At 70.1% G+C, this 112,277-nt stretch carries 113 protein-coding genes and 3 tRNA genes (2 of these 116 only partly in view); 56 read left to right on the forward strand and 60 right to left on the reverse strand.

The genetic code is table 11. From position 1 onward, the window contains the following. Positions 1–52: the 5' end (the start) of an ABC transporter ATP-binding protein gene (locus tag JSX79_RS00580; RefSeq protein WP_229084651.1), read on the reverse strand. It extends 1,136 nt beyond the left edge of the window; 52 of the gene's 1,188 nt are visible here — the first part of the coding sequence; the start codon lies at positions 50–52; its stop codon lies off the left edge, out of view. Positions 53–94: 42 nt separating this feature from the next. After that, the gene (locus JSX79_RS00585) at positions 95–1,537 is read right to left on the reverse strand and encodes an aminobutyraldehyde dehydrogenase (RefSeq protein ID WP_229084654.1); all 1,443 of its coding nucleotides are present in this window, start codon (positions 1,535–1,537) and stop codon (positions 95–97) included. A 113-nt stretch (positions 1,538–1,650) separates the two neighbouring features. Here JSX79_RS00585 and JSX79_RS00590 point away from each other — a divergent pair, with 113 nt between their 5' ends. The 4 genes from JSX79_RS00590 to JSX79_RS00605 are packed head-to-tail and all read left to right on the forward strand — an operon-like array spanning position 1,651 to position 6,267. Then, positions 1,651–2,133: an Lrp/AsnC family transcriptional regulator gene (locus JSX79_RS00590; RefSeq protein ID WP_070417426.1), complete on the forward strand. Its 483-nt coding sequence runs from the start codon at positions 1,651–1,653 to the stop codon at positions 2,131–2,133. After that, on the forward strand, positions 2,130–3,563 hold the full coding sequence (locus tag JSX79_RS00595; RefSeq protein WP_070417427.1) for an aspartate aminotransferase family protein: 1,434 nt from the start codon (positions 2,130–2,132) through the stop codon (positions 3,561–3,563). The genes JSX79_RS00590 and JSX79_RS00595 overlap by 4 nt, the downstream gene beginning before the upstream one ends. Positions 3,564–3,565: 2 nt before the next feature. Beyond that, entirely contained in the window at positions 3,566–4,930 is a 1,365-nt protein-coding gene (locus tag JSX79_RS00600; protein ID WP_229084655.1) for an FAD-binding oxidoreductase, read from the forward strand. Next, positions 4,930–6,267: an NAD(P)/FAD-dependent oxidoreductase gene (locus JSX79_RS00605; protein ID WP_229084657.1), complete on the forward strand. Its 1,338-nt coding sequence runs from the start codon at positions 4,930–4,932 to the stop codon at positions 6,265–6,267. Before JSX79_RS00600 ends, JSX79_RS00605 begins: the two co-directional genes overlap by 1 nt. Before the next feature lie 64 nt (positions 6,268–6,331). On the opposite strand, the gene JSX79_RS00610 is transcribed toward JSX79_RS00605, so the two are convergent. Further along, positions 6,332–6,778: a hypothetical protein gene (locus JSX79_RS00610; protein WP_229084660.1), complete on the reverse strand. Its 447-nt coding sequence runs from the start codon at positions 6,776–6,778 to the stop codon at positions 6,332–6,334. Between the two features lie 136 nt (positions 6,779–6,914). Between JSX79_RS00610 and JSX79_RS00615 the strand changes: the two genes are divergently transcribed. Together JSX79_RS00615 and JSX79_RS00620 are read left to right on the forward strand one after the other, a co-directional pair. Continuing rightward, a complete protein-coding gene (locus JSX79_RS00615; protein ID WP_229084662.1) occupies positions 6,915–7,997 on the forward strand; it encodes a VanZ family protein in 1,083 nt (360 codons plus the stop codon). A gap of 492 nt (positions 7,998–8,489) precedes the next feature. Further along, entirely contained in the window at positions 8,490–9,143 is a 654-nt protein-coding gene (locus JSX79_RS00620; RefSeq protein WP_070417431.1) for a DUF1345 domain-containing protein, read from the forward strand. Here JSX79_RS00620 and JSX79_RS00625 read toward each other — a convergent pair. Further along, positions 9,136–10,068: an SDR family oxidoreductase gene (locus JSX79_RS00625; protein WP_229084665.1), complete on the reverse strand. Its 933-nt coding sequence runs from the start codon at positions 10,066–10,068 to the stop codon at positions 9,136–9,138. The two genes, JSX79_RS00620 and JSX79_RS00625, sit on opposite strands and share 8 nt — an antisense overlap. 127 nt (positions 10,069–10,195) lie before the next feature. On the opposite strand from JSX79_RS00625, the gene JSX79_RS00630 reads away from it, so the two are divergent. Beyond that, entirely contained in the window at positions 10,196–11,038 is an 843-nt protein-coding gene (locus JSX79_RS00630; RefSeq protein WP_071302268.1) for a helix-turn-helix transcriptional regulator, read from the forward strand. Positions 11,039–11,050: 12 nt separating this feature from the next. Here the strand turns inward: JSX79_RS00630 and JSX79_RS00635 are convergent, their stop codons facing one another. Beyond that, positions 11,051–11,869, reverse strand: a complete 819-nt coding sequence (locus tag JSX79_RS00635; protein ID WP_229084672.1) for an SDR family oxidoreductase — start codon at positions 11,867–11,869, stop codon at positions 11,051–11,053. Positions 11,870–11,977: 108 nt separating this feature from the next. Next, complete coding sequence (locus JSX79_RS00640; protein ID WP_229084674.1) at positions 11,978–12,418, reverse strand: VOC family protein; 441 nt, start codon at positions 12,416–12,418, stop codon at positions 11,978–11,980. Between the two features lie 60 nt (positions 12,419–12,478). On the opposite strand from JSX79_RS00640, the gene JSX79_RS00645 reads away from it, so the two are divergent. Together JSX79_RS00645 and JSX79_RS00650 are read left to right on the forward strand one after the other, a co-directional pair. Beyond that, the gene (locus JSX79_RS00645) at positions 12,479–13,513 is read left to right on the forward strand and encodes a nitrilase-related carbon-nitrogen hydrolase (protein ID WP_229084677.1); all 1,035 of its coding nucleotides are present in this window, start codon (positions 12,479–12,481) and stop codon (positions 13,511–13,513) included. Beyond that, the gene (locus JSX79_RS00650) at positions 13,510–14,529 is read left to right on the forward strand and encodes an agmatine/peptidylarginine deiminase (protein ID WP_229084679.1); all 1,020 of its coding nucleotides are present in this window, start codon (positions 13,510–13,512) and stop codon (positions 14,527–14,529) included. Before JSX79_RS00645 ends, JSX79_RS00650 begins: the two co-directional genes overlap by 4 nt. Before the next feature lie 3 nt (positions 14,530–14,532). Here the strand turns inward: JSX79_RS00650 and JSX79_RS00655 are convergent, their stop codons facing one another. Continuing rightward, positions 14,533–15,657 carry an esterase family protein gene (locus JSX79_RS00655; RefSeq protein WP_229084681.1) on the reverse strand — a complete coding sequence of 375 codons (1,125 nt, stop codon included), beginning with the start codon at positions 15,655–15,657 and terminating at the stop codon, positions 14,533–14,535. Positions 15,658–15,960: 303 nt separating this feature from the next. Here JSX79_RS00655 and JSX79_RS00660 point away from each other — a divergent pair, with 303 nt between their 5' ends. Both JSX79_RS00660 and JSX79_RS00665 read left to right on the forward strand, forming a co-directional pair. After that, complete coding sequence (locus JSX79_RS00660; RefSeq protein WP_229084682.1) at positions 15,961–17,373, forward strand: APC family permease; 1,413 nt, start codon at positions 15,961–15,963, stop codon at positions 17,371–17,373. Positions 17,374–17,390: 17 nt separating this feature from the next. Continuing rightward, positions 17,391–18,776: an NAD-dependent succinate-semialdehyde dehydrogenase gene (locus tag JSX79_RS00665; RefSeq protein WP_229084684.1), complete on the forward strand. Its 1,386-nt coding sequence runs from the start codon at positions 17,391–17,393 to the stop codon at positions 18,774–18,776. 74 nt (positions 18,777–18,850) lie between these two features. Here the strand turns inward: JSX79_RS00665 and glgX are convergent, their stop codons facing one another. Next, on the reverse strand, positions 18,851–20,869 hold the full coding sequence (gene glgX / locus JSX79_RS00670; protein ID WP_229084686.1) for a glycogen debranching protein GlgX: 2,019 nt from the start codon (positions 20,867–20,869) through the stop codon (positions 18,851–18,853). Positions 20,870–21,003: 134 nt separating this feature from the next. On the opposite strand from glgX, the gene JSX79_RS00675 reads away from it, so the two are divergent. Then, positions 21,004–21,456 (forward strand): hypothetical protein, encoded by a 453-nt coding sequence (locus JSX79_RS00675; protein WP_229084688.1) that lies wholly within the window; start codon positions 21,004–21,006, stop codon positions 21,454–21,456. Between the two features lie 22 nt (positions 21,457–21,478). On the opposite strand, the gene JSX79_RS00680 is transcribed toward JSX79_RS00675, so the two are convergent. The 6 genes from JSX79_RS00680 to gabT form a co-directional block, all read right to left on the reverse strand. Continuing rightward, on the reverse strand, positions 21,479–21,631 hold the full coding sequence (locus tag JSX79_RS00680) for a hypothetical protein (protein WP_229084690.1): 153 nt from the start codon (positions 21,629–21,631) through the stop codon (positions 21,479–21,481). Positions 21,632–21,683: 52 nt separating this feature from the next. Then, positions 21,684–22,193 (reverse strand): GNAT family N-acetyltransferase, encoded by a 510-nt coding sequence (locus JSX79_RS00685; protein WP_229084692.1) that lies wholly within the window; start codon positions 22,191–22,193, stop codon positions 21,684–21,686. 8 nt (positions 22,194–22,201) lie between these two features. Continuing rightward, the gene (locus JSX79_RS00690) at positions 22,202–22,450 is read right to left on the reverse strand and encodes a hypothetical protein (protein WP_229084694.1); all 249 of its coding nucleotides are present in this window, start codon (positions 22,448–22,450) and stop codon (positions 22,202–22,204) included. A 101-nt stretch (positions 22,451–22,551) separates the two neighbouring features. Continuing rightward, a complete protein-coding gene (locus JSX79_RS00695) occupies positions 22,552–23,922 on the reverse strand; it encodes an NAD(P)/FAD-dependent oxidoreductase (protein ID WP_229084696.1) in 1,371 nt (456 codons plus the stop codon). Next, positions 23,919–25,460: an NAD-dependent succinate-semialdehyde dehydrogenase gene (locus JSX79_RS00700; protein WP_229084698.1), complete on the reverse strand. Its 1,542-nt coding sequence runs from the start codon at positions 25,458–25,460 to the stop codon at positions 23,919–23,921. Before JSX79_RS00700 ends, JSX79_RS00695 begins: the two co-directional genes overlap by 4 nt. After that, positions 25,457–26,821: a 4-aminobutyrate--2-oxoglutarate transaminase gene (gabT, locus tag JSX79_RS00705; protein WP_229084700.1), complete on the reverse strand. Its 1,365-nt coding sequence runs from the start codon at positions 26,819–26,821 to the stop codon at positions 25,457–25,459. The genes JSX79_RS00700 and gabT overlap by 4 nt, the downstream gene beginning before the upstream one ends. Before the next feature lie 92 nt (positions 26,822–26,913). Between gabT and JSX79_RS00710 the strand changes: the two genes are divergently transcribed. Continuing rightward, positions 26,914–28,446, forward strand: coding sequence for a PucR family transcriptional regulator (locus tag JSX79_RS00710; RefSeq protein ID WP_229084702.1), 1,533 nt, complete (start codon positions 26,914–26,916; stop codon positions 28,444–28,446). Between the two features lie 20 nt (positions 28,447–28,466). After that, the gene (locus JSX79_RS00715) at positions 28,467–29,108 is read left to right on the forward strand and encodes a TetR family transcriptional regulator (protein ID WP_229084704.1); all 642 of its coding nucleotides are present in this window, start codon (positions 28,467–28,469) and stop codon (positions 29,106–29,108) included. Here JSX79_RS00715 and JSX79_RS00720 read toward each other — a convergent pair. Continuing rightward, positions 29,074–29,742, reverse strand: a complete 669-nt coding sequence (locus JSX79_RS00720; protein ID WP_229084706.1) for an NUDIX domain-containing protein — start codon at positions 29,740–29,742, stop codon at positions 29,074–29,076. The two genes, JSX79_RS00715 and JSX79_RS00720, sit on opposite strands and share 35 nt — an antisense overlap. An 87-nt stretch (positions 29,743–29,829) precedes the next feature. Between JSX79_RS00720 and JSX79_RS00725 the strand changes: the two genes are divergently transcribed. Next, the gene (locus JSX79_RS00725; RefSeq protein WP_071302285.1) at positions 29,830–30,270 is read left to right on the forward strand and encodes a hypothetical protein; all 441 of its coding nucleotides are present in this window, start codon (positions 29,830–29,832) and stop codon (positions 30,268–30,270) included. A gap of 57 nt (positions 30,271–30,327) precedes the next feature. Here JSX79_RS00725 and JSX79_RS00730 read toward each other — a convergent pair. Next, positions 30,328–30,414 (reverse strand) — tRNA-Leu (locus JSX79_RS00730). A gap of 86 nt (positions 30,415–30,500) precedes the next feature. Here JSX79_RS00730 and JSX79_RS00735 point away from each other — a divergent pair. From JSX79_RS00735 to pknB, 7 genes are all read left to right on the forward strand, one after another. Next, positions 30,501–31,181, forward strand: a complete 681-nt coding sequence (locus JSX79_RS00735; protein ID WP_229084708.1) for a DUF3662 and FHA domain-containing protein — start codon at positions 30,501–30,503, stop codon at positions 31,179–31,181. After that, entirely contained in the window at positions 31,178–31,729 is a 552-nt protein-coding gene (locus JSX79_RS00740; RefSeq protein ID WP_070417452.1) for an FHA domain-containing protein, read from the forward strand. The genes JSX79_RS00735 and JSX79_RS00740 overlap by 4 nt, the downstream gene beginning before the upstream one ends. A gap of 6 nt (positions 31,730–31,735) precedes the next feature. Beyond that, positions 31,736–33,088 (forward strand): Stp1/IreP family PP2C-type Ser/Thr phosphatase, encoded by a 1,353-nt coding sequence (locus tag JSX79_RS00745; RefSeq protein ID WP_070417453.1) that lies wholly within the window; start codon positions 31,736–31,738, stop codon positions 33,086–33,088. Next, entirely contained in the window at positions 33,085–34,521 is a 1,437-nt protein-coding gene (locus tag JSX79_RS00750) for an FtsW/RodA/SpoVE family cell cycle protein (protein ID WP_229084711.1), read from the forward strand. The genes JSX79_RS00745 and JSX79_RS00750 overlap by 4 nt, the downstream gene beginning before the upstream one ends. Beyond that, positions 34,518–35,975 (forward strand): penicillin-binding protein 2, encoded by a 1,458-nt coding sequence (locus tag JSX79_RS00755; RefSeq protein WP_071294235.1) that lies wholly within the window; start codon positions 34,518–34,520, stop codon positions 35,973–35,975. The genes JSX79_RS00750 and JSX79_RS00755 overlap by 4 nt, the downstream gene beginning before the upstream one ends. Beyond that, positions 35,972–37,729 carry a protein kinase gene (locus JSX79_RS00760; protein ID WP_229084712.1) on the forward strand — a complete coding sequence of 586 codons (1,758 nt, stop codon included), beginning with the start codon at positions 35,972–35,974 and terminating at the stop codon, positions 37,727–37,729. Before JSX79_RS00755 ends, JSX79_RS00760 begins: the two co-directional genes overlap by 4 nt. A gap of 121 nt (positions 37,730–37,850) precedes the next feature. Then, positions 37,851–39,647, forward strand: a complete 1,797-nt coding sequence (pknB, locus tag JSX79_RS00765; RefSeq protein ID WP_308061312.1) for a Stk1 family PASTA domain-containing Ser/Thr kinase — start codon at positions 37,851–37,853, stop codon at positions 39,645–39,647. Positions 39,648–39,793: 146 nt separating this feature from the next. Here the strand turns inward: pknB and JSX79_RS00770 are convergent, their stop codons facing one another. After that, the gene (locus JSX79_RS00770) at positions 39,794–40,438 is read right to left on the reverse strand and encodes an aminodeoxychorismate/anthranilate synthase component II (protein ID WP_070417458.1); all 645 of its coding nucleotides are present in this window, start codon (positions 40,436–40,438) and stop codon (positions 39,794–39,796) included. 82 nt (positions 40,439–40,520) lie between these two features. On the opposite strand from JSX79_RS00770, the gene JSX79_RS00775 reads away from it, so the two are divergent. Beyond that, on the forward strand, positions 40,521–40,775 hold the full coding sequence (locus tag JSX79_RS00775; protein WP_070417459.1) for a cell division protein CrgA: 255 nt from the start codon (positions 40,521–40,523) through the stop codon (positions 40,773–40,775). Positions 40,776–41,115: 340 nt separating this feature from the next. Here JSX79_RS00775 and JSX79_RS00780 read toward each other — a convergent pair whose 3' ends face one another. Next, positions 41,116–41,970, reverse strand: coding sequence for a rhomboid family intramembrane serine protease (locus tag JSX79_RS00780; protein WP_071294232.1), 855 nt, complete (start codon positions 41,968–41,970; stop codon positions 41,116–41,118). A gap of 8 nt (positions 41,971–41,978) precedes the next feature. Beyond that, positions 41,979–42,518 (reverse strand): peptidylprolyl isomerase, encoded by a 540-nt coding sequence (locus JSX79_RS00785; RefSeq protein ID WP_070417461.1) that lies wholly within the window; start codon positions 42,516–42,518, stop codon positions 41,979–41,981. A 117-nt stretch (positions 42,519–42,635) separates the two neighbouring features. Here JSX79_RS00785 and JSX79_RS00790 point away from each other — a divergent pair, with 117 nt between their 5' ends. After that, a complete protein-coding gene (locus tag JSX79_RS00790; protein WP_083295136.1) occupies positions 42,636–43,208 on the forward strand; it encodes a hypothetical protein in 573 nt (190 codons plus the stop codon). A 535-nt stretch (positions 43,209–43,743) separates the two neighbouring features. On the opposite strand, the gene JSX79_RS00795 is transcribed toward JSX79_RS00790, so the two are convergent. The 10 genes from JSX79_RS00795 to dnaA all read right to left on the reverse strand — a co-directional run bounded on the left by JSX79_RS00795 (position 43,744) and on the right by dnaA (position 55,128). Beyond that, a tRNA-Ala gene (locus JSX79_RS00795) sits at positions 43,744–43,816 on the reverse strand. A gap of 32 nt (positions 43,817–43,848) precedes the next feature. Continuing rightward, a tRNA-Ile gene (locus tag JSX79_RS00800) sits at positions 43,849–43,925 on the reverse strand. 76 nt (positions 43,926–44,001) lie between these two features. Continuing rightward, positions 44,002–44,409 (reverse strand): DUF3566 domain-containing protein, encoded by a 408-nt coding sequence (locus JSX79_RS00805; protein ID WP_070417462.1) that lies wholly within the window; start codon positions 44,407–44,409, stop codon positions 44,002–44,004. Further along, entirely contained in the window at positions 44,402–47,050 is a 2,649-nt protein-coding gene (gene gyrA, locus JSX79_RS00810) for a DNA gyrase subunit A (protein ID WP_070417463.1), read from the reverse strand. Before gyrA ends, JSX79_RS00805 begins: the two co-directional genes overlap by 8 nt. A gap of 117 nt (positions 47,051–47,167) precedes the next feature. After that, positions 47,168–49,171, reverse strand: coding sequence for a DNA topoisomerase (ATP-hydrolyzing) subunit B (gene gyrB / locus JSX79_RS00815; protein WP_229084714.1), 2,004 nt, complete (start codon positions 49,169–49,171; stop codon positions 47,168–47,170). Positions 49,172–49,303: 132 nt separating this feature from the next. Next, entirely contained in the window at positions 49,304–49,804 is a 501-nt protein-coding gene (locus tag JSX79_RS00820; protein ID WP_070417465.1) for a DUF721 domain-containing protein, read from the reverse strand. Continuing rightward, the gene (recF, locus tag JSX79_RS00825) at positions 49,804–51,054 is read right to left on the reverse strand and encodes a DNA replication/repair protein RecF (RefSeq protein WP_229084719.1); all 1,251 of its coding nucleotides are present in this window, start codon (positions 51,052–51,054) and stop codon (positions 49,804–49,806) included. Before recF ends, JSX79_RS00820 begins: the two co-directional genes overlap by 1 nt. Positions 51,055–51,084: 30 nt before the next feature. After that, positions 51,085–51,972, reverse strand: coding sequence for a phosphogluconate dehydrogenase (NAD(+)-dependent, decarboxylating) (gnd, locus tag JSX79_RS00830; protein WP_092385584.1), 888 nt, complete (start codon positions 51,970–51,972; stop codon positions 51,085–51,087). A 70-nt stretch (positions 51,973–52,042) separates the two neighbouring features. Further along, a complete protein-coding gene (gene dnaN / locus JSX79_RS00835; RefSeq protein ID WP_070417468.1) occupies positions 52,043–53,188 on the reverse strand; it encodes a DNA polymerase III subunit beta in 1,146 nt (381 codons plus the stop codon). A 473-nt stretch (positions 53,189–53,661) separates the two neighbouring features. Further along, a complete protein-coding gene (gene dnaA, locus JSX79_RS00840; protein ID WP_374474643.1) occupies positions 53,662–55,128 on the reverse strand; it encodes a chromosomal replication initiator protein DnaA in 1,467 nt (488 codons plus the stop codon). A 504-nt stretch (positions 55,129–55,632) separates the two neighbouring features. Here dnaA and rpmH point away from each other — a divergent pair. The 8 genes from rpmH (at position 55,633) to JSX79_RS00880 (ending at position 60,644) form a co-directional block, all read left to right on the forward strand. Next, the gene (gene rpmH / locus JSX79_RS00845) at positions 55,633–55,770 is read left to right on the forward strand and encodes a 50S ribosomal protein L34 (protein WP_058724833.1); all 138 of its coding nucleotides are present in this window, start codon (positions 55,633–55,635) and stop codon (positions 55,768–55,770) included. Positions 55,771–55,809: 39 nt separating this feature from the next. Further along, complete coding sequence (gene rnpA / locus JSX79_RS00850) at positions 55,810–56,172, forward strand: ribonuclease P protein component (RefSeq protein ID WP_229084721.1); 363 nt, start codon at positions 55,810–55,812, stop codon at positions 56,170–56,172. Next, positions 56,169–56,549 (forward strand): membrane protein insertion efficiency factor YidD, encoded by a 381-nt coding sequence (yidD, locus tag JSX79_RS00855; RefSeq protein WP_071294227.1) that lies wholly within the window; start codon positions 56,169–56,171, stop codon positions 56,547–56,549. Before rnpA ends, yidD begins: the two co-directional genes overlap by 4 nt. 8 nt (positions 56,550–56,557) lie before the next feature. After that, entirely contained in the window at positions 56,558–57,532 is a 975-nt protein-coding gene (gene yidC / locus JSX79_RS00860) for a membrane protein insertase YidC (protein ID WP_070417471.1), read from the forward strand. Next, a complete protein-coding gene (locus tag JSX79_RS00865) occupies positions 57,533–58,048 on the forward strand; it encodes a R3H domain-containing nucleic acid-binding protein (RefSeq protein ID WP_175473651.1) in 516 nt (171 codons plus the stop codon). Further along, positions 58,045–58,689, forward strand: coding sequence for a 16S rRNA (guanine(527)-N(7))-methyltransferase RsmG (gene rsmG / locus JSX79_RS00870; RefSeq protein WP_092385580.1), 645 nt, complete (start codon positions 58,045–58,047; stop codon positions 58,687–58,689). The genes JSX79_RS00865 and rsmG overlap by 4 nt, the downstream gene beginning before the upstream one ends. A gap of 81 nt (positions 58,690–58,770) precedes the next feature. After that, positions 58,771–59,664 (forward strand): ParA family protein, encoded by an 894-nt coding sequence (locus tag JSX79_RS00875; protein WP_071294225.1) that lies wholly within the window; start codon positions 58,771–58,773, stop codon positions 59,662–59,664. Then, positions 59,664–60,644 carry a ParB/RepB/Spo0J family partition protein gene (locus JSX79_RS00880; RefSeq protein WP_092385578.1) on the forward strand — a complete coding sequence of 327 codons (981 nt, stop codon included), beginning with the start codon at positions 59,664–59,666 and terminating at the stop codon, positions 60,642–60,644. Before JSX79_RS00875 ends, JSX79_RS00880 begins: the two co-directional genes overlap by 1 nt. Before the next feature lie 891 nt (positions 60,645–61,535). Here the strand turns inward: JSX79_RS00880 and JSX79_RS00885 are convergent. The 6 genes from JSX79_RS00885 to JSX79_RS00910 form a co-directional block, all read right to left on the reverse strand. Then, complete coding sequence (locus JSX79_RS00885; RefSeq protein WP_308061313.1) at positions 61,536–62,171, reverse strand: ElyC/SanA/YdcF family protein; 636 nt, start codon at positions 62,169–62,171, stop codon at positions 61,536–61,538. Between the two features lie 10 nt (positions 62,172–62,181). Next, positions 62,182–63,144 (reverse strand): D-alanine--D-alanine ligase, encoded by a 963-nt coding sequence (locus JSX79_RS00890; RefSeq protein ID WP_092385576.1) that lies wholly within the window; start codon positions 63,142–63,144, stop codon positions 62,182–62,184. Positions 63,145–63,190: 46 nt separating this feature from the next. Further along, positions 63,191–64,495, reverse strand: coding sequence for a PLP-dependent aminotransferase family protein (locus JSX79_RS00895; protein ID WP_071294222.1), 1,305 nt, complete (start codon positions 64,493–64,495; stop codon positions 63,191–63,193). Between the two features lie 168 nt (positions 64,496–64,663). After that, complete coding sequence (trxA, locus tag JSX79_RS00900; RefSeq protein ID WP_017887828.1) at positions 64,664–64,990, reverse strand: thioredoxin; 327 nt, start codon at positions 64,988–64,990, stop codon at positions 64,664–64,666. A 63-nt stretch (positions 64,991–65,053) separates the two neighbouring features. Then, positions 65,054–66,052, reverse strand: coding sequence for a thioredoxin-disulfide reductase (gene trxB / locus JSX79_RS00905; RefSeq protein ID WP_070417477.1), 999 nt, complete (start codon positions 66,050–66,052; stop codon positions 65,054–65,056). A gap of 79 nt (positions 66,053–66,131) precedes the next feature. Then, positions 66,132–70,136, reverse strand: a complete 4,005-nt coding sequence (locus JSX79_RS00910) for a DUF6049 family protein (protein WP_229084723.1) — start codon at positions 70,134–70,136, stop codon at positions 66,132–66,134. Positions 70,137–70,260: 124 nt separating this feature from the next. Between JSX79_RS00910 and JSX79_RS00915 the strand changes: the two genes are divergently transcribed. From JSX79_RS00915 to JSX79_RS00950, 8 genes are all read left to right on the forward strand, one after another. Next, complete coding sequence (locus JSX79_RS00915; protein ID WP_229084726.1) at positions 70,261–71,697, forward strand: CCA tRNA nucleotidyltransferase; 1,437 nt, start codon at positions 70,261–70,263, stop codon at positions 71,695–71,697. Between the two features lie 159 nt (positions 71,698–71,856). Next, on the forward strand, positions 71,857–72,234 hold the full coding sequence (gene rpsF, locus JSX79_RS00920; protein WP_070417479.1) for a 30S ribosomal protein S6: 378 nt from the start codon (positions 71,857–71,859) through the stop codon (positions 72,232–72,234). 3 nt (positions 72,235–72,237) lie between these two features. Beyond that, complete coding sequence (locus JSX79_RS00925; protein WP_070417480.1) at positions 72,238–72,807, forward strand: single-stranded DNA-binding protein; 570 nt, start codon at positions 72,238–72,240, stop codon at positions 72,805–72,807. A gap of 47 nt (positions 72,808–72,854) precedes the next feature. Then, positions 72,855–73,112, forward strand: coding sequence for a 30S ribosomal protein S18 (gene rpsR / locus JSX79_RS00930; protein WP_017887834.1), 258 nt, complete (start codon positions 72,855–72,857; stop codon positions 73,110–73,112). Between the two features lie 14 nt (positions 73,113–73,126). Next, complete coding sequence (gene rplI, locus JSX79_RS00935) at positions 73,127–73,579, forward strand: 50S ribosomal protein L9 (protein WP_069712629.1); 453 nt, start codon at positions 73,127–73,129, stop codon at positions 73,577–73,579. A 558-nt stretch (positions 73,580–74,137) separates the two neighbouring features. After that, the gene (gene dnaB, locus JSX79_RS00940; protein WP_070417481.1) at positions 74,138–75,505 is read left to right on the forward strand and encodes a replicative DNA helicase; all 1,368 of its coding nucleotides are present in this window, start codon (positions 74,138–74,140) and stop codon (positions 75,503–75,505) included. A gap of 488 nt (positions 75,506–75,993) precedes the next feature. Further along, the gene (locus JSX79_RS00945) at positions 75,994–77,394 is read left to right on the forward strand and encodes a hypothetical protein (RefSeq protein ID WP_229084728.1); all 1,401 of its coding nucleotides are present in this window, start codon (positions 75,994–75,996) and stop codon (positions 77,392–77,394) included. Between the two features lie 802 nt (positions 77,395–78,196). Then, a complete protein-coding gene (locus tag JSX79_RS00950) occupies positions 78,197–78,502 on the forward strand; it encodes a hypothetical protein (RefSeq protein WP_229084730.1) in 306 nt (101 codons plus the stop codon). A gap of 194 nt (positions 78,503–78,696) precedes the next feature. Here the strand turns inward: JSX79_RS00950 and JSX79_RS00955 are convergent, their stop codons facing one another. The 4 genes from JSX79_RS00955 to JSX79_RS00970 all read right to left on the reverse strand — a co-directional run bounded on the left by JSX79_RS00955 (position 78,697) and on the right by JSX79_RS00970 (position 83,030). Further along, on the reverse strand, positions 78,697–79,176 hold the full coding sequence (locus tag JSX79_RS00955; protein ID WP_229084732.1) for a hypothetical protein: 480 nt from the start codon (positions 79,174–79,176) through the stop codon (positions 78,697–78,699). Next, complete coding sequence (locus JSX79_RS00960; RefSeq protein ID WP_229084740.1) at positions 79,173–79,526, reverse strand: hypothetical protein; 354 nt, start codon at positions 79,524–79,526, stop codon at positions 79,173–79,175. Before JSX79_RS00960 ends, JSX79_RS00955 begins: the two co-directional genes overlap by 4 nt. Next, positions 79,523–81,994, reverse strand: a complete 2,472-nt coding sequence (locus tag JSX79_RS00965) for a S8 family serine peptidase (RefSeq protein ID WP_229084742.1) — start codon at positions 81,992–81,994, stop codon at positions 79,523–79,525. The genes JSX79_RS00960 and JSX79_RS00965 overlap by 4 nt, the downstream gene beginning before the upstream one ends. A gap of 61 nt (positions 81,995–82,055) precedes the next feature. Continuing rightward, positions 82,056–83,030, reverse strand: coding sequence for an AAA family ATPase (locus JSX79_RS00970; protein WP_229084745.1), 975 nt, complete (start codon positions 83,028–83,030; stop codon positions 82,056–82,058). A gap of 70 nt (positions 83,031–83,100) precedes the next feature. On the opposite strand from JSX79_RS00970, the gene JSX79_RS18825 reads away from it, so the two are divergent. Next, a complete protein-coding gene (locus tag JSX79_RS18825) occupies positions 83,101–83,463 on the forward strand; it encodes a helix-turn-helix domain-containing protein (RefSeq protein WP_374474646.1) in 363 nt (120 codons plus the stop codon). Between the two features lie 616 nt (positions 83,464–84,079). Here JSX79_RS18825 and JSX79_RS00975 read toward each other — a convergent pair. From JSX79_RS00975 to JSX79_RS00995, 5 genes are all read right to left on the reverse strand, one after another. Further along, positions 84,080–84,274, reverse strand: coding sequence for a hypothetical protein (locus tag JSX79_RS00975; RefSeq protein ID WP_229084748.1), 195 nt, complete (start codon positions 84,272–84,274; stop codon positions 84,080–84,082). A 942-nt stretch (positions 84,275–85,216) separates the two neighbouring features. Further along, entirely contained in the window at positions 85,217–86,176 is a 960-nt protein-coding gene (locus JSX79_RS00980) for an NAD-dependent epimerase/dehydratase family protein (protein ID WP_229084750.1), read from the reverse strand. An 8-nt stretch (positions 86,177–86,184) separates the two neighbouring features. Next, positions 86,185–87,162: an alpha/beta hydrolase gene (locus tag JSX79_RS00985; protein WP_229084753.1), complete on the reverse strand. Its 978-nt coding sequence runs from the start codon at positions 87,160–87,162 to the stop codon at positions 86,185–86,187. A 133-nt stretch (positions 87,163–87,295) separates the two neighbouring features. Further along, positions 87,296–88,264 (reverse strand): hypothetical protein, encoded by a 969-nt coding sequence (locus tag JSX79_RS00990; RefSeq protein ID WP_229084755.1) that lies wholly within the window; start codon positions 88,262–88,264, stop codon positions 87,296–87,298. Continuing rightward, a complete protein-coding gene (locus JSX79_RS00995; protein ID WP_229084757.1) occupies positions 88,261–89,802 on the reverse strand; it encodes an MFS transporter in 1,542 nt (513 codons plus the stop codon). Before JSX79_RS00995 ends, JSX79_RS00990 begins: the two co-directional genes overlap by 4 nt. Positions 89,803–89,914: 112 nt before the next feature. Here JSX79_RS00995 and JSX79_RS01000 point away from each other — a divergent pair, with 112 nt between their 5' ends. Then, complete coding sequence (locus JSX79_RS01000) at positions 89,915–90,346, forward strand: VOC family protein (RefSeq protein ID WP_229084759.1); 432 nt, start codon at positions 89,915–89,917, stop codon at positions 90,344–90,346. 6 nt (positions 90,347–90,352) lie between these two features. On the opposite strand, the gene JSX79_RS01005 is transcribed toward JSX79_RS01000, so the two are convergent. Further along, positions 90,353–90,802, reverse strand: a complete 450-nt coding sequence (locus JSX79_RS01005; protein WP_070417516.1) for a MarR family winged helix-turn-helix transcriptional regulator — start codon at positions 90,800–90,802, stop codon at positions 90,353–90,355. A 60-nt stretch (positions 90,803–90,862) separates the two neighbouring features. Here JSX79_RS01005 and JSX79_RS01010 point away from each other — a divergent pair, with 60 nt between their 5' ends. Together JSX79_RS01010 and JSX79_RS01015 are read left to right on the forward strand one after the other, a co-directional pair. Then, on the forward strand, positions 90,863–91,231 hold the full coding sequence (locus tag JSX79_RS01010; RefSeq protein ID WP_070417517.1) for a VOC family protein: 369 nt from the start codon (positions 90,863–90,865) through the stop codon (positions 91,229–91,231). A gap of 40 nt (positions 91,232–91,271) precedes the next feature. Next, entirely contained in the window at positions 91,272–91,514 is a 243-nt protein-coding gene (locus JSX79_RS01015) for a hypothetical protein (RefSeq protein ID WP_229084761.1), read from the forward strand. A gap of 51 nt (positions 91,515–91,565) precedes the next feature. On the opposite strand, the gene JSX79_RS01020 is transcribed toward JSX79_RS01015, so the two are convergent. Continuing rightward, the gene (locus JSX79_RS01020) at positions 91,566–92,180 is read right to left on the reverse strand and encodes a copper resistance CopC family protein (protein WP_229084764.1); all 615 of its coding nucleotides are present in this window, start codon (positions 92,178–92,180) and stop codon (positions 91,566–91,568) included. A 67-nt stretch (positions 92,181–92,247) separates the two neighbouring features. Further along, a complete protein-coding gene (locus tag JSX79_RS18520) occupies positions 92,248–92,769 on the reverse strand; it encodes a MarR family winged helix-turn-helix transcriptional regulator (RefSeq protein ID WP_229084766.1) in 522 nt (173 codons plus the stop codon). A 60-nt stretch (positions 92,770–92,829) separates the two neighbouring features. Here JSX79_RS18520 and JSX79_RS01030 point away from each other — a divergent pair, with 60 nt between their 5' ends. The 3 genes from JSX79_RS01030 (at position 92,830) to JSX79_RS18525 (ending at position 95,617) form a co-directional block, all read left to right on the forward strand. Further along, complete coding sequence (locus JSX79_RS01030) at positions 92,830–94,047, forward strand: FAD-dependent monooxygenase (protein WP_229084769.1); 1,218 nt, start codon at positions 92,830–92,832, stop codon at positions 94,045–94,047. Between the two features lie 95 nt (positions 94,048–94,142). Continuing rightward, positions 94,143–94,673 (forward strand): AAA family ATPase, encoded by a 531-nt coding sequence (locus tag JSX79_RS01035; RefSeq protein ID WP_229084771.1) that lies wholly within the window; start codon positions 94,143–94,145, stop codon positions 94,671–94,673. Further along, a complete protein-coding gene (locus JSX79_RS18525) occupies positions 94,670–95,617 on the forward strand; it encodes a helix-turn-helix domain-containing protein (RefSeq protein ID WP_070417521.1) in 948 nt (315 codons plus the stop codon). Before JSX79_RS01035 ends, JSX79_RS18525 begins: the two co-directional genes overlap by 4 nt. Positions 95,618–95,670: 53 nt before the next feature. On the opposite strand, the gene JSX79_RS01045 is transcribed toward JSX79_RS18525, so the two are convergent. Continuing rightward, positions 95,671–96,057 carry a MerR family transcriptional regulator gene (locus tag JSX79_RS01045; RefSeq protein WP_070417522.1) on the reverse strand — a complete coding sequence of 129 codons (387 nt, stop codon included), beginning with the start codon at positions 96,055–96,057 and terminating at the stop codon, positions 95,671–95,673. 86 nt (positions 96,058–96,143) lie between these two features. Between JSX79_RS01045 and JSX79_RS01050 the strand changes: the two genes are divergently transcribed. The 3 genes from JSX79_RS01050 to JSX79_RS01060 all read left to right on the forward strand — a co-directional run bounded on the left by JSX79_RS01050 (position 96,144) and on the right by JSX79_RS01060 (position 98,137). Further along, positions 96,144–96,845 carry an SDR family oxidoreductase gene (locus JSX79_RS01050; RefSeq protein WP_070417523.1) on the forward strand — a complete coding sequence of 234 codons (702 nt, stop codon included), beginning with the start codon at positions 96,144–96,146 and terminating at the stop codon, positions 96,843–96,845. A gap of 201 nt (positions 96,846–97,046) precedes the next feature. Beyond that, positions 97,047–97,577, forward strand: a complete 531-nt coding sequence (locus tag JSX79_RS01055; RefSeq protein WP_229084772.1) for a hypothetical protein — start codon at positions 97,047–97,049, stop codon at positions 97,575–97,577. Further along, a complete protein-coding gene (locus tag JSX79_RS01060; RefSeq protein WP_229084773.1) occupies positions 97,574–98,137 on the forward strand; it encodes a DUF6611 family protein in 564 nt (187 codons plus the stop codon). Before JSX79_RS01055 ends, JSX79_RS01060 begins: the two co-directional genes overlap by 4 nt. On the opposite strand, the gene JSX79_RS01065 is transcribed toward JSX79_RS01060, so the two are convergent. The 7 genes from JSX79_RS01065 to JSX79_RS01095 all read right to left on the reverse strand — a co-directional run bounded on the left by JSX79_RS01065 (position 98,085) and on the right by JSX79_RS01095 (position 102,606). After that, positions 98,085–98,789 (reverse strand): alpha/beta hydrolase, encoded by a 705-nt coding sequence (locus JSX79_RS01065; RefSeq protein ID WP_229084775.1) that lies wholly within the window; start codon positions 98,787–98,789, stop codon positions 98,085–98,087. The genes JSX79_RS01060 and JSX79_RS01065 overlap by 53 nt on opposite strands. Next, positions 98,786–99,529, reverse strand: a complete 744-nt coding sequence (locus JSX79_RS01070) for an SDR family oxidoreductase (RefSeq protein ID WP_229084777.1) — start codon at positions 99,527–99,529, stop codon at positions 98,786–98,788. The genes JSX79_RS01065 and JSX79_RS01070 overlap by 4 nt, the downstream gene beginning before the upstream one ends. Before the next feature lie 45 nt (positions 99,530–99,574). Continuing rightward, positions 99,575–100,222 (reverse strand): SDR family oxidoreductase, encoded by a 648-nt coding sequence (locus tag JSX79_RS01075; RefSeq protein WP_070417526.1) that lies wholly within the window; start codon positions 100,220–100,222, stop codon positions 99,575–99,577. A gap of 113 nt (positions 100,223–100,335) precedes the next feature. Then, positions 100,336–101,097 (reverse strand): ABC transporter permease, encoded by a 762-nt coding sequence (locus tag JSX79_RS01080; RefSeq protein ID WP_229084780.1) that lies wholly within the window; start codon positions 101,095–101,097, stop codon positions 100,336–100,338. Next, positions 101,097–101,891: an ABC transporter ATP-binding protein gene (locus JSX79_RS01085; RefSeq protein ID WP_229084782.1), complete on the reverse strand. Its 795-nt coding sequence runs from the start codon at positions 101,889–101,891 to the stop codon at positions 101,097–101,099. Before JSX79_RS01085 ends, JSX79_RS01080 begins: the two co-directional genes overlap by 1 nt. Next, entirely contained in the window at positions 101,888–102,256 is a 369-nt protein-coding gene (locus JSX79_RS01090; protein WP_071294194.1) for a DUF1048 domain-containing protein, read from the reverse strand. The genes JSX79_RS01085 and JSX79_RS01090 overlap by 4 nt, the downstream gene beginning before the upstream one ends. 2 nt (positions 102,257–102,258) lie before the next feature. Next, positions 102,259–102,606, reverse strand: a complete 348-nt coding sequence (locus tag JSX79_RS01095; protein WP_229084784.1) for a PadR family transcriptional regulator — start codon at positions 102,604–102,606, stop codon at positions 102,259–102,261. A gap of 129 nt (positions 102,607–102,735) precedes the next feature. Here JSX79_RS01095 and JSX79_RS01100 point away from each other — a divergent pair, with 129 nt between their 5' ends. From JSX79_RS01100 to JSX79_RS01110, 3 genes are all read left to right on the forward strand, one after another. Next, complete coding sequence (locus tag JSX79_RS01100; protein ID WP_070417531.1) at positions 102,736–103,224, forward strand: DUF4126 family protein; 489 nt, start codon at positions 102,736–102,738, stop codon at positions 103,222–103,224. Positions 103,225–103,552: 328 nt separating this feature from the next. Further along, positions 103,553–104,362: an FAD-dependent monooxygenase gene (locus JSX79_RS01105; RefSeq protein WP_229084785.1), complete on the forward strand. Its 810-nt coding sequence runs from the start codon at positions 103,553–103,555 to the stop codon at positions 104,360–104,362. A 102-nt stretch (positions 104,363–104,464) separates the two neighbouring features. Further along, a complete protein-coding gene (locus JSX79_RS01110; protein WP_229084787.1) occupies positions 104,465–105,436 on the forward strand; it encodes an NAD(P)-dependent oxidoreductase in 972 nt (323 codons plus the stop codon). 2 nt (positions 105,437–105,438) lie between these two features. Here the strand turns inward: JSX79_RS01110 and JSX79_RS01115 are convergent, their stop codons facing one another. From JSX79_RS01115 to JSX79_RS01125, 3 genes are read right to left on the reverse strand one after another with little or no spacing between them, the layout of a single operon-like run. Further along, positions 105,439–106,629 (reverse strand): MFS transporter, encoded by a 1,191-nt coding sequence (locus JSX79_RS01115; protein WP_229084789.1) that lies wholly within the window; start codon positions 106,627–106,629, stop codon positions 105,439–105,441. Beyond that, positions 106,626–106,832, reverse strand: a complete 207-nt coding sequence (locus JSX79_RS01120; RefSeq protein ID WP_229084791.1) for a hypothetical protein — start codon at positions 106,830–106,832, stop codon at positions 106,626–106,628. Before JSX79_RS01120 ends, JSX79_RS01115 begins: the two co-directional genes overlap by 4 nt. After that, entirely contained in the window at positions 106,829–107,701 is an 873-nt protein-coding gene (locus JSX79_RS01125; RefSeq protein WP_070417536.1) for a helix-turn-helix domain-containing protein, read from the reverse strand. Before JSX79_RS01125 ends, JSX79_RS01120 begins: the two co-directional genes overlap by 4 nt. A gap of 87 nt (positions 107,702–107,788) precedes the next feature. Between JSX79_RS01125 and JSX79_RS01130 the strand changes: the two genes are divergently transcribed. Beyond that, positions 107,789–108,673 carry an aldo/keto reductase gene (locus tag JSX79_RS01130; RefSeq protein WP_229084793.1) on the forward strand — a complete coding sequence of 295 codons (885 nt, stop codon included), beginning with the start codon at positions 107,789–107,791 and terminating at the stop codon, positions 108,671–108,673. Between the two features lie 78 nt (positions 108,674–108,751). Here the strand turns inward: JSX79_RS01130 and JSX79_RS01135 are convergent, their stop codons facing one another. Together JSX79_RS01135 and JSX79_RS01140 are read right to left on the reverse strand one after the other, a co-directional pair. Further along, positions 108,752–109,630, reverse strand: a complete 879-nt coding sequence (locus JSX79_RS01135) for a helix-turn-helix transcriptional regulator (RefSeq protein ID WP_070417537.1) — start codon at positions 109,628–109,630, stop codon at positions 108,752–108,754. A 95-nt stretch (positions 109,631–109,725) separates the two neighbouring features. Next, positions 109,726–110,877: a sorbosone dehydrogenase family protein gene (locus tag JSX79_RS01140; RefSeq protein WP_229084795.1), complete on the reverse strand. Its 1,152-nt coding sequence runs from the start codon at positions 110,875–110,877 to the stop codon at positions 109,726–109,728. A gap of 130 nt (positions 110,878–111,007) precedes the next feature. Between JSX79_RS01140 and JSX79_RS01145 the strand changes: the two genes are divergently transcribed. Together JSX79_RS01145 and JSX79_RS01150 are read left to right on the forward strand one after the other, a co-directional pair. After that, positions 111,008–112,243, forward strand: coding sequence for a multidrug effflux MFS transporter (locus JSX79_RS01145; protein WP_229084796.1), 1,236 nt, complete (start codon positions 111,008–111,010; stop codon positions 112,241–112,243). Further along, positions 112,240–112,277 carry the start of an SDR family oxidoreductase gene (locus JSX79_RS01150; RefSeq protein ID WP_070417539.1) on the forward strand. The gene runs 628 nt beyond the window's last position, so the window shows 38 of its 666 coding nt (coding positions 1–38); it begins with the start codon at positions 112,240–112,242; its stop codon lies off the right edge, out of view. Before JSX79_RS01145 ends, JSX79_RS01150 begins: the two co-directional genes overlap by 4 nt.

Genomic DNA, 112,277 nt, shown 5'->3' on the forward strand with positions numbered 1-112,277 from the left:
GGTCGAGCCGGAGATCGGCTCCCGATTCGGCGAAGGTGCCGGTCATTGCCATGGTGCCTCCTGCTGCTCGTGCTGCTCGGGGTCGGGTTCGGGCTCAGCCGATGTAGGACATGACGTGCTTGATGCGGGTGTAGTCGTCGAACCCGTACTGGGACAGGTCCTTGCCGTAGCCGGAGTGCTTGAAGCCGCCGTGCGGCATCTCGGCGACGATCGGGATGTGGGTGTTGATCCACACGCACCCGAAGTCGAGGTCGCGGGCGAAGCGCATCGCCCGCGCGTGGTCCGTCGTCCACACCGAGCTCGCCAGGCCGTACTCGACGCCGTTCGCCCACGCGAGGGCCTGCTGCTCGGTCGAGAAGCGCTGGACGGTCTGCACCGGGCCGAAGATCTCCTGCTGCACGGCGCGGTCGTCCTGCCGGAGCCCGGAGACGATCGTCGCCTCGTGGTGGAAGCCGCGGTCGCCCAGGCGGTGGCCGCCGAGCTCGATGGACGCGTGGTCGGGGAGGGTGTCGATGAACGACCGGACCTGGGCGAGCTGAGCCGCGTTGTTCACCGGGCCGAAGTACGGGGTCGGTGCGTCCGGGCCGGTCTGCGCGTCGGTCCGCGCCGCCTCGGCGAGCGCCGCCACGAACTCGTCGTGGATGCCGTCCTGCACGAGCAGGCGGGTGGCGGCGGTGCAGTCCTGCCCGGCGTTGAAGAAGCCGGCGGCGACGATGCCGGCCACGGCAGCGGGGACGTCGGCGTCGTCGAACACGATCACCGGGGCCTTGCCGCCGAGTTCGAGGTGCGTGCGCTTGAGGTCACCGGCGGCGGCGCGGGCGACCTCGACGCCGGCGCGGACGGAGCCGGTGATCGACACGAGCTGCGGTGTGGGGTGGTCGATCATCGCGGCACCGGTCGTCCGGTCCCCCACGACGACGTTGAGCACGCCCGGCGGCAGGAACTCGGCGGCGACCTCGGCCAGCAGCAGGGTCGACAGCGGGGTGGTGTCGCTCGGCTTGAGCACGGTCGTGTTCCCCGCGGCGAGCGCCGGCGCGAACTTCCACACCGCCATGTTGAGCGGGTAGTTCCACGGGGTGACCTGGGCGACGACACCGATCGGCTCGCGTCGGACGAACGACGTGTGGTCGGTCATGTACTCGCCGGCGCTCCGCCCCTCGAGGTTCCGGGCGGCGCCGGCGAAGAAGCGGATCTGGTCGACGGAGAGCAGGATCTCGTCCTCGACGAGGGTGGCGCGGGGCTTCCCGGTGTCGAGCGACTCGAGGTCGGCGAACTCCTCCGCCCGCTGCTCCATCGCGTCGGCGATCCGGAAGAGCGCGAGCTGTCGTTCCGCCGGTGTGGTGCGGCCCCACGTCCCGAACGCGCTGCTCGCCGCACGGAAGGCCGCGTCGACGTCGGCGGCGCTGGACACCGGCGACGTGCCGTAGACGTGCTCGTCGGTCGGGTCGATCAGGTCGAAGGCCGCGTCGGCACGGACCTCGACGGACGCGCCCCCGATGAAGTTCCGGACCTCGCTCGTCTTCGTGGTCTCCCGCATGGCGGCGATACTGGCACGGAAAAAGCCGGTTCGGAAGACTTGTAACAACGGAAATCGTCGTGAAACACGGTGTTCACAACGGATTCCCTTGCTTTCTGGGCGATGGCGCTGCAATGCTGTCCGGCATGGCGGCAGCACCACGACGTCCGGGACCGATCGACGACACCTCGAAGCGGATCATCGAACAACTCCAGGCGGACGGGCGCCGTCCGTACGGCGAGATCGGCAAGGCGGTCGGTCTCAGCGAAGCGGCGGTCCGGCAGCGCGTCCAGAAGCTGACCGAGACCGGCGTCATGCAGATCGTCGCGGTGACGGACCCCCTGCAACTCGGGTTCCACCGCCAGGCGATGATCGGCATCCGGGTCAGCGGCGACACCCGAACCGTCGCCGACGAACTCGAACGGCTCCCGGCGGTCGACTACCTCGTCATGACCGCCGGGAGCTTCGACCTCATGGTCGAGGTCGTCTGCGAGGACGACGACGACCTGATCGAACTCCTGAACGGCACCATCCGGGCGATCCCGGGCGTGGCCGGCACCGAGACCTTCGTCTACCTGCAACTCCGCAAACAGCTCTACGACTGGGGAACGCGATGACCATCTCCGAACGACCCACCACCCGTCTCGGCTCGTACGACCCGTTCGCACCGGTGGACGACGCCGCGCTGCAGCAGAAGTCGCGCGACCACCTGTGGATGCACTTCGCCCGGCACGGTGCGAACCAGGCCGGTGCCGACGTGCCGATCATGGTGCGCGGCGAGGGGCACCACGTCTACGACAGCCACGGCAAGGAGTACATCGACGGGCTCTCCGGCCTGTTCGTCGTCGCCGCGGGCCACGGCCGGAAGCGCCTGGCCGAGATGGCCGCCAAGCAGGCCGAGACGCTGTCGTTCTTCCCGATCTGGTCGTACGCGCACCCCGCGGCGATCGAGCTCGCGGACCGGTTGGCCGACCACGCCCCCGGCGACCTCAACAAGGTGTTCTTCTCGACCGGCGGCGGCGAGGCCGTCGAGACCGCGTTCAAGCTCGCGAAGTACTACTGGAAGCTCCGCGGCAAGCCGATGAAGCACAAGGTGATCTCCCGCGCGGTCGCGTACCACGGCACCCCGCAGGGAGCGCTCGCGATCACGGGCATCCCGGCGATGAAGCAGATGTTCGAGCCACTCGCGCCGGGTGGCTTCCGCGTGCCGAACACCAACTACTACCGCGCCGCCGAGATGGGCTTCGCCGGCGAGAGCGAGGAGGAGTTCGGCTTCTGGGCGGCCGAGCGCATCCGCGAGATGATCGAGTTCGAGGGTCCGGACACCGTCGCCGCGGTCTTCCTCGAGCCGGTGCAGAACTCCGGCGGCTGCTTCACCCCGCCGCCCGGGTACTTCCAGCGGGTCCGCGAGATCTGCGACGAGTACGACGTGCTGCTGGTCTCCGACGAGGTGATCTGCGCGTTCGGCCGGATCGGCACGATGTTCGCGTGCGACACCTACGGCTTCGTGCCGGACATGATCACGTGCGCGAAGGCGATGACCTCGGGCTACTCCCCCATCGGCGCGACGATCATCAGCGACAAGCTCTTCGAGCCGTTCTCCACGGGCGACACGACCTTCTACCACGGCTACACGTTCGGCGGGCACCCGGTCTCCGCGGCCGTCGCGATGGAGAACCTCGACATCTTCGAGGAAGAGGGGCTCCTGCAGAACGTCCAGCAGAACGCCCCGCTCTTCAAGGCCGAGCTCGACACGCTGCGCGACCTGCCCATCGTCGGAGACGTCCGTGGCGACGGGTACTTCTACGGCATCGAGCTCGTGAAGGACAAGGCCACCAAGACGACCTTCGACGACGCCGAGTCGGAGCGCCTGCTCCGCGGGTTCCTCTCGAAGGCGCTGTTCGACGCCGGGCTGTACTGCCGTGCCGACGACCGCGGCGACCCCGTCGTGCAGCTCGCGCCGCCGCTCACCATCGGGCAGCCGGAGTTCCGCGAGATGACCTCGATCCTGCGGAGCGTCCTGTCCGAGGCCTGGACGAAGATCTGACCGTGACCGGCTACCGGGGCGTCTCGTTCTGGCTCGACGCGCTCGTCACGAGTGGCCGCGACGACCTGACGCCCCGCCCGCCGCTCGACGGCGACACCACCGCGGACGTCTGCATCGTCGGCGGTGGACTGACGGGTCTCTGGACCGCGTGGTACCTGCACCAGGCCGACCCGCGCCTCCAGGTCGTCGTCGTGGAACGCGAGATCGCGGGCTTCGGCGCGTCCGGACGCAACGGCGGCTGGTGCTCCGCACTGTTCCCGCGGTCCGCCGAGGCGATCGCCCGCGAGCACGGCCGCGACGCGGCCCTCGCCCTGCGTCGGGCGATGCGCGACACCGTCGACGAGGTCGGGCGCGCAGCGTCCGAGGCCGGAGTCGACTGCGACTACGTCAAGGGCGGCACCGTCCTCTACGCGCGCTCCGCCGTGCAGGAACGCGCGGCCCGCGACGAGGTCGCCGCCTCGGCCGCGTGGGGCGACGACATGACGTACCGCGACGCACGCCCCGGCGATGCCGCCGGATCGGCCGGTGTCGCGTGGACACCGGACTGCGCGCGGGTCCAGCCCGCAGCGCTGGTGCGCGGCCTGGCGGCGGCCCTGGAGGCGCGGGGCGTCCGGATCGCGGAGCACACCCCCGCCGTCTCGTGGGGTCCAGGGCACGTGGTCACGTCGCGCGGGACCGTCACGGCCGGTGCCGTGGTCATCGCGGTCGAGGGCTACGGCGCGCAGCTCGAGCAGACGAAGCGGCGCATCCTGCCGCTGTACTCGCTCATGATCGCGACCGCTCCCCTGCCGGCCGCGGTGTGGGACCGTGTCGGGCTCGAACACGGGCAGACGTTCTCCGACTACCGGCACCTGCTCGTGTACGGGCAGCGCACGGCGGACGACCGACTGGCGTTCGGCGGGCGCGGAGCCCGCTACCACTGGGGGTCCGCGATCACCCCCGGCTACGACCGGGTACCACGCGTGTTCGAGCACCTTCGGCGGTCCCTGGTCGAGCTGTTCCCCGCCGTCGCCGACGCACCGATCACGCACACGTGGGGCGGACCCCTCGGGGTGCCCCGTGACTGGTGCGCCTCGGTCACGTGGGACGGCCACGTCGGGACCGCCGGCGGCTACGTCGGCGACGGCCTGTCCACGACGAACCTCGCCGGACGGACGCTCGCCGACCTCGTGCGGGGTGTGTCCTCGCCGCTGACCGCGCTGCCGTGGGTGAACCACCGGTCGCCGGACTGGGAGCCGGAGCCGCTGCGGTTCCTCGGGGCGAACGCCGGGCTCGTGGCCACCGACCTGGCCGACCGCGAGGAAGCACTGACCGGGCGGCCGAGCCTCGCCGCCCGCCTGATGGCACCGCTGACCGGAGGACACTGATGGCTGCACGCGATGCCGACGTCGTCGTCGTGGGGGCCGGGGTCGCCGGGCTCGCCGCTGCTCGAGCGCTCGTGCAGGGCGGGCAGCGAGTCGTCGTGCTCGAAGCCCGCGACCGCATCGGAGGCCGCACCTGGACCGACGACGAGATCGGGGTGCCGGTCGACCTCGGAGCCTCGTGGATCCACGGCATCGAGGGCAACCCGCTCTGGTCCCTGGCGTCCGCGTTCGGGATCGAGACCGTCGAGTTCACCGTCGGCAGCTTCCAGTTCGACGGGCGGCCGATCGGCTGGCACGCCCCGTCCGGACGGCGGTTGACCGCGCCCGAGGCCGCGTCGTTCGTCGCGGACCTGCACACCGTCGACGCGGCCCTCGCCGCGGTGGTCGCCGACGCCCCGCCGCCGGCGACCTACGCGTCCGCCGTCGACACCGCGCTGCGGTCCCTGCAGTGGCAGGGCGACCGGGCCGCGCGGATCCGCGAGTACACGGCGCACCGCTCCGAGGACCTCTGCGGCGCCCCGGTCACCGTGCTCGACGCGCACGGGCTCGACGAGGAGCACGTCGCCGGCGACGAGGTGGTGTTCCCCGGCGGCTACGCCCAGTACGCGCACGCCCTGGCGGCCGGCCTCGACGTGCGGCTGTCCTCCGTCGTCGCCGCCGTGCGCTCGTCGTCCTCGGGCGTGGTCGTCGAGCTCGCCGACGGGACGACCGTGTCCGCTGCGGAGGTCGTCGTCACGGCACCCCTCGGGGTGCTGCAGGCCGGCGCGATCACGTTCGAGCCACCGCTCGAGCCCGCGGTGCTCGACGCGATGGGCCGACTCGGGATGGGCGTCTACGACAAGGTGTTCCTGCGGTTCCCGTCCCGGTTCTGGGGCGAGTCGTGGGTGGTCCGCCAGCAGGGGCCGGCCGGAGTCGACTGGCACTCCTGGTACGACATGTCCCGCGTGACCGGTGAACCGGTGCTCGCGGCGCTCGTGGGCGGTGCCGGCGCGCGGCGGATCGAGTCGCTGCCCGATGCCCTGGTCGTCGACGAGGCGGTCGAGGCGCTGCGCCGGATGTTCGGGCCCTCGGTCCCATCGGCGGACGGCGTTCGGATCACCCGGTGGGCGGCGGACCCGTTCGCGCGCGGGTCGTACTCGTACCTGCACGTGGGGGCGTCACCGGACGACCACGACCTGCTCGGCACCCCGTCGGGGCGGGTGCAGGTCGCCGGTGAGGCCACGTGGGGCGACGACCCCGCGACGGTGAACGGGGCGCTGCTCTCCGGGCTGCGGGCGGCGGGGCGGCTGCTCGGGCACGAGGTGTCGGCCGGGTCGTTGGCGGGGCCGCTGCCCGGCTGACGGACGGGGCCGGTGTCGGCCGGTTCCGGCCGACACCCGCCGGCCGGTCGGGCGTGACGCTCCGTCAGTCGAAGGCCGGGGTGTCCGCCGAGCACCGCACCGCGTCGCCCGGCTGCGCCGACGTCTCGCTCGCGATCTCGCGCTTCCCGTCGAGCAGGATCCGGCACGTCGCCGTGGCCCCGGCGCCCGGCGTCGCCCGCACCGACGCCCGCTGTTCGGCGAGGACGATCGCGTCGTGCTCCCAGCGCGACCCGTCGCCGTCCGAGGACCCGGTCTCCTGCGCGTCGAGCCGGTGCACCTCGGGTGTATCGCCCCGTCGCTCGGCACCCTCGACCCGCACGTCGGTGAGGGCGGCCCCGCTCGGCTGGTCGACGCGGACCTCGTAGGTCACGGACCAGGCATCGCCCGTCTGCTGCTGGACGAAGCTGCACCCGGTCGCGAGCACCGCGACGGAGCCGGCGACCACGGCGGCGGCGAGGAGACGGACGGTGGGTCGGTTGCGTTCGGACATGCCACCAGCCTGCGCAGCGAGCGCCCGCGGATCGTCCCCCGGGCGACGCGACCCCGTGCGACGACGGATCGATCCCGGGTCCTCCGAGCGGTTGACATCGGCTCCGTCCGCCCGCGCGGTCAGTACCGTCGACCGCATGGGAACCGTGCTGCCAGGCGTGATCGCGTTCGTCGTCGGGGTCGTCCTCGCCGTCGGGGCGCTCGTGCCGTGGACGGCGTGGGAGTACCGCCGTCACGGGCAGCTCGGCTTCCGACGCTCGCTCGTCGCGTTCGGCACGCTCGTCTACGCCCTCGCGCTCGTCACCTACACGCTGCTGCCGCTGCCCGACGACGTCGCGACGATGTGCCGGAACGCGGCCTCGCCGCAGCTGACGCCGTTCGCGTTCCTCGGGGACGTCGCGAAGGAGGGCGGGATCTCCGGACCCCGGTCCCTGCTGTCCAACCCGGCGTCGGCGCAGGTCCTGTTCAACGTGCTGCTCTTCGTGCCCCTCGGTGCACTCGCCCGGCACGCGGTCGCCCGGAGGCGCGTGTTCGCCGGCCTGCTCGTCGGGCTCGGCGCCGGGTTCGTGGTGTCCCTGCTCATCGAGACGACACAGCTCACCGGCGACTGGTTCCTCTACCCGTGCTCGTACCGCCTCTTCGACGTCGACGACCTGCTCGCGAACACGACCGGCGCCGTGGTCGGCACGCTCCTCGCCCCGCTCGTGGGGCTGCTCGCCGGGTCGGGGCGGACCACCGACGCGGACGCCCCGCGCCCGGTCACCGCGGCACGACGGTTCTCCGGCATGCTCGCGGACGTGCTGGCGATCTGGCTCCTGTCCGGCACGCTGAGCGTCGGGACCGCCCTGGTGTGGGCGATCGCCGGGCGGGACGACCAGGACCCGGTGCTCGGCACGCTCATCACCGCCGGTGCCCTGGTCGCCCCGTTCGCACAGCTCGTGGTCGTGCTCGCGACGGGCCGGACCCTCGGTGAGCACGTCGTCCGGCTCCGTCCGGCCCCGACACCGGGGACCGGGAGGCGCGTGGTGCGCTGGGCGCTCGGCTCCGGCGGGTGGGCGGCACTGCTCGCCCTGGACGTCCCGTTCTCCGCGTTCCTCGCGTTCGTGCTCGCGGTGACGTCGGTCATCGCGGTGTGGGCGACCCGCGGCCGGCGCGGGTTCGCGCTCGCGGTGATCCGAGCGGAGGTCGAGGACGACCGGGTGCCGGCGCGCGTCGGCTGAGCGGGTCCGACGGGTGCCCCGCGCCGGCAAGAGCGCGGGACACCCTGGGCTCAACCCTTGCGCCACACGTCGTGCAGGAACCGGGCCAGGGTCACGAGCAACGTCGCGATCCCCAACCACGGCACCTGACGGCGTCGACGCGGTTCGTCGTCGGAGGACATCCGAACCACCTTCCGTGTCAGCGCCGGCGGACACGAAGAGCAGGGGCCGAGGGACGTGCGACCCGACGGTGATCGGGCTACACTGGTTCCGAGTTCAAGCTCGGGACGCATCGTGTCCCTCGTTCTCCACTCGGAGAGCAAATCGAAGCCCATCGCTGTTTCCCCAGCGGTGGGCTTCATCTTTGCTCGGGCCACGCTCCGGCGGTGACGCGGCCCGCCACCAGCCTACTGATGTTCCATGTTCCGGTGAGAGCGACACGGGGGTCGTACTGACCGGACCCTCACGGGTCGCTCGGGCCCGGAACGGTGTTCGAGTGCCACACTCGGAGCCGTGACGACGACGCGGACCACACCCCGGCACGAGCACCGCGGGCCGGTCGCCGTCGCCGTGCTGGTGAACCTCGCGCTGAGCCTGTTCCTGCCCGACGAGGTCCTGTTCTTCCCGTCCTGGGTGGTCCCGCTCCTCGGGGTGCTGCTCCTCACCCCGCTCATCGTGTTCAACCCTCGGCGGCTGACCCGTGAGACCACCTGGTCGCGGTGGCTGTCCACGGGCCTCGCGGTCCTGCTGACCGTCGCGAACCAGCTGACCGTCGTCCGCACGATCGACGAGCTGCTGCACGGGCACCCCGACGGCGGCGCGGTGCTCCTGACCGCCCTGCAGGTCTGGGTGAGCAGCATCATCGCGTTCGGGCTCGTGTACTGGGAGCTCGACCGTGGCGGCCCCGTCGCCCGACGGCAGCCGGGGCTGTGGGTGACCGACCGCGCCGACTTCCAGTTCCCGCAGGAGACCGACCCGAAGACAGCGGCCTGGCGGCCGGTGTACCTCGACTACCTCTACGTCGCGCTGACGAACATGATGGCGTTCAGCCCGACGGACACGATGCCGATGACCATCCGGGCGAAGATGATCATGGCCTACCAGTCGATCGGCGGGTTCATCCTGCTGGCGCTCGTGATCTCGCGCGCGGTGAACATCATCAGCTGACCGAACTCCCGACGAGCGCCTCCGACACGTCCCAGAGCCGAGCGGCGTCCTCGTCACGGAGCAACGGCGCCCACGGCTTCCGACGGCCGGCCGGTCCGCCGAGCTGCCCGGGTCCGGTCGGACCGACGAAGCCTCCGTCGAGGTCCGCGTCGGTCGCCGCGAGCAGGGCCGGCTCCGCCGCCGAGGCCGGTGTCCCGACGAGGAGCCCGCGCGCCGACAGCCAGCGGATCAGCCGGACGGCCACGGTGTCGCCCGAGCGTCCGATCTCCGGGCGTGCGGCGAGCAGGCTCGTGGGCGCGATGCCTGGGTGGCTGACCGCACTCGTGATCCCCCACCCACCGGCCCGGCTCCTCCGACCGAGCTCGAGGGCGAAGAGCGCGCACGCGAGCTTCGACTGCCCGTACGCCCGCGCGACGTCGTAGTCCCGCTCGGACTGCAGGTCGTCCCACCGGATCGAGGCACGCTGCGCCGCCACGCTCGACTGCATCACGACCCGACCGTCGGCGGCACGGAGCAGGGGGAGCAGGGCGCCGACGAGTGCGACGTGCCCGAGGTGGTTCGTGCCGAACTGCAGCTCGAAGCCGTCCCGGGTCGTCTGCCGCTCCGGCGGGTTCATCACGCCGGCGTTCCCCACGAACACGTCGATCGGCGCGCCCTCGGACCGCATCCGCTCCCCGAGCGTCGACACGGACTCCAGCGAGGAAAGGTCCAGGTCCTCGAGCAGCACGGATGCATCCGGGTGCTGCGCGGTGATCCGGGCGACGGCCGCCGCACCCTTGTCGCGGTTGCGCACCGGCACGACCACCTCCGCCCCGGCGCCGGCGAAGCGCGCGGCGATCTCCAGTCCGATGCCGTCGCTCGCTCCGGTCACCAGGACCCGGCGCCCGCCGAGGTCCGGGAGGGTGAGTCGTTCGTTCCGTGCCATGGTCCGCCTCTTCCGTCGTGGTGAGCACCCGATCCGGCACCCGAGACGATCGTCGCCGCGTCGTGCACACGCAACCACGGCCTGACGATCCGTGGCTGCGGTCGACGCCCCGGGAGAGGATGGGCGCATGATCGACCGAGCGTCCCTCGCGGACTTCCTCCGCAGCCGTCGGACGGCCCTGCAGCCCGAGGACGTCGGCCTGCCCCGGGGCCAGCGCCGTCGCACGAGCGGGCTGCGGCGCGAGGAGGCGGCGCTGCTGAGCAACATGTCCGTCGACTACTACGCGCGGCTGGAACGAGAGCGCGGACCGCAGCCGTCCGACCAGATGCTCGCGTCGATCGCGCAGGGCCTGCGCCTCACGATCGCGGAGCGCGACCACCTCTTCCGACTCGCCGGACACGAGCCCCCGACCGCGGCGTCCGGCGGCGACCACGTCAGCCCCGGCATGATGCGCATCTTCGACCGGCTCGCCGACAGCCCGGCCGAGATCGTGACCGAGCTGGGCGAGACGCTGCAGCAGACGTCCCTCGCCGCCGAACTCACCGGTGACGCCAGCGGCCGACGGGGCGACGACCGGAGCATCGGGTACCGGTGGTTCGCTGACCCGGCGTCCCGGGACGTCCACCCGGTCGAGGACCACCCCTTCCTGTCCCGGATGTACGCCTCGGGTCTCCGCACCGTCATCGCTCGCCGCGGTCCCGACTCCCGGGCCGCACACCTGGCCGAACGGCTGCTCGCGACGAGCGAGGAGTTCCGCGAGGTCTGGGCGCGCCACGAGGTCGGCATCCGCCCGCGTGACGTGAAGACATACCGCCACCCCGAGGTCGGGCTGCTCACCCTGCAGTGCCAGGTGCTGCAGGACCCCGACAGCTCGCAGAACCTGCTCGTGTACACCGCCGAACCCGGCAGCGAGACCGCCGAGCGACTCCGGCTGCTCGCCGTGGTCGGCTCGGCGGTCGGTCGCGCCTGACCTCGGAGGTCGTCAGGCGCCGTGCGCCTCCTCGGCCACCGGCTGCCACTCGCGCCAGGTCGCCAACCGCGACTCGTAGTCACGCTCCGCGATGCCGAGCGGCGCCTTGCCGAAGAACACCCGCAGCGGCGGCTCGTCCGCGTCGACGACCTTCAGGATCGCCGACCGGGTCGCCTCCGGCTTGCCCGGGTCGGCGGCGGACGGGCGCTTGGACGCGGCCTCGCGCACGTCGGCGTAGGCGGCGATCTCCTCGCTGTGCTTCGAGGACGGACCGGACCAGTCCGTCGAGAACCCGCCGGGCTCGACGAGGGTGACGTGGATGCCGAAGCCCGCGACCTCCTGGGCCAGCGACTGCGAGATCCCCTCGAGCGCCCACTTCGACGCGTGGTACGCCCCGACCGTCGGGAACGCACTGATCCCGCCGATGCTCGACACCTGGATGATGTGCCCGGACCCCTGCTCGCGCATGATCGGCAGCGCCGCCTGGGTGACCCAGAGCGCACCGAACAGGTTCGTCTCGAGCTGCGCGCGCACCTCGTCCTCGGTGAGCTCCTCGACCATGCCGAAGTGGCCGTAGCCGGCGTTGTTGACGACGACGTCGAGGGAGCCGAAGTGCTCGGCGGCACGCTGGACCGCCGCGATGTCGGCTGCACGGTCGGTGACGTCGAGCTGCAGCGCGAGGAACGTGTCCGGGTACTGGTCGACGAGGTCGTGCACGTCGTCGGGGTTGCGGGCGGTCCCGGCGACGGAGTCCCCACGCTCGAGTGCCGCTTCCGTCCACTCGCGGCCGAAGCCCTTGGACGCGCCGGTGATGAACCAGGTCTTGCTCATGTGTCCTCCTGTTGTCTGACCGGATCAGCCAACGCCCGGGGCACGGGTGTCACCTCGACGCCCGGGGGACGCGCGCGCCGACCGGACAGCCCCTCGGGCGACACCGACTCACGCCCGGGGCGCCGCGAACTCCAGGTTGACGTCGTCCGGGTCCTGCACGGACAGGATCACGAGCCCGAACGGCGGCAGGTCGGTCACCTCGCCGTGCTCGATCCCCGCCGCGTCGAGCCGGCCCACCGCGGCGTGCAGCTCGTCGACCGATGCCACCCGGAACGACACGTGGTCGAGGCCGACCCGGTCGGCGTCGAACCGGTCCCCCGCCGGCGCGACCGGCCGCAGGCCCAGCGTCTGCCCGCCGAACGTGAAGGAGCACCCGCCGTAGGTCCGCCACGGGTCGTCGTGGATCGTCGGGTCGTCGATCTGGTCGCTGAAGTCACTCCCCGGTGGCATCCCGAACAACTGCTCGTAGAAGGCCTTGCTGCGTCGGATGTCGGTGACCGTCAACCGGACGTGCGAGAAGCCGAGCGGCGTGACGATGGGTTCACTCATGCGTCCACACAACACCTCGAGGGGGTTGCGCTCGTTGATCATGCGATCAACAATGGCGTCATGGACCTCATCACCGGCACACCGCAGCGGTCTCCCCTGCACGAGGACACCGGCCGACCCCGACGCCGGGTGCGCGTCGGCCTCGTGCAGTCCCGGTGGCTCGAGGATCCCGCGGCCCACCGTGCCCAGCTCGCGAACGGCATCGCGACGGCAGCGGCGAACGGCGCCACCGCGGTGTTCCTCCCCGAACTGACGCTCTCGCGCTACCCGGGCGACACCCCCGCGACCGGCGCACCGAAGGAGTCGGCCGAGTCGCTCGAGGACGGCCCGACGGTCGCGTTCGCTCGCGCCCAGGCGGCGGAGCACGGGGTGTTCGTGCACGCCTCGCTGTACGAGCGTCCGGCCGCCGACGACCGGCCCGAGGACCCGCGCGGCTACAACACGGCCGTCCTCGTCGCGCCGGACGGCACGCTGGTCGGTCGGACGCGCAAGACGCACATCCCGATCAGCGCCGGCTACTACGAGGACACCTACTTCCGCCCGGGCACCGACGCCGACGCCTTCCCGGTGTACGAGCCGGCCGGACTCGGCGCCCGTGTGGGCCTGCCGACCTGCTGGGACGAGTGGTTCCCCGAGGTCGCGCGGTCGTACGGTCTCGCCGGCAGCGAGGTCCTCGCGTACCCGACGGCGATCGGGTCCGAGCCGTCGTTCCCCGCGTTCGACACCGCCCCGATCTGGCGGCAGGTCATCGTGGCGAACGGCATCACCTCGGGGCAGTTCATGGTGGTCCCGAACCGCTGGGGCGACGAGGGCGACATCACCTTCTACGGCTCGTCGTTCATCTCCGACCCGTTCGGCCGCGTCCTCGTCGAGGCACCGCGGGACGCGAGTGTCGTGCTCGTCGCGGACCTCGACCTCGACGCCCGCACGGAGTGGCTCCGGCTCTTCCCCTTCTACGTCACGCGCCGTCCGGACCTGTACGGCACGCTCGTCGCCCCCGTCGACGAGGAACGCCACGCGTACGGCGCACGCGACGCGATCGACGCGGCCATCGCCGTGGCGGCGACCCCCACCGGACGCGAGGTGCGCGCATGACGTGGGCCATGCCTCCCGAGACCGCCCCGCAGGAACGCACCTGGATGGCGTTCCCGCGGCCCGGGCTCACGCTCGGCGACGACCCGGCGAGCGCCGAGGGGGCGCGTGCCGTCTGGGCGGCGACCGCGAACGCGATCAGCGAGTACCAGGCCGTCACCGTGGTCGTCGACCCGGTCGCGCGCGACGACGCCCGACGCCTCCTGTCCGGCGCCGTGGACGTGCTCGAGGCGCCCCTCGACGACTTCTGGATGCGCGACATCGGTCCGACGTTCGTGGTCGACGACGTGACCGGGGCCCGTGGCGCGGTGGACTGGGTCTTCAACGGCTGGGGCGCGAACCCGTGGTCGACGTGGACGCGCGACGCCGAGGTCGCCGCCACCGTCGCCGCGGCCGCGGGCGTGGAACGGATCCCGTCACTGCTCGTGAACGAGGGCGGGGCGATCCACGTCGACGGGACCGGACGCGTCCTCGTCACCGAGACGGTCCAGCTCGATCCCCGACGGAACCCCTACGCCGACCGCGCGCGGGTGGAGCAGGAGCTGGCGCGGACGATCGGCGCGACCGACGTGGTCTGGCTGCCCCGCGGCCTCACCCGCGACTACGACGGCTTCGGCACCCGGGGGCACGTCGACATGGTGGCGACCTTCGCCGGCGCCGCGATGGACACCGTCCTGCTGCACGCCCAGCCGGACCCCGGCCACCCGGACCACCTCGTGATGCCGATCGTCCGGCGGGCGATCGAGGACGCGACGGACGCCACCATCGTCGAGCTGCCCGCACCCACGACGCTCGCCGACGCCGACGGACCCGTCGACTGGAACTACGTGAACCACGTGGTGGTGAACGGCGCGGTGATCGCGTGCGGCTTCGGGGAGCCGACGGCGGACGAGCGGGCGCGGGGGATCCTCGCGGACGTGTACCCGGGGCGCGAGGTGCGGACGATCGACGCGCGCGAGGTGTTCGCGCGGGGCGGTGGGCTGCACTGCATCACGCAGCAGGAGCCCGCGGCGCAGTAGACGTCAGGCCGCCGGCGCCCCGAGCCCCACCCGCGGCTGCAACCAGTCGAGCCCCGCGGCGAGCGCCGCCCGCGCCGTCACCCAGCTGTGCCGCCCACCCGGCACCACCCACGTGGCGACGTGCATCCCCGCTGCCCGCGCCCGCTCGGCCATCACGGGCATCACCGGCCCGTAGGTGGTGTCGAGTGCCCCGGCCGCGAAGAACGCGTTCGAGCCCCGGAACGGCGCACCGGCACGCAGGAGTGCCACGGGCTGCGCAGCCGCCCACGCCGCCCGGTTCCCGGCGAAGCCCTCGTCGACGGTCTTCGTCTCGCTGCCGAGCGTGGGCCCGTCCTCGCCGGAGACGTCGATGAGGTTGCCGAACCGCGAGGGGTTCCCCGCCCCGAGCTGGATCGCGCACGTCCCGCCCTGCGAGAACCCGCCGATGGTCCACGCCGACGCCGCGTTCTGCACCCGCAGGTGGCTCGTCACCCACGCCGGGACGTCCTCGGTGAGGTAGGTCCGGCTGTTGCCGAGCGCCCCGTCGACGCACATCGGGTTCGCCGACCGCGGACCGAGCTGATCGGGGACGACGACGATCGGTGCGAGGCCACGGTCGACGGTCGCGAGCGCGTCCATCGTCTGCTCGATCGCCCCGCCGGTCTGCACGTCCTCGGGACCGGCTCCGCGGGACTGGCCGGACAGGAGCACGTCGACGGGCAGCGCCGGTGGGTCGGCGGTGAGCGCGGCCGGGGGCAGGTACAGCAGGGCCTGGCGTGCGACGAAGTGCGATCGCGTGCCCGGGATGGTCACCCGGAGCAGCCGCCCCTGCGTCGGCAGGTCGGCCGGTGCGGTCCACGTCCTCGCCAGGTCGACACTCGCCGGAGCGGGAGTGGACCCGGGTGCCTCGGCAGCGGGGATCCCGCCGGCCGCGGTCGCGATCGGGGCGTGCGCGGAGGGGGGTGCGCTCGGCACGGTCGTCGCGCGGGCCGTGGAGGCGCGGCTCGGCTCCGCGACGACGGCCCGCCCGGCAGCGGCGGAGCCCGTCCCACCCGCACCGGTCGCGTGGGCGATGCCCCACCCACCGGCCGCACCGAGCGCGAGGCCGACCACCAGCCCGGCGGCGATCAGCCCTCGTGTCCGTGTCATCGGTCGTCCTCGTCCGTCGACGTCCGGCCCGGTGCCGGTCGTGCCGAGCCGATCGTAGGGAGCCGTGCCGGGAGTGCGCCCGCGGTTCCGGCACCGTGGCTGAGCATCTTCCCGGCCGGTCCCAGGCTCCGGTCGGCAAGCGACACCGCGTACATCCCTGCCTCGCATCGTGTACTCCGTGGCGGGTCCGACGCTGCCCGCGGCGTCGGTATCGTCAGCGGATCGGTCCACCCGATCAGGTCCGCGCACCGCCGCCCGGACCCCGGCCCCCGCAGCTCCGGCTGCGAGCAGGAGGAACTCCCCATGGCGTCACCGACCATCGTCACCGCCCCGCCCGGCACCGCGCGTGGTGGGTCCCTGAAGCGGAGTCTCGGGCTGTGGGCGATCGTCGGACTCGGCCTCGGGTACATGACGCCGACCGTGGTGTTCGACACCTTCGGCATCGTCTCCGGAGAGACGAACGGCGCCGTGCCGAGTGCGTACCTCATCGCCCTCGTGATCATGCTCCTGACGGCGATCAGCTACGGGAAGATGGTCCGCGTCTACCCGGCGGCGGGTTCGGCCTACACCTACGTGCGGGAGTCGATCCACCCGAACGCCGGCTTCATGGTCGGCTGGGCGTCCCTGCTCGACTACCTGCTGCTGCCGATGGTGAACGCGCTCATCATCCGTCTGTACCTCGAGCAGGTCTTCCCGGCACTGCCCGCGTGGGTGACGGTGGTCGTCTACACGCTGTTCGTCACGACGGTGATCTGCCTGTCGATGCGCGGGACGTCGAACCTCAACATGGTCCTGCTCATCGGGGCGATCCTCGCGATGATCGCGTTCGTCGTCTTCGCCGTGATCGAGCTCGTCGAGGGTGCCGGTGCCGGCACGGTGGTCAGCGCCGAGCCCTTCGTGCACGACGGCGTGACGATGTCGGCGCTCCTCACCGGGGCGACCGTCGTGTGCTTCTCGTTCATCGGGTTCGACGCGGTGACGATGTACACGGAGGAGGCGAAGAGCATCCGCATCATGCCGAAGGCGATCCTGCTGACCGTCCTCATCGGCGGGCTCATCTTCCTCGTCTCGGCGTACTTCGCCCAGCTCCGCTTCCCGACCAACGCCCCGTTCGGCGAGTTCACCGACGACCCGCTGCCCCAGATCGGGCTGCTCGTCGGCGGCAGGGTGTTCCAGGCGATCCTCGTCGCCGCCGGGTTCGTCGCCGCGCTCGCCTCGGGCCTGGCCTCGCACGCCAGCGTCGCCCGCATGCTGCTCGTGATGGGCCGCAACAACGTCCTGCCGAAGAAGGTCTTCGGGTACGTGAGCCCGAGGACCCGCACACCCATCCCGAACGTCGTCATCGTCGGGGCGGTCACGCTCCTCGCGATGACGTTCTCGCTCGACACCATCTCGGCGTACATCAACTTCGGCGCCCTCATCGCGTTCACGTTCGTCAACCTGACGGTCATCGTGCACTTCGCCTGGCGCGAGGGTCGCCGGCACACCGCACGCGACCGGTTCGCCTTCATCGTCCTCCCCGGGGTCGCGATGCTGCTGACCGGTGTTCTCTGGTCTCAGCTGCACGCCGACGCCCTCATCGCCGGCGGCGTCTGGGCCGCGATCGGCTTCGTGTACCTGCTGGTGATCACGAAGGGGTTCCGGATCCAGCCGAAGGGTTTCGACGAGAACCAGCCCGTCACCGGCGTCAACAAGCAGCTGACCGACCAGGTCTGAACCACACAGGAGACACGATGAACGACACGGCCACCGTCTACGCGGTCACCGACCCGGCCACCGGCCAGACCCTCGCCACGTTCCCGACGATCACCGACGACGAGCTCCGCGCGGCGATCGACACCGCCGACCGCACGCACGCCCAGTGGTCGCGCACGAGCACCGTCGCCGACCGCGCCGCGCTCCTGCACCGCGTCGCCGAGCTGTACCGGGAGCGTCGGGACGACCTCGCCGCCACGATCGTCCGCGAGATGGCGAAGCCGATCGACCAGGCCGTGGGCGAGGTCGACTTCTGCGCCGACATCTACGACTACTACGCGGACCACGCCGAGGAGTTCCTCGCCGACCAGCCGATCACCCTGGCGGACGGCAGCGAAGGCAGCGCGTTCATCCGGAAGTCCTCGATCGGCGTCCTGCTCGGCATCATGCCGTGGAACTTCCCCGCGTACCAGATCGCCCGGTTCGCCGGTCCGAACCTCGTCATCGGCAACACCGTCCTGCTCAAGCACGCCCCGCAGTGCCCGGAGTCCGCACTCGCGATCGAGCGGGTCTTCCACGACGCGGGCTTCCCTGAGGGCGCCTACACGAACGTCTTCGCCACGAACGACCAGGCGGCCGACGTCATCGCCGACCCGCGCGTCCAGGGCGTCTCCCTCACCGGCTCCGCACGCGCCGGTGCCGCCGTCGCCGAGATCGCCGGCCGCAACCTCACGAAGGTCGTCCTCGAGCTCGGCGGCTCGGACCCGTTCATCCTGCTGTCGACCGACGACCTCGACGCCGTGGTCGAATCAGCCGTCGCCACCCGCCTCGAGGGCAACGGCCAGGTCTGCAACGCCGCGAAGCGCTTCCTCGTCGCCGACCACCTGTACGACGACTTCCTGGCGAAGTTCACCGACGCGATGGCCGCGGTCTCACCCACCGACCCGACCACGCCCGGTGCCGAACTCGGTCCGCTGTCCTCACCCGCCGCTGCCGACCGGCTGCAGGAGCAGCTCGCAGCGGCCACCGCCCAGGGCGCAACCGTCGTCACCGGCGGCCAGCGTCAGGGGAACGCCTTCACCCCGACGATCCTGACCGGCGTCACGCCCGACAACGACGCCTACCGCGAGGAGTTCTTCGGCCCCGTCGCCGCCGTCTACCGGGTCGAGGACGAGGACGCCGCGATCACGATCGCGAACGACACCCCGTACGGCCTCGGCTCGTACCTCTTCACGACCGACGCCGAGCAGGCGTTGCGCGTCGCCGACCGCATCGAGGCCGGGATGGTCTACGTGAACATCGTCGGCGCGGACAGTCCGGAGCTCCCCTTCGGCGGCGTCAAGGCGAGCGGCTTCGGCCGCGAGCTCGGCCCCCTCGGGGCCGACGAGTTCGTCAACAAGAAGCTGATCCGCATCGGCGGCTGACGCCCTGGACCCGGCCCACGGACGGACGGGAGGCGCGGTGCCGGCCGGCACCGCGCCTCCCGTCCGTCGATGGTCTAGACCAGCGCCGTGAACGACGCGTCGCGCACCAGCACGGTCGCCGCGTCGTCGCCGACGGCCTGGTCCGGGTCGCTCGACAGCCCGAGGGACCAGCGCCCGCCACCCGGCTTCTCCGGCAGAGTGAACTCGACGGTGGTCTCCGACGCGTTGAGCAGCACCGCCACGGTGTCGTCGCCCTGCTGCAGGACGAGCATGACCGCCCGGTTCCCGCCGTCTGCCCAGTCGGCGTCGTCGAACCCCTTCGCGTCGGCACGGAGCACGTCGACCGTGGACGCCGAGTCGCCCGGGGCCGTGCGGTACCACTCGGGACGCAGGGACACGTGGTCGCGGCGGAACGCGATCGCCTCGGTCGTGAAGGCGAGCAGGTCCCGGTCGGCCGCGGCCCAGTCGAACCACGAGATCTCGTCGTCCTGGCAGTAGGCGTTGTTGTTGCCGCCCTGCGACCGCGCGATCTCGTCGCCGCCGAGGATCATCGGCACGCCCGCAGACAGCAGCAGCGTGCCGAGGAAGTTGCGGCGCTGCCGGTTCCGGTAGTCGTTCACCACGCCGTCGTCGGTCGGCCCCTCGACGCCGCCGTTGAACGAGGTGTTGTCACTCTCGCCGTCGTTGTTGTCCTCGCCGTTCGCCTCGTTGTGCTTCTCGGCGTACATCGTCAGGTCCGCCAGGGTGAAACCGTCGTGGGCGGTGACGAAGTCGACCGAGCACAGCGGGGAGCGCCGGGAGCCCTCGTAGACGTCCGGGCTGCCGAGCACGCGCTGGACAGCGTCGCCGAGAGTGCCCGCGTCGCCGCGCCAGAACGCGCGCAGGTCGTCGCGGTACTTGCCGTTCCACTCCGACCAGTCCGCCGGGAAGCCCCCGACCTGGTAGCCGGCGGTGTCCCACGGCTCGGCGATCATCTTCACCTCGCGGAGCACCGGGTCCTGGTGGATGATGTCGAGGAACGCCGAGTGCTTCTCCGCCTCGCCGCCCTGACGGGTCAGCGTCGTCGCGAGGTCGAAGCGGAAGCCGTCGACGTGCATCTCCTCGACCCAGTACCGGAGCGAGTCCATGACGAGGCCGAGCGCCGCGGGGTGCGACACGTTGAGGCTGTTGCCCGTGCCGGTCGTGTCGAAGTAGTTCGCCTCGTCGCCCTCGACCAGGCGGTAGTACGACTCGTTGTCGATGCCCTTGAACGAGAGCGTCGGGCCCATGTGGTTGCCCTCGGCCGTGTGGTTGTAGACGACGTCCATGATGACCTCGAGGCCGGCGGCGTGCAGGGCCTGCACCATCGCCTTGAACTCGGCGACCTGCTGGCCGGCGGTGCCGGACGACGAGTACTCGTCGTGCGGGGCGAAGAACCCGATGCTGTTGTAGCCCCAGTAGTTGCGGAGATCCTTGTCGGCGAGGGTCGAGTCCTGCACGAACTGGTGCGTCGGCAGCAGCTCGACGGCCGTCACGCCGAGGTCGGTGAGGTGCTTGATCGCCGCCGGGTGCGCGAGTCCGGCGTACGTGCCGCGGATCTCCTCGGGCACGTCCGGGTGCTGCTTCGTGAAGCCCTTGACGTGGACCTCGTACACGACGGTGTCGGCGAGGGCCGTGCGGGGTCGCGCGTCGTCGCCCCAGTCGAAGTCGCGGTCGGCGACGACGGACTTCGGCATCGCAGCGGCCGAGTCGGTCTCGTCGATCTGGTCCGGGTGCTGCATGTCGTGGCCGAACAGCGCCTGGCCCCACTCGTACGTGCCGTCGACGGCAGTGGCGTACGGGTCGAGCAGCAGCTTCGCCGGGTTGTGGCGGAGGCCCTTCGCCGGGTCCCATGCGCCGTGGACGCGGAAACCGTAGCGGGTCCCCACGGTCACGTCCGGGACGACGTCGTGGAAGGTGTAGCCGGTGCGGTTCGTGAGCTCGGTGCGGTGTTCGGTGCCGTCCTCGTCGAACCGGCAGAACTCGACGCGCTCGGCGGTGCTGGAGAAGAGAGCGACGTTCGCGCCGCCGTCGACGAGTGTCACGCCGAGCGGGGTGCGGGAGGAAGTGGTCATGTCGTCGTTCTACCGGTCGGCGACTGTGGCCTCCGCGCGCGGACGTACCCCGTTGCCGACCGAGCTGCGCGATGAAGACGAGTGCGAGCACCAGGGCGTGGTGCGCAACGCAACTCCGGTCCTAGGATCACCACGTGACCACCGGTGTTCCGCGCTCCCGCCCCGTCCTCGTGACCGCTGCCGTCGTGCTGTGGCTCGTGCTGTTCGCGTGCGACCTGGTCACACGGCTCGTGGACCTGCCCGGAACGGTGTCGTCCGGTGGCCCCTGGGCCCTCGTGCCGGTCGCCATCGGCCTGGCGATCCTCGGCTGGTTCGTGTTCGGTGCACTGCGCGTCGGCCGTGGCTCCGGACGCGCGCGGTTCTGGATGGCGGTGCTCGGTGTGGTCGGAGCCATCGGCGCCCTCCTGCCGCCGTACGGACTCACCACCGCGAACGGCGTACTGAGTGCCGTCGCCGCGTTCCTGCCGTACCTGCCCGCTGCTCGCGGGTACTTCCCGCCACGCCAGCGCCCTGCTGCCCGGGTCGCGCAGCCGCGGGTGGTCGGTTGGGACCCGGACACCGGCGAGCCCATCCGCGCCGCCGACTGACGAGGGCGCGGACCAGACCGCGCTACTGCGGTTCGGCCGGCTCGCCGCCCGAGTCGTGGTCGCTGTCCTGCTCCGGGTCCTTCGTGGCGTCGCCCGAGGGCGAGCCGTCCGGCAGGTCCTCGGTGTACTGCCGCTCGGCGTCGGTGGGGTCGCTGGTTCCGCTGGTGTCGCTCATGTCCCGGACCGTACGCGCGCTGCGTCCGGTGTCCGTCCAGGACGGGCGTCGGTCAGCGGACGAGCCGCACGGTGGAGCCGATCGGGCCGAAGCTCGACGTGGCGCCGTCCGGAGCGAATCCGTTCCGTCGGTAGAAGGCGCGCGCACGCGGGTTGTCCTCGGCGACCCACAGCGACGCCGGACGGTCACCGAGGACCGCGTCGAGGAGCGCTTGACCGCTGCCGTCGCCGTGGGCGCGCCCGAGCGCGTACAGCATCGTGAGTTCCTCGGGTCGGACGGCGTCGGGCTCGGGCGTCGCCTCCACCGCGGCGAAGCCGACGATCCCGTCAGCACCGTCGGCCACCACGGCCGCGAACGTCCCCTGGGCGAGGTTCGCGCGCCACATGTCGAGTCGCCGGCCGAGGTCGAACCACGGGTCGGTGTCCGGGTCGTCCACGAACCGGCCGTAGGTCTCGCGCCACGATGCGGTGTGCACGCGCGCGATCTCCTCGGCGTCGGCGGTCGTCGCCGGGCGGATCACCACGGCCTCGTTCCGCTCCCCCATCTGGCGCCCGTCACTCATGCCGTTCATCATCTCGTGGCGCGAACGGCTTCGTCACCATGTGCCATCGGTCGGCGTCGCGCGTTCCTCGAGGCCGGCTTGGTGGTCTCCACGGGCGTGCTCGGATCGCCGAAGAAGTCGCTGTAGACCGGCTCGTCCGGCAGGTCTTCGATGAGCCGCCGGTGGACCAGGGCGTCGACGTCGTCGGGGTGGCGCATGCCGCGCCGATGCCATTCCTCCGGCCACTGCCGAAGTTCGTCGATGGAGGGTGGGGTCACCGGAACAACAGTACGGAACGTTCTGTATGTAACGTACCGGTCGACGGACGGGAGGCGCGGTGCCAGCCCGCACCGCGCCTCCCGTCCGTCTCGGCGTGGGTCTACTGCACCGCCGGCTGCGGCAACGAGGCGAGGATCTCCGCCGCCGCTTCGCGGCCCATCCGCACCGCCCCGTCCACGTGCTGGTACCCGTGCCCGGCGAGGTCGCTCGACGCGAACCGGATCGGGCCGACGGCAGCGCGCTGATCGGCGCCGTACCGGACGAGCCCGCCCAGGTCGAAGCTCGCCGCGTAGGCGCCACGGGTCCACTCCTCGGTACCCCAGTCACTCTCGTAGTAGACGACCGGTCGACGTGCCTCGTCGCCGTAGTAGTGCGCGAGCGAGTCGAGCACGCGGGCCTTGCGCTCCTGGGCCGAGAGGGCGAAGACGTCGTCGGCGTGCTGGTCGGACACGAACCCGACGAGCGTGCCCTGCTCCTGCCCGTACGAGGTGTTGTCGTACGCCTCGTGCACGAGCTCGTACGGGCTGAACGCGGTGCCGGACAGCCCGGCGCCGCGCCAGAACGGCCGGTCGTAGACGGCGTGCACCTTGATGACGAACCCCATCGACAGGTGCTGGTGCAGCTGGTGCTGGCGACGCGGCAGCGGCGGCTCGTACGAGATGCGGGAGTACAGGGGCGGCGGGACGGCCACGAGTGCCTGGCGGGCGCGGACCTCGATGCCGCCGTCGGCGAGCGCTGTGACGCCCTCGTCGTCCCAGCGCAGGGTGCGCACCGGGGCGTTCAGGTGGACGTCCGCACCGAGCCGGGCGGCGAGCCGCTCGGACACCTGCTGCATGCCGCCGACGACGCGCTTGTCGAGGATGAAGTCGGCGTCGACGAGGTTCGAGAAGCTCCCGGCCGAGGCGGCCATGAGCAGGGCCTGCAACGCCGAGAAGGCGTGTGCGGGTTTGGTCAGCATGGCGCCGGCGATGAAGAGCTCGACGTTGTCGGTCGCGACCCGGTCGTCGCTCAGCGTGTGCAGCCAGGCGCGGAACGAGGTCTCGTCGAGCACGGCGGCGTGGGGCGCTTCCCAGGGGCGTGCCGGGTCGACCGTCGCCACGTACTCGTCGACGACGGCGACGAGCCGCTCGATCTCGGCGGCGGTGGCCTCCGGCAGCGGGAAGATGTCGCCGGTGTACTCGGTGCGGGTGCCGTGCTCGTCGATGTAGACGCTGGAGCCCTCGCGGTAGCGGTCGTACGTCCCGAGTCCGAGTTCGTCGAGGGTCTCGAGCAGGGCGGTCTGGTCCGGGGAGACCCACTGGCCGCCGATCTCGAGGGTGACGCCCTCGATGTCGTTCGTCCACGTGCGGCCACCGACGCGGTCGCGGGCCTCGAGCACGGCCACGCGCTTCCCCTCGGCGACGAGGCGGTTCGCGGCGATGAGGCCGGTGACCCCGGCGCCGATGACGACGACGTCCTTCTCGATGGTCATCGCTGCGCTCCCTTCGTGCGCCCGAACGGGTCGGGCGTCAGCGTGTACATGGTCTCGAGGTACTCGGCGATGCCCTCGCCGCCGCCCTCGCGTCCGAGGCCGGACTGCTTGACCCCGCCGAACGGTGCCGAGGCGTTCGAGACGACACCGGTGTTGAGCCCCAGCATGCCCGTCTCGAGCCGTTCCGTGAGGCGCTGTCCGCGCGCGGGGTCCTCGGTGAACGCGTAGCCGACGAGCCCGTACTCGGTGTCGTTCGCCGCCGCGACGGCCTCGTCCTCGGTCGAGAACGTCCGGATCGCCAGGACGGGTCCGAAGATCTCGTCGCGGAGCAGGTCGCTGCCGGGCTGCACGTCGGTGATCACGGTGGGCGCGTAGAACGTGCCGGGGCCGTCGACGGGGTGGCCGCCGGTCCGGAGGGTCGCACCGCGGTCGAGGGCGTCGGTGACGAGTCGGTGCGCCTTGTCGACGGCGCGCTGGTCGATGAGCGGGCCGATGGCGACGCCGTCCTCGGTCCCGCGGCCGACGGACATGGCCGCGACGCGGTCGGTGAGCCGGCTGGCGAACTCCTCGGCGACGTCCTCGTGCACGAGGAACCGGTTGGCCGCGGTGCACGCCTGCCCGGTGTTCCGGAACTTCGCGGCGAGCGCTCCCTCGACGGCGAGGTCGAGGTCCGCGTCGGCGAACACGAGGAACGGGGCGTTGCCGCCGAGCTCCATGCTCGTCCGCAGCACGTTCTGCGCCGCCTGGGCGAGGAGGGTCCGGCCGACCGGCGTCGATCCCGTGAACGAGAGCTTCCGGAGTCGCGGGTCGGCGATGATCGGCTCGGACAGCGCACCGGCGTGCGTGGTCGGCACGACGTTGACGACCCCGGCCGGCACGCCCGCCTCGACCAGCAGATCGGCGAACAGCAGGGTGGTGAGCGGGGTGAGCTCGGCGGGCTTCACGACGACCGTGCACCCGGCGGCGAGCGCGGGGGCGATCTTGCGGGTTGCCATCGCGAGGGGGAAGTTCCACGGGGTGATGAGGAACGCCGGGCCGACGGGCTTGTGGCTGACGATCGCACGGCCGGTGCCCTCGGGGTTGGTGCCGTAGGAGCCGCCGATGCGGACGGCCTCCTCGGAGAACCAGCGGAGGAACTCACCGCCGTAGGTGACCTCGCCGTTCGCCTCGGCGAGCGGCTTCCCCATCTCCAGCGTCATGAGGAGGGCGAAGTCGGCGCGGCGCTCCTGGAGCAGGTCGAAGGCGCGGCGCAGGACCTCGGCTCGCTCGCGCGGCGGGGTCGTCGCCCAGCCGTGCTTCGCCGCTTCGGCGGCGTCGAGGGCTGCGACACCGTCTTCGGGGGTTGCGTCGGCGATCTCGAGGAGCGTCTCGCCGGTGGCGGGGTCGACGACGCCGAACGTGCCGCCGTCGGCCGCCGGTCGCCAGGTGCCGTCGACCAGGAGGCCCGTGGGGACCTTCGCGAGCAGCTCGCGTTCGGCGTCGGTGCGCTGGGTGGCCCGCTGGGTGGTCTGCTGGCTGGTCTGCTGGGTGTCGGTCATGCTGCTGCGAGTCCTTCCAGGACGATGTCGAGCCCCTCGTGGAGCAGGTCGTCGTCGATCGCGAGCGGGGGGAGGAAGCGGAGGACGTTGCCGTACGTCCCCGCGGTGAGGGCGATCACGCCGTGCTCGTACGCGTACCGTACGACCCGTCCGGTGAGCGCGGCGTCGGGTTCCCCGGTCGCCGGGTCGACGAGTTCGATCGCGATCATGGCGCCGCGGCCACGGACGTCGCCGATGCGGGGGTCGGTCGCCTGTGCGGCGCGGAGTCGTCCGAGCAGCACCTCACCGATCTCGGCAGCGCGCTCGACCAGGCCGTCGTGCTCGAAGGCGTGGATCGCGGCGAGTGCTGCGGCGCACGCGACGGGGTTGCCGCCGTACGTGCCGCCGAGGCCGCCGACGTGGGCGGAGTCCATGATCTCGGCGCGCCCGGTGACGGCGGAGAGCGGCATCCCGCCGGCCATGCCCTTGGCGGTGGTGACGATGTCGGGGACGATGCCCTCGTGCTCGCTCGCGAACATGGCGCCGGTGCGCGCGAACCCGGTCTGCACCTCGTCGGCGATGAACACGACGTCGTTCGCGGTGGTCCACTCCGAGAGCGCGGCGAGGAACCCGGGTGCCGGGACGACGAAGCCGCCCTCGCCCTGGATCGGCTCGACGAGCACCGCGGCGGTGTTCTCCGCGCCGACCTGCTTCTCGATCTGGCTGATCGCGCGCTTCGCCGCCTCGGCACCGGACAGTCCGCCGTCGCGGAACGGGTACGACATCGGGACACGGTAGACCTCGGGCGCGAAGGGACCGAAGCCGTTCTTGTACGGCTGGTTCTTCGCGGTGAGCGCCATCGTGAGGTTCGTCCGCCCGTGGTAGGCGTGGTCGAACACCACGATCGCCTGCCGACCGGTGTGCTTGCGGGCGATCTTCACCGCGTTCTCGACCGCCTCGGCGCCGGAGTTGAAGAGCGCGCTCCGCTTCTCGTGGTCGCCGGGGGTGAGCCGGTTGAGCGCCTCGGCGACCTCGACGTACCCGTCGTAGGCGGCGATGGTGAAGCAGGTGTGCGTGAACGCCTGGACCTGCTGCTGCACGGCGTCGACCACGCCCGGGTGCGCGTTGCCGACGCTCGTCACGGCGATCCCGGAGCCGAGGTCGACGAACGAGTTGCCGTCCGCGTCGACGACCACGCCACCACCGGCCGCGACGACGGCGATCGGCACCGCGACCCCGACGCCGGACGCCACGGCGGCGGCCTTGCGTTCGAAGAGCGCTCGGGAGCGGGGGCCCGGCACCTCCGTGACGAGCCGCCGTTCCTGGGGCAGCGAGGGGCCGCCCGCGGCGGCGCTGGTCGAGGGTGCGACGGTGGAGGACATGCCGCGATCGTAGGAGCCACTCCCCTGCGGCACCGCTGTCCACCGTGTACACCGGCGGCCACCTCGATCGACGCAGCGGATAGGGTGCACCCATGCCCGCGACCCTGCGCTCCCTGCTCCACCGCGCCGACCTGCGGCTCCGGCTCCTGACGGCCACCGACGCAGCCCTCGATGCGCCGCTGTCCTGGTTGCACAGCTCCGACCTCGAGGACCCGACGCCGTTCCTCGCCGACGGGCAGGGGCTGCTCACCACCGGCACGCAGTTCGGCGACGACACCGAGGTCACGGCGGCGGTCGCGGACGCCTACGTCGCCCGACTGCTGCGCCGGGGCGTCGTCGCGCTCGGCTTCGGGGACGAGGTCGTACGCACCGGCACCCCGCCGCAGCTCGTCGACGCCTGCACGGAACAGGGACTCGCACTCTTCGAGGTCCCGTACGAGACCTCATTCATCGCCGTCGCGCAGGCGAACGCGGACGCCGTCGCCCGTGACGCCAACGCCCGCAACGCCTGGGCCCTCGCCGCGCAACGGGCCATCTCGCTCGCGGCCATGCGCCCCGACGGCCTCGGGGCGACCATCGCCGAGCTGTCCCGGCAGCTCGACGGGTGGGTCGGCCTCTTCGACGTCTCCGGACGGCTCGACCGCGGTCACCCGGCCGACGGTGTCCCCGTCGAGGACCTCGAGGTGCTCCGGACCGAGGCGCTCCGGCTCCTCCGAGCCGGCCAGCGGGCGAGCCTGCCGGTGACGACCGAGCACCGCACCGGGTTCTCGCTGCAGACCCTCGGCAGCGGCGGCCACCTCAGCGGCGTGCTCGCCATCGCGAACGGCGGCGCGCTCGACCGGGCCGGCCGCGAGGTCGTCACCGCCGTGATCGCCCTGGCCGGACTCGCACTGCAGCAGAACCGCGAACTCGCCCGTGCGCGCGGGCTCCTCCGCACCGGGCTCCTCACCATGCTGTCGGTGGGCGACCCCGCCGTCGTGGACACGACCTCGCGCGAGGTGTGGGGACCGCTGCCGGCCGAACCCGTCCGGATCGCCGCCGTCGACGTCCCCGACCAGGACCTCGACACCGTGGTCGACTGGCTCGAGCTGTGGGTGCAGGACCGCCCCGGTCGGCTCTTCTTCGCGGCGGACGACGAGCTGTTCCTCTGCGTCGGCGCCGAGGACACCGCGATCGTCGAGGAACTCGTGGACCGCTTCGACCTGCACGCCGGGCTCTCCGACGGTGCCTCGTACCGGTACTTCGGCCGTGCGCGGACCGAGGCGGTGCAGGCTCTCGACCGCCGGCGCGAGGGGCGAACCGGCACCACCGAGTTCGGCGACCTCGCCCGCGAGGGGGTGCTCGCCCACCTCGCCCACGTGGACGTCGACGCCGGTGCCGTCGCCCGCGCGTTCCTCGCTCCCCTTCTCGACCACGACCGGACGGCCGGCACCGAGCTGACCCGCACCGTGCGGACCTGGCTCGAGCAGAACTGCGAGTACGACCGCACCGCCCAGGCACTCGGCATCCACCGGCACACCGCCCGCGCGCGGGTCGAGCACGCCGGACGGCTGCTCGAACGGGACCTGTCGGCGTTCCCCACCCGCGCCGACCTCTGGGCGGCGTTCGTCGTCGAGGGCGCGTGAGGCGCGCCTAGGCTGGCGTCGTGCCGACCACTCCGACCCGCCGGCGCCTGAGCCCGGCCGAGCGGGAGGCCCAGATCGCCGACGCGGCCGTCGCCGTCGCCCGCGCCGAGGGCCTCGCCGCCGTGACCCTGCGCGGTGTGGCCGCTGCGATCGGCGTGGCGCCCTCGCTCGTGGCGCACTACCGCCCGGTGATGGAGGACCTCGTCGGCGACACGTTCCGCACCGTCGCGAGTGCCGAGGTGGCCGAGGTCCGCCGGATCGTGCACGAACGGTCCGACCCGACCGCACGCCTGGGGACCCTGCTGGCCTGCATCGCCGACCCCACCCGGGACGACGTCGCCGCGCTCTGGGCCGACGCGTGGAGCCTCGGCCGGACCAACGGTGCGCTCGCCACCGCCGCGCGCGACGTCATGGACGACTGGCAGGCGCTCGCGACCGGGGTGGTCCGCGACGGCGTCCGCGACGGGGTCATGCACACGGACGACCCGGACGCGGTCGGCCGGCTGCTGTTCGCGCTCGTGGACGCCACGAACGGGTACGCCCTCGTGGACTACCTCGACCGGCCGACGCGCGAGGGCCTCGTCCGCACGACGATCGCCCATGCCGTCGGGCTGGACGCCGCTGCCCTCAGCGATGCAGGGCCACCCACTGCAGGAGCATGATCGTCTTGCCGTCGGCGATGCGCCCGTCCGCGACCATCGCCAGGGCCTCGTCCAACGGGAGCTCGAGCACCTCGATGTCCTCGCCCTCGTCCTCCAGCCCGCCGCCGGCGTGCACGAGGTCGTCGGGCGTGTAGGCACCGACGTACCCGTGCACGCGCTCGGTCACGGACCCGGGGCTCATGAACGCGTCGAACACCTTCGTGACGGTGCCGAGCCGGATGCCGAGCTCCTCCGCCGCCTCGCGCCGCACGGCCGTCTCCGGGTCGTCCTCGTCGAGGAGCCCCGCTGCCGCCTCGACGAGCATCCCGTCCGGGTGGCCGTTGACGTAGGCGGGCCAGCGGAACTGCCGGGTGAGCAGCACGGTGTCGCGCTCGGGGTCGTGGGGCAGCACGGCAGCACCGTTGCCGCGGTCGTAGGTCTCGCGCTGCTGCCGGTCCCAACGACCGTCACGGCGCCGGACGTCGAGCGTCGTCCGGCGGAGCACGTGCCAGCCGTCCGAGACGACCTCGACGTCACGGACGACCACGTCCGGGTTGCGGTCGAGGTCGCGGCCGACGGCGTCGAGTCCGGTGCGACCACGGGCGTCCGGGACGGTGGTGCCGGGTCGGGGTTCGGTCGTGCGCGCGTCGTCCACGTCGTCACGCTAGCGTCCCGCCGGCGCGGGGCAGGCCGCCGGTACGATCGTCACGTCGCACCAGGGAGCGGCGGGGACGGGGAGCACATGACGACGACGGACGACCTGCGACGTTCCCGACCGACCCCGCCTCCGGTCGTCCGGACGGCGGTCGTCCTCTGGGCCGTCTGGCTGGTCGTCGGCGTCGTCTCCACCGTCGTCGTCTCGGCGTCCGGGTCGGGACTGACCGGGGTCGGCGGCGTCCTCGCACTCGTGCTGTCGTTCGTCGTCTGGGCCGCCGTCGCCGCTGCGACGATCCTGGTGCTCCGTGGCTCCGCGGTGGCCCGGATCGTGCTCGTGGCGATCGCAGCGCTCCGTGCCGTCCTGAGCATTACCGACGGCGGCCTGTCCACCGTCCTGATCCTGGTCTCGGTCGTCGCCGCGGTGCTGCTCTTCCTGCCCAGCGCACGCCCGTTCTTCCGGCGCGCCGACGGTGCCGAGCCGAGCCGCGCCTCCAGGCCGACGGATCCCGACCACCCTCGGAACTGACGCCGCTGCGGAACGCAAAGAGGCCCCCGGATCACTCCGGGGGCCTCTTGCGTTGTCTGGTGCGCGAGGGGGGACTTGAACCCCCACGCCGTTTCCAGCACACGGACCTGAACCGTGCGCGTCTACCAATTCCGCCACTCGCGCCAGCCCGAGAACACTACCACGCACAGACGCTGCCAGACGCCAACCACTACCATGCAGAGGTCGACGACCGAGAACACTGGAGACCCATGGGCCTGTTGGACAGCTTCGAGCGAGGGCTGGAGCGCGCCGTGAACGGCGCGTTCGCGAAGACCTTCCGCTCCGGCGTGCAGCCCGTCGAGATCTCGAGCGCCCTCCGCCGCGAGCTCGACACCAAGGCAGCCGTCGTCTCCCGCGAACGCATCCTCGTGCCGAACGAGTTCACGGTGCGACTCGCGCCGCCGGACTACACGCGCATGAACGACATCGGTCGGCCGCTCGTCGACGAGCTCTCGCAGATGGTGCAGCAGCACGCGGTCGCGCAGAACTACTCCTTCTCCGGACCGGTCACGATCCGCCTGCAGCAGGACGGCACCCTCTCCACCGGGATCCTGCAGATCGACTCGACGACGGTGCAGCGCGACGTCGCCTGGGTCGCGGTGCTCGACATCGGTTCGCAGCGGCACAAGCTGCAGCGTGGTCGCACCGTGATCGGTCGCGGGACGGACGCCGACATCACCATCGCCGACACGGGCACGAGCCGCAAGCACGTCGAGGTCATCTGGGACGGCAAGCACGCCCAGGCCAACGACCTCGGGTCGACGAACGGCTCGAAACTGAACGGTGAGCGCTTCCAGCAGGCCATCGTGGAGCCGGATTCCACGATCGAGATCGGTCGTACCCGTATGGTGTTCCGGGTGATACCCGAGAACGACGGAGGTACCAGGTGACCACAGGGCTGACCCTGCTCGTCCTGCGCTTCGCGTTCCTCGCGGTGCTCTGGCTGTTCGTGTTCGTGATCGTCTTCGCCCTGCGGAGCGATCTGTTCGGCCAACGCGTGCGCACGATCCCCACCGATCCGAAGGCCGGTGCGTCGGGTCCGACGACCCCCGCGGTGCCGGCAGCAGCGGCACCGGCCGCCGCGTCGGCCGGTGCCTTCACGGACCTCATCGGTCAAGCGACGGGGGCGCAGCAGTCCGCCACGCCGGCTGCGACCCGCCTCGTGATCACCGAGGGCTCGCGCGAGGGCATGGAGATGCCGCTCGGTGGGGGCCCGATCACGATCGGCCGGTCGAGCGAGTCCAACGTCGTCATCCGCGACGACTACACCTCCACCAACCACGCCCGCCTCGACCTCCGGGCCGACGGCTGGCTCCTCACCGACCTCGAGTCCACGAACGGCACGTTCGTCAACGGTCAGAAGGTGACCGTTCCCGTGATCATCGCGGAGCGGACGCCGATCACGATCGGGACGACGACGTTCGAGCTGCGGCGGTAACCCGGGATGACCGCTCGCACGCTGAGCGCCGCTGTGTCCCACGTCGGACGCATCCGCGCGAACAACCAGGACTCCGGCTATGCCGGACAGCACCTGTTCGCGGTGGCCGACGGCATGGGCGGGCACGCGGGCGGTGACGTCGCCTCGGCGATCGCGATCCGCCGCATCAGGGAGGTCGACCGCGAGTTCCCGTCGGCGCACGACGCCGAGTTCGCACTGCAGTCGGCGCTGATCGCGGCGAACCAGCTCATCACCGAGACGGTGTTCGAGCACCAGGAGCTCACCGGCATGGGCACCACGGTGTCCGCGATGATCCGGGTCGGCGAACAGATCGCCATCGCGCACATCGGCGACTCGCGCATCTACCGGCACCGCGACGGCGAGCTCCAGCAGATCACGTCCGACCACACCTTCGTGCAGCGGCTCGTGGACAGCGGCCGGATCACGCCTGAAGAGGCCGCGGTGCACCCGCGACGCTCCGTCCTCATGCGGGTGCTCGGCGACGTCGACGCCGCGCCGGAGGTCGACACCGCGATCATGGACATCCAGCCGGGCGACCGCTGGCTGCTCTGCTCCGACGGTCTCTCGTCGTACCTGGCCGAAGAGCGCATCCGGCACGCGCTCGCGTCGAACATGGACGCGAACCAGGTCACGCAGCGCCTCGTGAAGGAGACGCTCGACCACGGCGCGCCCGACAACGTGACGGTCGTCGTGATGGACGTCACCGACACCGAGCCCGACGACGACGACGATGCGGCCACCACGGTCGGGTCCGCGGCTGCACCGCTCACGTTCGAGGCGTCGACCGGCCGCAAGCCGATCCGCCTCCCCACGATCCTGCTCCACCCGCTCAAGGTCACGACCGCCCCCGAGGACTCGCACTTCGAGCCCGAGTCCGACCAGTTCTTCGCCGAGCTCATCGCCGAGGACCGCCGTCGCCGGATCCGCCGTCGTGTCTCGTGGACCATCGCGCTCGTCGTGGCCGTCGCCGCACTCGTCGGCGCCGTCTTCCTCGGCTGGCGGATCATCCAGGACCACTACTACGTGGGTACCGACCGCGGCACCGTCGCGATCTACAAGGGCGTGCAGCAGTCGATCGGGCCGATCGCGCTGTCCGACGTGTACGAGGACACCGACATCTCGGTGTCCGGGTTGCCGGAGTACACCCGCGAGAACGTCCGCTCGACGATCAACGCGCAGTCGCTCGACGACGCCCGTGACATCGTCGACCGGCTGCGGAAGGCCGCCGAGACCGGGCAGGACCAGGCGGGCACCGGCGGTGACGGCGGATCACCGTCCCCGACGCCCTCCTCGTCCCCGACGAAGTCGCCGTCGCCGTCACCAGGGGCGAAGCGATGAGCAGCGCCACCGCCCAGTCCTTCACGCAGGCGATCACGATCAAGCTGCGGGAGCCCGCCCGCGCCCGCAATCTCGAGCTCGTGCTGCTCGTCATCGCGTGCGGCATCTGCGCCGGCGCGATGGTCCTCGTGCAGCTCGGCACGAAGGGCAAGCTGTTCGACACCTCGGTGCTCTGGGTCGGCGCCGGCATCCTCGGGCTCGCGCTCGTGATGCACGTCGTGCTGCGCATCGTCGCGAAGAACGCCGACCCGTTCATCCTGCCGGTCGCACTCGTGCTGAACGGCATCGGGATCGCCGAGATCTACCGCATCGACGTCCACAACGGCCTGACCGGCTGGGGCGCGATCGGCGTGAAGCAGATCGTCTGGACGATGCTCGCGATGGTCCTGGCGATCATCACGGTCTCCGTCGTCCGGAACCACCGGTTCCTGCAGCGGTACCGCTACATCTTCATGTTCCTGACGATCGCGCTGCTGCTGCTGCCGATGCTGCCGGGCATCGGACTCAACGTGAACGGCGCGCGGGTCTGGATCAAGCTCGGCTCGTTCACCTTCCAGCCGGGCGAGCTCGCCAAGATCACGATGGCGCTGTTCTTCGCCGGCTACCTCGTCACTGCACGGGACTCGCTGTCGATCGTCGGCCGCAAGTTCCTCGGCATGACGTTCCCGCGGGCGCGCGACCTCGGTCCGATCCTCGTGATGTGGGCCGCTGCCATGGGCGTCCTGGTGTTCCAACGCGACCTCGGCACCGCACTGCTCTACTTCGGCCTGTTCCTCGTGATGATCTACGTCGCGACGGCGCGGCTGAGCTGGGTCCTCATCGGGCTGGTGCTGTTCGTCGGCGGCGCGCTCATCGCCCAGTCCGTGCTCGTCTACGTGCACGGCCGGTTCGAGCAGTGGCTCGACCCGTTCAACCAGGAGATCTTCACCAGGCAGACCCAGGGCAGCTACCAGCTCGTGCAGGGCCTGTTCGGCTTCGCGAACGGCGGGATCACGGGCACCGGTCTCGGCCAGGGGCGTCCGTACATCACCCCGGTCGCCAACGCGGACTACATCATCGCGTCCCTGGGTGAGGAACTCGGCCTGATCGGCGTCTTCGCGATCCTCGCCCTGTTCATCATCCTGGCGTCCCGGGGCCTCCGCGTCGGGTTCATGGCGCAGGACGACTTCGGCAAGCTGCTCGGCGTGGGCTTCGGCTTCATCATCGCGCTGCAGGTGTTCGTCGTCGTCGGCGGCATCACCCGGGTCATCCCGGTCACCGGCCTCACGACGCCGTTCATGGCGGCCGGTGGTTCGTCCCTCGTCGCCAACTGGATCATCGCCGCGATGCTGCTGCGCCTGACCGATGCAATCCCCGCCGAACAGCGCGTGCAGCAGGGTGCGATCCCGGCTGCTCGTGGTCGCGGGACGACCAGGAAGGAGCGCAGCCGGTGAACCGACAGCTCCGCGGTGTCTCGACCGTCATCGTGCTCATGTTCGTCGCACTCTTCGTGTCGACGACCTCCATCCAGTTCTTCTCGGCCGACTCCCTCCGCGCGGACTCGCGGAACTCCCGGACGATCCTCGCCAGCTACTCCACGAAGCGCGGCGCGATCCTCGTCAACGGCAGTCCCATCGCCGAGTCGACCCCGGTGGACGACCAGTACCAGTACCAGCGGAAGTACACGAACGGCGACCTGTACTCGGCCGTCACCGGGTACTTCACGATCGGCCAGGGCAACTCCGGCATCGAGGGCGCCGAGAACACCGTGCTCTCCGGCAACTCCGACGCCTCGTTCTTCCAGAACCTCAACGCGATCCTGACCGGCCAGGACGTCCAGGGCGACAACGTCAACCTGACGATCGACCCGGACGTCCAGAAGGCCGCGTACGACGCACTGGGCGACAACACCGGCGCCGTCGTCGCGATCCAGCCGAAGACCGGCAAGATCCTCGCGATGGTGTCGAAGCAGAGCTACGACCCGAACACGCTGACGTCGCACGACACGCAGAACGTCATCGACCAGTACAAGGCGCTTGAGTCGAACGCCGCGAAGCCCCTGCAGAACCGGGCCATCGGCGGCGACCTGTACACGCCCGGGTCGGTCTTCAAGCTCGTCGTGGCGTCCGCGGCGCTCGAGGGCGGCAAGTACAACCTCGACTCCGAGTTCCCGAACCCGTCGCGGCTACAGCTGCCCGGCACGAGCACGTACATCAACAACGCCGAGGGCGGCTCGTGCGGCGGCGGCGACAAGGTCAAGCTGCGCACGGCGATCCAGTACTCGTGCAACATCCCCTTCGCGGAGCTCGGCCAGAAGCTCGGCTACGACGCGATCAAGAGCATGGCGGACAAGTACGGCTTCGGCGACGCGATCGAGGTCCCGATGCGCGCCACCGCCAGCCAGTACCCCGACGTCAGCGACGACACCGCGCAGCTCATGCTGAGCTCGTTCGGCCAGGCCAGCGTCCGCGTGTCCCCGCTGCAGATGGCCATGGTCTCCGCCGGCATCGCGAACGGCGGCAAGGTCATGCAGCCCTCGCTCGTCGACTCGATCACGACGAGCGACCTGAAGACCGTCGAGTCCTTCTCCCCGAAGCAGTACAGCGACCCGCTCTCGGCCTCCGAATCGAGTGACCTCACCGAGGCCATGCAGAGCGTCGTCAGCTCGGGGACCGGCACCAATGCCAAGATCGACGGTGTCGACGTCGCAGGGAAGACGGGCACGGCCGAAGGCGGCACGGGCGATCCCTACACACTCTGGTTCACGGGCTTCGCCCCGGCGAAGGACCCGGAGGTGGCCGTCGCGGTCGTCGTCGGGAACGGCGGCGGACTCGGGCAGTCCGGAGTCGGCAACACGGTCGCGGCCCCGGTCGCGAAGAAAGTCATGGAGGCGGTGCTGAACAAATGAGACCCACCAGCGGACTCACCTTCGGTGGGCGGTACCAACTCTCGTCCCGCGTCGCCATCGGCGGCATGGGAGAGGTGTGGCAGGCCACCGACCTCGTCATCGGCCGGACCGTCGCACTCAAGATCCTCAAGGACGAGTACCTCGGCGACCCGGGCTTCCTCGAGCGCTTCCGCGCCGAGGCCCGTCACGCTGCGCTCGTCAACCACGAGGGCATCGCCAACGTCTTCGACTACGGCGAGGAGGACGGCAGCGCCTACCTCGTGATGGAGCTCGTCCCCGGCGAGGCGCTCTCGACCATGATCGAGCGGGAGCACACGCTGCCGGTCGACAAGGTCCTCGACATCGTCGCGCAGACCGCGAACGCCCTGCAGGCCGCGCACGCCGTCGGCCTCGTGCACCGCGACATCAAGCCGGGCAACCTGCTCATCACGCCGGACGGCCGCGTCAAGATCACCGACTTCGGCATCGCGCGCATCGCCGACCAGGTGCCGCTCACCGCGACCGGACAGGTCATGGGCACCGTCCAGTACCTCTCGCCGGAGCAGGCGAGCGGGCACCCGGCGTCGCCGTCGACCGACATCTACTCGCTCGGCATCGTCGCGTACGAGTGCCTGGCGGGCCGTCGCCCGTTCACGGGCGAGTCGCAAGTCGCGATCGCCATGGCGCACATCAACGAGCAGCCGCCGGCGCTCCCGGGGGACATCCCGGAGCCGGTCTCCGCCCTCGTGATGTCGTGTATCGCCAAGAAGCCGGCCGACCGTCCGGCGACGGCGGCGAACCTGGCCCGTGCGGCGCAGGCGCTCCGCCGTGGGGACGTCGCGGCCGCCACCGTCGCCGTCCCGGCCATCGCCGCCGGCGGCACCGTGGCGTTCAACCCGCCGCAGACGCCGGGGAACGACGCCGCGACGGCGCTCATCGGCACCCAGGCCGGTGCGGTCACGGGCGGTCCGGGCACACCGGGCTCGCCGGTCGACGGCGAGGACGAGGAGCCGAAGAAGAAGCGCGCCTGGATCTGGTGGGTCGTGGGCATCGTCGCGGTGCTCATCATCGCCGGTGTGGGGATCGCCTTCGCGGTGACGAGCAACGGGAACGGCGGCGCCGACCCCTCGCCGTCGCAGTCGTCCGCCAAGCCGACACGCTCCCAGACGCCGACGCCGAGCGCGACCCCGACCGAGACCCGCGTGACCGTGAACTCGGCGGACTTCGTCGGGCTGTCGGTCGCCGACGCGCAGGCCAAGCTCGAGGCGCTGAACCTCACCTCCCGCGTCGAGGACGGCGACCCCGCCCCGAAGCCCGAACAGGCGAACACCGTCCAGTCGATCAGCCCCACCGGCAGCCTGGCGCCCGGCTCGCTCGTCGTGCTGCAGCAGTACACGGCGCAGCCGACGGTCAACCAGCCGAACTCGGCGTCCCCGGGTGCGGTGTCCGCCGACGGCGTGGTGACCTTCAGCTGGGCGGCGGCGACGTGCCCGACCGGGTACACCGTGTCGTCGTACGCGTACACGATCACCGGCGGCAAGGACGCCTCGAGCCAGACCTCGGGCACGCTCGACGCCGACCACCGATCGGTCACCGTGCAGATCGACAAGATCGACACCTCGGCCTCGCTGAGCTACACCGTGACGTGCGGCAACCTCGCGGCGTCGGCGGCGTCCGAGGCCGCGTCGAGCGACGCCTGGCAGGCCACGGACGAGCCGACGACCGACCCGACCGACGGCAACAACCCGAGCGCTGGCCCGCAGGACGGCAACTGACCGACCCCCGGACGGGGGCTCGCGACACCGTTGCGTAACGGTTCGGTCGAGCCCCCCGTCACCAGCGTCTCACCAGCGAAGCCTGCCGTACACTTGCCCGGACGGACATTCGGAGGAGTACGTGCCAGAAGGTGTGACCGCGGGGATCACCCTCCTCGCCAACCGCTACGAGATCGGTGACGTCATCGGTCGGGGCGGCATGGCCACTGTGCATCTGGGCAACGACACCCGGCTCGGACGCAAGGTGGCGGTGAAGCTGCTGAAGCCCAGCCTCGCCAATGACCCGGCGTTCCGCACGCGCTTCCGGCAGGAAGCCCAGGCGGCCGCCCGCATGGCCCACCCCACCATCGTCCGCGTCTACGACGCCGGCGAAGAGACGGTCACCGAGACCTCCGGTGCCGAGGTGCAGGTGCCCTTCATCGTCATGGAGTACGTCGAGGGCCGTCCGCTCTCCGACATCATCGGCGACGGCCCGGTCGCCCCGGACGAAGCCGTGCGCATCACCGAGGGCATCCTCACCGCGCTCGAGTACTCGCACCGTGCCGGCGTCGTGCACCGCGACATCAAGCCCGCGAACGTCATGGTGACGCACTCCGGCCAGGTCAAGGTCATGGACTTCGGCATCGCCCGCGCCATCACCGACACCTCCGCGACGGTCGCCCAGACGACCTCGATCCTCGGTACCGCGTCGTACTTCTCCCCGGAACAGGCCCGCGGCGAGACCGTCGACGCCCGCACCGACGTCTACTCCACCGGTGTCGTGTTCTTCGAGCTGCTCACCGGCCGCCCGCCGTTCCTCGGCGACACCCCCGTCGCCGTCGCGTACCAGCACGTCAGCGAACAGCCCGTCGCGCCGTCGTCCCTCACGCCCGAGGTCTCGCCGGCGCTCGACGCGGTCACGCTGCACGCCCTGGTGAAGGACCGTACGCGCCGCTACCAGAACGCGGCGGAGTTCCGGACGGAACTGCAGCAGGCCGCGGCGGGCAAGGTCCCCGCGTCGACCCGCAAGCTCCAGCAGCAGGCCGCCCACGACGCCTCGACGGTGCTGTTCGGTGTGAACCCCCGGACGACCTCGAACCCCGCGGTGGCCTTCCGCGAGCTCGACGACGACACCGCCGAGCACCGTCCGCAGCGCACCCAGAACCGGCCGCCCGTCGCCTGGATCTGGGTCGGCATCATCCTGACCGCGGCGGTCATCGTGGCGGTCGTGTTCTTCGTGGCGAACCTCGGTCCGGGCAAGCCTCCCGTCACGTCCTCGGTCAGCGTGCCGAACGTCGTCGGTGCGACCTACGACTCCGCGGCCTCCGCGCTCGGCAAGAAGGACCTCGTCCCCGTCAAGGTCGAGGAGAACTCCGACGACGTCGACCGGGGATCGGTCATCCGCACCGAGCCCGGCTCCGGCACGAACGTCGCGCGCAAGCAGAACGTCCGCGTGATCGTCTCGCTCGGTCCCGAACAGGTCGCCGTCCCGGACCTCGCGGGGCAGGCGCAGGACGCGGCGCAGAAGACCCTCGAGCAGGCGGGCTTCGCCGTCGGTGCGATCAACTCCGACTACTCGCCCGACGTGCCCGAGGGGACGGTCATGAGCACCGACCCGGCCGCCACGTCGCAGCACACCAAGGGCACGGTGGTGAACCTGACGGTGTCGAACGGCAAGGTCGAGTTGCCGAACGTCACCCAGCAGCCGTTCTCCACGGCGAACGCGACCCTCGCCCAGCTGGGGCTGAAGGTCACACCGGCGCCGTCGTACTCGTGCATCGGTGGCACCGTGACGCAGCAGAGCGCCCCCGCCGGCGACATCGCGCAGGGCAGCACCGTGACGCTCACGTACTGCGCCGGCTCGGCGCAGCCCTCGCAGCCGCCGGCGACGGATGCACCCGCCGACGGTGGCAAGGACGGCGGCGACGACGGTCAGTGACCTGACCGCGTCCTGACGGATGCTCCGCGGCGGGGGTGCGCCGCGCCTCCTGTCCGGCGCCGTCGGCCTGCCTTCCCGGAGGCGCGGCTCGACCCCGCCACGTCCCGACCGTCCCGCAGGGCGGTCGCGTCAGTGGCGCGCCGCTGTCAGGCCCGGTGGGCCGCGATGAGCGGGTTCAGGCCCGCAGCGCGTTCCGCTGCACCGGCGAGGCCGGTCGTCTCGAGCCAGTTGCCGACCATCCGGTAGCCGCCCTCGGTGAGGACCGACTCCGGGTGGAACTGCACGCCGTACACGGGGTGCTCGCGGTGCTGCACGCCCATGATGACGCCGCCACCGGTCCGGGCCGTCACCGTGAGCTCGTCGGGGACCGTGCCGTCGACGATCGCGAGCGAGTGGTAGCGCGTCGCCGTGAAGGGATGCGGGACGCCGGCGAAGAGGGGGCTGTCGTCGTGGTCGACCTGCGAGGTCTTGCCGTGCATGAGTTCCTCGGCGTGGGTGACCGTCGCACCGAGCGCCTCGGCGATGGCCTGGTGGCCGAGGCACACACCGAGCAGGGGCTTGTCCGCGGCGATGGCGGCGTGCACGGTCTCGACGGAGACGCCGGCGTCCGCGGGCGTCCCGGGGCCGGGAGACAGAAGCACACCGTCGTACTCGGCGATGCGGTCGGCGATCTCGGACGCGGGGAAGGCGTCGTTCCGGACCACGTCGGTCTCCGCCCCGAGCTGCTGCACGTAGCCGTTCAGCGTGTAGACGAAGCTGTCGTAGTTGTCGACGACGAGGATCTTGGTCATGGTCGGTTCACCGTACTCGTGGGGGATGTGTGCGGCGGGCTGAGAGGCTTCCCACACCCGCGGTCACGGTAGGATACCGGCCATGGCCAAGGACAAGGACCGCACCAAGCCCGCCCGGACGACCCGAGCCGACTCGGTCGACACCGCGGGGGACCAGCCGAACCCCGTGTGGTTCAAGCCGGTCATGTTCGGTTTCATGCTCATCGGCCTCGCCTGGGTGATCGTCTTCTACATCTCGAACACAACGCTGCCGGTGCCGTCCCTCGGTTCGTGGAACATCCTCATCGGCTTCGGCATCATGTTCGTCGGCTTCCTGATGACCACGCGCTGGCGGTAGCACCCCGGCCACACACCTCCCGACGCCCGTCGCACCTGCTGGTGCGGCGGGCGTCGTCGTTCGTGCCGTTGTCCACAGTGCACTCGCCCCGCCGTGGCCCTTGTCCCCACCTCCGCGCGCGTTCTCCACAGTTCTCCACACTCTCCACACACCCATCCACACCCCCGTCCCGGAGTTATCCACAGCGGACTCCACAGTGGGGATAATCACATGCGTGTAACTCACCGCGTTCTCCACAGCTGTGGACAACTCAGTCGTGCACGTGTGGAAAAGCCCTCGCGGACGCACGAACGCCCCGCCGCTGAGCGACGGGGCGTCCGGTGGAGCTGGTGTGCGGCTGTCAGCCGATCGTCACCGCGTACCCGACGGCGGTCAGGGCGATGCCCACGACCGCGGCGGCGACGAGCAGTGCGATCTGCAGCGGACGCTGGCGGATGTTGCGGGTCCGTGCGAACACGAACCCGACCACGAAGCCGCCGATGATCCCGCCGACGTGCGCCTGCCACGAGATGTTCGTACCGGGCAGGAACCCCACGACGAGGTTGAGTCCCATGATGACCAGCAGCTGCACGGCGTTGTTGCCGAGACTGCGCTGCAGGACGAAGAACGCCGCGAACAGCCCGAAGATCGCGCCGGACGCTCCGACCACCCACGTGCCGGGGGCCAGGAACGTCACGAGCATCGACCCGAAGATCCCGGTGATGAAGTAGAGCGCCAGGAACCGCCACGCCCCGAGCATGTTCTCGAGCATCCGGCCGAAGATCCACAGCGCCCACATGTTGAACAGGATGTGGAAGAGGCCCGAGTGCACGAAGAGCACCGTCACCGCTCGCCACGGCTGCGAGGGCAGGAGCAGCGAGTTGTAGGCGAACAGGTTCGTGAAGAACCCGCCCGAGACCTGGTCGAGCAACCAGATCGCGACCGAGACGGCGACGATCACGACCGTCGCCTTCTGGTCGAGCATGGCGAAGCGCCGCCGGGCGACCGTCAGCCCGCTGGGGCCTCCGGACGCCCGACGGTTCGCCTGGAACTGCGCACGCTGCTCACGCACGCACTCAGGGCAGTGCACCCCGACCGCCGCCGGCGTCTGGCACTCCGGGCAGATCGTCCGCCCGCAGCGCTGGCAGAGCACGAAGCTCTGCCGGTCCGGATGCCGGTAGCAGGTGTTGTTCGGGTTGTACGCCTGATCGGTCACGTGGTGGCTCAGACGTCCTCGACGTCGATGCTCTGGATGACGACGTCCTCGAGCGGCTTGTCACGGCCGTCGGTCGCCACACCCTCGATCGCGTCGACGACCGCGCGGGACTCGTCGTCCGCGACCTCGCCGAAGATGGTGTGCTTGCCCTGCAGCCACGGCGTCGCCACCGTGGTGATGAAGAACTGCGAGCCGTTGGTGCCGCGGCCGCCCTGGATGCCGGCGTTCGCCATCGCGAAGATGTACGGGTTCTGGAAGGTGAGCTCCGGGTGGATCTCGTCGTCGAAGCGGTAGCCCGGTCCGCCGATGCCCTGACCGAGCGGGTCGCCGCCCTGGATCATGAAGTCCTTGATGATGCGGTGGAAGACGACACCGTCGTACAGCTTGTCGGTCGAGACCTTGCCGGTGCCGGGGTGGGTCCACTCCTGCTTGCCCGTCGCGAGGTCGACGAAGTTCTTGACGGTCTTCGGAGCGTGGTTGCCGAACAGGTTGACGCGGATGTCGCCCTTGTTCGTGTGGATCGTTGCGACAGCGGTGTGCAGAGACATGTTCCGATTCTCGCATGTACTGCTGACGGTCAGACGGATCACACAGGTGAGGCTCCGTGACCTGTCAGGCACTGCGGTGGCAGGATGGGGGTCACGCCGTTCCGATGGAGGTACCAGATGACGACGATCGAGATCCCGCGCAAGCGCCGGAAGCAGATCAAGAAGCTCAAGGGCCAGACCGCCTCGCTCCTCGGCGAGCAGCGCAAGGTCCTCGAGCACGCGAACGCGATCCTTGCGGAGGCGCGGTCCCACGCCGTTGACACCGCTCGCAAGGACATCGCTCCGCGAGTGCAGAACGCGATCGACAACGGCATCCGTCCGGCTGTCGCCACGGGGGTGCACGCTGCCACGAGCGCAGCGCAGAGTGCTTCGCACCGCTTCCAGTCCGAGGTCGTCCCCGGACTCGTCGCGACGGCGGGCTCGGTCCTCAGCGTGGGTGACCTCGCGAAGGACCCCCGCGTCAAGAAGATCGTGAAGAACGCCCAGAAGAAGGGCAAGAAGGCCAAGAAGGCTGCGGAGAAGTACGTGCCGCACCAGAAGAAGGGCATCGGCTTCGGCGGTGTCGCGCTGATCGTGGTCGGAGTCGTCGCCGTGGCGGGTGCCGCCTACGCCGCGTACCAGACGCTCCGCGCGGACGACGACCTGTGGGTCGCCGACGACGCTGACACGGCGGAGAAGCCTGCCGCCTGACCTCCCGGTTCGCACGAAGGGCCCCGGCACGCGCCGGGGCCCTTCGTCGTCCGTGGGCCCGCGGCTCGCGGCGAGCGGGCAGAATACGTCCCACTCACCCCGCCGAAGCGGCAGTTCGTGCCCACTCGGCGCCCGACGCACGGCATGTCGTGCCCGCTCACCGGCCCGGCGCCGGCCCGGCGACGGACGGGAGGCGCGGGTCGGCCCCGCCCCGCGCCTCCCGTCCGCCGTCGCGTTCGGCCCACCCCGCCACGCGGCGAGGTCGCACAACCCACCACGCACGTCCGCCGGGGTCCACCCGGAGCCGTGTCGCGGTCGCACCACGCGCCACTCACGTCCACCGAGGTCCCGCGAACGGCCGCCAAGCCGGCGCGAGATGCCACAATCGGCAATCCTCGAGCCCGAACCGACCGAGCCCGCAAGAACGTCGCGCAACGGAACCGATCGCGGAGCGGCGCGCCGAGGGCGCCGACGAACACGACGACCGAGCGAGGCGAAGCGAGGAACGAGCGGAGCATCGCTCACGCCGAGGGAGTGGAGCCTGGGAGAATCGAACTCCCGACATCCTGCTTGCAAAGCAGGCGCTCTACCAACTGAGCTAAGGCCCCGTGACACCCATCGTACGGAGTGTCGGAGGAAGTGGTGGGGCTACAAGGACTTGAACCTTGGACCTCTTCGTTATCAGCGAAGCGCTCTAACCGCCTGAGCTATAGCCCCTCAGACCGGATGAAAGCCTACCGTACGGATCTCGCAGAACGAAATCGAGGCGGTCGGCCCATCCGGCCCGGGTGTGTCAGTTGTTCGTGAAACCGACGAGCAAGCCGCCGGTGATCCGCACACTGAGGTTGTAGAGGACACTCACGATGGCGCCGAGCACGGTGCCGACGACCACGTTGAGGATGCCCACGACGATGGAGAACCCGAGCACCTGGCCCAGCGAGAACTGGTCCATGATCGAGTAGTTGTTCTGCCCGGTGACGTCCTTCAGCAGGGCGTCGATCTGGGTGAAGACACCGGTCTGGTTCAGGATGACCCACACCAGCGCGGTGGCGACGACGATCACGATCGAGCCGGCCAGGGCGATGAGGAAGCTGAGCTTCACCATCGACCAGAAGTCGACGTACACGAGCCGCAGCCGCACCTGACGGGTGCCGACGGGCCGCTTCGCCTTCTTCTGGAGCTTCTCGGCGACACTACTCATTGCTTGACTGGTCCTCTCCGGCCACGGTGTCCGTGGGCACTGTGTCGGCGGGGTCGGCGGCCGCTTCGTCCGGGCTGACCGTCTCCACCGGGCCCGCAGGCTCGATCTCGGCGTCGTCCTGGTCGTCCAGGTTCCGCTCTGTGTTCCGGGCCACCGCGATGATCCGGTCGTTCTCCGCGAACCTCGCGAAGACCACACCCATCGTGTCGCGACCCTTGGCGGGCACCTCGGCCACGGCAGACCTTACCACCTTGCCCGATTGCAGCACGACGAGCACCTCGTCGTCCTCGCCCACGATGAGAGCACCCACAAGGTCGCCCCGGTCAGCGGCCAGCTTGGCCACCTTGATGCCGAGACCACCACGGCCCTGCACGCGGTACTGGTCGACCGACGTGCGCTTGGCGTAGCCACCCTCGGTCATGACCCACACGTAGCCGTCGTCCGAGACGACCCGGGCTGCGAGCAGCGAGTCGTCGTCGCGGAAGGACATGCCCTTCACGCCGGAGGTCGATCGACCCATCGGGCGCAGGGTGTCGTTCGTCGCGGTGAAGCGCAGCGACATGCCGTGCTTCGACACGAGCAGGAGGTCGTCGTGCTCGTCGACGAGGAGTGCCTGCACCAGGGTGTCGCCGTCGCGCAGGTTGATCGCGATGATGCCACCGGTGCGGTTCGTGTCGTACTCGGTGAGCGGGGTCTTCTTCACGAGACCGTGCGCCGTGGCGAGCACGAGGTACTGCGCCGCCTCGTAGTCGCGGATGTCGAGCACCTGCTGGATCTGCTCGTCCGGCTGCATGGCGAGCAGGTTCGCGACGTGCTGACCCTTGGCGTCGCGGCTGGCCTCCTGCAGCTCGTAGGCCTTGGCGCGGTAGACCCGCCCCTTGTCCGTGAGGAAGAGGAGCCAGTGGTGCGTCGTCGTCACGAAGAAGTGCTCGACGATGTCGTCGGCGCGCAGCTGCGCACCCTTGACCCCGCGGCCGCCGCGGTGCTGCGAGCGGTAGTTGTCGCTGCGCGTCCGCTTGACGTACCCGCCGCGGGTGATGGTGACGACCATCTCCTCTTCGGGGATGAGGTCCTCGATGGACATGTCGCCGTCGAAGCCGAGCAGGATCTCGCTGCGGCGGTCGTCGCCGAACCGCTCGACGATCTCCTCGAGCTCGTCGCCGATGATCGTGCGCTGACGGGTCTCCGATGCCAGGATGTCCTGGAAGTCGGCGATCTTGCGCTCGAGCTCCTCGGCCTCGTCGTGGATCTTCTGCCGCTCGAGGGCGGCGAGACGACGGAGCTGGAGCTCGAGGATCGCGCGCGCCTGGATCTCGTCGACGGACAGCAGGTCCATCAGGCCGGTGCGGGCCTCTTCGACGTCGGGCGACCGGCGGATGAGCGCGATGACCTCGTCGAGGGCGTCGAGCGCGGCCAGGTAGCCACGGAGGATGTGGGCGCGCTTCTCGGCCTCGCGCAGCCGGAACTGGGTACGGCGGACGATGACGTCGATCTGGTGGTCGACCCACGCCGAGATGAACCCGTCGAGCGCGAGGGTGCGGGGCACGCCGTCGACGATCGCGAGCATGTTCGCGCCGAAGTTCTCCTGCAGCTGCGTGTGCTTGTACAGGTTGTTGAGGACGACCTTGGCGACGGCGTCGCGCTTGAGCACGATGACGAGGCGCTGACCGGTACGACCCGAGGTCTCGTCGCGGATGTCCGCGATGCCGGCGAGCTTGCCGTCCTTCACGCCCTCGGCGATGCGGATCGCGAGGTTGTCGGGGTTCACCTGGTACGGGAGCTCGGTGACGACGAGGCAGGTACGACCCTGGATCTCCTCGACGTTGACGACCGCGCGCATCGTGATCGAGCCACGACCGGTGCGGTAGGCGTCCTGGATGCCCTTCGTGCCGAGGATCTGCGCCCCGGTCGGGAAGTCCGGGCCCTTGATCCGCTGCATGAGCGCGCCGAGGAGCTCTTCACGCGTGGCGTCGGGGTGCTCGAGCGCCCACTTGGCGCCCGCAGCGACCTCGCGCAGGTTGTGCGGCGGGATGTTCGTCGCCATGCCGACCGCGATGCCGACGGACCCGTTGACCAGCAGGTTCGGGAAGCGTGCCGGCAGGATCGCGGGCTCCTGCGTGCGACCGTCGTAGTTGTCCTGGAAGTCGACGGTGTCCTCGTCGATGTCCCGGACCATCTCCATGGCGAGCGGCGCCATCTTGGTCTCGGTGTACCGCGGGGCGGCGGCGCCGTCGTTGCCCGGGGAACCGAAGTTGCCCTGGCCGAGCGCGAGCGGGTACCGGAGCGACCACGGCTGCACCAGGCGGACGAGGGCGTCGTAGATCGCGCTGTCGCCGTGCGGGTGGAACTGCCCCATGACGTCGCCGACGACGCGCGAGCACTTCGAGAAGGCCCGGTCGGGACGGTAGCCGCCGTCGAACATCGCGTAGATCACGCGGCGGTGCACCGGCTTCAGTCCGTCACGGACCTCGGGCAGGGCACGACCGACGATGACGCTCATCGCGTAGTCGAGGTACGAGCGCTGCATCTCGAGCTGCAGGTCGACCTGCGAGATGCGGTCACCGGAGACGACGATGTCCCCGCTGTCGCCGTGGACGATCTCGGGCTGCTCGTCGGCGCCGTTCTCGTTGTCGTCAGCCATGTGGCTTCGTTCCCTTTCTGGACAGCCTGGAGGCTGTGGTTCCGTCAGTCGCGCCGGGCGCGACCACAGGTGGTCAGGACTGGTCCGCGCGACTCACGCCGCGCCTCCAGGCCAGGATCAGATGTCCAAGAACCGGACGTCCTTCGCGTTCTGCTGGATGAACTGGCGACGGGACTCGACGTCCTCACCCATCAGCGTCGCGAAGACGCTGTCCACCGCGGCGGCGTCCTCGAGCGTGACCTGCAGGAGCGTCCGGGTGTCCGGGTTCATCGTGGTGTCCCACAGCTCCTTGTAGTCCATCTCGCCGAGACCCTTGTAGCGCTGGATCCCGTTGTCCTTCGGGATGCGCTTGCCGGCGGCGAGGCCGGCCTGCATCAGGGCGTCGCGCTCCCGGTCGCTGAACACGTACTCGTGCGCCGAGTTCGACCACTTCAGGCGGTAGAGCGGCGGCTGCGCGAGGTACACGTAGCCGCGCTCGATGAGCGGCCGCATGTAGCGGAACAGCAGGGTGAGGAGCAGGGTCGTGATGTGCTGACCGTCGACGTCGGCATCGGCCATCAGCACGATCTTGTGGTACCGGGCCTTGTCCGGGTCGAAGTCCTCGCCGATGCCGGCGCCGAACGCCGTGATCATCGACTGGATCTCCTGGTTGGCCAGGGCACGGTCGAGGCGGGCCTTCTCGACGTTGAGGATCTTGCCGCGCAACGGCAGGATCGCCTGCGTCATCGGGTTGCGACCCTGCACGGCGGAACCACCGGCGGAGTCACCCTCGACCATGAAGATCTCGGAGACCGTCGGGTCCTTCGACTGGCAGTCCTTGAGCTTGCCGGGCATGCCGCCCGACTCGAGGAGGCCCTTGCGACGGGTGGTCTCGCGTGCCTTGCGTGCGGCGAGACGGGCCTGGGAGGCCTGGATCGCCTTGCGCACGACGTCGCGGGCCTGCGTCGGGTTGCTCTCGAACCAGTGGGTGAGCTCGGTGCCGACGACGCGCTGGACGAAGCCCTTCGCCTCGGTGTTGCCGAGCTTGGTCTTCGTCTGCCCCTCGAACTGCGGCTCGCCGAGCTTCACGGAGATGACGGCCGTCAGCCCTTCACGGATGTCGTCACCCGTGAGGTTGTCGTCCTTCTCCTTGATGATCTTCGCCTCGCGCGCGTACTTGTTGACCAGGTACGTCAGCGCCGCGCGGAAGCCCTCTTCGTGGGTGCCGCCCTCGTGCGTGTTGATCGTGTTCGCGAAGGTGTGGACGCTCTCCTGGTAGGAGGTGTTCCACTGCATCGCGACCTCGAGCGCGATCTTGCGCTCCGGGTCCTCGGCCTCGAAGCCGATGACGTCCGGGTGCACCAGGTCGGCCTTCTTCTGGGCGTTGAGGTACTCGACGTAGTCGGCGAGCCCGCGCTCGTAGAGGAAGGAGTCGTGCCGTGCCTCTTCACCCTCGGCCGGGGTGCGCTCGTCGGTCAGGGTGATCCGCAGGCCCTTGTTCAGGAAGGCCATCTGCTGGAAGCGCGTGCGCAGGGTCTCGTAGTCGAAGACGACGGTCTCGAAGATGTCGGCGTTCGGCCAGAAGGTGATCGTGGTGCCGTGGCCGTCGTCTTCCTCGTCCTTCGACAGGGGCGCGACCGGGACGCCGTCGGTGTAGCTCTGGCGCCAGACGTGGCCCTGTTGGCGGACCTCGACGTCGAGCTCGGAGCTCAGCGCGTTGACGACCGACGAACCGACGCCGTGCAGACCACCGGACACCGCGTACGCGCCGCCGCCGAACTTGCCGCCGGCGTGCAGGACGGTGAGCACGACCTGGACGGTCGAGACGCCCTCGGCAGCGTGGATCCCGACGGGGATGCCACGGCCGTTGTCGACCACGCGGACGCCGCCGTCTTCGCGGATGGTGACGTTGATCGTGTCGCAGTAGCCCGCGAGTGCTTCGTCGACGGAGTTGTCGACGATCTCCTGCACGAGGTGGTGCAGACCGCGGGGACCGGTCGACCCGATGTACATGCCCGGACGCTTCCGGACGGCTTCGAGTCCCTCGAGCACCTGGATCTGGTCTGCGCCGTACGCTGGATCGCTCTGCGGGGCCGCCTCGCCGGACGAGTTCTGTCGGTCGTCGTCAGATCCGGATGTCATTCGAAGGTGCTCCTGCCTGCGCGCGGAACACCCGCGCACTGCACCTCTCAGTCTACCGCAGGACCCCCTCCTCCGAGGGCGGATTCCGGCCGTGGACGGCCTTTTTTCGTCCTCCCGGACGATTTCGTCGCCCTACCCGTAAGTGTCGCGGGGACCGCGCCCCTGAACCGTCCTGGGACCGCGTTTCCAGGTGGGGGCGTCGGGGCCCGAAACCCGGATCGACTGCACCCCCGCCTCGGGGTGCCGCTCGGCGATGGTCGTCGTGACAGTGCTACGCATCAGTCGGAGCTGGGTCGCCCAGGCCGTCGAGTCGCACCGGATGACGAGTGCACCGTCGTCGATGGTCACGGGTCGGGAGTGCTTCGCGAGTTCCTCGCCCACCACGGCGGGCCAGTCCACGAACAGCTCGGACCGGGCGAGGGGCTCGGTCCAGCCCAGTTCCTGCGCGAGCGAACCGACTACGTCACCGAGTCCGGCGGGCTCGCGACCGCGACCGTAAGGCACGGAATCGGGGTCGAGTCCCTTCATACGGCGCCGGCGCGCGTCGACGCCGCGCTTCGAGGGGTCGCCGAAGACGGCGCGGAGGTGCCGGTAGACCCGCGAGGGCTCGGTGGGTCTCGACGGTTTCGGCATCAGAGGCCCGCTCCGGTCGGGTCGGCTTCCGCCCGGTGGTCGTCCGGTTCTTCGGTCGGACTGGAGGCGCGGCTCGGCTCCGCCTCGTCGGTCACGATCGTGCCCGCTTCGATCCGGACCGTGTGCGCGGCCAGCTGCTCGGGCACGTCACCGAACACCGCCGCGGTGATGAGCACCTGCTCGTAGTCGGCAACCGCCCCGGCCAGGCGTTCCCGGCGCGACTCGTCGAGTTCGGCGAACACGTCGTCGAGGATGATGATCGGATCCCCCAGGCTCGACTCGGCGCGGAGGATCGACGCACTGGCCAGCTGCACGGCGAGCGCGAACGACCACGATTCCCCGTGACTGGCGTAGCCGCGGGCAGGTAACCCGTTCAGCTGGAAGAGGACGTCGTCGCGGTGGGGACCGACGAGCGTCAGGCCGCGGTCGAGCTCGTCGCGTCGACGCCGTTCGAGTGCCGCGCGGAACGCATCGGCAGCCGCGGTGACGGTGACCGGCTCGTCGGGTGTCCCGAGGACGGGATCCGTCGCGGCCGCGTCCTCCGGGTCGCCGCCGCGGACGCTCAGGACTCCGGTGATCGACGCCTCGTGCCGTTCGCCGGCGACGGTCGCGTAGGCCTCGGCCACGAACGGGGCGAGCCGCCGGGTGAGGTGGTCACGGGCGGCGATGATCTCGGCGCCGAACGCCACGAGCCGCTCGTCCCAGACGTCGAGCGTCGCGAGCGAACCCGCCTTCGCACCGGTCGCCCGGGCCGACTTCAACAGGGTGTTCCGCTGCCGGAGCGTCCGGTCGTAGTCGGCGAGGACGCCCTGCATGCGCGGGGCGATCTGCCCGAGGAGTTCGTCGAGCATCCGGCGTCGGCCGGCCGGTTCGCCCCGGACCAGCGCGAGGTCCTCGGGCGCGAAGAGGACGCTCGTGCAGTAGCGCGGGAGCTCGCGGGGCTTGATGGCCGAGCGGTTCACCTGCGCCCGGTTCGAGCCGGTGCGGTTGATCTGGACCTCGGCGAGGATGCTGCGGTCCTCGTGCGCGAGCCGAGCGCGGACGATCGCCGCGTCGCAGCCCTGCCGCACGAGTGCCGCGTCCGTCGGGACCCGGTGCGACCCCAGGGTGGAGAGGTAGCCGATCGCCTCGACGAGGTTGGTCTTGCCCTGTCCGTTCCGGCCGACGAACAGGTTCGGCCCGCGTGCGAGGTCGACCTCGGCCTCCCGGTAGTTCCGGAAGTCCGTGAGTTGCAGGTGGTCGACGTGCACGCGGGCCGTGGCCGGGTTGCCCCGGTTGGACTACGCCTTCTTGACGGCGTGGCCGCCGAACTGGTTGCGGAGCGCCGCGACGGCCTTCATCGTCGGGGACTCGCTGCCCTGACGCGAGACGAAGCGGGCGAACATCGCCGCGGAGAGCGCGGGCATCGGCACCGCGAGCTCGATCGCCTCTTCGAGGGTCCAGCGACCCTCGCCCGAGTCGTCGACGTAGCCCTCGAGCTCGTCGAGCTTCGGGTCCTCGTTGATCGCGAGGACGAGGAGGTCGAGCAGCCAGGAGCGGACGACCGTGCCGCGCTGCCATCCGGCGAAGACCGCCGGGACGTCGTGGACGATGTCCTTCGCCTCGAGGAGCTCGTAGCCCTCGCCGTAGGCCTGCATGATCGCGTACTCGATGCCGTTGTGGACCATCTTCGCGTAGTGGCCCGCGCCGACGCCGCCGGCGTGCGAGAAGCCCTCTTCGCGCGGGCCCTCGGGACGGAGCGCGTCGAAGACCGGCATGGCGAACTCGACGTCCTCGGGGGCGCCGCCCACCATGAGGCCGTAGCCGTTCTCCTTGCCCCAGACACCGCCGGAGACGCCGGCGTCCATGTAGCGGATGCCCTTCGCGTCGAGCTGCTTGGCGTGCACCTCGTCGTCGAGCCACTTCGAGTTGCCGCCGTCGATCACGAGGTCGCCCTCGCTCAGGACGTTCGACAGGTCGGTGATCACGTCGTCGGTGATCTTGCCGTGCGGGACCATGACCCACACGAGCTTCTTGCCCTCGGGGAGCGCTGCGGCGAGTGCGCCGAGGTCGGCGACGTCCGAGACGGCGGGGTTCGCGTCGTAGCCGGTGACCTCGATGCCTGCGTTGCGGAGACGGGCACGCATGTTGTTGCCCATGCGACCGAGGCCGACAAGACCGATGTGCATGATTTCCTCTTCTGTTCGTCGTCGCGCTGATGCAGGGATGGCGCGTCAGCGCAGTGTTTGGCTGTTGCGCTTACCGCAGCAGGAGATTGGGCTGCAGCAGGTACCGGTATCCGTCCGCGGCCGGGGCCTCTTGCGAGGTCTGCCCGGTGATGAGCACCGGGCCCGGCTTGTTGGGGTTCTCCGTCTTGGTGAAGGAGATCCGGACGAACTCGGAGTGCACCGCGTTCAACCCGTCCAGGAGGAAGGCGGGCTTCAGCGAGACCACCGTTTCCTCACCGGTCAGCAACGCACTGATCGACTCTGACGCCTGCGCTTGTTCGGAACCGATCGCTTCGAGCGTGAGCCCGTCGACCGTGAAGGAGAACCGGAGGGCGGCTTCGCGCTCCAGGACGAGGGAGACCCGTCGGACCGCCTCGACCAGTTCCGCGGTGTTGATCACCGCGTGGTCCTGGACGGTCTCGGGGAAGAGCCGGCGGACCGGCGGGTAGTTGCCCTTGATGAGCAGCGAGGTGACGGTCTTGTCGTCCGCGTGGAACGCGATGAGCTCGCGGTCGGACGAGCCGCTGATCGACACCGAGACGGTGGACGCCGAGCCGAACGTGCGGCCCACCTCTTGCAGGGTGCGGGCCGGGACGAGCGCGTGCAGCGGGTCCGACCCGACGCGGCCGGAGTCCCACGCGATGGTGCGGACGGCGACGCGGTAGCGGTCCGTCGCGATCAGCGAGAGGTCGTTGTCACCGACCTCGAGCTGGACGCCGGTGATCACGGGGGTGACGTCGTCGCGGCTGGCGGCGACGGCGACCTGGGACACGGCTTCGGAGAAGGCGTCGCCGGGGATGACGCCGGTCTGCTCGCCGATCTCGGGGAGCGTCGGGTACTCCTCGACCGGCATGGACAGCAGCGTGAAGTGCGCCGAACCGCAGGTGACCGAGATCTTGGAGTCCTCGGTGGTGAAGGTGACCGGGGCGTTCGGCAGGCGGCTCGCGATGTCGTTGAGGAGCCGGCCGGAGACGAGCACCGTGCCGGGGTCGTCGATCTGCGCGGCGATGGACGTCTGCGCCGAGACCTCGTAGTCGAACGACGAGAGCGTGAGTCGATCGCCGTCGGCGTGGATGAGGACGCCCGAGAGGATCGGGAGGGTCGTGCGCTGTGGGAGGAGCTTCACCGCGAAGGAGACGGCTTCGGAGAAGACGTCCCGGTTGACCTCGAACTTCACAGCTGGAACCCCTGTCGATCGGTTGGACTGTCCGGCCGCCCCATTGTGGCACAGCCCGGCGAGGCCCGGATTTCTTGTCATCCCGCCGTCCACAAGGTTGGCCCGCTGAGATCAATCGTTAACCAGGAGTAATGGTGTTAACGCCTGTGCACACTGTGGATAACCCTGTTAACACCGCTTGTCCACAGGGAACTACACACGTGTGAGTTGTGAGTGGTGTGTGGGCGGCGTCTGGATGAATGAATCTCATCTATCCACTTCCATCCCCAGTCTCCACAGGTGGCCCCTCCGCTGTGAACAACCGACCGGCGTGTCCTCCACAGTTATCCACAGGCTTTCCACACTGTGTGAAGTCCGGCGCATGGAACCGTCTCAGATGGTGGATGCGCGCGGAAGCAGGCCGATCTGACGGTCGTCAGCCGCGCCTCCAGGGCCGTACCAGATGTGCGCAGCGCGACGCAACGCGACGTGCGTCAGCGGTAGCGGCGGTCCTGCTTGATGCGGCTGGTCAGCTCCGTGACCTGGTTGTAGATCGAGCGACGCTCCTTCATGAGCTCCGCGATCTTCTTGTTGGCGTACATCACCGTGGTGTGGTCCCGGTTGCCGAAGAGCTGTCCGATCTTCGGCAGCGACAGGCTCGTCATCTCACGGCAGAGGTACATCGCGATCTGCCGTGCCGTGGCGATCGCCTGCGAGCGGGAGGACCCGTAGAGGTCGTCGACGGAGAGCTTGAAGTACTCCGCGGTGTGGTTGATGATGTCCGTCGGCGCGATCACGTTGTCGTCGTCGAGCGTGATGAGGTCCTTGAGGACCGTCTGCACCAGGGCCATGTCGACGGCCGTCCGGTTGAGGCTCGCGAACGCCGTGACCCGGATCAGGGTGCCCTCGAGTTCGCGGATGTTGCTCGACACCTTCGAGGCGATGAACTCGAGGATGTCGTCGGGCACCTGCAGGTGGTCGGACTGCGCCTTCTTGCGGAGGATCGCGATGCGGGTCTCGAGGTCGGGCGCCTGGACGTCGGTGATGAGGCCCCACTCGAAGCGGGAGCGCATCCGGTCCTCGAACCCGGTCAGGTGCTTCGGCGCGACGTCCGACGTGATGACGACCTGCTTGTTGTGGTCGTGCAGCGTGTTGAAGGTGTGGAAGAACGCCTCTTGCGTGGAGTCCTTGCCCTGCAGGAACTGGATGTCGTCGATCAGCAGGATGTCGATGTCGCGGTACCGCTGCTGGAACTGGTTCGACCGGTTGTTCGCGATCGAGTTGATGAAGTCGTTCGTGAACTCCTCGCTGGACACGTAGCGCACCCGGATCCCCGGGTAGAGGCTCTCGGCGTAGTGGCCGATCGCGTGCAGGAGGTGGGTCTTGCCGAGACCCGAGTCGCCGTAGATGAAGAGCGGGTTGTAGGCCTTCGCCGGCGCCTCGGCCACCGCGACCGCCGCCGCGTGGGCGAAGCGGTTCGACGAGCCGATGACGAAGTTGTCGAAGTTGTACTTGGGGTTGAGCCGGGACTCGGGGCGACCGCTGGTCCCCGGGGAGTCGATCTGGCTCGGGACGAACGGCGCCTCGATGTACTGGCGGGGGGCCGCACTCTGCTCGACGGCTTCCTGCACCGGCTCGGCGTAATCGGGGACGTTGCTCGTGACCTGCGTGTCGACCCGCGGCTCGGACGCCATGTCCGGGTTCACCGTGATGGCGAAGTTCGCGACCGTGTCGTCACCGATGCGGGAGACGGCCTCGGTGATCGGGATGCGGATCCGCTGCTCGAGCATGCCGCGGGTGAGGTCGTTCGGCACCTCGAGGTAGAGGGTGCCGGCGAGCACGCCCTTCGGCTCGACCAGGTTGAGGAAGCCGTGGAGCTGCGGGGTGATGCGGTCGTCCTCCGAGAGGAGTCCGAGGACGGATGACCAGAGGTCCTCGACGGGGTCGGCCGGCATCGTCATGTCGCGCTCGTCTCCTGATGTCGTGTCGTGCTCGTCGCTGGTGCTCGTCTGCACTGGGTGTCCACCGCCGCCGGACGGACCGGCGCAGCGTCGACCGCCGGAACGTTCCTGGCGAGTCGTCGTGAGTCCGGGTGGCATCGTCGACGGCCCGGACGCGTGTCGTCCCGCATGGTGGTCCACAGGGTTGTCCACAGTCTTGTCCACGACCGGCGCGAGCCGTACGACGAGGGGAATCCCCCGTCGTACCGGGCCGCTGGCCGGTCGATCACCCCACTGTAAAGGACTCGAGCGCGTCGTACCGAACGCACGTTTTCCCCAATGTGGATAATGAACGTGCGCACTGCTCCCGCGGTCGGGTCGACGACGGCGTTTGACCTGCTCGCCCCTGTCACGTACCGTTAACCAGTTGACTGCGGCCGTTCGGTCGCGCCCATCTGCGTCGTTCGGCACCGAGCGACTACACATACGTGACGGCTCGCCGCGAGCAGCCGTGTGGAGAACATCATGAGCAAGCGCACCTTCCAGCCGAACAACCGCCGCCGCGCCAAGAAGCACGGCTTCCGCGCCCGCATGCGCACCCGTGCCGGCCGCGCCATCCTGGCCGCACGTCGCGCCAAGGGCCGCACCGAGCTCAGCGCCTGATCAGGCTCCCCGCCTGATCTCGTCCTCCGGTACCGACTCGTGTTGGCCCGCGCCAACCGGATCGTCCGAGGTGACGACTACCGGTCCGTCGTGCGTCGTGGTCGCAGAAGCGCCACGGCGCACGCCGTCGTATCGGTGGTCCGTCGCACCTCGGGCGACCCGTCGAGCGGTACCGGTCCGACACGGTTCGGGTTCATCGTCGCGAAGACGGTGGGCAACGCCGTGACCCGGAACCTGGTCAGGCGTCGCCTCAAGGCGATCGCGCACGGGCTGCTCGCCGACATCCCCGTCGGCTACGACGTGGTGGTCCGCGCACTGCCAGCCGCTGCGCAGGCCGGATGGCCTACCCTGCTCGAAGACGTCTCGCGCTCCTGTGCGCGTGGTGTGGAGAAGGCAGCATGAACCGCAACCTGTGGACCCGGCTCGCCTGGGCCGTCGCGTTGCTCCCGCGCAACGTGTGCGTCATCGTGCTGCGCGCCTACCGTGCCGTGATCTCACCGCTCTACGGCAACGTCTGTCGGTACCACCCCTCGTGCTCCCGGTACGCGCTCGAGGCGATCCAGCAGTACGGCGTCGTCCGCGGATCCGCCATGGGTGCATGGCGCATCGCACGGTGCAACCCCTGGGCAGCCGGGGGCATCGACGACGTCCGTGCACGGCGTCGCCCCTACGACGTCAACCGGTTCGGGTTCGTGCTCGCACCGACCCAGCCGCAGCCGCAGCCCACGGGTGGTTCCACCCTGCCGGTCCTGCTCCCCCAGCGCACTCGAAAGGCGTGACAGTCCCCATGGACCTCGGATTCATCGGAACGATCCTCTGGCCGCTCAAGTGGGTGGTCTCGGCCATCCTCGTGGGCTTCCACTGGATCTTCGAGAGCATCGGCATGGACCCCGGAGCCGGCATCACCTGGGTGCTCTCCATCATCTTCCTGACCTTCGTGGTGCGCGCCGCGCTCATCCCGATCTTCGTGCGCCAGATCAAGTCGCAGCGCCGCATGCTCGAGGTGGCGCCGCAGCTCAAGAAGATCCAAGAGAAGTACAAGGGCAAGAAGGACCAGTTCTCGCGTGAGGCCATGAGCCGCGAGACCATGGCGCTGTACAAGGAGACCGGGACGAACCCGCTGAGCTCCTGCCTGCCGCTGCTGATCCAGATGCCGATCTTCTTCTCGCTGTACTCGGTGCTGCACGAGGCGCAGATCAACAAGACGGGCATCGGCCTGCTCACGAACGACCTCGCCGCGTCGTTCGGCAACGCATCGCTCTTCGGCGCTCCCCTGCACGAGACGTTCACGAACGCCTCCGGCTGGGAGGTCCGGGTCATCGCCGGCGTCATGATCGTCGTGATGACCGCCTCGCAGTTCATCACCCAGCTGCAGCTCGTCGCGAAGAACATGTCGCCGGAGACCAAGGAGTCTCCGATGTACCGCCAGCAGAAGATGATGCTGTACATCCTCCCGCTGGTCTTCGTCATCTCCGGTCTGTCGTTCCCCCTCGGCGTCATGTTCTACTGGCTCGCCTCGAACGTCTGGACGATGGCGCAGCAGTACTTCGTCATCCGCAGCATGCCGACCCCCGGTTCCGAGGCCGCCCTCGCTCGTGAGGCACGTCTCGCGAAGAAGGCGCAGCGTCGCGGTGCCGCCACCCCGGTCCTCGCCGAGGCCGGCGCCGGTGCCGGTGCCGCCGAGATCGAGGCCGTCCGTGTGACGACCCAGCGGCAGCAGCCGGTCGGCAAGAACCGTGCCAAGAAGAACGGGAAGAAGTAAGTGACCGAGCAGGACACCGCGGACGCCGTGGACACCACCGTCGACACCTCGACCGCGACCGTCGACGACGACGCCCGCGACGAAGCCGACATCGCGGCGGACTACATCGAGGAACTCCTCGACATCTGCGACCTCGACGGTGACATCGAGATCGAGGAGCGTGCGGGCCGCGTGTACCTGTCCGTCACGGACGAGGGCGACGCGCTCCGCGTGCTGTCGAAGCCGGACACCGTCTCGGCCCTGCAGGAGCTCACGCGCATCGCCGTCCAGGCCGAGACCGGCGAGTTCAGCAGGCTGATCCTCGACGTCGGCGGCTCGCGCGATGCTCGTGCGTCCGAACTGCAGCGCCTCGTCGACACCGCAATCGAGCGCATCGAGGCGGGTTCGACCACGGCTGCACTGCCCGCGATGTCGTCGTACGAGCGCAAGCTGGTCCACGACCTGGTTGCCGAGAAGGGGTTCCACTCGGAGTCCGAGGGTGAGGGTCGGGACCGCCACACGGTCGTCACCCGATGACCGAGACCGCACCTCCCGTCCTCGAGACGGAGCCGGCGGCTGCTGCGACGCTCTTCGGCGATCGTCTCGACCTGGCGCGTTCCTTCACGAACGAGCTTGCTCGACGCGGTGAGGAGCTCGGCCTGATCGGCCCGCTCGAGCTGCCGCGCTTGTGGACGCGACATATCCTCAACTCTGCGGTGCTCGCTCCACTCCTGGAGGAACGGGGCCGGGTCGCCGACGTCGGTTCCGGTGCTGGACTCCCCGGCTTGGTGCTCGCGATCGCCCGGCCGGACGTGCACCTCACGCTCATCGAACCGATGGAACGGCGAGTGGACTGGCTGACGTCAGAGGCCTCGCGCCTCGGCCTCGACAACGTCGAGGTCGTCCGTGCCCGTGCTGAGGACGTCGCCGACGACATCGTGGTCGACCAGGTGACCGCGCGGGCCGTCAGCGCGTTGTCGAAGTTGATCCCGCTGACCGTGCCCTTGGTTCGTTCCGGTGGCCAGCTCATCCTCATGAAGGGCGCCCGCGTCGAGGACGAGATGGAGAAGGCCCGCAAGGTCATCCTCCGGAAGCGTCTCGCCGATGTCGAGGTGCTGGAGCTCGGAGTCGGTGTGGTCGAGGAGACCACGCGCGTCTTCCGGGCTACAGTTGACTGACGCTGCGGCTCGGGCCGGTTCGACCGGCCACCAGTGGCTCCGCGTTCCACGTGAAACACCGAACCGGGGAAGAGGCACTCGTTGAGTTCATCGACCGATTACGACGCGTCGACACCGCTCGCCCGTGAGATCGCTGATCTGAACCGTCGTCGCCGTGCGATCGCGACGCAGCAGTTCCCGCTGCCGCCGAAGACGCGCGTCTTCACGGTGTCGAACCAGAAGGGTGGCGTCGGCAAGACCACCACCACGGTCAACCTCGCCGCTGCGTTGGCGCACGGCGGAGCGCGCGTGCTGGTGATCGACCTCGACCCGCAGGGCAACGCCTCCACGGCGCTCGGTGTCAACCACCAGGCCGAGGTCCCGAGCATCTACGACGTGATCGTCGACGAGGCACCGATCGCGGACACGGTCCAGCGCTCCCCCGAGTCGGACACACTCTGGTGCGTACCGGCCACGATCCACCTCGCCGGCGCCGAGATCGAACTGGTGTCGCTCGTCGCTCGCGAACAGCGCCTGCGGACCGCGTTGGACCAGTACCTCGAGTCGCTGGACGAGCCGTACCACTACGTCTTCATCGACTGCCCGCCGTCGCTCGGACTGCTCACGATCAACGCCTTCGTCGCAGCGCGCGAAGTCCTGATCCCGATCCAGTGCGAGTACTACGCGCTTGAGGGCTTGAGTCAGCTGCTCCGGAACATCGAGCTCATCGAGCGGCACCTGAACCCGAACCTCGCCGTGTCGACCATCCTCTTGACGATGTACGACAGCCGGACGAACCTCTCCAACCAGGTCGCAGCAGACGTGCGGGAGCACTTCGGCGAACAGGTGCTCGAGGCCGTGATCCCCCGATCCGTCCGCGTCAGCGAAGCCCCGAGCTACGGGCAGAGCGTCGTTGCGTACGACGTCAACTCAACCGGCTCGCTCTCCTACCTGGAGGCGGCAGCCGAGATCGCAGCACGAGGAGCGCAGCACTGATGGCACCGAAGCGAACTGGACTCGGACGGGGCATCGGAGCCCTCATCCCGACGGCGTCGGAGCAGCAGGACCGTCCTGTCGACGTGTTCTTCCCGACCGGTGGATCGCCGGCGTCCGCGCCGCTCGTCGACGGTGCGACCGCGGAGGAGCTCGTCGCGGTTCCGGGCGCGCGTCTGGCGAACCTGAACCCCCTCGACGTCGTGCCGAACGCGCAGCAGCCGCGCAAGGAGTTCCGCGAAGAGGAACTGCAGGAACTCGTCCACTCGATCCGCGAGATCGGTGTCCTGCAGCCGATCGTCGTTCGCCCGATTGCCGGCGCCGCTGGGACCGAACCGCAGTACGAGCTGATCATGGGCGAGCGCCGACTCCGCGCCACCAAGGAGCTCGGGCTGAGTACCATCCCCGCCATCGTCAAGGACACTCCCGACGATGCGATGCTCCGCGATGCGCTGCTCGAGAACCTCCACCGTGCGAACCTCAATCCGCTCGAAGAGGCGTCGGCGTACCAGCAGCTCCTTGCGGACTTCGGGATCACGCAGGAGCAGCTCGCCCAGCGGATCGGCCGTTCGCGTCCGCAGATCACCAACACGATCCGACTGCTGCGCCTCCCCTCCCCCGTTCAGCGGCGTGTGGCAGCGGGCGTGCTCTCGGCTGGACACGCGCGTGCCATCCTCGCTGCGCCGGACGCCGAGGCCATGGAGTACCTCGCCGAGAAGATCGTCAATGAGGACCTGTCCGTCCGGGCGGCCGAGTCGATCGCGCAGCAGCTCGCGGCGAAGACGCCGGTGAAGCCCAAGGCGGAGCCGTCCAAGCGGCAGGTGCACTTCAACGACCTGGCGGAGCGCCTCGGGGATCGCTTGAACACGCGGGTCAAGATCGCTGTCGGGGCGCGGAAGAGCTCGGTGACGATCGACTTCGCGAACGGGGATGACCTCAACCGGATCCTCGGGGAGCTCGGTATCGAGGACGTCGCGGGCTGACGTTCGGCCGTCTTCTGCCGCGGAGGTCACTGTACGGCGCTGTACGGCCGCCTGCCGGCTCGACGGCGTCGTCGGGTCCGTGGGTCTGACGGCGGGTCTACTGGGCCCTGAGTGAGCCTGCTGTGGCCTCTCGGGTACCCCGTTGTTCGGGGCCTGATCGTGCAGGCAGCGTTTCACGTGGAACATCGAGTCGAAGCGCCGAGGGTGGTTCGTGTGGGCCAGCAGACGCCGTTCTGTCCGATCGTGGCGCCGTGCTCGGGCCCACGGAGCCGTCAGACCGAGCGATCTCGCCCCTGCACCGAGCGGCCAGGAGCGGCCAGGCGTCGATACCAGTGGCTCGCGTGTCCCCGTCGCGGCGGTCATCCGGGCCAGGCACTCGCGGTGGGGCTGTGGAGCGGCTGCCGCGCGTCTCGAATCCGACCTCGAGCCGAGCTGCACGTTCGCACGCGTATGGGTGGCGGAACATGAGGCGGGATGTCGGATGACACGCACGATGCGAGGCGTAGTTGGTCCCCGGGGTTCCTTCTCGGCATTGGCGCGATCCGTGATGGGCGGGGCGCTCGGGCCGGGCCGCTCCCCCGTTGGGGGATGAGCTGCGAACGATCTTCTCGGCGGTTGGCACGGAGCCCTCGGTCTGCGAGCCGCTGCGAAGGGCTCCTGTTCGAGTGCGATGAGACGGGTGCGGGCCACCCGAGGGCACCGTCTCCATCCTGCGTCACGGCCGCGCGCAGGGATTCCGCGCTCGTCCCGGCATGCATGGAAGTGAGGGCTGTGGCTCCGGGCCGGATCGCTCTGTGTGCGGCCCTCCGGCGGCGAGTGTGGATCGCGGAGAGGTCGAGACCGGCGTCTTGCGCGCGGGCTTGGGCGAATGTTCCACGTGGAACGGGTGGATCAGGCCGGAGGCTTCACGTGGAACACGGCACGAAGCTTCCACAGCCCGACGGCAGCGAACACCGGCTTCAGCAGGCTCATCTCTCCGAACCGATAGTCATCGGCAGCCACGAGCCGCCCGGCAAGCTCCGGTCGCTGACGCCCGAGGTAGACACGCGCCTTCTCAGCGTGCAGTCCGTTCGATGCGAAGGCGACCCAGTCAGCGGCCTCGATCCACGGCAGCGCATTGCGCACGTTCTCCCACGTCGAACGACTCTCCGACTCGATCGATACCGGGCCATCCCACCCGATGCAGTTCTCGATGTAGTCGCGGAGGAGCACGGCCTCCGCGACCGTCCCAAGCACCGCTCCCCCACTGCAGAGGATCTGAGCGGAAGCGCCGGCAGCGCGAGCCGAGCGTGCTGTGCGGACAGTGATCCGGGCCCGCCATCGATTCACGACGTTGATGCGACGGCTGCGATTGCCGAACCCCAGGACGACGACGAGCCCAGTGGAGCCCTTCGTTGGTCGTGGAAGCCGTCCTGCCCGACGAGCGGCCCGCCAGTGCACGGCTTCGCCCACGGCCAGTGTCCCGAGGCCCACGGCCGCCAGGACGGCGGCGAGGGATGTTCCACGTGGAACGTGTCGGCATCCCACGATCGCAGCGTCAGGCCCGGTGGTCGCGGATCGCCTGCTCCGCGAGCTCGGCGTAGGTCCATCCCAGGTCGAAGCCCGACGCGGAGAGGGCCTGCGGCACGAGAGAGGTCTCGGTGAGCCCGGGGAGAACGTTCGCCTCGAGGAACCAGGGCGTCCCAGCGGCGTCGACGATGAGGTCAACGCGCGAGATGTGTCGCAGACCGAGGGCCTCGTGGGCTGCCACGGCGGCGGCGGACGCAGCAGCCGCGAACTCCTCGGACAGGCGGGCCGGCGTGTAGAAGGTGGTCTCGCCGGCGTTGTACCGAGCCTCGAACCCGTAGATGCCGCTGCGCGGGACGATCTCGACGGCGGAGAGCGCCACCGGACCGTCGCCGGTGTCGATGATGCCGACCGCGACCTCGGTCCCACGGATGAGCTGCTCGACCACGACGTCGTCGCAGTACGTGTACGCGGTGACCATCGCGCGCGGCAGGTCGTTCACGTCGTCGACGAGGGTGACGCCCTGGGCGCTGCCGCCTCGGGCCGGCTTGACGGCGAGTGGGACCGGGTGCTCGACAGCGATGCTCTCGAGGACGCCGACCGCGCCGAGCTCCCGGAAGACGTCGTGCGAGAGCGTGACCGAGCGCGGGGTCCGGACGCCCGCCCGCGCGACCAGCGCCGAAGCGGTGGGCTTGTCCCATGCCAGCCGGGCCGACGTCGAACGTGAGCCGACGAACGGGATGTCCAGCGCCTCCAGGATGCCCCGCAGGGCGCCGTCCTCACCGGAGGCGCCGTGCAGAGCTGGCCACACGACGTCCGGGCGGCTCTCCCGCAGGGTCGGGAGCAACGATGCGTCTGCGTCGCGGAGGTCCACCTGCCAGCCGTACCCGGTCAGCGAGTCGGCCACACGGCGACCGGACCGCAGGGAGACGTCACGCTCGTGCGAGATCCCTCCCGCGACGACGACGACGTGACGGCGGGTGAGCTCGGCCATGCGGTTGGACCTCCGGTACTGCGGGTGGGACGGTGAAAAGTGCTGATCAGGAGATGTTCGGCGGCGGAGCGCTGACGGACGATGCGGGTCGGACGACCGCGTTGGGCCGCGTCGCGGACCCGAAGGTCTCGACCAGCTCGAGCTCGTCGTTGACGACGTTCGCGAGCCGCTTCACGCCGACGCGGATCTGCTCCGGCGTCGGGTAGCAGAACGACAGCCGGATGTGACCGCCGCCGCGTCCGTCGGCGTAGAAGGCCGTCCCCGGGGTGTACGCGACGAGCTCCTTCACCGCCCGCGGCAGCATCCCCTTCGAGTCGAGGGACTCGGGCAGGGTCAGCCAGACGAAGAACCCACCGTTCGGCTTCGTCCAGGACAGGTCCGGCAGGAACTCCCCCAGCGCGGACAGCATGGCGTCACGACGCTCGGCGTAGAGGCCCCGGAAGGTGTCGACCTGACCCTTCCAGTCCGCGGCGTCGAGGTAGGCGTTCACGACGTACTGGCCGAAGGAGTTCGGCGCGAGGACGGCCGACTCGTTGGCGAGGACGAGCTTCTCGCGGATGGCGTGGGGTGCGAGGGCCCAGCCGACGCGGAAGCCCGGCGCGAGTGTCTTGGAGAACGAGCCGAGGTAGACCACGCCCTCTTCGTCGATCGATCGGATCGCCTGCGGCGCCGGCTCGTCGAACCAGAGGAGGCCGTACGGGTTGTCCTCGAGCACGAGGATGTTGTTCGACCGGCAGATGTCGAGGATCTCGATGCGACGCTCGCGGCTGAGGGTCACACCGGCGGGGTTGTGGAAGTTCGGGATCGTGTAGAGGAACTTGATCCGCTTGCCCTGGGTCCGCAGGTTCGCGATCGCTTCGCGCAGCGCTTCGGGGACGAGACCGTTCTCGTCGGTGGTGACGTGCACGGTCTCGGCCTGGTACGACCGGAAGACCCCGATCGCGCCGACGTAGGACGGCGACTCGGCGAGCACCACGTCACCCGGGTCGATGAAGAGTCGGGTGACGAGGTCCAGCGCGTGCTGCGACCCGGTGGTGACGACGACGTCCTCGGCGCTGGCACGGATGCCCTCGAGGCTCATCACGTCGACGATGTGCTCGCGCAGGGACCGCAGGCCCTGTCCCCCGCCGTACTGGAGCGCCATGGCGGCGTCCTCGGCCATCACACGGTCGAGGGAGCCCGTGACGAGCTCACGCGGCAGCGCGGAGACGTACGGCATGCCGCCGGCGAGCGAGACCACCTCGGGCCGCGACGCGACGGCGAACAGGGCTCGGACCTCGGAGGCGCTCAGCCCGGCGGTGCGCTGGGCGTAGGAGTCGTACCAGGGGTCGAGGCTGTTGCCGTTCGTCATCTTGGCTCCGTTCCAGCGGGACCTGCCCGCCACTCACATTCCCGCCACACTACGACATCGACCCCGGAAACCCGGGCCCCGCGACGGGGCCGATCCTGAACCAGTGGCCCGGGAACGCGAGCGGCCCCGCACCCGGTGGGGTGCGGGGCCGCTCGGTGGGGCAGGTGCCTACGCGAGGAACTCTGCGAGGTCGGCCTCGAGTGCCGGCTTCGGCTTCGCGCCGATGACGGTCTTGACGACCTCGCCGCCCTTGAAGACCTTCATCGCCGGGATCGAGGTGATCTGGTAGTTCATGGCCGACTGGGGGTTGTCGTCCACGTTGAGCTTCACGATCTCGATCTTGCCGGCGTGCTCTTCGGCGATCTGGTCGAGGATCGGCGAGACCGCGCGACACGGGCCGCACCACTCGGCCCAGAAGTCGACGAGGATCGTCTTGTCGGACTTGAGGACCTCGTCCGAGAAGGTGGCGTCGGTGACTGCCTTGGCGTTGGACATGTGTGCTCCTTCGAGAAGTCGATCAGTGGGTGCAACGCCCGGGGCGCTGCGGTATTCCGTGGATCAGGCGTGGGCGGCTTCGACGTCGACCGTGACGGGCGACTCCGGGGTCACGCCCTCGGCGGGGCCGGTCAGCGCGTCGTCGAGTTCGGCGAGGTACTTCTCCGCGTCGAGCGCCGCGACGGTGCCGGAGCCGGCAGCCGTGATGGCCTGGCGGTAGGTCGGGTCGATGACGTCACCGGCTGCGAACACGCCGGGCAGGTTCGTCTTCGAGGAGCGACCCTGGACCGCGATCGTGCCCTCGGGGGCGATGTCGATCTGCCCGTGGATCAGGTGCGTGCGCGGGTCGTTGCCGATCGCGATGAAGAGGCCGTCGAGGGCCAGCTCGCTCTCGGTGCCGTCCACCGTGTCGCGCAGCGTGACGCCGGTCACCGCGGAGTCACCCGTGATGCCGGTGACCTCCTTGTTCCACGCGAACTCGATCTTCGGGTCGTTCATCGCCCGGTCCTGCATGATCTTCGACGCGCGCAGGGTGTCCTTGCGGTGGATGACCGTCACCTTGTCGGCGAAGCGGGTGAGGAACGTCGCCTCTTCCATCGCGGAGTCGCCACCCCCGACGACGGCGATGTTCTTCTGGCGGAAGAAGAAGCCGTCGCAGGTCGCGCACCAGCTGACGCCGTGGCCGGACAGTCGCTCTTCGTCGGCGAGGCCGAGGTGGCGGTACGCCGAACCGGTCGCGTAGATGACCGCGAGGGCCTCGTATGTCTCCCCGGAGCCGACCGTGACCTTCTTGACGTCACCGGTGAGGTCGACCGACACGGCGTCGTCGTACAGGACCTCGGCACCGAACTTCTCGGCCTGTTCCTGCATCTTGATCATGAGGTCCGGGCCCTGGATCCCCTCGGGGAAGCCCGGGAAGTTCTCGACCTCGGTCGTCTTCGTGAGCTCGCCGCCGGTCTCGACGCTGGAGGCGACGATCAGGGGCTTGAGCTCCGCGCGTGCCGCGTAGATGCCGGCGGTGAACCCGGCCGGGCCGGAACCGATGATGATGAGCTGGCGCATGCCTCGCTGCCCTTCCGTAGATAGCTGACCGGGTCAACACATGCTACCGGCGTGGCATTCCGCATCGCCCGGGAGCGCGTCAGCGACCGAGCCGCTTCCGCAGGATGTCGACGGCGCCCCTGATCTCGCCGTTCTTCGCGACGACGAGCGCCCCGAAGTAGACGAGCACCATCACGGCGCCGGTGAGGGCGATGGTGATCAGTGCGCCGGAGACGTCGGACATCGCGAACCCGTCGGCCGAGAAGCCGCCGAAGAAGTTGACGACGACGAGCCCCACGACGCCGGAGATGAGCGCGGCGATGACGAACTGCACGTGCGACCGGGTGACGATCGGCCCCTCGATGCCGTTCAGACGCTTGCGGACGAGGACGAGCGCGATGATCGTCTGCACGGTCCCCGCGACGGTCGTGCACACCGCGATCGAGACGCCGATCACGTTGCCGGGGAAGGTCGCGACGGCGAGGGCGCCGATGACGAAGAGCACCGACTGGACGCACTGCATCAGGAACGGCGTGCGGTGGTCGTGCAGGGCCCAGAACACCCGCTGGATGATGAAGAGCATGCTGAACAGCACGAGACCCGGCATGTAGGCCCACAGGACCTCGGCCATCGCCTGGGTGTGGTCGAACCGGTTCTCCCAGATCCGGGCGAACGGCATCGCGAGCACGATGAGCGCGACGCTCGCGAACACGGTGAACAGGCCGACGATCCGCAGCGAGAGCGAGAGGTTGCGGCGCACTGCTCCGAGGTCGCCGCGTTCGGCGTCGTGGCTCATCCGCGTGAAGTACGCCGTCGCGATGGAGACCGCGATGATCGAGTGCGGGAGCATGAACAGCAGCCACGTCGTGCCGAGGGTGGCGATGCCGGCGCCCCCGGCGAGCGACGCGACGCGGGACTGCACGATGCCGGCGAGCTGCGTCACGAGGATCATCGCGAAGAGCCACCCGGCGGCCGTCCCGGTGGAGCGCAGGCCCACCCCGCGCCAGCGGAAGTCCGGTCGGAAGGTCAGTCCGGCACGCCGCCAGAAGAACGGCAGGAAGGCGGCCTGCGCGAACACGCCCAGCGACGCGCTGCCGGCGAGGACGGCGATCTTGATCGCCGTCCACCCCTCTGTGGAGGAGTTGACGTCGCGACCGCCGAACAGCGCGATGAAGACGATCAGTCCAGCGATCGCGATGACGTTGTTGAGCAGCGGCGCCCAGGTGAAGGGCCCGAACACCTGCTTCGCGTTGAGGACCTCGCCGAGGAGCGAGTACATCGCGTAGAAGAGGATCTGCGGCAGGCACCAGAAGGCGAACGCGACGGCCAGGTCCGTCTGCGCGTCGGTGAAGCCCTTGCTGTCGCCGGACGCCTGCTGGCTGTACACGGAGACGAGGAACGGTGCGAGGAGCGTCGCGACGATCGCGATGACGATGAACACCGACCCGCCGAGCGTCACGATCTTGTTGACGTAGGCCACGCCGCCGTCGGTGTGCTGCTTCATCGACCGGACGATCTGCGGGATGAGCACGGCGGACAGCAGGCCGCCGGCGATGAGCGCGTAGATGTTGTTCGGCAGCTGGTTCGAGATGCCGAAGGCGTTCGCGGCGTCGGAGCCGGTGTTGCCGATCGCGAAGGCGAGGACGAAGGTCTTCGCGAAGCCGAGGATGCGCGACAGCATGGTGCCGGCAGCGAGCATCGCACTGGCACGGCCGAGACTGCGCTCGGCGGCCGGCTCCGCGTCGACGGACGGCTCGGGCTGGGTGGCGCTGATGGTCGGCTCCTCGGGGTCGGCTGTCGGTGCGTCGCGCACCGCGGTGTCGGACTGGAGGAACGGTGCCCGCCCGTCGTGCGGCGATGCGGCGGGCACGGGGTCCCCACCGACCACCGGCTGGACCTCGAGCAGCCGGTTCGGGTCCTCGTCGTCGTCCTCGTCGACGTCGCCGTTCCGGCGACGGCGACGCTTCCGGATGCTCCGGAAGATGCCGAAACCGAAGATCGCGACGAGCGCCACTGCCGCGGCCGCGGTGATCACGGTCTCCCACTGCGCCTGGACGTTCAGTTCCACGGTGGCCGGGGTCGCGATCTTCACCCCGGTCGGACTCGTGAGGGAGAGGGTCAGGTTGACCTTGCCGTTCGCGACCGACTGGACCGGCACCGTCGTGCGGGTGGAGGAGTCCGGCTGGATCTTCACCTCGATGTCGTTCCGCACCACCCGCAGCGCGGAGTTGGACGGCTGCACGGACAACAGCACTGTGACCGGGAAGTCGGAGCGGTTCCGGATGGAGATCGGCAGCGAGGACCGGTCGCCGAGCAGGGTGAGGCTGCTCGAGTCGGGGATGCTGATCTGCGAGGTCTTGCCCGCCCAGTTCGCGACCTGGGCGTCGACGGCGGTCGCGAGGCCGTCCGTGTCGGTGCGCCAGGCGTTCGAGGCCAGGGCGAGCAGCCGGAGTCGGGCGGGCGCGGTCAGGTCGGTCGGGGTGTCCAGCGCGGACGCGAACCCGGCGAGGTCCTGCTCGCCGTCCACCAGTCGCTGCAGCTGGTCGATGCGGGCGTCGCCGTTCGTCCCGGCGGACAGCGTGAGGGAGCCGGCCGTGGCGGAGGCCGCGGTGGAGAGGTCGGCCGGGGCGACCCAGGCGGTGTCCTCGAGCGCGTCGAGGGCCTGGCTCAGCCGCGCGGAGTTCGTCGGCCAGTCGCGACCGAGGGTCAGCAGGATCGGTGCCTCGGCCGTGCCCGCCCGGGCGGAGGTCGCGAGCGTCGCGGTGAGCTCGGACATGGCCGTCGACCACTCCTGCTGGCTCGACGCGGTCGCGGCGGTGCGGAGCAGGGCGGACATCGACTGGTCGGACACGAGCACGTGCTGCCCGGCGATCTGCTCGGACGCGGCGATCGTCGTGTCCGCGCCGGCCGACGTGTTGCCGCTCGACACGATCGTCGTCTTCGAGCCGGCCTTCGCGAGCGCCGGCAGGTCGGCCGCGGTGACGGTGCCGTCCGACGGCCAGGCGATCCCGTCCATCGAGTAGGGGAAGTCGAGCAGGGAATCGGTGGTGGGCAGCGTGGCGGGTGCCTCGTCGTCCGTCCCGGGGTCGGCGGTGGCGTCGTCGGTCGGTGACGTCGAGGCGGAGGGGCCGGCCGTCGGGCTCTGCGGGTCCGACGTCGGGGTCGGGGTCGGGGTGGACGCGCCGGGGAAGTTCTGCTGCTTGATCTCCTGGTCGAGGGAGATCGGCGAGAGGACCCCGTCGGCTCCCGCTTGCCGGAGACCGGTGACGTCGGCGTCGGCGTACGGGAGCGCGAAGGTCTCGTTGCGGAGTGACTCGAGCCGGTCCAGCCACGCGGTCGCCGACGACGGTGCGTTCTCACCGAGGATCCGGATGGACGCGATGATCCGCGGGTCGATCGCGACGGCGACGTTGTGGTCCTCGGCGGCGTCGAGCTGCTGGGTGAGCGTGCCGTCGACGGCGGTCGCTGAGGCCAGGACGCCGGCCGTCAGGACGCCCTGGTTCGTCGCCGGGACGGTGATGGGCATCGCGACCGAGACGCTCACCGGCGTCTGGTCCGTCTCGGGGTACCAGGTGATCGCGGACCGCGCCACGGCGTAGGTGTCACCGGCCGTGTACTCGGCGGCGATGCGTCGGGCACCGAACGACGAGTACCCGCCGAGGGCGACGTTGCCCGAGACGATCTTCACCGAGCCGAGCGTGACGGATCGGTGTGCCGGGACCGCCGGGACGTCCACGGAGTCCATCGGGGCGCCGAGGTAACCGGTCGTGCTGGTGTCGGCGAGCCAGTCGGAGAGGACGTCGCGCGTGCTCACGGAGCGGAAGATGTCGAGCTCCGCGGTGCCGGCGGGGACGTCCGCGTCGGTGTCGTTCGTGACCGTGACGGAGAGCTCGAGGTCCTCGTCGCGCTGGACGATCCCGCGGTTCGCCGGCGCGATCGTGATCGTCGTCCGGCCCTGCTCGGCAGCCGCCGGGTGTGCGGCGTGCGTCGTGGTCGTGGAGGCCGTCGTGGCGAGTGCACCGTCGGCCGCAGCGGGCGCGACGACGAGGCCGAGCGCGACGAGGGCCGACGCGGCGGCGGCGAGCGTGGTGCGGAAGATCTGCATGCGGGAGGGGCCACGGGGTCGGTTCGGGCCGTCCACGAGTGTATGAGGCCCGACCATGAACGCTCCCGTGCGCGCGCACGTTGTGGAGAACTCAGGCCTGCGATCTGGGAGGATGAGGACCGTCATGCAGTCCGTTGCCCAGGCCGTCGAGCGACTCGACGCACTCGCCGCCACCGAGCCCGTCGCCATCCTCGCTCGGGCCTTCGCCGACGCCGGACACGAACTGGCCCTCGTCGGCGGGCCCGTCCGCGACGCCTTCCTCGGGCGAGCGGTCACCGACCTCGACTTCACCACCGACGCCCGTCCGGACGACATCCTGCGGATCGTCGGACCGATCGCGAGCAACACCTGGGACGTCGGTCGGCAGTTCGGCACCATCGCCGCGCGGGTGGCCGGCGAGCAGGTCGAGATCACCACGTACCGCAGTGACGTCTACGACGGCGAGACCCGCAAGCCCGAGGTCGCGTTCGGCGACACCATCGAGGACGACCTGCTCCGCCGCGACTTCACCGTCAACGCGATGGCGCTCCGGTTGCCCGCGCGGGAGCTCGTCGACGTGCACGGCGGCGTCGAGGACCTCCTCGCCGAGCGCCTGCACACGCCCCAGGCCGCCCGGGTCTCCTTCCGCGACGACCCCCTGCGGATGATGCGCGCCGCCCGGTTCACCGCGCAGCTCGGCTTCACGGTCTCGGACGAGGTGCGCGAGGCCATGACGGACCTGGTCGACTCGATCGACATCGTCTCCGCCGAGCGGGTCCGCGACGAACTGGTCAAGCTGCTGAACACGGACGGACCGGTGGACGGCGTGCGTCTGCTCGTCGACACCGGGCTGGCCGAGCGGTTCCTCCCCGAACTGCCGGCGATGCGGCTCGAGATCGACGAGCACCACCACCACAAGGACGTCTACGAGCACTCCCTCACGGTGCTGACGCAGGCGATCGGCTACGAGGCCGAGCGGCACCCCGGCGACGCCCCCGACACGGTGCTCCGACTCGCAGCGCTCCTGCACGACATCGGGAAGCCCGCGACCCGCAAGCTCGAGCCCGGCGGCGCCGTGAGCTTCCACCACCACGACCTCGTCGGCTCGAAGCTCGCGAAGAAGCGGCTCCGTGCCCTGCGCTTCGACAACGACACCATCGCCGCCGTCAGCCGCCTGATCGAGCTGCACCTCCGCTTCTTCGGCTACACGGACGGCGCGTGGACCGACTCCGCCGTCCGTCGCTACGTCCGGGACGCCGGCGACCAGCTCGAACGCCTGCACGAGCTCACCCGCTCCGACGTCACCACCCGGAACCGCCGCAAGGCCGACCGGCTCGCCTTCGCGTACGACGACCTCGAGGACCGGATCCGCGAACTCTCCGAGCAGGAGAAGCTCGACTCGATCCGTCCCGACCTCTCCGGCGACGACATCATGCGCATCCTCGACATCCCGCCGGGGCGTGCCGTGGGCGAGGCCTACCGCTTCCTCCTCGAGGTGCGGATGGACGAGGGCCCCCTCGGGTCCGACGATGCCGAAGCGCGCCTGCGCGACTGGTGGGCCGCCCGCGACGCGACCGCCTGACGGACGCGATCGGTTCTGCACAGCCGGTGGCGCGCCTCCAGGCCGTCCGCTAAGCTTGCCGGGTTGTCCGCACGCACACTGCGTGGCAGGACACATGCATCAACCCTCCTGCCCCGAGAACTGCTCGGGGCCGCTGAGACCAGAGGAGGTGGGTTCCGCATGCACCAGTACGAACTGATGGCGATCCTCGACCCCGAGATCGACGAGCGCACCGTCGCTCCCAGCCTGGACAAGTTCCTCGCTGTGATCCGCAACGACGGTGGCACCGTCGACAACGTGGACGTCTGGGGCCGTCGTCGTCTCGCCTACGAGATCGCGAAGAAGTCCGAGGGCATCTACGCCGTCGTGGACTTCACGTCCACCCCCGAGGCCGCCAAGGAGCTGGACCGTCAGCTCGGCCTCTCCGAGGCCGTGCTCCGCACGAAGGTCCTCCGCGCCGAAGAGGGCATCGCGCAGGTCGCCGCCCAGAAGCAGCGCGACGAGGCCCGCGCGGCCCGCAAGGCCGCCAACGCAACCGCGACCGCGAGCGCCGAGTAACCCGTGGCCGGCGAAACCGTCATCACGGTGGTGGGCAACCTCACCGCGGACCCGGAGCTGCGGTACACGCAGAACGGGCTCGCCGTGGCGAACTTCACCATCGCGTCGACTCCTCGCACGTTCGACCGTCAGGCGAACGAGTGGAAGGACGGCGACGCGCTGTTCCTCCGTGCGAGCGTCTGGCGCGAGTTCGCCGAGCACGTGGCGGGCTCGCTGACGAAGGGCTCGCGCGTCATCGCGCAGGGTCGTCTCCGTCAGCGCTCGTACCAGGACCGTGAGGGCCAGCAGCGCACGAGCATCGAGCTCGAGGTCGACGAGATCGGCCCGTCGCTCCGCTACGCGACCGCGCAGATCACCCGTGCTGCGGGTGGTTCCGGCGGCGGTCGTGGCCAGGTCGGTGGCGGCAACGCCCCGGCGGGCAACGGCGGCAACGGCGGCGGCTGGAACAACAACGGCGGCGGTCAGTCGGACGCGCCCTGGTCCCCCCAGGGTGGCCAGCAGGGCGGCAACGCACAGTCGAACGACGTGTGGAGCACCCCGGGCGGCACGTACGACGACGAGACCCCGTTCTGATCCTCCGCGGTTCAACGGACACAACTTCCACTTCTTAAGGACAAACAATGGCTGGAAAGAGCACCGGCGATCGCCGGAAGCCTCGCGGTAAGGGCGGCAAGAACGCCGCTCCCGCGAAGTCGATCAAGGTCGGCGTCATCGACTACAAGGACGTCGCGACCCTTCGCAAGTTCATCTCGGAGCGTGGCAAGATCCGCGCCCGTCGCATCACCGGCGTCTCCGTCCAGGAGCAGCGCCTCATCGCCCGTGCCGTGAAGAACGCCCGTGAGATGGCGCTCCTCCCCTACGCCGGCTCCGGCCGCTGATCGGAGGTCGACACATGTCGAAGCTCATCCTCACCCACGAGGTCTCCGGCCTCGGTTCCGCCGGTGACGTCGTCGACGTCAAGAACGGCTACGCCCGCAACTACCTGATCCCGCAGGGCTTCGCTGTCGCGTGGTCCAAGGGCGGCGAGAAGCAGGTCGAGTCGATCCGTGCGGCACGTGCCGCTCGCGAGCTCGCCACCATCGAAGAGGCACAGGACCTCAAGATGAAGCTCGAGAACGCGACCATCAAGCTGACCGTCAAGGCCGGCAAGGACGGTCGTCTGTTCGGCTCCGTCCGTCCGGGCGACGTCGCTGACGCCGTCCAGGCGCAGGGCGTCGGCTCGCTCGACAAGCGCAAGGTCGAGGTCCCCGCGACCATCAAGACCGTCGGTGACCACGAGGCCACCGTGCGTCTGCGCGAGGACATCACTGCCGTGATCTCGCTCCAGGTCGTCGCCGCCAAGTAACACTGGCTGCGGTCTTCCGCTCACGACGGGCGGGTCTCCTCCGGGAGGCCCGCCCGTCGTCGCGTTCCGGGGTCGTCGGTGGCGGTTCCGACCCAGGAGGCGCGGCTCGTCCCGCGCTGACCGGTTACTTCTCAGACAGGGTCGCGCTTGCTGGGAACGGCTTGGGAAAGTTGTCCTCAGGTTTCCGTTTGTCAACTGTTTTTACACAGGCGAAACGGTCGGATCGGCAACCTTCAATGCGTACTTGAACCCCACTTCTCCACACATGGTGTGGAACACGAAACCCCAGGTCAAGCGGTCGAAAGTGTGTTCCCCAGGCCACTTGTCCACACCCCTGTCCACAGTTGTCCACACAGCATCCCGGCGTGTTCCGCAGGCTCTCCACAGAGTTATCCACAGGGGCGTTTGCTGGGGATAACTCTGTCCCCGTAGCTTGGCCCAGCGACTCGGCGATGTCGGTCGCCCGGGGTAGAACAGGGACGGTCGGTTCGTCACGGCCGACGTCGACGGACCCGTCGCAGCCACTGGACGAGCCGCCACTGAACAAGAGGAGCAAGTGTGTCGATCGCGCATCTCGAACCCGCGCCGCAGGACTACGCGGATCGTGGTGGCGCGGAACGCACTCCCCCGCACGACATGCTCGCCGAGCAGTCGACGATCGGCGGCATGCTCCTGTCGAAGGACGCCGTGGCCGACGTCATCGAGACCGCACGTGGCGTGGACTTCTACATCCCCAAGCACGAGGTCATCTTCGACGCGATCCTGTCCCTCTACTCGCACGGTGAGCCGACCGACGTCATCGCCGTCACCGACGAGCTGACGAAGACCGGCCTGCTGTCCCGCGCCGGCGGCGCCGAGTACCTGCACAGCGTCACGAGCATGGTGCCCACCGCGGCGAACGCCGGGTACTACGCGGCGATCGTGGCGGAGAAGGCCGTCCTGCGCCGCCTCGTCGACGCGGGCACCCGCATCGTGCAGATGGGGTACGCGTCCGAGGGTGAGGTCACCGACCTCGTGAACAGCGCCCAGGCCGAGGTCTACAACGTCGCCGGTGGTGTCCAGACCGAGGACTACGTCCCCCTCACCGACGCCATCTCCGCCGCCCTCGACGAGATCGAGGCTGCGAAGGGGCGCGACGGGCAGATGACCGGTGTCCCGACCGGCTTCGCCCAGCTCGACGGCCTCACCAACGGCTTCCACCCCGGCCAGCTCATCATCATCGCCGCCCGACCGGCCCTCGGGAAGTCGACGCTCGCGCTCGACCTCTGCCGCGCGGCCGCGATCAAGCACAACGAGACTGCCGCGTTCTTCTCGCTCGAGATGGGTCGCGCCGAGATCGCGATGCGTCTGCTCTCCGCCGAGTCCAGCGTGCCCCTGCAGAACATGCGCAAGGGCACCGTCGACTCTCGCGACTGGACGACCATCGCGCAGACCCGTGGGCGGATCAACGACGCCCCGTTCTTCATCGACGACTCCCCCAACATGACGCTCGTCGAGATCCGGGCGAAGTGCCGGCGTCTCAAGCAGCAGCACAACCTCCGCATGGTCGTCATCGACTACCTGCAGCTCATGACATCCGGCAAGAAGGTCGAGTCCCGCCAGCAAGAGGTCTCCGAGTTCTCGCGTGCGCTGAAGCTCATGGCGAAGGAGCTCCAGGTCCCTGTCGTCGCACTGTCGCAGCTGAACCGTGGCCCCGAGCAGCGTGCCGACAAGAAGCCCCAGATCTCCGACCTGCGTGAGTCGGGCTCGATCGAGCAGGACGCCGACATGGTCATCCTGCTGCACCGCGAGTCGGCGTACGAGAAGGACAACCCGCGGCAGGGTGAGGCGGACCTCATCGTGGCGAAGCACCGCAACGGGCCGACGGACACGATCACGGTGGCGTTCCACGGGATGTTCTCGAGGTTCGTGGACATGCCGCAGTAGGAGCGCTTCTCGTGTGGTTTCCAAGAAGACATGTCCAGTTCTAAGCTCTGGCGTCACGACGATGCGAGAAGTAGAGCGCCTTCGGTGCTGACGGCAACGATGGCTCCTGCAAGACTCGTCGAGCCTCTCTCAGGCGTGTGATGACGCTCTGGCTGACGCGCGTGGTCTTGTATCGTGCATCTCGTCGGCTACGAAGAGCTCTTCCACCTCGGCGCAGCACCGAGGCGCCGAGGCCTCGAAGGTCTGAACGCGCACCACAACAAGCGTCTACCCCACGCACGACGCCGGCAACCGGCTGCCCGTACGAATCTCTCCGCCAGCGTCACCAACGTCGCGGCTTCCCGAAGCGCCAAGCTCGGATCGTCGGAGGCCACGGATAACCTAAAGCCTCGTGGCTATTGCAACCGTGGGCGCCTCCGCTGAGTCGGCGTTGACGACATGAAGGTGTGTGGCCACCTACTCAGTCCCTCTTTCGTACGGAGCGCGCTATGACTGGTATCGACACCTCGCAAGCGCCGCGCGGGGTCCTGGCTGCGCAACGTCTCGTGATGGCTGTTGCTGAGCAGGGAGACTTAGCAGAGCGTCACTATCTCGAACTCAAGAGCATCCTCGATCTTTCCACGAAGAAGGACAAGGAGAAGATCGCCAAGTTCATCCTCGGCGCAGCGAATCGCATGCCGGACACAGCAGCGGCTGCTTTCGAGGGCTACGCCGCGATGGTGATAGGCGTTGGCAGAGGTTTGATCGCGGGTATTCCGCCGATCGAGATGATGGAGATCGCAAAAATCGTCCAGCAGTACGTCGGTGCAGCCGGCCCTCGCTGGGACATCGTGTGGGTGCCAGTCCGAGACTCCACGAATCAGGTGCTGGTCGTACTGGTTGACCCGCCTATGCCCGGACAGGGGCCCTTCCCGTGCCGAAGCAGTGGTGACTCGCTGACCAACGGTCGCATCTACATCCGGGCCGACGGCGAAACGCGCGAGGCGAACGCGGACGAAGTCGACCTTCTTCTGCAACGCGGAAGCGCTGCGTCGAAGGTGGAGGTCGACTTCGCGGTTGAGTTGCTCGGGGAGATCTCGCCAATCAGTCACGCCAACGAGCGAACCATCGATGAGTATCTGAGCCGACAGACCGCTCGGCTGCTTGGCGCCCTCCCGACTCCGCAGCCGCTCACCGAAGTCGACGATGATTATCCGGTGAGCTCTAGCCGTGCGGCGCTTCTGGGGCTGAACGGACTTTCGTCGATCATGAGCGCAATGCTGATCCCGGAAGAGCGAACCGAAGAAACCTACCGTGCCTCCATCGATGCTTGGGAGGGCCGTTTCCGCGCTGCATGGTCCTCGGCGCGCGACCGGGTCGCGGCTAGCTTGCTCACCCCGATTATCGTCAAAGTGACCAACCGGACAACCGTGTTTTTCCGCGACGTCGAGATAAAGCTTCACCTCGAAGGCGAGGTGTTCGCGACAGACTTTGTGGATCCGGAATGGGCAGATGACTTCTCAGATCTCGAACTTCCGCACCCTCCACGCATTTGGGGACCGACCCAGCGGACGCTCAACATTCCGGACTACTCGCACCTTGCCTACATGCATCCCTCAACGCCGGGTCAGTATGTCCCGCCGTCTGTCAGCTTCAAGAACGGCGGATCGGTCGATCTCGATCTCAACATCGGCGAGCTTCGACCGCTCGGCAGCTACGAGTCTGAAGATGAAGAGTTCGTGCTCTTTGTGGCGGACGCATCCCTCACTGCCATCCACGGCACTTGGCAGCTTACGGCACGCGACCACAACGAGGTGTTTAAGGGCGAAATATTGCTTCCGGTCGCGAGCCCAGTCGACGTAACGCACGCAGCAAGGCGTGTGCTTCTTCTCCAGGATGAGGAGGAATAGCCGATGGCGAGCGTGCGAAGCCAGATCGCGTCGGCCGCGACGACTATGTCGGACACTCACCAGCGAAGTCCTCGCACAGATGGACCGGTATCTCACCGCCGTGCTTGAGGCATCTGGCCACCCAGCGCCGGTCCGAGAAATGCCTCCCGTGACCCTCCTGCCGGGAAGGCTCCGCCTGCGCGGCACCGTCGACGACTTTGACTTAGCCGAGCTGCACGCAGCAGTCCTGGATGGCCAACGAGTGCTGAGCGGCCTGGCAAGCGTTGCGCGAGTCCGGCCACGCGATGTCGCTTTGGTGCTCGCTGCCCATCCACCATCCGCCCGCGCACCGGCTGGGCCACCTGTTGATTGGCAACAGATTCAGGGAGACCCTCAGTCCTCCGTGTCGAGTATCGGCCCCGACGCCGATAACACTAGGCATGCGCGAGACCACGTCGCGGTCACCCGGTCGATCAGCTGACGACATTCTTGACTGAATCGTTCCGGGGCGGCGCTAGATGGGCCGGCAGCGGTAGATCGCGCCTACCACGCCTGGCCCTCCCTGATACGCATCGTCCCTGCTGCGTCCGTGCAGTACCCGACGGCACCACCGCACCGTAATGCTCAGTGCGGTCCCAATAGAAACGACGGGGCGGTCAGACGAATGGGCTGGCGGCCGACAACTGTTAGCCTCGTGGACGTCGGGTGCCTCTTGATCCGCGAGTTCAGAGAACGGTGCTTGGGATCCGCGACACATCGTACTTTCCGACCGCGAGTGTGCGGAAGGGTGCTCGCAGCCGACGACGCTTGAAAGGAAGCCAATATGTCGGCATTGGATATGGAAGGGGGCGTTGCGCGGCAGTTCGCGGCCCGCGGCGTCACTTTCACCGCAGGTGCAAGGGGTCCGGAGATCCCCGACGTCCTGGTGACCATCTATGGTGCAGTGGACGGGAACCCGCTTAGAGCTGACTTCCACGGGCCGAAGGGCGTCAGTGACGGCTCGTACAGTGTCCTGATGTTTGACCTTCGCACGAAGAACGAAGTCGGTAACTCGTCGAGCTCGATCAGTTTCGACCGTGCCCTCGATGGCATGGACTGGCGGAATGTGATTGGTGCCCTGACCCACTGACCCAGGGGTGTGTCGTGTTTGCCGCCTGCTCGCGCATAGTGGCTCCTTTCTCCTGCCTGTTCGCCGAGCACGCCTGCCAAGAAGTTCCAAGTGGGCCAACTCGTCGAGAGGCTAAAGTCGCTCGAGGCCATCACGATCGTGGCGATCATCGTGCACCCGACGAATCGAACCGTCGACAGGGATGACGGAGCTATTTACGGCGATCCCGTCCCGCCGGTGAAGAACAGAACGCCGACGAAGACACCGACGCCTATGGCCGCGATGGCGGCGAGGACCATTGACGCCGCAAGATAGCCCGAGGCGGTTGCGATCTCGTTCGCCTCCCACTGCTCGTACCAGTCCGCCCGATCCCGAACGATCTTTCGTGGCCAACCAAACGATGCTCGCATCGAGCACGCCAGGCTCGCGACGATGCAGGTGGCCGTTATTGCCAACGTGATGCCGGCGGTTGTGCGCCAACCAGTCGCGAGCATGTCGATTCGGGTGGGGGCGCCAAGGAACCCGCCCAGGGTTGTTAACGCGGATGCGAGCGTGGTTCCGTTACGCCACTTCTCCGCTGCGGCACGCACCGATGGCAGCTGCTGCTCGAGAAGCCGCTTAGTCCGTTTGGCGCGACGGCGGGATTCTTCCGATGACTGGCTCGTCGAGATCAGGCGTCCGGCACGCTCGCTCATGCTGGCACCGCGACAATCTGATCCCACACTCGACCGCAGCCGGTGCGTCCGATCGGAGAGCCGGGGTGCTCGTGCGAGCAGCCGCAACGGCGCTGCAGTTGCACGAAAAGCTCCTTGCTTGCCGTGGCAGATGCGGTGATAAACGACCCATCCACCATCAACACCTGCACTGGTTCAACGGAGCTCATCGCGCCATTGCAGAACAGGCACCAGCCTTCAATGACAACGTCGTCGCGGTCACCCTCGGTACGGCGCTTCACCGTCGACCAACGATCGGTTGGCGGGTCCGGGAAGCGGTCGGATTCGGACGCGTACGGGAGGTCGTCGACGTGCGTATGCGCTTCTATCATCCTCTGCTCCTTCCGGTTGCGCGAGCAGTTGAATCGGCGCTCTGCTGTGCCTGGTCTCGCAATTTCGCGGCCGTGAGTGCATGGACGTCGAGGTCGGGTCGACCAAGGTCCGTCAGCTCGACTGCCAACGCGAACGCCTGCGACGGGTACTTGCTCCGCTGTTCTTGGGTTCTCGGGTTGTGGGTGTGTGTGAGCAGCAAGAAGTAGTGCTCGTGTTCTTCGTACCAGCCGCCTTCGGGACGGAAGTACTCGCGCACCGTAAGCGTGTTCGACTGCATCTGCTGTTTGCCCGGCGTGAGGTCGGGGCGCTCCTTCTTCGGCCACAACTCCAACCGCACGAGCGTCGGGTCGGCTTCTGCGGCCTTCATTGACGGCTGGCGTTCGTACATCGCGACGACCTCCTCGAGGCTGTGGCCGCGAACGAAGTCGATGTCGATGTGCCCGGCCGTGTAGTTCCGCCGACTGCGGTGTACGGGCGGATCGTAAGCGAGCGCGACGCGAAGCCGACGGGCGGATGCGTCCGCGGCGAACTCGTCCGGGACGGGGAGCGCAACAATGTTGACTGAGTTCGTCGCGAGTACGCCTTCGTACGTCATGATCGCCGTGTTGCCACCGCTTTCCATCACGCGGTCGACCTGCGGGGCGCCGTAGAAGCTGACGTACCTGGTGCTATGAGGGTTGGGGAGCTTGTCCGTCGTTCCCGCCGACAGTGCGGTGAGGGCACGGAGCAGGTTCGGGGTCGCCTGCGGGTACCGGTCCGCTAGCCGCGCGATCTCATGAGCGACAAACGGCGCAGCGAGGCTGGTGCCGGTTGCGTACGCGAAGTGTCGACCGCCGGTACTCGGCCGCAGCGTGACGACGCTGAGGCCCGGGACGGCGGTCTCGGGCTGCTCTGTCGCCCGGTCGAACAGCCAGTTGCCGCCGACAGCTTGGAACTCGGGTTTGTGATGCGGATGATCGTTCCGTGCGACGGCCGGCCCTGTGCGTGTGAAAGGAGACGCCCCACCAGCCGTCTTCGTGATCGGAAACGCGGTCGGCGTCGCATTGCTGTCGTACGCTATCTCTCCGACAACACTGCCGACCGTGACGGCGAGCGCGGCGTTGCCCGGTTCAGCAATACGGGAGTCTGCTGCGGCAAGGTACCCCGGGTACCCGTCCAGCCAGTGGGCCTCAACTGCGGAGAGGTTGCCGGCGCTTCCGACGACGACCATGCCGAGTTCGCGCGCGAGCCGATCGATCAGCGCCGTCGTCTCCGATGGCAGCGCCCCCGATTCGGGGGCGGTTCGATTGAACGAGCACACTACGATCCGCACATGCTGATCGTGGAGCCATCGGAACGCCTGCTCGAGGTATTCGGGGAACGACTCGGCGGCTTGCGCGGCGATGCCATCGTCCGAGGCGCGCAGCACTCGGGCCGCGACGATCGGATGCGGTGCGTCGAACGCCTCTCCACGCATGATTGCTCCGACGTCCCCGTATGCAGCGATGCCCGCTACTTGTGTCCCGTGCGCGGTGAAGTGGCCCAGGTTCTGCGGGAACGACGCCGACGCGATCACGACTCCGTCCAACCATGGGTTCGCTTCGGACACCAGGTCATCGATGATTCCGATCGGCTCTCCGCGTGCGATGACGGGCTCACTCGGCGCCGTGTACTCAGACCGTCCGCCATCGTCGTCCGCGAGGGGAGCCACAGGCAGACGTAGCGGACCGGAGACTCGCTCTACGAGCGAATTGCCAAGGACTCGTTCCAAGGCGACACGATCGACTCTCGCGCGCACGCCGGGATTGTCCGTACCGAGGTCCGTTGCGAACACCGTGACCGCCGGATTCGCTTCTGCGGCCGCTTCAATCTCAGCGACGACTTCGTCCACGCGAGCTGCAGCGACGCGGCCGGCATTGGCCGCGGCGATCGACGTGGGCCACAGGGAGATCTCAACAAGCGTCGTCTCGTCGTCGTCGGGAAACGTCAGGTCATCGCCGACTCGATCCGCCCGGCTATACACGCTGATGCCGTTAACGTTCTCCAGCGCCGCTCCCCAGACGCCCTCATCCGCGTAACTGTCGGGATCGACGCCGTATTCGTCGACGATTTCCTCGAATGCGGACCTGGCGTCCTCGCTTGACAGCACGAAGTACTCGCGGCCGCCAGTGATCGCCAGCAGCTGCATGGCCCACTTGTTGAACATGGCGCGGCCGCCGTCCTTGAAGTGACCTCGCCCGGAGAACTTCAGCACGACGCGTCCGAGGTCGTCGGCGTCCGCAATCGTCTCATCGTCATCGTCTTGAGGATCAGTCGTCGCGGTCTCGACGCGCCGAGTAAAAGCGCCCCCCGATGCAAGCCCCTCCAACACCCCTCGCAGCGTCGTCGCGTGCGCGGAGTGATCGAACCCCGTGCCATCGCGCGACGGAACGGGATCGGCGCGGCGCGACGTTAGCGGAAGCGGATCTGTGAGCTTGAGATGGTCCACCTCCCGAGACTAGGGAAAGATGCTCAGGTTTCGCCAGTGGACCACGACCCCATCTCGGGGGTCAGGACCATCGCCGACCGACGGTCTCCGTCAAGGCGAGGGAGACATCGTCGATGTTGACCTTTTTGCGATGCGCGAGGATCGCTCGCCGCTTCGCACTGTCGAGCAGGAACTGCACCGCCGCATGCGGGAGCCCGGACAAGCGCGCCGCGATTCCCGCCACGTCAAAGGCGGAGAAGCCTAGCGGGAGTTCGTGACGCAGCATGGTCTCGATCTGTCCGACGGTGGGCAGACCCAATTCGCTGATTACATCGAAACGGCGCCACAGCGCTGCGTCCAGTACTTCTGCGTGATTGGTGGCCGCAACGATCAACGATCCGCCCCGATATCCATCGATCATTTGCAGCAGCGCGTTCACAACGCGCCGCAACTCTCCGTGATCGGTGGGATCATCGCGGAGTTTGCCGATCGAATCGAACTCGTCGAGGAAGAACACGTAGGACCCGTTCGACACGTATTCGAACAAGTTTGCGAGGTTCGTCGCCGTCTCCCCGATGAAGCTAGAGATCAGACCCTCGACACGGGCGGTCACCAGTGGCCGTCCGAGAGCACCCGCGAGAGCCGCGGCCGCCGAGGTCTTCCCGCAACCGGGTGGGCCAGCCAGCAATACTCGGTTGCGGCGCGGCACATTCATCCGGTCCAGCTCAGGCCACCGACGCACCTCCTGCACGAGTCCGGTGAAGGTTTCGCGGACAGCGGGTGCCAAGGTCAGATCGTCGAGCTGCACATCCGGGTGCGACACCCGCGCCAACGGGAGTGCACTGTCTCGATCGGTCGGCGGCTCCGGCATCCGCGGAATCTCACGGACAGACACCTCGGAACCTCCCGCTGCCAGGAGATGCCTCAACTCGGTCGCGAGGACCGTGTGCCGCTTTCGCTCTTCGTTCGCGATGATCGCCTGAGCCGCGCGACGGAACTTTAGGTCATCTCGCTCGCCGTACGCGGAGATGAGGTCGCGAAGATCTCGAGCCGTCATAGCCTCACTTTAGCACTGTCGACAAGGTAGCTAGTAACATACTGCTAATATGGCGGACATGATTCGGCCGATGGGAGCCCGGGATGACGGGCGCGCACAGCGTGCAGTGGACGTTGGGGCGGCCCTGCTTAAAGCACGTAAGAAAATCCCAAATATGACGCGGAGAGAGCTTGCTTCGCGCACTGGAGTGAATCCCTCGACGATCCAGAAGATCGAGCACGGCGACGTCGCCAACCCCGGAGTGTTCACTTTGGCGTTGCTCGCCGTAGAGCTGAGGGTGGACATCTCGGATGCGCTCCGCAGCTTGACGGGCAGGATCGTCGCTCGCCCGATGTCGGACAGACCGGACCCGCGTCCGGCTCGCGCGTTGAGGGTGAGCGATGAGGGCGGGGCCCGGTCGGTCGCAGGCGGGGAGTACGACGGGTCGCAATAACTTTGGAATGCACAGTCGTTGCTCCCAACCTCGACCCGATGAGTTGGAGAAGAGGGCCGGACGTCGGGGATGCAGCCGCTACGCTGCCAAACAAGACTTTTCCCGCAGGGAGGTTGACCGCGGACGAACGCTTTCGACGGACCCGAGCATTCATCCTCGCGGGCCTTGCCACCGTCACGATATGGGTGGCTCTGGCGGCACCGATTGTCGGCGTCCCTGCGACCGACTCGATGTTCGATGTCCTCTTCGCGTTCGGGCACATCGTTCTTACCCTGAAGCTCGCGTAGATGAGAGTGGCTGGGATCGCGACGATTCTGAGCGCCGGCTACACCACTGCGAGTATCCCTGGCGTGCACTCCGGGCTGCCGAACGCGACGTCCCTGCAACTCGTCGTTACGCTGCTTAGCGTCGTTGCGGTGTGCTTCGCGATTGCGGCGACGGTCTCTGGGAAGACGCACGCGAAAGACGAGTGTCAGGCGTGGGGTCTGTTCGTCAAGCTAATGAAGAAGCTGAGCACTTGGGCTCGCCTTCTTAGGTGGCGTCGGCTTGCTTGGCTTCGACTTCTTCATCGTTTTCTCCGGGCTGCCGCGGGGTCCGAAGCCATAGGTACTGCCGCCTAGTGTGGGCGACGCTCGCGCTGCACCCAATCGCGAACTTCAGCGTCAGCAAGGATCTGCTCGCGCAGTTCCTCGTCGACGAAGGGATGACGGACGAGGCGGTCGAGCTCTCGCATGAGCTGACGCCGGCGGGCTGTTGGCCCGTCGACGGTGAGCTGGCGCAGGGCTTCCTCGTCGATCCGCCTGGCGGTCACGCTCGGAAGCTAGCCACGCCGGCTGGATGCGCGACGATGGGGACGCGAGGAAGCCCGGGGAGGTGACTCGTTTCGAGGATCGCAGCGGCAACGGCGTGCCTGACTCGGCGATCCGTCTCATCTCCCCGAAGACGTCCCGCCCGAGGTTGTTCGCGACGTCATCGTTCCAGAGCAGCGTCATGCCGCGCACTGGCACCTCGCAACCACGACTCGGATTCTTCAGCTGACGCCCTCGGGAGACTCGCTGACGCGCACCGCCCTTGAGGGTCACTCAAGTTGAAACAGCCGGTGCCAGCACTATGGGACATATTGGCTCTCGAGGCCGGCGTGACAGGGGGTTTGAAAAGCCTTCTGAAGTCGATCCTCACAGTGACAGTCTTTTCTGGAACGCACATCTCGTCTCGCAGCACGTTGTCCAACGCGTCGGTCCAGAGCGGACCGTCGTCCTGTTCGTTCGTCACAACCAGGAGTGTCCAGTCACCCTCGAAGCGTTACACATCGACGACTGCACGCGGCGACCGGTGGCGGACGGGAGGCGCGGTGCGGGCTGGCACCGCGCCTCCCGTCCGCCGTCCGGTCACCGTCCGGGCGCGACCAGTAATCCGCCTGGATGACCAGGAGCTCCCCCCGGACCTCCGAGCGCAGGGTGATGGTGCGCGGGTCCCACACCGACCCACCCAGCCGCGTCTCCGGATCGATCCCGAGGCTCGTCGCCAGCGCTTTGGGGGTCGCCCCGTCCGCAGGACGGACGGAGAGCGCCGTCCAGCACCCGCCGGAAGCGCACTCCTTCTGCTCGTCGACCACCGTGCTCCCGGCAGGCAGCCGGACCGAGTCGGCCGAGGGCACGTCCCCTTCGGTCGCGAAAACGGTAAGGGGAGCGAATCGCACCAGCGCGAGCACGGCGAGCCTCCGTGGGTGATCGGACGGCGCCGGAGCGAGACGTCAGCGCACAGCTGCGAGCACCGCCGCCTCCTCGGCCACCCCGAGCCCCGCCCACCGCGGCCGCTCCACCCCACGCGCCCGTTCGTCGTCGAGCACCCCGGCGAGGGTCTCCGTCAGCGGACGACTCCGACCCCCGGCATCGCGGAACGCCCGCGCAGACCGGTGCATCAGCGCCGCATCGGAGTGCGGAAGCCACAGCGGCAACGACCTCGGCCCCGCCCAGTACTGCACGTCGTGTGAGAGCAGGACGTCGTCCTCGACCTCGACGAGCTCGCCGTCGAAGCCCGTGGCCTCGACGGCCAGGCGGAAGAAGTCCCGCATCGGCACGACCTCGCCGACGGCGTTCACGACCCCGGTGTGACCCGTCCGCCAAGCACGTCCGACCCACGCGGCCAGGTCCGCGACGTCGATGACCTGCACGGAACGCCCTTCCGACGTGGGGACCAGCACCGGCCCGGGTCGGTTGAGTCGGGCGGGCCAGTACCCGAACCGGTCGCTCGGGTCGCCCGGGCCGACGATGAGGCCGGGTCGGGCGACCAGGAGCCGCGATCCGAGTCGGTCCGCACTGCTCCGCTCGGCAGCGACCTTGGCGTCCGCGTACTGCGTCAGGTCGACGGGTTCGACGACCTCGGCGGTCTCGTCCGCGCCCGGTTCGTCGTTCCGGGCGTAGACCGAGGTGGTCGAGACGAGCGTCCAGTGCGCGGCGGCGTCAGCGAGCGCGTCGAGCGCCGGACGGACGAGCGCCGGGTCGGACGAGAGCTCGACCACCTCGTCCCACGCGCCGCGCACGGGTTCGTAGGCACCGTCCGCGCGACGATCGGTGCGGACGAGTCGGGCGCCGTCCGGGACGTCACCCGTCGCACCGCGTGCGAGGCAGGTGACCTCGACGCCGTCCTCGAGGAGGTCCCGGACGATCGCACGTCCGAGCCATCCGGTCCCACCCAGCACCAGTGCCCGCATGGACCCATTCAACCGTGGTCGACACCGAGCGTCCGGCTCGTCCACCCGGCCAGTGCGGCGGTCGCCGTCCTCGAGATCGTGGCGTCGGGGAGCATGCTCGTGAAGCCGTGGAAGGCTCCTGGCCACACGTGGAGCTCGGCGTCGACGCCCGCTGCCCAGAGTCCGCTCGCGAAGGCCACGGTCTCGTCGCGGAAGACCTCGGCGCTGCCGCAGTCGATGTAGGTGCGCGGGAGTCCGGCGAGGTCCGTCGCCCGCGCGGGAGCGGCGTACACGGACACGTCGTCGGTGGCGCGTCGGCTGCCGAGGTAGGCGTCCCAGCCGAACCTGGTCAGCTGGCGGTCGGCGACGCCGACACCGTCGATCTGCACGGTGGAGACGGTCTCGTCGCGGTCGTCGAGCATCGGCGACACGAGGATCTGGGCCAGCAGCGACGGCCCGCGTCGGTCGCGGGCGAGCAGGGCCGTGCCCGCTGCGAGGCCACCCCCGGCGCTCTGCCCGGCGATGACGATGCGGTCCGGGTCGATGCCGAGCTCCTCGGCATGCTCGGACACCCACACGAGCCCGGCGTAACAGTCCTCGACCGGGAACGGGTCCGGGTACTCGGGCGCGAGGCGGTAGTCCACGCTGACGAGCACGACGTCGTGGACCAGCAGCCACTCGTCGTAGGAGTCGAGGTTCCCGAGGTGGTGACCGAACACCATGCCGCCCCCGTGGATCGTGTACACGCCCGTGGTCGCTCCGGTGCGACCGATGCGCTGGATCACCGCGAGGTCGATCGGGTCGCCGCGGTGACCGGGCACGGTGATGCGTCGACGCTCGTACCCGCGGGCGTGCAGCCGTGCATCGAGTTCGGCCTCGGTGACGTCGAGCTGCCGCATGTGCGGCAACACCTCGGGCGTGATGGTGACGGGACCGCGCGCTGCGAAGGCTTCGAGGAACGGCACGAGTTCGGGGTCGAACGGCGGGCGGGTGATGACTTCGGACACGGGTGCACTCCTTCGATGAAGAAGTGGCGACCCCCGTGAGCCGCGTGTGAGTACCCGGCAGCCGATGGGGCGCGGGCCTTTTCCCTCTGCGCCCGACGATAGCGCATCCCCGACGGGCGCCCACCCACGCCGATCAGGTCGGTCGGTGCTGCTCCGCGTACCGACGCGCACGACCGATCCGCCGTACCGAGAGCGGGATCGCCCAGGCGAGCACGACGACCATCGCGACCAGGAAGACCACGGGCAGCAGCCCCAGGTCGCCGCGGACCGCGGACGACACGAACTGGAACGCGATGGCGACGTACAGCAGGCCCGTGAACACCAGCTGGAACTGCAGGGCCAGGGGGACGATCCGGGCGTACCGGACCGCTCCGGCGCGGTCGGCCTCGTCGAGCGGGAGCTCCTTGCCCCGCAGCACCACCTTCGCGTACCGCTGCAGGCGGCCGAGGTCCCGCCCACCGCTGTCGCGGAGCGCGCGGTTCAGCGGGAGCGCCACGACGATCGCGGCCATCGCCGTCGCGGTGAAGGTCAGCTGGCCGCCGAGCAGCACGACCTGGAGGAGCGCGCCGCCCCGGTCCGAGAAGGCCGCAAGGAGCGTCACCCCGATCGTGCAGACCACCGCAGCGATGACGAAGGTCGTCGCGATCGAGCGGATCGCGCGTCGGACCAGCCCGACGCCGGGGACGTCGTCGCTCAGGTCGCTGATGGGCGCCTCGGTGCCGCGGAACAGCGCACCGAGCGGGCGGGCGACGGCGAGGAGCACCCCGGCCCCGACGACGAGCAGCACCGGCACCCAGAGGGGCGCCTGCGCCGACAGAGCCGTCAGCACGAAGACCACGGCGGCCACGACGTCGACGGCGGCGACGACCGCCGAGACCCGGAACAGGGAGCGCTGGCTCTCGGGGGACGAGCGGTGGTCGTAGTAGCCGGCCAAGGCCCCGACGAGGACCGGCCCCATGACGACGAGCGGTGTGCAGACGGCCGCGGCGACGAGCCAGCCGTGCGCCGCGCTCCCGAGCTCGAGCGCCACGAGCAGCCCGCCACCGAGGGACAGCGCCGTCGCGACGACGATCGTGGCGATGTACAGCAGGACCCGGATCACACCGTCGCCTCGGTCCCCCGGATCCGCCCGACGACGACGTCGACGATCCCCGCGAGCAACGCCGCCGCGACGAACCCGAGCGCGACGCCCAGGCCGAGCGGCAGCCCCTGCGCGTAGTCGCCCTTCGAGCTCGCGAGCGCCGAGTAGAAGACGCTGCCGACGGCGGCGATCCCGATCGCGGACCCGACGCGCGCACCGACCTGGATGAGCCCGCCGGCCGAGCCGCCCTGCTCCACCGGCACCTCGGACAGCGTGAGCGTCTGGTTCGGCGAGATCGTCAGTCCGGAGCCGACACCGGCGACGAGGAGCGGCACGACGAGCCACCACCCGAGGTCGGACCGGTAGTGGTTCGCGACGACCCAGATGACCCCACCGAGGCCGATCAGGACCAGTACGGTCCCGACGACGATGAGCTGTCGGCCGAACCGCGAGACGACGCGACCGCCGATGGTCGACGCGACCCCGGACCCGATCGCGAACGGCACGGACGACAGGCCGGCGAGCAGCGCGGAGTACCCGAGGCCCGACTGCAGGGCCAGCGTCAGGACGAAGAACAGCGGCGTGAACCCGGCGAAGTACAGCGTCGCGAGCCCGACACCGAGCGAGAACGACCGGCGGCGGAACAGCCCGAGGTCGATGACGGGCTCTTTCGACCGCGCGTACCGCCGTTCCCACAGCACGAACAGCGCGCCGAGCACGACGGCGGCGACCACGAGCCACCACTTCGCCGTGCCCTTCCACTCCTGCGACTGCACGAACGGCAGCAGCAGGGCGACCACCGCGGCGCCGAGCAGGACGATCCCGACCGGGTCGAAGTCGTGCTTCCGGCCGCGTTCCACCCGGCTCGCCGCCGGCAGGTAGCGGAAGGCCAGGAGGATCGTGACGAGTCCCACGGGCAGGTTCACGAAGAAGACGAACCGCCAGCCGTTCTCGGTGCCGAAGGCCGTGATGAGCAGACCACCGACGAGGGGGCCGATCGCCGTGGCGATGCCGACCGTGGCGCCGAACAGCCCGAAGGCGGTGCCGCGCTCCTTCCCGCGGAACAGCTGCTGGATGAGGGCCGTCACCTGGGGCGTGAGCAGACCACCGGCGAGGCCCTGCACCAGCCGCGCGACGACCAGGACGATCCCGTTCGGGGCGAAGCCGCAGAGCGCGCTCGCCAGGGTGAACAGGCCGACCCCGATGACGAACATGCGCCGGCGGCCGGAGGCGTCGCCCAGTCGACCGCCGGGGACGAGCAGGAGCCCGAACGACAGTGCGTAGCCGGACAGGATCCACTGCACGGCCTCCGGGGTGGCCCCGGGGAGTCCGGACGAGATCGACTGCAGTGCGACGTTGACGATCGACACGTCGAGCAGGACGATGCCGCCGCCGAGCAGGCAGATGACGAGGGCCTTCCACCGGTTCGGGTCCGGCTGGTCGCCGGAGCCGGTGTCGGTGCGTTCGGGTGGCGCGGCGGTGGCCGCGTGGTGCGCATCGTGGTGCGCGACGGTGGGAGCCGCGTCGGGCTCGGTGGGGAGTCGGTGTTCGGGTGCCATGACGCTCTCACGCTAGGCCGCGGATCCCGCGCAGGTCCGGCGAGCACGGATCTTGTCCACACCTTCAGGAGGCGCGGTGCGGGTCCGGTACGCCGGCTGGCAGCATGGCCTGGTGACGACCGATCCGGACCCCGCCCTCGTCCCCGAGCTCCTCGTCGCCGACGTGGACGCGAGCATCGCCTTCTGGTCCGGCCTGTGCGGGTTCGCCGTGGCCTACGCGCGTCCCGAGGAGCGGTTCGCCTACCTGACGCTCGGGTCGGCGCACGTCATGCTCGAGCAGGCCGGGGTCGGCCGGAACTGGCTCACCGGGCCGCTCGATCGACCACTCGGCCGCGGGATCAACCTGCAGATCGGTGTCCCGGACGCGGACGTCGTCGCGGCGTCGCTCCGTGCCGGCGGTGTCGAGCTCTTCATGCCGGCGGAGACGCGCTGGTACCGCGCGGGCGACGAGGAAGCCGGGGTGCGGCAGTTCCTGGTCACCGATCCCGACGGCTACCTGCTGCGCTTCCAGTCGTCCACGGGGCGTCGACCGGTCGCGCCGTAGCGCGACTCACGCGTCGTCGCGCAGCGACCGCACCATGCTCCGCAGTGCTCGGAGCGCCGCGCCCTGCTCGTCGGCCGACATCCCGCTGAGCATCCGGACCTCGACCCCGCGGACGGCTGCCGAGGCCTCGGCGAGACGCTCCCGCCCGAGCGGGGTGAGCTGGACCGGCAGCGCCTTGCCCACCGGTGCCTCCGACGCGCGCGACACCGAGCCGTCCCGTTCGAGCGCCTGCAGCAGGACGTTCATCGACTGTCGTGTCACGAACGCCCCGCGAGCGAGGTCGGAGTTCGACGACCCCGGGCGCTGCGCGAGCAGCTCGAGGCACGAGTAGTGCGTGACGGTCATGCCGAGCGGGCGCAGGACCGACTCCATCGCGGTGCGGAGCGCGCTCGCGGCCTCCTTGAGCAGGTACCCGAGGGACGTGTCCAGGTCGATGCCGTGTCCGTCTTGACGCATGTCAGTAGTCTGACATAGGTTCGTCCGTGTCAGATAACTGACACCAACGAAGGAGACCCCATGCCCGTCACCGGCCCCGACTTCATCTCGCTGCAGACCCGCGATCTCGATGCATCCCAGGCGTTCTACGAGCAGTACCTCGGGCTCGTCCGGTCGCAGGCGGGTCCGCCGCACGCGGTCGTCTTCGAGACCACGCCGATCGCGTTCGCCCTGCGCGACCTCGTGCCCGGCACCGACCTCGACGCCGTGGCGCAGCCGGGCATCGGCGCGGCGATCTGGCTGCACGCGACCGACGTCCAGGCGATCCACGACGCCTTGGTCGCCGACGGCCACCGGATCGTGTCCGCGCCGATCGACGGCCCGTTCGGTCGGACGTTCACCTTCGCCGACCCGGACGGGTACCAAGTGACGTTGCACGACCGCGCCTGACGCCCTGGCACGGGCGGACCGGACGGTCTACGGTGTCGCCATGAGCGATGACGCCGGGGACGAGCAGCTGTGGCGGTCGATCGTCGGGCGCCCGGCGCTCTGGATGGCCGTGGGGTGGACCGCCCTGGGCGTGGTGTGGCTCGTGTTCGCCGCGATCGAGGGCGGCGACGACGCGTGGCGGTGGATCATCGGTGCGGTCTGGACCGCGCTCGGTGTCGGCCGGATCGCCGTCGCGGTCTGGGACCGGCGGCACCACCGTGGGCGGTACGCCGCCGGGCGCTGACCCGGCGGCGCGGGCGGTACGCCGGGCGCTGACCCGGCGGCGCGGCTCGTGTCACTCGTCGTCGGGGGTGGTCCGGCGACGGGCGACCAGCAGGACGGCGACGAGCGCGGCGGCGACCACGATCGCGATCCCGCCGAGGACCCACGGCGTCGCCCCGGGCCCGGACGATCCGGCCGTGGCGCTGGTCGCACCGGCACCGGCACCGGCTGTGACGCTCGGCGTCGGGGTGCCCGCGCTCGGGGTCTGCGTCGGTCCCGTCGCCGTCGGGGTCGGGGTCGGGGTCGGCGCTCCGGTCGACGTGAACCGGTAGCTCCCCGAGATCGGGTGTCCGTCCACCGAGACGCTCCTCCAGGTCACCGTGTACGAGCCGGCAGCCGTGAGGTCGGCGGCCGTGCGCAGCGTGCTGCCGTCGACGTCGACACTCCCCGCGCCGACCTCGGCGCCGTCCGGGCCGGTCACGCTGACGACGATCCCGGACTCGAGCCCGGCCAGCGGCGGCTCGGAGAACGTGAGGGCGACCTGGTCGAGGTCACCTCCGACCGTCGCGTCCGCAGCGGGTGCGGTCGAGGCGAGGACGTCGTGGGCGGACGCGGGGGCCGCCGTGACGAGGACGAACGCCAGGGCGACGGCCGACGCGGCGGTGGCGAGGAGGGCACGGAAGGGCACGGTCCATTGTCGCCGATCCTGACCGGACGCACAGGACGTCGGCCCGGACGACGGATCCCGTGACGACTCAGTCCATCGCGTCGTCGTAGACCCCGATCAGCCGGTCGAGGAAGGTCTGCACCGTCGCACGCTCCGCAGGGTCCAGGTCGTCGACGATGCCCTCGATGCCCTCGATGAGCGGCAACACGAGGTCGTACGCACGGTCCGAAGACTGCTCCGCCGCCGTGACGACGAGCTTGCGTCCGTCGCTCGGGTGCCGTTCCCGTCGGACGTGCCCGGCGCCCTCGAGCCGGTTCAGGACGAGCGTCATCGCGGCGGTCGAGATCTCGAGCCGACGGGCGAGCTCGGTCGGGGTGGCCGGCCCGGTCGCGATGAGGTGGTCCATCGCCTCGAGTCCCGCCGCGTCGACCGACAGTGCCGCGGCGAGGTGGCGCTCGAAGCGCTGCTGCCGGACACTGACCTGCTGCACGCGGGACCGGATGTCGTCGTCGGGAAGTGATCGCCCGTCGCGTCGCGCCGTCGCCCGGTCGTGGCGGTCCTGCCGGTCGTCGGGGCGGTCGGTCGCTGGGTGCTGGTCGTCGTTCGGCACGTCCACCATGGTAGTCGTGTACATTGCCAATCTCATTGGTAATCAACGACGTGAGGGACCATGACCGATCACACCCGCGGACGCGTGCTCATCTCCGGCGCGAGCATCGCCGGCCCGGCGCTCGCCCACTGGCTCCACCGCTTCTCGTTCGAGACGGTCGTCGTCGAGCGGGCGCCGTCCCTCCGCACCGGCGGGCAGAACGTCGACGTGCGCGGAGCCGGGCGTGAGGTCGCGCGCCGGATGGGCATCGAGGACGACATCCGCGCTGCCACGACGGGCGAGGTCGGCACCCGGTTCATCGGTCCGAGCGGCCGGACGATCGCGGCGTTCCCGGCGGGGACCTCGGACTCCGGCGGGGCCACCGCCGAGCTCGAGGTCCTGCGCGGTGACCTCGCGCGGCTCCTCGTCGACGGGACGTCCGACACCACCGAGTACCGCTACGGCGACCGGATCGCCCGCATCGACCAGGACGACGACGGCGTGACCGTGGGGTTCGAGCACGGCCCGGACGACCGGTTCGACCTGGTGGTCGCGGCGGACGGCATCGGATCGAGCACCCGTCGGCTGGTGTTCGGCGACGAGCCGGAGATCCGGTCGCTCGGGCTCGAGACGACGTACGGCACGATCCCCCGGACCGCGGCGGACGACGACTGGTGGCGCTGGTACAACGCACCGGGTGGCCGGTCGATCACCCTCCGCCCCGACCAGCACGGGACCATCCGCGCGGCGATGTCGGTCGTGACGGACCGGAAGCGGGAGCGAGCCGGCTCCGAGCGCGGCGACATCGATGCGGTGCGCCGCCGCCTGCACGCGGTGTTCGCCGACGCCGGGTGGGAGGCCGAGCGGGTCCTCGCGGGGTTCGACCACTCCGAGGACCTCTACTCCGAGGCGATCGGACAGGTCCACGCCCCGCGCTGGTCGGACGGCCGGGTGGTGCTCCTCGGGGACGCCGCGTACTGCGCCTCGCCGGTGAGCGGCATGGGCACGAGCCTCTCGCTCACCGGTGCCTACGTCCTCGCCGGGGAGCTCGCCGCCCACGTCCACCACCGTGACGCCCTGCGCGCGTACGAGCGCATCATGCGCCCGTACGTCGCGAAGGCGCAGCAGCTGCCGCCGGGCACACCGCGGATCGCGAACCCGAGGTCCCGGCTCGGGATCGCGGCCTTCGGCACCGCCGTCCGCGTGGCGTCGCTCCCCCTCGTCGGGCGCCTCGGCGCCCGCTTCGCCACCCCACCGGCCGAGGCGATCGACCTGCCGGACCACGCGCACCTCGAGTGAGCCGGTGGCGGACGGGAGGCGCGGTGCGGGCCCGCCACGCGCCTCCCGTCCGGCCCGTCCTCCCGTCCCGCAGCGATGTGCGCTACGGTCCGGTCATGATCGTCTGGATCAACGGGACGCACGGCGTCGGCAAGACGACCACCAGCAGGCTGGTGCAGCCGCTCCTGCCGGACGCTCGCGTGCTCGATCCGGAGAAGGTCGGCGAGACCCTCATGGACGTCCGGCCCCCGCTGCCCGAGTCCGGCGACTTCCAGCACTGGGACCCCTGGCGACCGCTCGTCGTCGAGACCGCCCGGCAGGTCCTGGCCTTCGCGGGCGGCACGCTCGTCATGCCGCAGACGGTCCTCGTCGAGCGGTACTGGCGGGAGATCGCGGACGGGTTCGAGGCGTACGGGATCCCGGTCCGGCACTTCGTGCTGCACGCGGAAGAGGACACCCTGCGGGACCGGATCCAGAACGACGCCGTGGTGGGGCCGTCCACGTTCCGGTCCAGCCGCGTCGAGCCCTACGCCGAGGCGGCACGCACCTGGCTGCACGCCGCGGCCGAGGTCGTCGACACGACGGACACCCCGCCCGAGCAGGTGGCACGGAACATCGCCGACGCGGTGCTGCAGGTCGCACGGTGAGCGCCTTCGTGCAGCGGTCGCAGTGGTCGGTCGTGACGTCAGAGCCGGCGGACGCGGCAGAGCTCGTCACGCGGATCCCCGACGTCCGACGGGCCACGGTCGAGGGCGCGCCCTCGGGGTTCTCGTTCGAGGAACGGCGACGTGGCTCCGAGCTGCTGTCCCTCGTGTCGATGGCGAGCACCGGCGTCGTCGAGGGAACGGTCGAGGCCGAGTCCGCGATGGTCCTCTTCTGGCTGAAGTCCGGCAGCGGTGCGGTCGACGGCGACGGGGTGCCCACCGGCCGTCCGGTCCTGTTCCGCCACGACCCGCAGCAGGTCCGGTGGGACGGGTTCCAGCTCGACCTCATCCGCATCGACCGGACCACGGTGGAGCAGGTCGCTGCCGAACGCGGCGCCTGGCAGCCCGGGCCGATCGAGTTCCAGCCGCACCACATCCCCGAGGGGCCGACGCTCGCCGCCTGGTGGTTGATGGTGCGCGCGGTGGCGGCCGACGTGCTGCGCGGTCCGGAGGAGGTCACCGAGGAGCACGAGCGCGAACTGACCCGCTTCGCGGCGGGCGGCCTGCTCACGGCGGTCCCGCACTGGCCGGTCGGGCAGGACCAGCCCCGCACGGCGGCGGCGGCACGGTTCGCCCGGGCCGAGGCGTACCTGCTCGAGCACGCGACCGAGCAGATCACCGTCGAGGACGTCGCGGCGGCCGCGGGCCTGAGCATCCGCGGGCTGCAGGACGCGTTCCGGCGCCACCACGGCATCACGCCGACGACCTACCTCCGGCGCATCCGACTGCTGCTCGCCCGGGAGGGCCTGGAGTCCGGGGACGACCGGAGCGTCGGGGACGTGGCGCGGGACTCGGGCTTCGCGCACCTCGGACGGTTCGCCGGCAGCTACCGCGACGAGTTCGGGGTGCTGCCGCGGGAGACCTGGCAGGCCGCGCGCCGCCGCTGATCCGCGCGCCGCCGCTGATCCGCGCGCCGCCGCTGAACGGCGCGGCCCGCTGATCACGCCGCCAGCGGCTGGTCCCGCAGCGCCGGGCAGTGCTCCGGTGTCGGGTGCTCGGTGATCGCGATTACCTCGTCGAGCCGGTCCCGTGCGGCCTCGAGCTCGGCGAGCTGCGCCGTGATCCGGTCCCGCTCGGCGACGAGGAGCGCGAACGACTCCGGCGTCGCCACCCCTGCGTCCACGCACGGCAGCAGCTGCACGATCGTGCGGCTCGGCAGCCCGGCGGCGAAGAGCTGCTGGATGAGCTGGACCCGCTCGACGGCGGGCACGGCGTAGGAGCGCTGGCCGCTCGCCGTCCGTCCGGCCGGCAGCAGGCCCTGCTCCTCGTAGTACCGGAGCGACCGCACGCTCACGCCGGTCGCCGCAGCGAGGTCTCCGATGCGCACGATCTCCTCCTTGCACCTGACATCGATGTGAGGTCTTAGCGTAGCCGAGCCGCTGCGGGAGGTGCCCGCTCGGCAGGAGGAACACCATGGACATCGCTGGATCGGTCGCACTCGTCACGGGCTCGAACCGGGGCATCGGACGACGGTTCGTGCAGCAGCTGCTCGAGCGCGGCGCCGCCAAGGTCTACGCCACGGCCCGGCGCCCCGAACTGGTCGACATCGAGGGGGTCGAGGTGCTCCCGCTCGACATCACCGACCAGGCGTCCGTCGCGGCGGCAGCGGCTGCGGCGTCCGACGTGACCCTGCTCGTCAACAACGCCGGGATCACCACGCAGGGCTCGCTGCTCACGGACGACCTGACCGACGTGCGGCGGGAGATGGACACGCACTTCTGGGGCAACCTCGGGATGGTCCGGTCGTTCGCGCCGGTGATCGAACGCAACGGCGGGGGTGCGATCGTGAACGTCCTCTCGGCGCTGTCCTGGTTCGCGTACCCGGGCTCGGGCGGGTACGCCGCAGCCAAGGCCGCCGAGTGGAACATGACGAACGCCGTCCGCCTCGAGCTGACCGGCCGGGGCATCAGCGTCCAGGGGCTGCACCTCGGAGCCGCCGACACCGACATGATGGCCGGCTACGAGGGGCCGAAGGTCGACCCGGCCGAGGTCGCCCGGCTCTCCCTCGACGGTGTGGAGCGGGGCGCGGCGGAGGTCGTCGTGGACGACTGGAGCGCCGGGGTCAAGGCGTCGCTCGCCGAGGCGCCCGAGCGGTTCTACGCGCAGTTCGCGTGATGCGGCCAGCGTGACCCGGGGGCGGACGGGAGGGACGGTGCGTGCCCGCACCGCGCCTCCCGTCCGCCGCTCCGCACGTTCCGCGCGCTCGTCGCGTCCTCCGCGCTCGCCGCGTCAGGACCGCGCACGGGATCGGACCGACGGCGTCAGCGATCCGTCAGGACGCTGTCCGCACGGCCGCCCCCGCCGGATCGTGGAGTGGTGACCCTGACCGCGATCCTCCCGACGCTCCGCGCGTCCCTCCCCGACCCCGTGGACCCGACCCTCTGGCCCGCCCACACCGAACCCACGACCGGCGACGTCCTGGTCGCCGCCGTGTCGATGGTCCGGCTCGCCGAACTCGCCGGCACCCCGTGCGTGCACACCGCCGAGCAGGCACCGCCCCGCTACCGACCCCGCACGTGGACGCCGGGCGAGGTGAGCGTCGCCGTGGCGTCGGTGCTGCGCGTGCGGCGCCCCCGGACCGGTGTCGTCCTGCTCGAGCTCGACGCGGTGCTCCCCCGGTTCGCCGTCCTCGACCAGGTGCGGCTCATCGGCCGGGTGAGCACGGCGGCCCCGACCGGGACCTACGTCCTCACCCCGTGCGCCGGCGCGGAGGACGGTCCCTTCCACCGGCTCCCGGCCCCGTTGCCCGCGGACGTCCGCGAGGGCGACCTGCTCTGCTTCCCCTGCGTGGCCGCGATCCGGCACCGCGACATCGTGGTGCCGGTCCGCGCCGAGGTCGTCCGGTGAGCGCCGTCTCCGACCTGCGCGCACGCGTGGTCGACGGCCCGCACGTGTGGGGCCGGTACTCCGTGCGTCCCGTCGACCGGACGATGTGGAGCACGAGGACCCTCGTCGTCTACCCGCCTGGTACGACCCGCCGCGAGCGTGCGGTGCTCCGCGCGTGGTCGGCGTGGCCGGCCGTCGGGGCCCTCCTGGCGATCGCCGTGATGGCCGCGCTCGCTCCCCGCGCCGCCCTCGGGACCGTCGCCGCCGTCGGGGTGTACGCGGGCGGCTTCCTGGTGCTCGGGCGGGCCGCCCGTCGACTCCGTCCCGGTGTCCGGACGCTGACGGTCACGACCTTCCACGGCACCGGGCGACCCGAGGTGCACGGGGACGTCCGGTTGCTCGGCGCCTCGCTCGACGCGTTGACCGTGCCGGAGCGGGCGCTCCGTGCCGGTGCGATCCGACCGGTGGACTTCGAGTCGATCTGGGCCGACGTCTGGGACGACCTGCCGAGCGGCCCGCGGTCCCGGGTCAGTCGTGCAGGAACGCCTCGAGCTGCCGGGCCACGAGGTCCGGTCGGGTGATGAACGGGTGGTGCCCCGTCGGGAGTTCGACCGACCGGGTGGCCCGCGCAGCGTGTTCCCGCTGGAGTGCGACGGTGGTCGAGCGGTCCTCGGCGCACACCACCGCGGTGGAGTCCACGCCGGCCCACCCCTCGGCGCTCGTCGGGGTGCCGAACGCGCGGACGTCCTGCGAGGTGACCCGGTCCCACGCCGCCCGCTGCGTGGCGGCGTCGGCGTCCTGCAGGAACCGGGCACCGAACGACCGCTCGTCGTACCCGTCGACGACGATCCGCCCGTCGGCGTCCGGACGCACCGCGACGGGGTCCGGCTCGCCGGACATGATCGACCCCTGCGACGCCCCGACGGGCGGCAGGTAGCTCGACACGAGCAGCAGGTGCCGGACCGCGGGATGCGGGCCCGCCTCGGCGATCACGGTCCCGCCGTAGGAGTGTCCGACGACGATGGCGTCGGGGACCTCGTCGAGGGCGCGGCGCAGTGCGGCGGCGTCCTCCTGCAGGCCGCCGCCGGTGTCGGTCTCCCCGCACGACGGCAGGGCCACGGCGCGGCTGGCGATCCCGGTCCGTTCGCGCAGCAGGTCGCCGGTCGGCGCCCACCACCAGTCCCCGTCACGGACGAGGGCGCCGTGCACGAAGAGGACCGTCGGGCTCGTCACTCCATCACCATCGCGGACATGCGCGTCATCAGGCCACGGGGGACGAAGCGGTGCGCACTCGCCAGCACGGCGTTGCGCGCGCCGGAGACGACCGTGGGTCCGCCGGCACGGGAGAACGCCCGCAGACCGACGCGTGCGACCTCCTCCGCCGACTGCCGACCGCCCTCGAGGAACGACCCGCCGCCGGCGGCGTCGAAGAAGCCCGTCGCGGTCGGGCCGGGGCACAGGGCGAGCACCCGGACGCCCTGCCCGCGCGTCTCCTGCCAGAGGGCCTCGGTGAAGGACAGGACGAACGCCTTCGTCGCGCCGTAGAGCGCCATGTGCGGGGTGGGCTGGAACGCGGCGGTCGAGGCCACGGTCATCACGCCGCCGACGCCGCGGGCGAGCATGCCGGGCAGGAACGCCCGCGTCAGCCGGACCAGCGCGGTCTCGTTGAGCGCGATCTGCTGCACGATGCCGTCCTCGGGCTGCTCGGCGAAGGTGCCGTGCCACCCGACCCCGGCGTTCGCGATCAGGACGTCGACGCGGGTGTCGTCGAGGGCCGTGATCACCTCGTCGACGCCGTCGGCCGTCGCCAGGTCGGCCGGGAGCACCCGCACCCGCACACCGTGGCGCGCGTGGATGCCCGAGGCGACGGCGTCGAGCTTGTCGGCGGACCGGGCGACCAGGACGAGGTCGGCGCCACCCGCGGCGAGGCCCTCCGCCAGCGACTCGCCGATGCCGCCGCTCGCACCGGTCACGAGGGCCAGTCGGCCCCGGAACGGTTCGGGGTTCCGCGCCACCGCTCAGCCCGCCGTGCGGAGGAAGTCGGCGATCGGGGTGGAACCGGTGTTGAACCGGATCGTCCGGCCGATCGTCTCGTCGCCCTCGACCGCGTCGGCCACCACGTGCGCGACGTCGCCGCGCGGGACCTGCGTCGAGGAGCCGTCCCAGTCGACCGAACCGGTGGGCTCGTCGTCGGTGAGGGTGCTCGGCGCCACGACCGTCCAGCGGAGCCCCGAGTCGCGGAGGACGGCGTCGGCGATCATCTTCGACTGCGCGTACGCGAAGAAGTCGTCGTCCTGCGGCACCCCGTGGTCGAGGAGCGAGCCGGACCAGGAGACCATGACGTAGCGGTCGACACCGGCCTTCGCGGCACCCTGCACGGACAGGATCGCCGCGTCGCGGTCGATCGCCCAGGTGCGGTCGGCCGATCCGCCGCCGGCACCGGCCGACCAGACCACGGCGTCGTGTCCGTGGATGAGCTCGGCGAAGTCGGTGAGGGTCTGCTGCTGGATGTCGGCGACGTGCGGCTGCCCGCCGTGGGCGCGGATCTCGTCGGCCTGGTCGGGGTCGCGGATGACCGAGGTGACGGTGTGGCCGCGGTCGGTGAGGATGCGGGTGGCGAGGAGTGCGACCTTGCCGTGGCCGCCGAGGACGATGACGTTGCTCATGCGTCGGACGCTACTCGCGGCGGCTCAGCGCGCGAGGTGCGCGAGGTGCGCACCAGCGGACGGGAGGCGCGGTGCGGGCCGGCACCGTCCCTCCCGTCCGTCAGCCGGTCGCGTCAGCCGACCCGGCGGCGCTGCACGAGGGTCGCGACGCCGAAGGCGGCCAGCAGGATGCCGACGCACCACGCGAGGGCCACCCACAGGTCCGCGTGGAGCGGCTGCCCGGCGAACAGCGCTCGGATCGAGTCCACGATCGACGTCACGGGCTGGTGCTCCGCGAACCACCGGACCGGCCCGGGCATGGAGTCGGTCGGCACGAACGCCGAGCTGATGAAGGGCAGGAAGACGAGCGGGTACGAGAACGCACTCGCGCCGTCCACCGACTTCGCCGACAGCCCGGCGACGACCGCGATCCAGGTGAGCGCCAGCGTGAAGAGCACCAGGATCCCGAGCACCGCGAGCCACGCCCCGATACCCGCGCTGCTGCGGAACCCCATGAGCAGGGCGACCCCGACCACCACGGTCACCGACACGGTGTTGGCGACGAGGGACGTGAGCACGTGCGCCCACAGCGACGCCGCGCGCACGATCGGCATCGACCGGAAGCGCTCGTCGATCCCGGCCTGCAGGTCGAGGAACAGCCGGTACGAGGTGTACGCCACCCCGGACGCCACCGTGATGAGGAGGATCCCCGGCAGCAGGTAGTCGATGTACGGCGTGCTCCCGGTGTCGATCGCGCCGCCGAAGACGTACACGAACAGCAGCAGGAAGGCGATCGGCATCACGGCGGTGGTGATGATCGTGTCCGGGCTCCGGAGCACGTGTCGCAGCGAGCGCCCGGTCAGGACGGCGGTGTCGTGGATCGGGTGGGCGGACATCAGGCCACCTCCTTCGTGGTGTCGGCCTTCGTGGTGTCGGCGTCGGGACGGTGTCCGATGACGGCGAGGAAGACGTCCTCGAGCGTGGGGCGCTTCTCGACGTACTCGACCGTCGCGGGCGGGAGCAGTCGCTGGAGTTCGGCGAGGGTGCCGTCGGCGATGATGCGGCCCTCGTGCAGGATGGCGATCCGGTCGGCGAGCTGCTCGGCCTCGTCCAGGTACTGCGTCGTGAGCAGGACCGTGGTACCGCCCGCGGCGAGGGCGCGGACGGCGTCCCAGACCTCGATGCGGGCCTCGGGGTCGAGGCCGGTCGTCGGCTCGTCGAGGAAGACCACCGACGGGTCGCCGATCAGGCTCATCGCGATGTCGAGCCGGCGGCGCATCCCGCCCGAGTACGTCCCCGCGCGGCGGGACCCGGCATCCGTGAGCGAGAACCGGTCGAGCAGCTCGTCGGCGATGCGCCCGGCGTGCCGGAGGTGCCGGAGCCGTGCGACGAGGACGAGGTTCTCGCGGCCGGTCAGCACCTCGTCCACGGCGGCGAACTGCCCGGTGAGGCTGATCGCCTCGCGGACCGCACCCGGATCGGCGGCCACGTCGTGCCCCGCGACCGACGCGGTGCCGGCGGTGGCCGTCGTCAGGGTCGCGAGGATGCGGATCGCGGTCGTCTTGCCCGCGCCGTTCGACCCGAGCAGGGCGACCACGGAGCCGGCCTCGACGTCGAGGTCGACCCCACGGAGGACGTGCAGGTCGCCGAAGGACTTCTCGAGCCCCCGGACCCGGATCGCCGCGGTCATGACGGCTCCCCGTCCGCATCGGCCGCCGCGATCGCGTCGACGAGGCGCTGCTGCTCCTTGCTGAGCCACGACCCGAGGCCGTAGTTCGCCTTGAAGTCCTCGGCGAAGGCGATCGGGTCGTCGCCGACCACCGCGCGGACGCTCGTGCCGTCGGCGGCGCTCTGCTCGAACAGGTCCGCGAGGTCGTCGAGCATGCGCATGAGCTGCTCGCCGTCGCTCGGGCCGGTGTACATGAGGTACCGCTCGATGCCGTCGACGGCGGTGCGGTGGCTCGTCGGCAGCGCTGCCGTGCGGGCCTTGTACTGCTTCCAGCGCTTCTTGTCGCCGATGAGCTTGGTCGTGATGTCCGAGATCGAGATCCCCATGATCAGTCCTGTCCGTTCGTGCTGCTGGTGGTGTGCCGGAGGTGGTCGAGCCGCTCGGCGAGGAAGGTCCACGCCCGCCAGAAGTCGTCGAGCTGCTCCTGCCCGCGGGCGTTCAGCGTGAACACCTTGCGGGGCGGCCCCTTCTCCGACGGGACCTTCTCGACGTCGACGAGGCCGCGCTGCTCGATGCGGACGAGCAGGGCGTAGACGGTGCCCTCGGCGATGTCGGTGAACCCCTGTTCCCGGAGCGAGGCGGTGATGTCGTACCCGTGGGCCGGGTGGCCGGCGAGCACGGCGAGGACGATCCCCTCGAGGATGCCCTTGAGCATCTCGGTCTCCTGCTTGGGCATGCGTGCCTCCTGCGGTCGGTGCCGTGTGTCGTGGTGCGCTGTACTCAGTGACGCTGACTACTGGTACATAGTAACGCTGAGTACCAGGAGCGCAAGAGTAGTTTCCGAACCGACACGACAGGAGCACCGATGAGCACGAAGAACGAGCAGCACACCCTGGTCCGCACCCTGGTCCTGGGCATCCTCAGCGGCGGCCGGAGCGCCACCCCGCTCGCCGTCATGGCACTGAACCACGACCGCTCCTCGCTGAAGGGCTCGTGGCAGGACTGGAAGGTCTTCAGCACGCCCCTCGGCCGTGGCGTCCTCGTCGCATCGGCCGTCGGTGAGCTCATCGGCGACAAGCTGCCGGGGACGCCGAACCGGATCTCCCCCGCCGGCCTCGCCGGGCGCGTGGCGTCCGGAGCGCTCGTCGGGGCCGCGCTCGGCACGACGGGCAGGCGCGACCTGCGCATCGAGGGCGCGATCCTCGGCGGCGTCGGCGCGATCGTCGGCAGCTTCGTCGGCTGGGGTGCGCGCAAGCTCGTCGGCGCCACGACGCGCCTCCCCGACCCGGTCGTCGCGCTCGCCGAGGACGCCGCGACCATCGCCGGCTCCGTCAAGGTGATCACCACCTCGTGACGGCACCGCGTCGGGCCCTCGTCACCGGCGGCAGCATCGCCGGGCTCTCCGCCGCCTACTGGTTGGACCGGACGGGCTGGGACGTCACCGTCCTCGAGCGCTCGGTGGGCTTCCGCACCGGCGGCCAGAACGTCGACGTCCGGGGCGTCGCCCGTGAGGTCCTCGACCGCATGGGGCTGACCGAGGCGATCCGCTCGGCCAACACGGGCGAGACCGGCACGGTGATCGTCGACGAGCAGGGAGACACCATCGTCCGGCTGCCCGACGACGACTCCGGTGAGGGGGCGACGGCGGAGCTCGAGGTCCTGCGCGGCGACTTCGCGTGCGCATGGTCTTCGACGACGCCGTGGTCGCGGTGGACGAGGACGGCTCGGACGGACGACCCGTCACCGTCCGCACCCGGAGCGGCGCGACGCTCCAGGCCGAGCTCCTCGTCGTCGCCGAGGGGGTCCGCTCGAGCACGCGCGACCTGCTCTTCACCGTCGAGCCCCGACGGCTCGGCATCACGATGGAGTTCGGGACGATCCCACGGATCGCGTCCGACGACGACACCTGGCGCTGGTACAACGCCGTCGAGGGTCGACAGGTGCACCTGCGGCCCGACAACCACGGCACGACGAGGGCGATGCTCGCGTACACGAACGACGACGGCGAGGTCCCCGACCGGCGCGACCGCTACGCCGGCGCCGGATGGCAGACCGACCGGGTGCTCGACGGGTTCGCGCAGTCGGACGACGTCTACGTCGACGACCTCACGCAGATCCACGCCCCGACCTTGCACCGGGGTTCCGTCGTACTGCTCGGCGACGCGGCCTGGTGCGTGACACCGATGGGCGGCGGCGGGAGTTCGCTGGCGCTCACCGGCGGGTACGTCCTCGCCGCGTCCCTCGCCGACGAGTCCGACACCACCGCGGCACTCGGGGCCTTCGAGGCGTGGATGCGGCCGCTCGTCGACCGGATCCAGACCATGCCGTCCGGGATCAAGCACTTCGCGTACCCGCAGACGAAGCTCGGTCTCGCGGCGCAGCGCGCCGCGCACCACGTCCTGACCTCGCGCCCGGTGGCGCCCCTGATGGCGCGACTGACGCACACGGCGGACTCGGACCAGCCGCTCCCGGCCCTGGAGCCGACCCGCTGACGGACGGGAGGCGCGGAGCGGGCCCGCACCGTCCCTCCCGTCCGGCACAGGGGTTCCGTCCGGGCCTGCCACGCCCAGTCGCGTGCGCCTAGCGTGACCGGCATGCGCATCGTCGTCATCGGAGCCACCGGCCACATCGGCACGTTCCTCGTCCCCCGTCTCGTCCGCGCCGGTCACGACGTCGTGACCGTCACCCGCGGCAGCAGCACCCCGTACGCCGACTCCCCCGAGTGGCAGCAGGTCGAACGGGTCACCGCCGACCGCGAGCAGGAGGACCGCGACGGCACGTTCGGCGACCGGATCGCCGCACTCCGCGCCGACGCCGTCGTCGACCTCGTCTGCTTCACGACGTCGTCGGCCGAGGCCCTCGTCACGGCTCTCCGCGGGAGCGGCACCCACCTCGTGCACTGCGGGTCGATCTGGCGTGCCGGGGTCTCGCACGTGCTGCCCGTCACCGAGGAGAACGCGACCGAGCCGTTCGGCGACTACGGCGTGCAGAAGGACGCGATCGCCCGGATGCTCAAGCGTGAAACTGCCGAAGGGGGTTTGGTGACGACCTCGTTGCACCCCGGCCACATCAGCGGACCGGGCTGGATGCCCATCGGTCCGCTCGGCAACCTCGACCCGACGGTGTGGACGAAGCTGTCCGCCGGCGAGTCCGTCGAGGTCCCCGGCCTCGGTGCCGAGACGATGGCGCACGTGCACGCCGACGACGTCGCGCAGGCCTTCCAGCTCGCGGTCGAGCACCGGGACGCCGCGGCCGGCGAGGACTTCTTCGTCACGGCTCCGACGGCGCTCACGGCACGCGGGTACGCGCACCTGGTCGCGTCGTGGTTCGGCCAGGAGGCGCGGCTCGAGCCCGTCTCGTGGGACCGGTTCCGCGAGACCACGGTTCCGGAGCACGCCGGTGCGAGCTGGGAGCACCTGTCGCGCAGCCAGGTGTTCAGCACCGAGAAGCCTCGGCGGCTGCTCGGCTACGAGCCCGCCTGGACGGCCGAGGCGACGGTCCTCGACGCGTTCCGCTGGCTGGTGGAGCACGGCGAGGTGGACGTCGCGCGCCCCCTCGTCGTCTGAGGTCAGGCGCGGGCGGTGACCACCAGCCCGCGGTGGCGGTGGACCGCCCAGACCGTCAGGGCGAACCCGACCAGGACCGCGCCGCCCACCGTGACCGCGGTCCACCCGCCGGCGTTCCAGAGCACCGAGGCGAGTGCCGAGCCGATCGCCCCGCCGATGAAGTTCGCGGTGACGAACGCGGTGTTGAGACGGCTGCGCGCCGCCGGGTCGATCGCGAAGAGCCGGGTCTGGTTGAGGACGTTCGTCGCCTGCACACCGACGTCCAGCAGGACGACCGCGACGAGGACGACCACGATCGACCGCGCTCCGAGGCCCGCGACCACGAGCGAGACGAGCACGACGGCGATCGCCGCACCGGTCACGGGCACGGAGACCCCGCGGTCGTGCAGCCGACCGACCCGCTGCGCGGCGACCGCCCCGGCGAGCCCGGCCAGACCGACGAGCCCGATCGCGCTCGTGGAGTACCCGAACGGCTCGGCGCTGAGCAGGAACGTCAGCGCGGTCCAGAACATCGTGAAGACGGCGAACATCGCGGAGCTGATGACGAGGGTCACCCGCACGGCCCGGTGCGCGGCGACGGCACGGAACACCGAGGCGATGAGCGTGGGGTACCGCACCCGGTCGCGCCGGTCGAGCTCGGGGATCGCCCGCCGGAGCAGCACGGCGAACAGCAGGGCAGCGCCGGCGGCGACCACGTAGATCGCGCGCCAGCCGAACGCGTCCGCGACGAGCCCGCTGACCGTCCGCGACACGAGGATGCCGGTGAGGACCCCGGAGGCGATCGTGCCCACGACCCGCCCGCGGGCCGAGGGATCGGCGAGGTCCCCGGCCAGCGGGATGAGCAGCTGCCCGGCGACGGTGGTGAGGCCGACGAGCGCGAGCGCCACCAGCAGCACGGCGAACGACGGGGCCACGGCGGCGAACAGCAGCGCGACCGCGGACGCGGCGAGCACCCCGGGGATCAGGCGTCGTCGGTCGAGCACGTCGCCGAGCGGCACCACGAGCAGGATGCCCAGCGCGTACCCGACCTGGGTGAGCGTGACGAGCAGCCCGGCGACCGCGGCGGACGTCCCGAGCGAGGACGCGATGTCGTCGAGGAGCGGCTGCGCCCAGTAGAGGTTGCCGACGGCCGCGCCCCCGGCGACCGCGAACAGCAGCGTGCGCGCGGGCGTCATCCCCGCACGGGCGGTCACGGACGCCGCCGGAAGAGCTCCGCGAGGTGCCACGGCCCCGGTGCGAGTCGGACGGCCGCCTCGGCGCGGATGCGGTCCTCGCGCGAACGGTCGCGCGTGAGTTCCACGATCTCGCGCTCGGCACGCAGGCGGAACCGGACCCGCTCGAGGAACGTCAGCGGCTCCGCGGGCCGGGTGGTCCGGATCGAGTCGGTCTCGCTCATGCGTCCTCCGTCTCCGGGACGGCGGCGACGGTGGTCGCCGCGAGGTTGGCGAGGAGCTGCAGGCGCTCCTCGGACGGCGAGCCGGGCTCCGCGCCGTAGACGATGAGCGTCAGCCCGGTGTCCGTGACGAGCTCCATCGTCTCGTACGTCAGGTCGAGGTCGCCGACCTCGGGGTGGTGCACGTGCTTGATGCCGGACCGGTGCCGCATCACGTCGTGCGCGGCCCAGCGCTGACGGAACTCCTCGCTGCGGGTGGAGAGTTCCCCGATGAGATCCGTCAGCCCGCGGTCGTACGGGGACCGGGCCGCTTCGGCACGGAGCACGGCGACCATGTCCCCGGTCACGCTGTCCCAGTCGCGCCAGAACTCGCGTCCACGGGGGTCGAGGAAGGCGAAGCGCGCGGTGTTCGGGGTACCGGACGGGTCGAGGAAGAGCGGTGCGTAGACCGCACGGGCGAGGGCGTTGCCGGCCAGGAAGTCCGACCGGCCGTTCCGCACCCACGCGGGAGCGGTCATCGAGTCGAGCACCCGCTGCACGTTCGGCCGGACCTTCGACGTCGGGGTCTTCCGACGCGTCGTCGCCGAGGCGTTCTGCGCACGGGCGAGGTCGAACAGGTGCGCGTGCTCGGCGTCGTCGAGCCGGAGCGCCCGGGACAGAGATCCGAGGACGCTCTCGGACACCCCGGTGAGGTTCCCCCGCTCGAGACGGATGTAGTAGTCGACGCTCATGCCCGCGATGAGGGCGAGTTCCTCGCGGCGAAGGCCCTTCACCCGTCGCGCGCCACCGAAGTCGGGCAGCCCGACCTGCTGCGGCGTGACGCGCTCGCGGCGGGTGCGGAGGAAGTCGCGGACTTCGTCTCTCGTGTCCATGTCCTCCACGGTAGGTCCGATCGACGGGTCGGAGCAGGGGCTGCTGGTACCCGTCAGGCCGGTCCGGGCGGTCGTAGCGTCGTGGACATGGACACACTCACCCTCAACAACGGACTCGAGATCCCCGCGATCGGGTTCGGCGTCTTCCAGAGCGCGCCGGCCGAGACGGTCGACGCCGTGCGCACCGCGCTCGAGACCGGGTACCGCCACATCGACACCGCCGCCGCGTACGGCAACGAGCGCGAGGTCGGCGAGGGCATCCGCGCCTCGGGTGTCGACCGCGACGAGATCGTCGTCGAGACGAAGATCTGGGTCTCCGACTACGGCCTCGACGAGACCCTGCACGCGTTCGACAAGGCGACCGGCAAGCTCGGCTTCGACCACGTCGACGTCCTGATCCTGCACCAGCCCGCACCCGACCGCTTCGAGCGGACCATCGCGGCGTACCGGGCGCTCGAGCGGCTGTACGCCGAGGGCCGTGTCGGCGCGATCGGCGTGAGCAACTTCATGCCGCACCACCTCCGGTCGCTCCTGGAGGCCACGGACGTGATCCCGGCGCTCAACCAGGTCGAGCTGCACCCGTACTTCACGCAGCCGGACGTGCAGCGCGCCGACGCCGAGCACGGCATCCTCGACCAGGCGTGGTCGCCGATCGGTGGCATCACCTTCTACCCGGGCTGGGGCGACGAGCGGGTCAGCGTGCTCGACGACCCGACGATCCGGACCATCGGCGAGGCGCACGGCAAGACCCCGGCGCAGGTGATGCTCCGGTGGCACGTGCAGGAGGGCCGCAACGCGATCCCGAAGTCCACGAACCCCGGGCGCATCGCCGAGAACTTCGACGTGTTCGACTTCGTGCTCTCCGACGACGAGCTCGCAGCGCTCGACGCCCTCGACACCGGTCGTCGCGGCGGGCCGGACCCGGACGGGACCGACACGAGCCGCTTCGAACGGGTGATCCCGGAGGCCTGACGCGACCCGGTGGGGCCTGGAGGCGCGGTGCGGGCCGGCACCGTGCCTCCAGTCCCGCAGGTGGTCGCGACCACCGCGTCAGACGCGCTCGCGCGCACGCTCCACGATGCGCTCCGTCGCCGCCCACGAGGCGAGCAGCCGCAGCGCGTCCGCCGTCGGGCTCCCGGGCGTCGCCGGGTAGATCGTCAGCGCGAGCCCCGGGTCCTCGGTGAGCTCGAGCGTCTGGAAGTGCAGCTCGAGCGGACCGACCACCGCGTGCCGGAACGACTTCACCCCCGCGTAGTGCCGGCGGACGTCGTGCGCCGCCCAGAGCGCGCGGAAGTCGTCGCTCCGCATCGAGAGCTCGCCGATCAGCGCCGCGAGCCCGGGGTCGTTCGGCGTCCGCCCGGCCTCGCGCCGGAGGATCGCGACGTTCGTGTGCGCCGCGCGCTGCCAGTCGAGGTAGAAGTTCCGTGCCTGCGGGTCGAGGAAGATGAACCGCGAGAAGTTGCAGGGCCGTGCGCTCGCCGCGACGAGGTCCGAGTGCATCGCCCAGCCGAGCGTGTTCGCGGCGACGATGTCCTGTCGGTTGTTGACGATCATCGCGGGGGCGTCGGCGATGGCGTCGAGCAGGTACTGGAGCTCCGGGCGCACCGCCGCCACCGGTGTGACCGCGGCGGCACGGCGGGGCGTGGCGTTCTGGTGGCGGGCGAGGTCCCGCAGGTGCTCGTGCTCGGCCGGGTCGAGGTGGAGTGCGCCCGCGATGGCGTCGAGCACGCTGTCCGAGACGCCCTGCAGGTTCCCGCGTTCGAGCCGGGTGTAGTAGTCGATGCTCACGCCGGCCAGCCGGGCGACCTCCTCGCGGCGCAGCCCGGTGACGCGGCGGCGGGTGCCGAACGTCTCGACGCCGGCCTGCTCCGGTGTGATGCGGGCGCGGCGGCCGGAGAGGAAGTCGCGGGCTTCGTCGCGGTGGTCCATGCCGGTCACGGTACTTCGGCTGGGCGGGGGCGAGCGAGGTGCTGCCGGAACCCCCGTGCTGGGTCCTCGTGCTGGTCGGGGTCCGTCGCTCGGGCTCAGCTCGTCGCGAGCGGCACCGACACGATCCGGTCGTCGCCGTCCGTCGGGTCGCCACGCCCGTCGGTGTTGTTCGTGACGAACCACAGGGCACCCTCGGGACCCTCGAGCACCGTGCGGATGCGGCCGAAGTCCCCCGCGAAGTACTCGGTCGACGTCGAGGGGGCGTCGGCCGGCACAGCCCTGACGACCTCGCCCTGGAGGTTCGCGATGAACACCGTGTCGTCGATCACGGCCAGGCCGCTCGGCGAGGCGTCGTCGGTGGCCCACTGCTGCACGGGGTCGACGAAGCCCTTGCTCGTGCCGCCGGTGCCCTCGACCTCGGGCCAGCCGTAGTCCCGGCCTTTCTCGATGACGTTGAGCTCGTCCCAGGTGTCCTGCCCGAACTCCGACGCGAACATCGTGCCGTCGGCCGTCCACCCCATGCCCTGCACGTTCCGGTGCCCGAGGCTCCACACCGGGGACCCGGGGAACGGGTTGCCGCCGGGGACCTGGCCGTCCGGGGTCAGCCGCAGGATCTTCCCCGCGAGCGAGTCCCGGTCCTGCGCGTCCGAGCCGGTACCGGCGTCGCCGACGCTCGCGTAGAGCATGCCGTCCGGGCCGAACGCGATCCGCCCGCCGTTGTGGAAGCTGTTCGACGGCAGCCCGTCGATCACGGTCGTGGCGTCCCCGAGCGCGTAGGACCCGGCGCTCCCGGACAGGTCGTAGCGCTGGATGCGGTTGCCGTCGTCGCCCGTCGAGTACACGAACAGGTCGCCCTCGTGCAGCGCGAGTCCGAGCAGACCGCCCTCACCGCCGTGCCGGACGCCCGCGATCGTGCCGACCTCGCGCGTCTTCCCGGCGCCGGTCAGTTCGAGCACCGTCGCCGAGTCCCGCTCGCTGATCAGGGCGTCGCCGCCGTCACCGGTGCGGACCACCGACCACGGGGCGTCCAGTCCGGTGGCGATGTCGGTCGTCTCGCCCCCGGGCTCGAGCTGTCCGGCGGCGCTCGCCGCGGGGGTCGTGGCGCTCGACGAGGGGCTGCTCGTGGCGGTCGCCCGACCCTCGAGCGTGCGGGCGTCGTCGTCGGTGCAGGCCGCGAGGACGAGGGCCGCGGCGGCGAAGGCGCCGAGGGCGGACAGGGTGCGGCGGGTGCGAGCGGTGGTGTGCACGGTGGTCCTCCCGGGTCGTGGGTCGATTGCACACGCGGCGGTCGGGAATCCCCTGGGTGACGGGGGTTGCGGTGGAACCCCTGTCGGCAGGGACTCCCACCAGCGCACCGACCGGCCGTTCGATGGGTCCGTGCCCGCCACCGTGACCCCGCCCGCTCCCCCGACCGCCCGCGCCGTGCCGACGGCCCTCGTCGCCGCCGTCGTGTTCCTCACCGCGGTCGCGCCGCTCGCGACCGACATGTACGTCACCGCGTTCCCGACCGTCGAGGCCGAGTTCCGCACGAGCGCGTCCGCCGTGCAGCTGACCCTCACGACGTTCTTCGCGGGCATGGGCCTCGGGCAGCTCGTCGGCGGACCGTTCTCCGACCAGCGCGGGCGCCGCCTGCCGCTGCTCGCCGGCACGCTGCTCGTCGTCGCGGCCTCGGTCGTGTGCGCGCTCGCCCCGTCGATCGGCGTGCTCACGGCGGCGCGCCTCATGCAGGGGTTCGCGGGCGGTTGGGTGATGGTGATCGCCCGGTCGGTGGTCGTCGATCTCGCCCACGGCGCCCAGCTCGTCCGCGTCCTCAACGTCGTGATGGGCATCGGCGGGATCGCACCGGTGCTCGGGCCGCTGTTCGGTGCCGCGATCCTGGGGTTCGGTGACTGGCGGACCACGTTCTGGGTCCTCGCCGGCCTCGGGGTGCTCATGTGCGTGACCGCGGCCGTCGTCGTCCCCGAGTCCCTCCCACGGGACCGACGGCACGCCGGCGGCCTGCGCACGTTCCGGCTCGCGGCGCGGCAGGTCCTCGGCGATCGACCGTTCGTCGGCTACGTCGTCACCGCGTGTGCTGCGTTCGTCGGGGTGTTCGCGTACGTCGCGACCTCGCCGTTCGTGCTGCAGACCATGAACGGACTGTCGCCGACGGCGTACGCGATCGACTTCGCGGCGAACGCGGGAGCGATGACGATCGCGTCCCTCGTGGCCGCCCGACTCGCCGGCCGGGTGTCCACGAGACGCATCATCCTCGTCGGGCAGGCCTGCATGGGCGTCGCCGGCGCGGGCATGCTCATCGGCGCGATCTGGTTCGGGATGCCGCTGATCGTGGCCCTGATCGGCTTCTTCGTGCTCATGATCGGCAACGGGCTGGTCGTCACGAACGGTGGGGCCCTCGCATCGTCCGCCGTCCCCGCACACCCCGGGACGAGCTCAGCCGTGCTCGGTCTGGTTCAGTGGACGACGGCCGGCGTGACCGCTCCGATCGCGGGACTCGGCGGCTCGGACACCGCCGTCCCGATGGCCGTCCTCGTCCTCGGTGGCGCGCTCGTGTCGCTCTGGGGACTGCTCGTCCTCGCACGACCCCACACCACCGGAAGGACCACCTCATGACCACCATCGCCATCGTCGGAGCCGGCAAGGGCCT

The sequence above is a fragment of the Curtobacterium sp. GD1 genome, from assembly GCF_020882855.1.
Lineage (GTDB): Bacteria > Actinomycetota > Actinomycetes > Actinomycetales > Microbacteriaceae > Curtobacterium.

Bases quoted from the DNA above. Each gene is read 5' to 3' on its own strand.
- JSX79_RS00585 (WP_229084654.1), bottom strand. From the start codon at position 1,537: ATGCGGGAGACCACGAAGACGAGCGAGGTCCGGAACTTCATCGGGGGC.
- JSX79_RS00590 (WP_070417426.1), top strand. From the start codon at position 1,651: ATGCTGTCCGGCATGGCGGCAGCACCACGACGTCCGGGACCGATCGAC.
- JSX79_RS00595 (WP_070417427.1), top strand. From the start codon at position 2,130: ATGACCATCTCCGAACGACCCACCACCCGTCTCGGCTCGTACGACCCG.
- JSX79_RS00605 (WP_229084657.1), top strand. From the start codon at position 4,930: ATGGCTGCACGCGATGCCGACGTCGTCGTCGTGGGGGCCGGGGTCGCC.
- JSX79_RS00610 (WP_229084660.1), bottom strand. From the start codon at position 6,778: ATGTCCGAACGCAACCGACCCACCGTCCGTCTCCTCGCCGCCGCCGTG.
- JSX79_RS00615 (WP_229084662.1), top strand. From the start codon at position 6,915: ATGGGAACCGTGCTGCCAGGCGTGATCGCGTTCGTCGTCGGGGTCGTC.
- JSX79_RS00625 (WP_229084665.1), bottom strand. From the start codon at position 10,068: ATGGCACGGAACGAACGACTCACCCTCCCGGACCTCGGCGGGCGCCGG.
- JSX79_RS00630 (WP_071302268.1), top strand. From the start codon at position 10,196: ATGATCGACCGAGCGTCCCTCGCGGACTTCCTCCGCAGCCGTCGGACG.
- JSX79_RS00635 (WP_229084672.1), bottom strand. From the start codon at position 11,869: ATGAGCAAGACCTGGTTCATCACCGGCGCGTCCAAGGGCTTCGGCCGC.
- JSX79_RS00640 (WP_229084674.1), bottom strand. From the start codon at position 12,418: ATGAGTGAACCCATCGTCACGCCGCTCGGCTTCTCGCACGTCCGGTTG.
- JSX79_RS00645 (WP_229084677.1), top strand. From the start codon at position 12,479: ATGGACCTCATCACCGGCACACCGCAGCGGTCTCCCCTGCACGAGGAC.
- JSX79_RS00650 (WP_229084679.1), top strand. From the start codon at position 13,510: ATGACGTGGGCCATGCCTCCCGAGACCGCCCCGCAGGAACGCACCTGG.
- JSX79_RS00655 (WP_229084681.1), bottom strand. From the start codon at position 15,657: ATGACACGGACACGAGGGCTGATCGCCGCCGGGCTGGTGGTCGGCCTC.
- JSX79_RS00660 (WP_229084682.1), top strand. From the start codon at position 15,961: ATGGCGTCACCGACCATCGTCACCGCCCCGCCCGGCACCGCGCGTGGT.
- JSX79_RS00665 (WP_229084684.1), top strand. From the start codon at position 17,391: ATGAACGACACGGCCACCGTCTACGCGGTCACCGACCCGGCCACCGGC.
- glgX (WP_229084686.1), bottom strand. From the start codon at position 20,869: ATGACCACTTCCTCCCGCACCCCGCTCGGCGTGACACTCGTCGACGGC.
- JSX79_RS00680 (WP_229084690.1), bottom strand. From the start codon at position 21,631: ATGAGCGACACCAGCGGAACCAGCGACCCCACCGACGCCGAGCGGCAG.
- JSX79_RS00685 (WP_229084692.1), bottom strand. From the start codon at position 22,193: ATGAGTGACGGGCGCCAGATGGGGGAGCGGAACGAGGCCGTGGTGATC.
- JSX79_RS00695 (WP_229084696.1), bottom strand. From the start codon at position 23,922: ATGACCATCGAGAAGGACGTCGTCGTCATCGGCGCCGGGGTCACCGGC.
- JSX79_RS00700 (WP_229084698.1), bottom strand. From the start codon at position 25,460: ATGACCGACACCCAGCAGACCAGCCAGCAGACCACCCAGCGGGCCACC.
- gabT (WP_229084700.1), bottom strand. From the start codon at position 26,821: ATGTCCTCCACCGTCGCACCCTCGACCAGCGCCGCCGCGGGCGGCCCC.
- JSX79_RS00710 (WP_229084702.1), top strand. From the start codon at position 26,914: ATGCCCGCGACCCTGCGCTCCCTGCTCCACCGCGCCGACCTGCGGCTC.
- JSX79_RS00725 (WP_071302285.1), top strand. From the start codon at position 29,830: ATGACGACGACGGACGACCTGCGACGTTCCCGACCGACCCCGCCTCCG.
- JSX79_RS00735 (WP_229084708.1), top strand. From the start codon at position 30,501: ATGGGCCTGTTGGACAGCTTCGAGCGAGGGCTGGAGCGCGCCGTGAAC.
- JSX79_RS00745 (WP_070417453.1), top strand. From the start codon at position 31,736: ATGACCGCTCGCACGCTGAGCGCCGCTGTGTCCCACGTCGGACGCATC.
- JSX79_RS00750 (WP_229084711.1), top strand. From the start codon at position 33,085: ATGAGCAGCGCCACCGCCCAGTCCTTCACGCAGGCGATCACGATCAAG.
- JSX79_RS00760 (WP_229084712.1), top strand. From the start codon at position 35,972: ATGAGACCCACCAGCGGACTCACCTTCGGTGGGCGGTACCAACTCTCG.
- JSX79_RS00770 (WP_070417458.1), bottom strand. From the start codon at position 40,438: ATGACCAAGATCCTCGTCGTCGACAACTACGACAGCTTCGTCTACACG.
- JSX79_RS00775 (WP_070417459.1), top strand. From the start codon at position 40,521: ATGGCCAAGGACAAGGACCGCACCAAGCCCGCCCGGACGACCCGAGCC.
- JSX79_RS00785 (WP_070417461.1), bottom strand. From the start codon at position 42,518: ATGTCTCTGCACACCGCTGTCGCAACGATCCACACGAACAAGGGCGAC.
- JSX79_RS00790 (WP_083295136.1), top strand. From the start codon at position 42,636: ATGACGACGATCGAGATCCCGCGCAAGCGCCGGAAGCAGATCAAGAAG.
- JSX79_RS00805 (WP_070417462.1), bottom strand. From the start codon at position 44,409: ATGAGTAGTGTCGCCGAGAAGCTCCAGAAGAAGGCGAAGCGGCCCGTC.
- gyrA (WP_070417463.1), bottom strand. From the start codon at position 47,050: ATGGCTGACGACAACGAGAACGGCGCCGACGAGCAGCCCGAGATCGTC.
- gyrB (WP_229084714.1), bottom strand. From the start codon at position 49,171: ATGACATCCGGATCTGACGACGACCGACAGAACTCGTCCGGCGAGGCG.
- JSX79_RS00820 (WP_070417465.1), bottom strand. From the start codon at position 49,804: ATGCCGAAACCGTCGAGACCCACCGAGCCCTCGCGGGTCTACCGGCAC.
- gnd (WP_092385584.1), bottom strand. From the start codon at position 51,972: ATGCACATCGGTCTTGTCGGCCTCGGTCGCATGGGCAACAACATGCGT.
- dnaA (WP_374474643.1), bottom strand. From the start codon at position 55,128: ATGACGATGCCGGCCGACCCCGTCGAGGACCTCTGGTCATCCGTCCTC.
- rpmH (WP_058724833.1), top strand. From the start codon at position 55,633: ATGAGCAAGCGCACCTTCCAGCCGAACAACCGCCGCCGCGCCAAGAAG.
- yidD (WP_071294227.1), top strand. From the start codon at position 56,169: ATGAACCGCAACCTGTGGACCCGGCTCGCCTGGGCCGTCGCGTTGCTC.
- yidC (WP_070417471.1), top strand. From the start codon at position 56,558: ATGGACCTCGGATTCATCGGAACGATCCTCTGGCCGCTCAAGTGGGTG.
- rsmG (WP_092385580.1), top strand. From the start codon at position 58,045: ATGACCGAGACCGCACCTCCCGTCCTCGAGACGGAGCCGGCGGCTGCT.
- JSX79_RS00880 (WP_092385578.1), top strand. From the start codon at position 59,664: ATGGCACCGAAGCGAACTGGACTCGGACGGGGCATCGGAGCCCTCATC.
- JSX79_RS00890 (WP_092385576.1), bottom strand. From the start codon at position 63,144: ATGGCCGAGCTCACCCGCCGTCACGTCGTCGTCGTCGCGGGAGGGATC.
- JSX79_RS00895 (WP_071294222.1), bottom strand. From the start codon at position 64,495: ATGACGAACGGCAACAGCCTCGACCCCTGGTACGACTCCTACGCCCAG.
- trxA (WP_017887828.1), bottom strand. From the start codon at position 64,990: ATGTCCAACGCCAAGGCAGTCACCGACGCCACCTTCTCGGACGAGGTC.
- trxB (WP_070417477.1), bottom strand. From the start codon at position 66,052: ATGCGCCAGCTCATCATCATCGGTTCCGGCCCGGCCGGGTTCACCGCC.
- JSX79_RS00910 (WP_229084723.1), bottom strand. From the start codon at position 70,136: ATGCAGATCTTCCGCACCACGCTCGCCGCCGCCGCGTCGGCCCTCGTC.
- JSX79_RS00915 (WP_229084726.1), top strand. From the start codon at position 70,261: ATGCAGTCCGTTGCCCAGGCCGTCGAGCGACTCGACGCACTCGCCGCC.
- rpsF (WP_070417479.1), top strand. From the start codon at position 71,857: ATGCACCAGTACGAACTGATGGCGATCCTCGACCCCGAGATCGACGAG.
- rpsR (WP_017887834.1), top strand. From the start codon at position 72,855: ATGGCTGGAAAGAGCACCGGCGATCGCCGGAAGCCTCGCGGTAAGGGC.
- rplI (WP_069712629.1), top strand. From the start codon at position 73,127: ATGTCGAAGCTCATCCTCACCCACGAGGTCTCCGGCCTCGGTTCCGCC.
- JSX79_RS00945 (WP_229084728.1), top strand. From the start codon at position 75,994: ATGACTGGTATCGACACCTCGCAAGCGCCGCGCGGGGTCCTGGCTGCG.
- JSX79_RS00950 (WP_229084730.1), top strand. From the start codon at position 78,197: ATGTCGGCATTGGATATGGAAGGGGGCGTTGCGCGGCAGTTCGCGGCC.
- JSX79_RS00955 (WP_229084732.1), bottom strand. From the start codon at position 79,176: ATGAGCGAGCGTGCCGGACGCCTGATCTCGACGAGCCAGTCATCGGAA.
- JSX79_RS00960 (WP_229084740.1), bottom strand. From the start codon at position 79,526: ATGATAGAAGCGCATACGCACGTCGACGACCTCCCGTACGCGTCCGAA.
- JSX79_RS00970 (WP_229084745.1), bottom strand. From the start codon at position 83,030: ATGACGGCTCGAGATCTTCGCGACCTCATCTCCGCGTACGGCGAGCGA.
- JSX79_RS18825 (WP_374474646.1), top strand. From the start codon at position 83,101: ATGGGAGCCCGGGATGACGGGCGCGCACAGCGTGCAGTGGACGTTGGG.
- JSX79_RS00980 (WP_229084750.1), bottom strand. From the start codon at position 86,176: ATGCGGGCACTGGTGCTGGGTGGGACCGGATGGCTCGGACGTGCGATC.
- JSX79_RS00995 (WP_229084757.1), bottom strand. From the start codon at position 89,802: ATGGCACCCGAACACCGACTCCCCACCGAGCCCGACGCGGCTCCCACC.
- JSX79_RS01005 (WP_070417516.1), bottom strand. From the start codon at position 90,802: ATGCGTCAAGACGGACACGGCATCGACCTGGACACGTCCCTCGGGTAC.
- JSX79_RS01010 (WP_070417517.1), top strand. From the start codon at position 90,863: ATGCCCGTCACCGGCCCCGACTTCATCTCGCTGCAGACCCGCGATCTC.
- JSX79_RS01015 (WP_229084761.1), top strand. From the start codon at position 91,272: ATGAGCGATGACGCCGGGGACGAGCAGCTGTGGCGGTCGATCGTCGGG.
- JSX79_RS01030 (WP_229084769.1), top strand. From the start codon at position 92,830: ATGACCGATCACACCCGCGGACGCGTGCTCATCTCCGGCGCGAGCATC.
- JSX79_RS01035 (WP_229084771.1), top strand. From the start codon at position 94,143: ATGATCGTCTGGATCAACGGGACGCACGGCGTCGGCAAGACGACCACC.
- JSX79_RS01050 (WP_070417523.1), top strand. From the start codon at position 96,144: ATGGACATCGCTGGATCGGTCGCACTCGTCACGGGCTCGAACCGGGGC.
- JSX79_RS01075 (WP_070417526.1), bottom strand. From the start codon at position 100,222: ATGAGCAACGTCATCGTCCTCGGCGGCCACGGCAAGGTCGCACTCCTC.
- JSX79_RS01080 (WP_229084780.1), bottom strand. From the start codon at position 101,097: ATGTCCGCCCACCCGATCCACGACACCGCCGTCCTGACCGGGCGCTCG.
- JSX79_RS01085 (WP_229084782.1), bottom strand. From the start codon at position 101,891: ATGACCGCGGCGATCCGGGTCCGGGGGCTCGAGAAGTCCTTCGGCGAC.
- JSX79_RS01090 (WP_071294194.1), bottom strand. From the start codon at position 102,256: ATGGGGATCTCGATCTCGGACATCACGACCAAGCTCATCGGCGACAAG.
- JSX79_RS01095 (WP_229084784.1), bottom strand. From the start codon at position 102,606: ATGCCCAAGCAGGAGACCGAGATGCTCAAGGGCATCCTCGAGGGGATC.
- JSX79_RS01100 (WP_070417531.1), top strand. From the start codon at position 102,736: ATGAGCACGAAGAACGAGCAGCACACCCTGGTCCGCACCCTGGTCCTG.
- JSX79_RS01105 (WP_229084785.1), top strand. From the start codon at position 103,553: ATGGTCTTCGACGACGCCGTGGTCGCGGTGGACGAGGACGGCTCGGAC.
- JSX79_RS01110 (WP_229084787.1), top strand. From the start codon at position 104,465: ATGCGCATCGTCGTCATCGGAGCCACCGGCCACATCGGCACGTTCCTC.
- JSX79_RS01120 (WP_229084791.1), bottom strand. From the start codon at position 106,832: ATGAGCGAGACCGACTCGATCCGGACCACCCGGCCCGCGGAGCCGCTG.
- JSX79_RS01125 (WP_070417536.1), bottom strand. From the start codon at position 107,701: ATGGACACGAGAGACGAAGTCCGCGACTTCCTCCGCACCCGCCGCGAG.
- JSX79_RS01130 (WP_229084793.1), top strand. From the start codon at position 107,789: ATGGACACACTCACCCTCAACAACGGACTCGAGATCCCCGCGATCGGG.
- JSX79_RS01135 (WP_070417537.1), bottom strand. From the start codon at position 109,630: ATGGACCACCGCGACGAAGCCCGCGACTTCCTCTCCGGCCGCCGCGCC.